Below are 107,607 nucleotides of genomic sequence, written 5' to 3' on the forward strand. Positions count from 1 at the left end.
GTTGTTTATTTTGATGCTATAGTTGCGGTCTTCGCTGATGCACGAGACAAGAAATTTTCTTGTAGAGATTTCTTGAAATGCAGGCGGACAAAGTACCTGCCCAGGTGGCGGAATTGGTAGACGCACTAGTTTCAGGTACTAGCGGGTAACTCCGTGGAGGTTCGAGTCCTCTCCTGGGCACCAAGATGAAAGCCGGCAGACCACAGTCTGTCGGCTTTTTTTCTGTTCGGATGGGCCGCACGGGCCATGGTCGGGTCACCACGACAGGGTACATCACCCAGGGGCTTGTGCTGCATGAAAAACCCGCCGCACAAGCGAGATGCCCTCCCCCATCAACCCATGGGTGCAGACGCATGTCGCCCCCACCCCACACCGGTGATGCATTTGCGCAAAAAACGCAGGCCGCCCGGCGAATGACGGAAATCATGCTACAGTAGCGGTCTTGGTTGATGCAGCGCAGCGCAAAAACCAACAAGAGTACCTGCCCAGGTGGCGGAATTGGTAGACGCACTAGTTTCAGGTACTAGCGGGTAACTCCGTGGAGGTTCGAGTCCTCTCCTGGGCACCAAATGAAAAAGCCGACAGACATCGTCTGTCGGCTTTTTTCTTGTGTGCGCGTCATCAAGCGCATCATCAAAAACGGGCCCTGAGGGCCCGTGCTTGGCATGCCATCAAAGGCCCTGATGGCGCTTCAACAAAGCGTCCGGGCGCAGCGTGTCGTACTCTTCAAACGGCTGATGGATCCACGGGCTCGTGGGCAAGGTGTCCACGTAGTAGTCCGGCGTGTAGCTCGACACCCCCTTGACCCACAGCACGGCCGAGCGCAGCTCGGTGATGGCCGGCATGGCGCGCAGGCGATCCACCACCGCGCGCAGGGTGACGCCCGAATCAGCCAGATCGTCGACCAGCAACACGCGGCCAGCCAGCTCGCCCTTGGGCATGGTGATGTACTTGGCCATGTCCAGGCGCCCCTGCAGGGTGCCGCCTTCGTCACGGTAGGAACTGGTGGACATGATGCCCAGCGGTCGATCAAAGATGCGCGACAGCACATCGCCCGGGCGCATGCCGCCGCGGGCCAGGCACAAGATCTGGTCGAACTCCCAACCCGAAGCGTGGACCTGCAATGCCAGCTTTTCAATGAGCCGGTGATACTCGTCCCAGGATACGTAGAGGTGTTTGCCGTCGTCGGTCAGCATCGGTCGATACTCCTTGTGTGCTGTGCGCTTCGTGCCCTGTCCTGCTCTCAGCCCTTGTAGGGGTGACGCAGCAGAATGGTGTGATCGCGGTCAGGGCCGGTCGAGACCATGTCGATCGGCGCACCAATCAGGCGCTCGACACACTCCAGGTAGGCGCGCGCATTGGCCGGCAACTGATCCCAGGCCGTCAGGCCGAAAGTGGTGCCTTCCCAGCCTGGGAAGGTCTCATAGATCGGCTCGCAGGCCACGATGTCATCTGCGTCCAGCGGCAGGATGTCGATCGTCTCGCCGCGCAGCTTGTAGCCGGTGCAGACCTTGATCTCCGACAGGCCGTCGAGCACGTCCAGCTTGGTCAGGCAGATGCCCGAGATGCCGTTGATCAGCACCGAGCGCTTGAGCGCAGCGGCATCGAGCCAGCCACAGCGACGGGCACGGCCAGTGACGGTGCCGCGCTCCTGGCCAACGGTGGACAGGTGATGACCCACGGTCCCAGGGGTATCCCAGTCGAGCTCGGTGGGGAACGGGCCGCTGCCCACGCGCGTGGTGTAGGCCTTGGTGATACCCAGGATGTAGTGCAGCTTGTCGGGGCCGACACCCGAACCCGCGGCGGCATTGCCAGCCACGCAGTTCGACGAGGTCACATACGGATAGGTGCCGTGATCGATGTCCAGCAGCGTGCCTTGTGCGCCTTCGAACAGGACCGAGCCACCTGCGACGTTGTGGGCGTGGATCTTCACCCCGACGTCGGCCAGCATGGGCAGGATCTGTTCGGCGGCTTTCATGGCCTGATCAAAGATGGGCTGGAACTCAAGCGCGCCGCCCTTGAGGTAGCCAGTCAGGGCAAAGTTGTGCAGGTCCAGCAACTCCTTGAGCTTCTTCGCGAAGCGGTCGGGATGCTTGAGATCCTGCACGCGCAGCGCACGGCGGGCCACCTTGTCTTCATAGGCCGGGCCGATGCCCTTGCCTGTGGTGCCGATCTTGCCGGAGCCGCTGGTCTCGCGCAGGGCTTCGCGGGCCTTGTCGACCTCAACGTGGAAAGGCAGGATCAGCGGGCACGATTCGCTGATGAACAGGCGCGAGCGCACGTCCAGACCGGCATCTTCCAGGCGCTGGATCTCGGACAGCAGGTGGGTAGGGTCCACCACCACGCCGTTGCCGATGTAGCAGGCCACGCCTTCGCGCATGATGCCCGAGGGGATCAGCTGGAGCGCCGTCTTCTTGCCGTTGATGACCAGGGTGTGGCCCGCGTTGTGGCCACCCTGAAAGCGGACCACCGCTGCGGCATGGTCGGTCAGCCAGTCGACGACCTTGCCCTTGCCTTCGTCACCCCACTGGGTGCCGACCACCACGACGTTGCGGGCGGAAAGGTTGCCGGCGCGGGCCGACGCAGTTGTGCTTTGCATGGCGAATTCCTGTTTCGAGATACAAGGCCCCGGCGCTCAGAGCGCACGCAGGGTCCAGCGCCCATTGATCAATGCGAGCTCGCGGTCGCAATCGAATTCCTGGACGTCGTGTTCGTGTCCGGGCAGCACGCACACCACCGTGTGGCCCTGCCCTCTGAGTTCCCGGACGGCCTGGCGCAGGGCCGGGTCCTGCCCCCACGGCGCGCGAATGGCCTGGCGCACGGCAAGACCGACACGCGAGGCCAGCAGCTCGGCCAACACCTTGAGGTCCAGGCTGAAGCCCACGGCGGGACGGCGGCGGCCGAAGACGGCCCCTACTTCGTCGTAGCGCCCCCCGCGCACCAGGGCGTCGGCATGGCCGGCCGCATAGATGGCGAAACGGGTGCCGCTGTAGTAAGCGTAGCCGCTGAGGTCGGAAAGATCGAAGCCCACGCTCAGACCCTCGCGTGATGCCGCCAGACCGGCGGCCAACGCAGCCAGATCGGCCAGCGCCGCATCGACCAGCGGATGGGCCGGAAGCAGCTCGCGCGCGCGGGCGAGCACATCGCTGCCACCGTAGAGCGTGGTCAGGGCCACCAGCGTGTCGGCAGCATGGGCAACGTTGCCGAAGGCCCCCGCCCGACCAAGGTCGCGCAGCGCCGCCACGTCCTTGCTTGTCAGCGCAGCCACAACGGCTGCATGGGCGGACGCCCCCAGCTCGAGACCGAGACCGCCCAACACGCCTTCGATCAGGCGCACATCGGCCAGATCAACGACGAGACCCTGCCCAAGCCCGCTGTCCTGCAACCCTTGCAGCGCAAGTTCGGCCACTTCCAGATCGGCTTCGAGGCCGGCATGACCGTAGATCTCGGCCCCCAGTTGCAGCGGCTCACGGCTGGCGTGAGGGCTGGCGGGGCGGGTGTGCAACACCGGGCCGCAGTAGCACAGGCGGGTGACGCCTGCACGGTTGAGCAGATGGGCGTCGATGCGCGCCACCTGGGGCGTGGCATCGGCACGCAGGCCGAGCGTGCGACCGCTGAGCTGGTCGACCAGCTTGAAGGTCTTGAGGTCGAGCGCGTGACCCGTGCCGGACAGCAGCGACTCGATGTGCTCGAGCATGGGCGGCATCACCAGCTCGTAGCCATAACTGCGAGCGGCGTCCAGCCACACGCGGCGCAGCTCCTCCACGCGACGAGCCTGCGCAGGCAAGACATCGGCAATGTGCTCTGGCAACAGCCAAGCAGACGACATACAAAAAGCGAGGGGGGTTAAAACCGCCATTCTACCGGGGGAATGGCGCGGGTCGGGTGCTTGCACGCACCCGACCTCCGAGACGGGCGACCGGATATCAGGTCGAACCGCCGAACACCCAGAGCAGCGTGAGCCCCAGGCACATGCTGACCAGCCCGAACGTGCGCAACTGCTGGTCGCTCAACTGCAGGATCTGCTCGAACATCCGGCGCCAACCTGATGGATTGAGGGCCGGCAACAGCCCTTCGAGCACCAGAAACAGCGCCAGGGCCAGCCAGAGCACGTCGCTCATCGGTACTGCCGCGTGTCAGGTGGATCAGCGTGGCGAGGCGCCTGCGCCGCGCATGGCGCGGAAGAAGTCGCTCGACGGGTCGACCACCATCACGTCCGATTTGCTGCGGAATGTGGTGCGGTAAGCCTCCAGACTGCGGTAGAACTGCGCAAACTGCGGGTCGCGTCCAAAGGCTTCTGCGTACATGGCCGAGGCCTTGGCGTCGCCTTCACCCTTGATCTTCTGTGCATCGCGGTAAGCCTCGGCCACGATGATCTCGCGCTGCCGGTCGGCATCCGCGCGAATCTTTTCGCCCTCGGCCGCGCCGGTCGAGCGCAGCTCGTTGGCCACGCGCTTGCGCTCGGACTCCATGCGGCGGTAGACCGACTCGGTGATGTTGGCCGAGAAGTCCACCCGTTTGATGCGCACGTCGACAATCTCAATGCCGAAGTTCTTGGCGTCGTCCGCCAGGCGAGCCAGCACGCCGCGCATCACGCGCTCACGCTCGGTCGACAGCACAGCGGTGACCGTGCGGCGGGTCACCTCTTCGTTGAGCGCTGCCTGCACGATGGGCGACAGGCGCAACTCGGCATTGCGGATGTCGACCCCGTTGTTGCGGATGAACTGGCGGGGTTCGGTGATACGCCACTTGATCAGCCAGTCCATCACGAGGCTCTTCTTCTCAGCCGTGAAGATGGGGCGGGGATCAGGGCTGTCGAGTGTCTGGATGCGGCGATCGAGGAAGACGACGTTCTGGAACGGCGCGGGCGCCTTGAACTTCAGTCCAGGCTCACTGACCACGTCCTTGATCTCGCCCAGGGCATAGACGACGGCAAACTGGCGCTGATCCACCACGTACAGCGTGGACGAGGCCACGAAGAACAGAAGCAGCGCGCCGATGAGGAAGGTTCCGATGCGATTCATGTCAGGGGTTCCTTGCGTGGGCTTCAGCGGGCATCGCGGTCACGGCTGCGCGAGCCGTCACGGGAGCGCGGATCAAGCGTACCGACGCCGCCGAGGGTGGCGCCATTGCCGGTCGGCGCAGCCACGGGCTCGGCCGCGGCCGCCGATGCGGCGGGAGCCACGCCACTGGCCTGGAGCAGCTTGTCGAGCGGCAGGTACAGCAGGTTGCTGCCCTGGCGTGAGTCGACCATCACCTTGGTCACGTTGCTGTAGACCTGCTGCATGGTGTCGATGTACATGCGGTCGCGCATCACAGCCGGGGCCTTCTGGTACTCGACCAGCACCGCCTTGAAGCGTTGGGCATCACCCTCTGCCTGGGCCACCACACGCGCAGAGTAGCCGGCGGCCTCTTCACGCAGGCGGGCGGCCGTACCCTGTGCCTTCGGGATCACCTCGTTGGCGTAGGCCTGGCCTTCGTTCTTCAGGCGTTCGCGGTCAGCGCCGGCCTTCACGGCATCGTCGAACGCCGCCTGAACCTGCTCGGGCGCCTGTACGCTCTGCACGTTCACGTTGGAGATCAGAACACCCGCCTTCACTTTGTCAAGCTGAGCCTGGATGGACTTCACCAACTGCGCGGCGATGGCGTCGCGCTGCTCGTACAGCACCGAATCCATGGGGCTGTTGCCGACGATCTCGCGCACGGCCGACTCGGCCGCCTGCACCACGGCCTCGTCGGGGCTGCGGTTCTCGAACAGGTAGTTCTTGGCGTCAGACAAGCGGTACTGCACCGTGAAGCGAATGTCGACGATGTTCTCGTCGCGCGTCAGCATGAAGCTTTCGCGCAGACCGGTGGTCTGCACCACCGCGTTGCTGCCGACCTCGACCGAGCGCAGTTGCGTCAGATTGACGGTTTCGTGCTGCTGGATCGGATAGGGCGCGCGCCATTTGAAACCCGCTTCGGAGGTGTGGCTGAAGCGGCCGAAGGTCAGCACAACGGCCTGCTGCCCTTCCTGCACGATGTAGAAGCCGCTGCCCAGCCAGATCAACCCCACCAGCCCCAGCACCACCCCGATGCCGATGCCTGCACTGCGGGGGTCAGGCGTCATGCTGCCGCCAGGCCCCTGGTCGCCACTGCCGCCGCCGTCCTTGCCGGAGAACACGCCGCTGAGCTTGCGGTTGAAGTCGCGCCACAGTTCGTCCAGATCGGGCGGGCCATCGTTGCGGTTGTTGTACATGGGTTCACCGCCCGCGGCGCCGGGCACCCGCTGCTGTGCGGACGAGACCAGCACCCAGCCAGCTCGACGCACAACGCCAGCCGCCAGTTGGGCCGCCAGGACCACCGCACGCAGTACCGCCGGGACAGATTTCACAGACGGGTCGCCCGAGGAAGGTGAAGACATGTTCATGTTCAGACGGGAGGTAAGAAGGACCCGCCGCCCGACGCGGGCGGCAAGCCGTTGGAATTGTGCCTGTCAAAACGCGGATCGGCCGGCCCTGTTGGCGTGTCCGCACGGTTCAAACGGTCAACAGCGATCTCTGCAATCAGGTCGCGCAGCGCCTGCAGGCCACTGCCGTCCAGCGCGCTGACGAACACACGCGGACAGACACGATGCGTCGGCAGTTCGAAGACATCACGCTCGTGTCGCGGGCGCTGATGGGGCGGCAACAGGTCGACCTTGTTGAAGACCAGCACCTGCGTGACGTCACCGGCACCAATGTCCTGCAGCACCTTGAGCACTTCAGCAAGCTGCTCTTCCAGCACGGGGCTGGCTGCGTCGACCACGTGCAGCAGCACGTCGGCCTCGGCGGCTTCAAGCAAAGTGGCCTCGAATGCCTCGACCAGCGTGTGCGGCAGGTCGCGGATGAAACCCACCGTGTCAGACACAGTGACGCTACGGCCCACGGCCTGCAGGTAGAGCTGGCGGGTGGTGGTATCAAGCGTCGCGAACAACTGGTCGGCCGCGTAGGTGCCGGCCTTGGTCAGGGCATTGAACAGCGTGGACTTGCCGGCGTTGGTGTAGCCGACCAACGAGACGCGGAAGGTGCCGGTGCGTTCGCGCGAGCGACGCTGGGTGTGACGCTGGCGCTTGACCTTGCCCAGTCGCTCCTTGAGCGACTTGATCTTTTGCTCGATCATGCGGCGGTCGAGCTCGATCTGAGTTTCGCCCGGGCCGCCACGATGGCCGACACCACCACGTTGGCGTTCCAAGTGGCTCCAACGGCGCACAAGCCGGGTAGACAGGTATTCAAGGCGAGCCAGTTCGACCTGCAGCTTGCCCTCATGGCTGCGGGCGCGCGCGCCGAAGATTTCGAGGATGAGGCCAGTGCGGTCGAGCACCTCGACGCCCAGATGGCGCTCGAGGTTGCGCTGCTGGGCAGGCGACAAGGCCTGATCGAAGATCACGCCATGGGCCTGGTAGAGCGTGATGAGCTCCTTGATTTCGTCGGCCTTGCCGGAGCCGACGAACAAAGCCGGGTCTGGCGCCCGGCGTTTGGCCGTGACGCGCGCCACGGGCTGGTCGCCGGCGGACTCGGCCAGCAGCGCGAGCTCGTCCAGCGTCGGGTCGAATGCGCTGCCAGGCCCAAAGTCCACGCCGACCAGCACGACGCGGGGGTCATCCGGATGCAGGGCAGCGCCGGCGGCCGGAGAAGAAGCGCCGGGCTCGGCGCGCGGGGAGGAACGGGGTGAGGTCACCCTTCGGAGGATTCGCTGGCGTGGAAGTTGACGGCACGGCCTGGCACGACCGTGGAAATGGCGTGCTTGTAGACCATCTGGGTGACCGTGTTGCGCAGCAGCACAACGTACTGGTCAAACGACTCGATGTGACCCTGCAGCTTGATGCCGTTGACCAGATAGATGGACACCGGCACGTGCTCGCGGCGCAGCAGGTTCAGGAAGGGGTCTTGTAGGAGTTGCCCTTTGTTGCTCACGATATGCTCCGTGTTGAAAAGTTTTCAGACGCGCCACCTTAACACAGTCAAGCTGGCGTTGACCTGCAGCGCCACGTAAACCCATGTATAGCTGGCTGAATGACACGGCAAGCCGGCGGAACGCGTGCTCCCCGCGCGCTTGGGCGCACGGGGAGCACCCCGTCAGGCAGACTTGTCGTCGAACGGGTTGTGGCCCGACTTCAGCTCGATGCGCAACGGCGTGCCGCTGAGCTTGAAGTGCTCGCGAAAGCGACCTTCGAGGTAGCGCTTGTAGGCGTCGGTGACGTGCTCCAAGGCGTTGCCGTGGATCACGATGATGGGCGGATTCTGGCCGCCCTGGTGGGCGTAGCGCAGTTTGGGGCGCACGGTGCCAGCCCGCTTGGGCTGCTGATAGGCCACGGCCTCGGCCAGCAGGCGCGTGAGCACCGGTGTGGTCATCTTGCGTGTGGCCGACGACCACGCATCCGAGATGGCCTTCCACAGGGGGCCGAGGCCCTGGCGCTTGATCGCCGAAATGTGCAGGATGGGCGCGAACTTCAGGAAGGACAGGCGGTGCTCGATCGAGCGCTGCAGCATCTCGCGCTGGTAGCTGTCGACCGCGTCCCATTTGTTGACGGCGATGACCACGGCGCGGCCGGTTTCAAGGATGTAGCCGGCAATGTGGGCATCCTGTTCACTGATGCCCTGCGTGGCATCGACCAGCAACAGCACCACATTGGCATCCGAGATGGCCTGCAGTGTCTTGACCACCGAGAACTTCTCGATGGCCTCGAACACCCTGCCCTTGCGGCGCAGGCCCGCCGTGTCGATCAGTTCGAAGCGCTGGCCGTTGCGCTCGAACGGCACGCTGATGGCGTCGCGCGTCGTGCCGGGCATGTCGAAGGCCACGAGGCGCTCTTCGCCCAACCAGGTGTTGATCAGCGTCGACTTGCCCACGTTGGGCCGCCCGGCCACCGCCAGGCGGATGGGACGCTCGGCCGAGCCGTCGGCCAGTTCGTCATCGTCTTCCGGCTCAGGGATGTCTTCGAGCGCCAGCTCAAGCACGCCCCGGATGCCCTGCCCGTGCGCCGCCGAGACGGCCAGCGGCTCGCCGATGCCGAGCTCGTGGAACTCGGCCAGTTGCGGCGCATCCTGCATGCCCTCAGCCTTGTTGGCCACCAGCAGCACCTTCTTGCGCGAGGCTCGCAGGTAGTTGGCGATGTCGTGATCCTGGGCGGACAGGCCGTTGCGGGCATCGACCACAAAGATCACCACGTCGGCTTCGGCCACAGCCTGACGGGTCTGCTTGGCCATCTCCTTGAAGATGCCGTCCTTGCAGTCCGGCTCGAAGCCGCCCGTGTCGACCACGATGAACGCGCGCTGGCCCAGCCGACCCTCGCCATAGTGGCGGTCACGGGTCAGGCCGGCAAAGTCGGCGACGATGGCGTCGCGCGATTTGGTCAGACGGTTGAAGAACGTCGATTTGCCGACGTTGGGGCGTCCGACCAGCGCAATAACAGGTTTCATGAATCACTCAGCCCGACCAGCGGGCAATGTCAGTTCAGGCGCAGCGCGTAGACCGAGCCTTTTTGGGTGGCCACCAGCAGCAGGTCGCGCACGACCACGGGCGTACCGGCGGCGGGGCCATCCAGTTCGAGGCGGGCCAGCGTGCGTCCATCGGCCAGGGCCAACAGGTGGACGAAGCCGCTGTTGTCGACGAACGCCGCCCGATCGCCCCAGATCACTGGCGCAGACAGGCCTCGGTGTGTGAAGCGGTCGACACGCCACAACTGCTCGCCGTTGTCCATCTTCCATGCGGTGATGCGGTCAACGCCGTCGGCGCCGACCACTACGCGCTCATCGGCGCCGACGCCCTGGGTGCCGGCCTGGGGCCGCGCCCAGCGCACCGAACCGCGGTTCAGCTCCAGACAGGCCACGGACAGCTGGAAGACCCGCACGCAGGCTTCATCATCGGCCCGGGCCAGCGGGCCGACCAGGTCAGCCAGGCGCTCGACTTCGTTGGTGCCGCGCGGCGTGCCGACGTTGACGTCGAAGCGCACAGTGCCACGGGTCGGATCCAAGCCGACAAGCCGCGAGCCTTGCCCCACCAGCAGCGTGTCGCGGAACGGCGCAAGCACGCCTCGGGTCGCCAGCGTCAGGCTGTCGCCACCCGGCCGCTGGTACTGCCACAGCCAGCGGCCGTCCAGTGCGTCATAGCCGCGAACGTTGCGGTCCAGCAGCATCACGAAGACGCGTTCGCCGGCCACGAGCGGCGGGGTCGTCACGCGGCCCGGCAACTGTTCGCGCCAGGCCGGCTTGCCCTGGTCGAAGACCATCAGTTCATTGTTCTGCGTGACCACGGCGGCATGGCGCCCGTCGCTGCCCGCGCCTGCACTGATGCGGGCGTCGATTTGGGTGCGCCAGCGCTCCTTGCCGCTGTCCAGTTCCCAGGCAGCGAGCGTGCCGCCGGTGGACACGGCCGTAACGGCGCCGCCAGCGACGACCAGACCGAGATCGGCCGAGGTGTCGCCGATCCGGTTCTGCCACGCCACCGACAAGCGCGCCGACGGCTTGAGCGCCTCCAGGGGCGCCGGGCTGGGCTTGCTGGAGCCGCAGCCGGTCAGCGCCAGCGCCGCAGAGCCGACGGCCAGGGCCCACAGCGAGCGGCGGACGGTCGAGGAGGTGAAAGACATCATGAAGCGGTTCCGTTCAGATCAAGTCGGTTCGGTTCGGGGACGACTCAGCGCCCGACCGATCAGGAGTTCACGTCTGGACGTGGCTGGGGCGCCTGGCCCAGCGCCGTCAGCTTGCCTTCGATCAGCCGACGGTACTCGACGGACGGATCCATGGCCTGCCAGGCGGCGCGGTACGCCTCGATCGCCTCTGCGGTCTTGCCCTGAGCCTGCAGGACGTCGCCGCGCCGGTCGGCTGCCAGTGCCTCGAACTCCGCCGGCATCTTGGCCGCCAGCAACTTGAGTGCGCCGTCATGCTCCTTCGCATCCAGCAGCACGCCGGCAAGCCTCAACCGGCCAATGGCCACCAAGTTGTCGTTCTTGCCGTGGTCGACCAGCCATTGCAGCGCGGCGCGGGTGTCGTCGGCCTTGCCTGCATCTGCCGCCACACGTGCGGCCAACAGGGCCCCCTGCTCGGCAAAGGTCGTCCCGCCATACTGATCTTTCAGGTCGGCGAAGGCCTGGCGCACCTGGTCGACCTGCCCGGCCGAGGCCGCGCGGTCAAGTTCTTCGTACAGGCCACCCGCCGCCCCGGCACGCTGCTGTTGCCAATAGAGGTAGCCCGTCCAACCGGCATAGGCGCCCAGCACCAACACCAGCACCCAGGTGATGAGGTTGCCGTATTGCTTCCAGAATTGCTTGATGCGGTCAAGCTGTTCCTGTTGATCCGAGTCGTACGTGGCCATGAGAGCGCGTCGGTTGATGGTTGGTGTTCGGGCGTGGAGCCGGGATTATGACGCGGACGCGCGAGCAAGCCCGCTCGCCCAGCCGGCCATGTCGGTCAGGCGCTGCTGCAGTTGCTCGCCGCCGTCGCGAAGGGGCTTGACGGTGACCTGGCCGGCCGCAAGTTCGTCGGGCCCGAAGACCAGCGCAAAACGCGCCCCACTGGCGTCGGCTTTCTTGAACTGCGACTTCGCGCTGGTCGGGCCGTCCTTGCCCTGGGGATGCAGTTGTACGCAGACGCCATGCGCCCGCAGCCCCTCGAGCGCGTGAAGCACGGTGGCCATCGGGGCACCGGCCAGCACGACGGCATAGGCATCGGGCGCTGGCGCGGTGGGAGCCGCGCCGACCTCTTCCAGCAACAACAGCAGGCGCTCCATGCCCAGGCCCCAACCAACGGCGGGGGCGGGCTTGCCGCCCAGCTGCTCGATCAGCCCGTCGTAGCGGCCGCCGCCGCAGACGGTGCCCTGCGCGCCGAGGCGGTCGGTCACCCATTCGAAGACGGTGAGGTTGTAGTAGTCCATGCCGCGCACCAAGCGCGTGTTCAGCTCGTAGGGCACGCCGACGGCATCCAGCGCGGCCCGCACGGCGTGCAGGTGAGCCAGCGAGGCTTCGCCGAGAAAATCCATGAGCTTGGGTGCCGCCTCGACGATGGGCTGCATGGCCGGATTTTTTGTGTCCAGAATGCGCAGCGGGTTGCTGTGCAGCCTGCGACGGGCGTCGTCGTCCAACTGGTCGGCGTGGGCTTCCAAGTGGCGGATCAGCGCTTCGCGGTGGGCCAGCCTTTCGGCTGGCTGCCCCAGGCTGTTGAGTTGCAGGCGCACGTCCTGGCCCACGGTCAGCCCCAGGTCACGCCACAGCGCAGCCGTCATCAGGATGACTTCGGCATCCACATCCGGCCCCGGGAAACCCAGCACCTCGGCGCCCACCTGATGGAACTGACGGTAGCGGCCCTTTTGCGGACGCTCGTGACGGAACATCGGCCCGATGTAGTAAAGCCGGCGACCGCCTTCGTACAGGAAGTTGTGCTCGTTCATGGCGCGCACCACACCGGCCGTGCCTTCGGGGCGCAGCGTGAGGCGGTCACCGTTGAGGCTGTCCTCGAACGAGTACATCTCTTTTTCGACGATGTCGGTCACCTCACCCAGGCCACGCACGAACAGGGCCGTGGGCTCGACGATGGGCGTGCGCACGTTCTGATAGCCGTAGCGCCGCATCAGGCGCCGCACCGTGTCTTCGAGCCACTCCCACCGCGCCGAATCGGGCGGCAGGATGTCGTTCATGCCCTTGATGGCCTTGAGTTGTTCCGCCATGAAAAAAGTTGAATGCGTTGACGCGTCGACCTCAGGCCACAGCCTGACCAAAGCGACGCTGGATGTATTGCTCGACGAGGGCCTGGAACTCGGCCGCGATGCCTTCGCCGCGCAGCGTCAAGGCCTTCTCGCCATCGATGAAGACGGGGGCCGCGGGGGCCTCGCCGGTGCCGGGCAGGCTGATGCCAATGTCGGCGTGCTTGCTTTCGCCCGGGCCGTTGACGATGCAGCCCATGACAGCCACCTTGAGGTTTTCGACGCCGGGGTATTGCGCCCGCCAGATCGGCATCTGCGCACGCAGGAAGTCGTCGATCTGCTTGGCGAGTTCCTGGAACGTTGTGCTGGTGGTGCGGCCACAGCCCGGGCAGGCCGTGACGCTGGGCACGAAGGCGCGCAGACCCAACGCCTGCAGGATCTCGAGCGCCACCACGACCTCTTGCGTTCTGGCTTCACCCGGCTGGGGCGTAAGCGACACGCGGATGGTGTCGCCGATGCCCTCTTGCAGCAGCACGGACAGCGCGGCCGCCGAGGCCACGGTGCCCTTGGTGCCCATCCCGGCTTCGGTCAGGCCCAGATGCAGCGGATGACGGCAACGTTGCGCCAGGGCGCGGTAGACGGAAATCAGATCCTGCACGCCGCTGACCTTGCACGACAGAATGACCTGCTCAGGTGCCATGCCGAGATCGCAAGCCTGCCGGGCCGATTCCAGCGCCGACGTCACCAGCGCCTGGTACATCACCTGCTTGGCATCCCAGGGCTGGGCGCGGCGGGCGTTCTCATCCATGAGCGCCGCAAGCAGCTCCTGATCCAGGCTGCCCCAGTTCACGCCGATGCGCACGACCTTGTCGTAACGCATGGCGGCTTCGATCATCTGGGCAAACTGGCGGTCTTTCTTGTCGCCCTTGCCCACATTGCCCGGGTTGATGCGGTACTTGGACAGGGCCTCGGCGCAGGCCGGGTGGTCGGTCAACAGGCGATGGCCGTTGTAATGGAAATCGCCCACCAGCGGCGTGTCGATGCCCATGCGGTCAAGCTGGTCGCGGATGTGTGGCACAGCCTCGGCCGCTTCAGGCGTGTTCACGGTGATGCGCACCATCTCGGAGCCCGCGAGCGACAGTTCCTTGACCTGGATGGCAGTCCCGATGACATCCACCGTGTCGGTGTTGGTCATGGACTGCACGCGCACGGGCGCGTCGCCGCCGATGGTGACCACGCGGCTGCCCCACACCACACGGGCCTGCAGGCTGCGGCGCGGCGCAGGCGAAGCCACGTCAATCAGCTCAGGGATTTGCGAACTCATTTCAACTCCAGACGCGCGACGTTGTTGCGGGTATGGGGAGCCAGGTCAATCGGCTGGCCGCCGTAGCGCAGGCTGACCGCCGGGGCGTTGCCGACACGCACGCGCAGCGGCGGCTGGCCCTCGACTTCGAGGCTCTCACCGGCCTGGACCAACCGCGAAAACACCTTGCGGCCACTGACCGCCTCACGCACATCGACCCAGGCCGGCTCTCGCACACTGAGGCCCACGCGACCGTTGCCCCCCGGCGCGTTGGCCGGATCCAGACTCAGCGGTGGTACGCCGCCAGATGCCACCGGCGCGGCCCCACCTGACTGCGTCGCTTCTGGCGCTGAGGCAGACGCCACCTGTGACGCAGGCGCAGCCACCGAAGCGCTCACCCCAGGCGGCTCGGCGAAGGGCACGGCCGTGTCGGGAGGCTGCGTGCCCACCTGGGCTTCCGCCCCCTCGCCGTCTGCGCCGGCCACGCCTTCCGCGGGCTTGCTATCCGACACAGCAGAAGGGGACGCATGCTCGGACGATGTTCCCCAGGGGCCGAACTGCCACGGCATGCTGTCCGGCCAACCATAGACCACGGCGGCCGCCAGCAGAATGAGCAGGGGAACCAACAGACGATGACGGGACAGGCTGCGCCAGCCTGAAGTGCCCAGGGACAGCTTGCTCAGCCCGCCCCGGCGCTGAGGCAGTGGCTGGTTCAAAGGTGCATGGGCCTCATGCAGGCGCGCCGGCTCCGCCGGCGGCAACGCCCGCAGCACGGGTGCTGGATCGATTTTCAGGGCACGGCAGACCGTCTGCGCCAGCGCCCGGGTGAAGTTGGCGTCGGCCACTCGCGCAAGCTGGTCGGATTCCAGCGCCTGGATGCGGCCCGGCGCCACCTTGATGATGGCCGACAGGGCTTCGACGGTCAGGCCCTGCCTTTCTCGCTCGGCACGCAGCAACTGCCCCGCACTGCGCTGCGAGGCATCCGGCTGCTGGAGCCCGGATGGGGTGCTGCCTGGCTCACTCATCGAAGCGCCCCAGTTCCAGCGCCGTGGCCTCTCGCGACGTCGGGAAGCGACTGCGTAGCTGCGAGCCCAGTTCGTTGCGCCCTGCGATGTTGCCAAGGCGGTGTTCGATGCGCGCGGCCAGCCACAGCGACTCTGCCGTGACCTGCTCAGGAACATTGTTCACGCGGCGGATGTAAAAACGGGCGCGCTCAAGCTCACCGCGGCGATGCAGCACCATTGCCAGGTTGTAGGCGGTGGCCGGATTGCCTGAGTCGACCTCGTACGAGGCCAGCAGCGTCTTCTCAGCTTCGGCAAACAGCCCCGCCCGCATCTGGCAGACACCGCGCGCGAGCAAGGTACGGCTGGTGTCGACCGTCAGCGGAAAGCCCATGGCCCGGTTGAAAAGACTGTCGGCAGCGGCATACTGGCCCCGGTTGCAGAGGTACCACGCGTAGTTGTGCATCACGCTGCCATTGCCCGGGTCCAGATCCATGGCACGGCGAAAGCTGGACTCGGCCCGCTCGGCGTCGCCCAGCGCGTCGTAGATCAGAGCGCGCAACTCATGGGTGGCAGGCAGCCGTGCGTCAATCGACTCTGCTTGCTTGAGTTCATCCAGCGCAGTGGTGAACTGCCCCTGCTGGTAATAGGTCGTGGCCAACTCCAGCCGGATGCGGGCGCGGCGGCGGGTCTCGCTGTCGTCGGAGGCAGTGGGAATGTCGCGTGGAGCGCGGACGCTCGCTCCAGCCGGTCCACCCGTTTGCGGCACCTGCACACAGGCCGTCAGCCCCAAGGCAAGCAGCATCCAGGTGACCAGCAGCAGCCCGGCGGGCCGGGATCGCGACATCGTCATGCAGTGTCTCCTATGTTGACTGACCGGTCCTGTCGACCGGAGCCGGCGCCTTACGCAGGCCGCCCACCCCGCGCCGACCGTTGAATCGCGCTGACCGGCACAACCACCGGCTCGCGCCGCATGCGCGTTTGCGCGTTGGTGCGGTCCTGAACCTCGCCAGCGAGCTGACCGCACGCTGCATCGATGTCGTCGCCACGCGTCTTGCGCACGGTGGTGACGATCCCGGCATCCGCCAGGATGCGTGCAAACGCCTGAACCCGCGCCAGAGGCGAACGATGCAAGCCGGACTCGGGGAACGGGTTGAACGGTATCAGGTTGAACTTGCAGGGAATGCGACCCTTGACCAACGCGATGAGTTCCCGCGCATGCGCGTCGCTGTCGTTCACCCCGTCGAGCATGCAGTACTCAAAGGTGATGAAGTCGCGCGGCGCGGCCTGCAGATACCGACTGCAGGCTTCGAGCAACTCGGCAATCGGATACTTGCGGTTGATCGGCACGAGCATGTCGCGCAAGGGGTCATTGGGCGCATGCAAGGACACAGCCAGCGCCACAGGACAGTCGTGTTGCAGGCGCTCGATCATGGGCACGACACCCGACGTCGACACGGTCACGCGGCGGCGCGACAGGCCGTAGCCGTGGTCGTCGAGCATGGTGCGCAAGGCCGGCACCAACGCGTTGTAGTTCTGCAGCGGCTCGCCCATGCCCATCATCACAACGTTGCTGATGACGCGCTCCGATGTCTGAAAGCGCTTGCGCAAGGTGTGTTCAGCAAACCACAGCTGGGCGATGATTTCGCCTGTGCTGAGGTTGCGACTGAAACCCTGATGGCCGGTGGAGCAAAAACGGCAGCCCACGGCACACCCGGCTTGTGACGACACGCACAAGGTGGCGCGATCGTCTTCGGGGATGTAGACCGATTCGACGGCGTTGCCGCCGCCGACGTCGAACAACCATTTGATGGTGCCGTCCGAAGAGACGTGTTCGCTGATCAGCGACAGCCCCTGGATGACGGCGGCGCCCTGCAGCTTGCTGCGCAGGGACTTGGCGAGATCCGACATCTGATCGAAATCGGACGCGCCCTTCTGATGAATCCAGCGAAACAACTGGGTCGCGCGAAAGCGCTTCTCACCCAGTTGCTCGCAGTACGCGGCCAGCCCGTCGAGGTCGAAATCGAGCAGGTTGACCGCTTGCATGATGGATACAGCCTTGGCCGCTGATCAGCGGCTGTAGACGTTCATGCCGGGAAAGAAGAAAGCCACTTCAACGGCAGCGGTTTCCGGCGCGTCCGAACCGTGCACGGCGTTGGCGTCGATCGACTCGGCGAAGTCGGCGCGGATGGTGCCGGGAGCGGCCTTCTTGGGATCGGTGGCGCCCATCAGGTCACGGTTCTTCGCAATAGCGCCTTCGCCTTCCAGCACCTGCACGAACACGGGGCCGGAGATCATGAAGTCCACCAGGTCCTTGAAGAAGGGACGCTCTTTGTGAACGGCGTAGAACTGCTCGGCTTCGCCGCGCGACAGTTGCACCAGCTTGGCGGCCACGACCTTCAGGCCAGCGCCTTCAAAGCGGGCGACGATCTGGCCGATGACGTTCTTGGCGACGGCGTCGGGCTTGATGATGGACAGGGTGCGTTCGATGGCCATTTTTGGTTCTCCAGAATCAGTGGTTTGCCACAGTGCTTGACAAAACCGGATATTGTACCTTGCGCCGGCGCCCCTTCCGGGGCACGCGCTGCGTGTTCACGTTGCCTTGGAGGCTTCAGCGGCGTCCGCGACGACCGCCGCCGCCGCCGCCACCACCGCCACCCCCGCCCCCACGGCGGTTGCCACCACCGAAATAGGCGTCGGCGCCGATATAGCCCACCGAGGTCTGCATCGGATCGGGCTGGCGCGGCCCCTTCTGCTTGCCACCCTGCGGGCGGTCATGATCCTGATCAGGGCGACCGAAGCCTGACGTGATCCGCTTGGAGCCGCTCTTGACGAAACGACGGTCGAAGGTCTGTTCCAGCGGATTCGGGATGGGCCCGATGTGATCCAGATCGTCGTCGTCGCGCGGGGTGTGACTGCGCTCGCGTTCCTGCTGGGGGCGCGGGCCCTTGCCGCCCTGGCCGCCAGGTCCACCTTGCCCGCCATGCCCTTGCGGGCCGCGGCCTTGCTGCGGGCCATTACCCCGACCTTGCGGCTTGCCGCCCTTGCCCTGCTGGGGCTGGTTGCGCCCGCCCTTACCGTGGCGGCCCTGCCCTTGCTCCTGGCGGTCCAGGCCCACCAGCGACTTGATGGCGCGCACATCCGACTCGCCGAGCTCGACCCACACGCCGCGCTTAAGGCCTCTCGGCAGCACGACGGCACCATAGCGCACCCGGATCAGGCGGCTGACGGTCAGACCAACCGCATCGAACAGCTTGCGCACCTCGCGGTTGCGGCCTTCAGCGATCACGACGCGATACCATTGGTTCACGCCCTCACCCTGGCCGTTGGAGATGGCCTTGAACGCGGCCTTCTGGCCGTCCACGTCAACGCCCTCAAGGAGACGCTGGCGCGAGGCATCGTCCAGCGACCCCAGCACGCGCACGGCGTACTCGCGCTCCACACCGAAGCGCGGGTGCATCAACTGGTTGGCCAACTCACCCGAGGTGGTGAACAGCAGCAGGCCTTCGGTGTTCAGGTCGAGACGACCCACCGACATCCACTTGCCATGCTGCAGGCGCGGCAGGTTGCGGAACACGGTCGGACGCCCCTCGGGGTCGTCATGGGTCACCACCTCGCCCACCGGCTTGTGATAGGCCAGGATACGCGCAGGCGGCGGCGTGATGCGGGCACGAATGGGCTTGCCGTCGAGCTTGATCCGATCGCCGAACGAAACGCGTTGGCCAATGTGGGCCACCTGGTCGTTCACCTCGATGCGGCCATCCTCGATCATCTTCTCGATGTCGCGGCGTGACCCGACGCCGGATTGCGCCAGCACCTTCTGCAGCTTGGGCGCATCGGGCTCGGGGCGCAGCACGCGCTTGTAGGCTTCTTGCTCACCTGCGGCTTCAGGCTCGTCGGCATCGCGGTCGAAATCGCCGGATACCAGCACCTCGAACACTTCTTGCGCCTGTTGGGCTGCGAGTGCGGCGCGACGCGGCCCCAGGCCAGCTTCGTCGCCGTCGCTTGTCGCCGCGCCCTCGGCCCCCTCCACGGCTTCCGTGCCGGCCTCGTCGATCACGGCGTCGGCATCAATACTGTCGTTGCGGGCAGGCCCGGGCTGCGGGGCGGCCTGCTGCGAAGCAGCGGCGGGCCCGGCGGCCTTCTCCGGTGCGGCAGCGAAAGCGGGCGCAACCTCTGCATCGGACGCGACCTCGGTCGCGGGCTTGCGGCGGGCCCGCTTGGCCGCAGGCGCTGCCTGGGCAACCTCATCAGCCGGGGAGGCAGCCGGGGCTGACGGATCGCCGGAAACCAAATCGGGTGCGGGGGCGGGCGCGGCATCAGCCTTGCGACGGCGGACGGTCTTGCGCGCCGGCGCAGCCTCGGGCGCCACACCCTCGGCCTCGACGGTCGGGGCCGCCGCGGCCTCACCCGCAGGCGCATCGGCCGCGGCTGCACGAGGGCGACGGGCGCGCTTGGGCTTGGCCTCGACCGGCTCGGCCGGCGTCAGGGAATCGGGGTCTTGCATGGGCTCTTGGTCCTTCGTCATGGCGCAAGGGGCGCGGGCTGCGCGCCGGAATCAGGCGCCGCGTCGTTGTCAGCGGGCAGCGCAGGGTCAACAGGGTGCTCGTTCACTTCGCCGGCCAGGGGCACCGAAAGGTTGTCGGGCAATTCGAGGCCGGGCAACTCGCCCTGCCCCACCGGCAACCCGTCCAGGGTCGGCAATTGGGCCAGCGACGCCAGCCCCAGGTCATCCAGAAACTGCCGCGTGGTGGCAAACAAGGCCGGGCGACCCGGCGCCTCGCGGTGGCCAATCACTTCGATCCAGCCGCGGTCTTCCAGTTGCTTGATGATGTGCGAACTGACGGTCACGCCGCGGATGTCTTCTATGTCGCCGCGCGTGACGGGCTGTTTGTAGGCAATGATGGCAAGCGTTTCCAGGGTGGCCCGAGAGTACTTGGGCGGTTTTTCGGGGTGGAGCCGGTCCAGGTGGGCCTGCACATCACCCCGCGTCTGAAATCGCCAGCCCGAGGCCACTTCGACCAGCTCCACGCCGCGATCCGCCCAGTCTGCCTGCAGACCGGCCAGTAGGGCCAGCACGGCGTCGGTCGACAGCGCATCGTCGAACAGCACACGCATGTCGCGCACCGACACCGGCTGGTGCGCGCACAGCAATGCCGCTTCAAGAATGCGCCTGGCTTCCTGGCTGCTCGGAACGTCCATGTCGTTGTCAACCACGTGGCGTGGCCCCGCCGAGGCGGCAGGCCTTGACCAATTCCATCAAGCTTGTTGTATCGGGATCCGGCTTGCGCCTGGCCCTGCGGTGGCAGCCTGAGGGCCGCCGGATTACGGGTGTTCGATCTTCGGGGGCCTCGCACACCGCGCATCACGCACGGGCAAGGCGAACTCACGTCGATGGCCGCAGCGTCATCCCGCTTTGGCCCGCTGTAACACGTGGGTCAAGGCGCGTTGGCAAACCTGCACACCCCATGTCAGCACCTGCATTATGCACGACTTGCGCCCGGCGTGGTGAGCGTGGGCTGGGGCCACGCCAACTGCGCCCAGACGTGGGCAAGATCCGTCGGCAGCGGCGCCACAAACGCCATGGGCGTGCCAGTATGGGGATGAGCGAAGGCCAGACGGGCCGCATGAAGGGCCTGCCGGTTCAGACCAAGGGCTGGGCGCCCGCCGTACAAGGCGTCGGCCAGCAAGGGGTGCCCGCGTTGGCTCAGGTGCACACGGATCTGGTGGGTGCGGCCCGTGTGCAACACACAGTGCACTGCACACAGCCCAGTGGGCAGCTCGGGGATCGCCGCCGACTGCAGCACGGTCACGTCGGTCTGAGCCGGTTTACCTGACGCGACCACGGCCATGCGCGTGCGCACAGCGGGATCACGGCCAATTGGCGCGTCAATGTGATGCTGCCCTTGCCATTGCCCGTGCGCAAGCGCCAGATACTGGCGGCTGACCTCGCGCTCCGCAATGGCACGCACCAGCGCCGTCATGGCCGCCCACGTCTTGGCCACGACCATCAGGCCACTGGTGTCCTTGTCCAGCCGATGCACGATACCCGCCCGGGGCAGATCGGCCGCGCCCGCATGGTGGGCCAGCAAGCCATTCATCAGCGTACCGCGCCAGTTGCCCGCCGCAGGATGGACAACCAGCCCGGCCGGCTTGTTGACCACCAACAGGTGCGCGTCTTCAAAGACGACGTCCAGGGGCATGACTTCGGGCACGAAGGCCTGGCTCTGCGCCGTGGGTCGGACCTCGATGCGCAGGCACTGGCCCGCCTGAACCTTGCGAGACGGTGTGGTGATGGCCTGACCATCCACCGTCACGGCCCCCTCCTCGATCAGCGCCTGCAGGTGGCTTCTGGAATGGTGCGGCACCAGAGCGGCGACCACCAGGTCCAGCCGCTTGCCATGCGCTTGAGCCGGCACGGCCGCCTCGACCACCTCGTCGTCCAGATCGGCCAGTTCGTCAGCAGCAGGCGGTACGGGCAGATGCGCGACGGAATCAGTAGGGGTATGGCGAGGCATGAAAAAGGTATGGTGGGCAAGGGGCCGGAGGACGGCGAGGCCCCTCTATACTGCGCACTCTGGCGCTGTATGGCGAGCCACGGCGGTTGAACCGCCTCAATGCAACGTGAAACTGCTGAAAACCATGTCTTGGAGCTTCCTGGGTGGCCGCGCCACCGGTCTGGTGGCCTTGGCCTTGTGCGCAACCCTGACGGCCTGCGGCACTTCTCCCCGCGACGAATACGCCAACGTTCAGCCTGAAAAATTGTATGCCGACGCCCGCGAAGAGATGGGCGAAGGCAACTTCGAAACCGCCATCAAGCAACTTGAGCGCGTTGAAGCACGTGCTTCGGGCACCTTGCTGTCTCAGCAGGCTCAGATCGACCTCGCCTACGCTTACTACAAGACGGGTGAACGCGCCCAGGCCCTGGCCAAGCTCGAGCGCTTCATGCGCCTGCATCCGAGCAGTCCGGCCATGGACTACGCACTCTACCTGCAGGGCCTGATCAACTTCAACGAAGACCTCGGTCTGTTTGGCCGCCTCTCGCGGCAGGACCTGTCCGAGCGCGACCAGCAGGCTTCGAAGGACGCGTACGAATCCTTTCGACAGCTCATTGAGCGCTTCCCCGATTCACGCTACGCCGAAGATGCACGCCTGCGCATGAACCACATCGTCAACTCGCTGGCGGCAGGCGAGGTGCACGTGGCCCGCTACTACTTCCGCCGCGGCGCCTATCTGGCAGCAGCCAACCGCGCTCAGCAGGCGGTGGTGGACTACCAGCGCTCGCCGGCAGTGGAGGAAGCCCTGTCCATCATGGCCCGCAGCTACGATCGCCTGGGCATGACGGACCTGCGGGATGCAGCGCTGCGGGTGTTGCGCCAGAGCTTTCCCAACAGCGTCTACCTGAACCTGAGCAACAGCGACGCCCCGGCGGCCGCCTCCACGCCCCCCGCTCAGAAGCGGCCTTGGTGGCAGCTCTGGTAAGCGGGGCGGGCGGCATCAGTCGCCCGAGGCCCCCCCGGCCGTGAAGCCCTTGAGCACGCCCTGATCGTGCACGTTCGCGCCCAGCGGACGCACATCCACAGGCTCCTCCACCGGCACCATGTCGGACGACGGCTGCTCCGGATCCAGGCCCATCTCGCGGATCTTGTGAATGAAGCGGCGTGAGCGGTCGTACGGGAACACGTCGTGCACGTACCCCGCCAGGATGCGCTCCTTGTGCTGCTGCCAGAACTCGGGCTCCAGCAGGTCAGCGTGGTGTTGCATGAAGATGCCCCGCACGCGGGGATCGCCCAGCAGGAAGGGGCCGAAGGTCTCGGGAAAGACATCGCGCGGCCCCACCGTGTACCAGATCTCGCCCGACATCTCTTCTTCTTCGTTGCGCGGCTCGGGCACCTTGCGGAAGTTGCAGTCGGTGATGTACTCGATCTCGTCGTAGTCGTAGAACACGACCTTGCCGTTGCGCGTCACGCCAAAGTTCTTCCACAGCATGTCGCCAGGGAAGATGTTGGCGGCCACCAGGTCCTTGAGCGCATTGCCGTACTCGATCACGGCGTGCTCGAGCGCCTCGCCCTCGGCTTCCTGGATGTAGATGTTGAGCGGCACCATGCGGCGCTCGATGTAGAGGTGCTTGAGCACCAGCACCTTGCCATCTTCGTCTTCTTCCATCACGCTGGGCGCGAACTTCTCGAGTTCGGCAATCAGCTCGTCGTCGAAGCGATCCCGCGGAAAGGCCACATTGGTGAACTCGAGCGAGTCAGCCATGCGCCCGACCCGGTCGTGCTGCTTGACCAACTGGTACTTGCTCATGATGAGCTCGCGGGTGGTTTCCTTCTGCGGCGGGAAGTAATCCTTGATGACCTTGAAGACGAAGGGATACGACGGCAGGTCGAACACCAGCATCACCATGCCCTTGATGCCCGGGGCGATGCGGAACTTGTCGCTGGAGTGGCGTAAGTGGAAGAGGAAGTCGCGGTAGAACAGATTCTTGCCGTGCTTCTGCAGGCCGATGGCGCTGTACAACTCGCTGCGGGGGCGGCGCGGCATCAGACTGCGCAGAAACTGCACATAGGCCGAGGGCACCAGCATGTCGACCATGAAGTAGGCGCGCGCGAAACTGAAGAGCGCCAGCAGGTCGTCTTCGCCGAACAGGGCCGCGTCGATGTACAGCCGGTTCTTGGCGTTGTGCAGGATGGGCAGCGCAAACGGCAGGCTGCGGAAGCCATTGACCAGCTTGCCGACGATGTAGGCGCCCTTGTTCCGGTAGAACAGCGATGACAGCACCTGGATCTGGAAGTTGGTGCGCAGGCGCACATTGCCCACCTCTTCCAGCAAGGCCTCGTAGACCAGCCCGATGTCGCGGTCCAGATCGACGAACGGCACCTGCAGGTCGTAGCTCTGCACCACCGTTTTGATGGTCTCGCGCAGGTTGGCGCGCGTGGGGTAATAGGCTCGGAAGGTGCAGCCGCCCTTGCCGTCTTCGTCGTCGATGTACTCGGTGGACACCGCCGGGCGCACGAAGATGAAGTCGTTGCGGTAGTACTTGCGATGCAGGATCTGGATGGTGACCGAGTTGAAGAAGGTCTCGGCCAGTTCAGGCTGACGGTGACCGGTCAGCAGCCCGATGTAGAACAGCTTGATCTGGTGCCAGACCTCCATGGGCAGCGTGCTGGCGCCATATTCCTGCTCCAGGCGCTCGATGGCCTCGTCCACCCGCAGGTCGTAGAACTCGATCCGCACGCGCTGGGCCGTCTGCTGCGCATGCCAGTCGGCCTCTTCGAAGCGCTTCTTGGCCTGCGCGCTGGTTTCGCTGAAGATGCGGTAGTGGCGGTCGAAGCCTTCGAGCAGCGCTCGGGCGATCTCGAAGACACGGGGATCGGTGATCTGCTGGGGAAACATCATGCGCGACCGGAAGGCGCCGGAATCAGCCGGCGTAACGCTGTTGCAACGCGCCGAGCGCGGCCTGGTAGGCGGGCATCACGTCATCGGATGACGCCACCGACATGCGCAGGTCGTTGATCAGCCCATTATGCAGGCCATAGACCCAACCGTGAACCTGAACCGACTGCCCCCGCGCCCAGGCTTCCTGCACCACGGTGGTCTGGCAGACATTGAGGCACTGCTCCAGCACATTGAGCTCGCACAGGGCATCCAGCCGCACCCGGCCCGCCTCGGGCAAATCGGCCAGCCAGTCACGATGATGGTTGCGTACGTCCTGCACGTGGCGCAGCCAGTTGTCGGCAAGGCCAATGCGCTGGTTGGTCATGGCGGCATGAACGCCGCTGCAGCCATAGTGGCCCACAACGATGATGTGCTTGACCTTGAGCGAGTCGATCGCGAACTCCATGACCGACAGGCAGTTGAGATCGGAGTGGACCACGACGTTGGCGACGTTGCGGTGCACGAACATCTCCCCTGGCAGCAACCCGACGATCTCATTGGCCGGCACACGGCTGTCGCTGCAGCCAATCCACAGGTATTCGGGCGACTGCTGCTGTTGCAGGCGAGAAAAGAAACCCGGCGTGCGCTGCTCGATGTCGCGCGCCCAGGCCTTGTTGTTGTCAAACAGGTGGTCCAGCTTCATGGCGACAGTGTAGACACCGCCCAGCACAAAACCGGGGCCGCAGGCACAATCGGCGGCACGATGTCGCACACAGACCGCCCCACCTCGCCAGCCGCCCCTGCCCCCAACGCGCCCGATTACCCCTGGGGCACCCAGATGCCGGCCGTGGGCCAGAGCATGCCCCTGATGGCCGGCCTGCGCTGGGTCCGCATGCCCCTGCCCTTCGCGCTGGACCACATCAACCTGTGGGTGCTCGACGACAAGGACGAGGCTGGCCCGGGCTGGACGGTGGTCGACACCGGTGTGGCCACCGCCGCCATCCGTCAGGCCTGGGAAGCGCTGTGGACGGGCGAGCTGGCGGGCCATCCGCTGCTGCGTGTGGTCGCCACGCACATGCACCCCGATCATGTCGGCAATGCGCAGTGGCTGATCGAGCGTTTCAGTGGCGCCGAGCCCGCGCGCCTGTGGATGAGCGCCACCGACCACTTGGCCGCGCTGCTGGCCTGCAAGGAAACCACGGGTTACGGCGGCGAGCGGGCGGCCACCTACTTCCGCAGCCATGGTCTGCTGGACGAAGGCGCCGCAGCCCAGATCCGCGAGCGGGGCGACTACTACGCGTCGATGGTGCCGGATGTGCCCCGGACCTACCGCCGACTGCGTGACGGCATGACGGTGCACATCGGTGAGCGAGCCTGGCAATGCATTGCCGGCTATGGTCACAGCCCGGAGCACATCAGTCTGTACGACGCGCGGGACGGCGTGCTGATTGCCGGCGACATGATGCTGCCGTCCATCTCGACCAACGTCAGCGTGGTCGACATGGAGCCCGAGGCCGACCCGCTGGGCCTGTTTCTGGATTCGGTGCGCGCGCTGCGCGCCCTGCCGGCCGACACCCTGGTGCTGCCCTCTCACGGGCGGCCTTTCAAAGGGCTGCACGACCGCATCACGGCGCTGGAGACCCACCACGCCCACCGGCTGGACGATGTGATGGCCTGCGCGCGCCGCGCGCCGGTGAGTGCGGCCGAGTTGCTGCCCGTGCTGTTCCGCCGGCAGCTGGATCTGCATCAGACCACGTTTGCCATGGGCGAGGCCGTGGCCCACCTCAACCACCTGTGGCATCGGGGTCAACTCACGCGCGCCCGCGACTCTGAGGGCGTCTGGCGCTTCAGCACCTGAGACAGGGCAACCGAGGCCCGTCGATCAGTCGGGCACCACCATGCGGCGCAAGGCGGCGCGCGGCTCGTCGAAATCGGGCATGACGGCCCGCACCACGTCCCAGAAGCGGGGACTGTGGTTCATCTCGCGCAGGTGGGCCAGTTCATGGGCCACCACGTAATCGACCACACGCGGGCCAAAGTGCACCAGCCGCCAGTGCAGGCGGATGGAGCCATCCGCGCTGGCGCTGCCCCAGCGCGTGCGCGCCGACGACAGGCTCACCCGCTTGACGTTGACACCCAGCAAACCTGCGTAATGCGCCACCCGCGCCTCGAACAGTTGCCGGGCCTGGCGCTGCAGCCAGGCCTGCACACCGTCGCGGATCTGGTTGGCGTCGGCATCGTGCGGCAAGCCGACAAGCAGTTCAGGCGATGGCGACAACGCGCGGTGCACGCCCGTGCGCGTGGGGTCCAGCACCACGCGCAGCGTTTCACCGAGGAAAGGCAACTCCGCCCCGTTGCGCCATTCAATGCGCGCCGACGGCGCCTGCTGCCGCTGGTGCCATTCGAGCAGCTTGTTGCAGATCCAGCGCTCCTTGGCGCGCAGGGCCGACTCGACGTCAACCAGGCTCACCCAACGCGGTGCGCGCACGCTCAGGCCCTCCGGGCCGACGACCATGCCAATGCTGCGGCGATGGGCACGCGTGAACTCATAGCCCACCACAGCCCGCGTCAGGCGGATCTCGCGGTCGGCCCGTGGGTGGCGAAAACACGGCACGGTGGCCACGGCAGCCGGCGCGGCGCGCTCGGCTTGGGCCGGCGCGCGCATGCCGCCCGCCTGTTCGCTGGCCTGCTCGCTGACTTGTTCGATCTCGCGCCCAGGCTCGCCACCACGCGCCGCGGGTGCTGCCGCGTCATCCCACAGGGATAACTGGGCCGCCGTCGGCTCGTTCAGGCGCCTTGAAAGGCTCAAGAGAACTCTCCCATGTGGGTGGCCACCGGACTGTCTTCGCCATGGATGCGGCGGTCGCGCAGGATCAGGAAGTCGGCAAAGGCCGAGAGATCGGGGTGGATGGTGAGGTCGGGCACCCGGCGCAACAGGTCATGGATGTCGGTATCCGTCATGGTCGCGGCCTGGCCTGTGCGCACCAGGTGTGGCTCGCAGCCCACTGACTGCGCCGCCAGCACATCGCGCGGCAGATCCCCCACCATCGGCACGCCCTCCAGCCCCACCCCAAAGCGCTGGCCGATCATCTGAAACAGGCCCGGCTGAGGCTTGCGACAGCTGCAGTGGTCCTCCGGTGTGTGCGGGCAGAAGAACACGGCCTCGATCCGGCCGCCCACGCGCGCCAGCATCTGGTTCATCTTGGCGTGCATGGCGTTGAGCGCCACCATGTCGAACAGGCCGCGGCCGATGCCCGACTGGTTGGTGGCGACCACCACCTGCCAGCCGGCGTGATTGAGCCGCGCAATCGCCTCCAGTGCGCCGGGCAAAGGCACCCACTCGTCCGCGGACTTGATGTAGTCCTCGCGCTCGTGGTTGATCGTGCCGTCGCGATCAAGGATGACGAGTTTCATGCCCTCTCCAGGGTTGGCGCTGCGCACGGTGGTGGCTCTCAGGCGGCCAGCCGCGACAGGTCTGCCACGCGGTTCATCGCCCCATGGAGCGTCGCCAGCAGGCCCAGGCGGTTGGCCTTCAAGGCTGCATCATCCGCGTTCACCATCACGCCGTCAAAGAATGCATCGACTGGCGCCTTCAGCGCGGCCAGCGCCTGCAGCGATGCGGCATAGTCGCCGCGGTCGAACGCAGACTGGGCCGCCGGCGCCACCGACTGCAATGCCTCGTACAGGCTGGCTTCGGCGGCCTCGCGCAACAGCGCCGTGTCGACCCTGGCTTCGACCGCGGTATCGGCCTTCTTGAGGATGTTGCCCACGCGCTTGTTGGCAGCGGCCAGCGAGGCCGCCTCGGGCAGGCCTGTGAAGGCCCGCACTGCCGCCAGACGACGCGGCACCTCGCTGAGACGCGCGGGTTGCAGCGCCAGCACAGCGTCGACTTCCTGGGCGCTGTAGCCCTGCTCGCGCAGCGACACGGCCAGACGGTCGGCCAGGAAGCCCAGCAAAGCCTCGCTCGGGTCAGTGATCAGGTCACCGAAGGTGGCCGCAGCGGCCTTCACCAGCTCGGGCAAGGCCAGCGGCAACTCGCGCTCGATCAGGATGCGGATGACGCCCAGCGCATGGCGGCGCAGCGCAAACGGGTCCTTGTCGCCTGTCGGCAGCTGGCCGATGCCGAACAGGCCCACCAGGGTTTCCAGCTTGTCGGCCAGCGCCACCACGGTGCCCGTGTGGTTGCGCGGCAGGCTGTCGCCCGCAAAGCGCGGCTTATAGTGGTCTTCGATGGCGATGGCCACGCCATCACGCAGGCCTTCGTGGCGGGCGTAGTAGCCGCCCATGATGCCCTGCAGCTCGGGGAACTCGCCCACCATGTCGGTCAGCAGATCGGTCTTGGCCAGGCTGGCCGCCTGCTGAACCTTGCTGTCGAGCACGTCGAAGTGGTCCTTGTCGTCCACCGAGTAAGGCACGGTGGCCAGGCGCAGCTGGCTGACGATGGCGTGCGCAATGCCGCGAACACGCTCGGCACGCTCGCCCTGGGTGCCCAGCTTGTTGTGATAAACCACCTTGGCCAGGCCGGGCAGGCGGGACGCCAGCGTCTTCTTGCGATCCTGATCGAAGAAGAACTTCGCATCGGCCAGGCGTGGGCGCACCACCCGCTCGTTGCCGCCGATCACGGCCGAGGGGTCTTCCGGGCTGATGTTGCTGACGATCAGAAACTGGTTGGTCAGCTTGCCCTCGGCGCCCGGCGCGGTGTTGAGCAGCGGGAAGTACTTCTGGTTGGCCTTCATCGTCAGGATCAGGCACTCCTGCGGCACTTCCAGAAACGCTTCTTCGAAACGCCCCGTCAGCACATTGGGCCGCTCGACCAGCGCGGTGACCTCATCCAGCAAGGCCTCGTCTTCGATGGGCTGCAGACCCTTACCCGCCTTGCTTGCGGCCTCGGCCAACTGGCGGCCGATCTCGGCTCGGCGCTCGGCAAAGCTGGCAATCACAGCCCCTTCGTGGCGAAGCTGATCGGCATAGGTGTCGGCGGTGCGGATCACCACCGGGTCAACCTTGGCTTCGAAACGGTGGCCGTGCGTGGTGCGACCGGCCTTCAGGCCCAAGGCCCGCACCGGCACCTCCTGGTCACCATGCAGCGCGACGATGCCATGCGCCGGGCGTACGAAGTGCACACTCGTCCAGCCCGGCTGGAAGGTGTCGCCCTCGCCTTGCTCAAGCTGGTAGGTCATGACCTTGGGAATCGGTAGCTTGGCCAGGGTCTCGTCCAGCGCCTTTTGCAGGCCCTCGGCCAGCGTGACGCCGGCCTTGACGCTGTCAAGGAACAGGGCCTCGGCCTTGCCATCGGGCAGGCGCTTGAGTTGCGGCACCACCTCGGCGCCCACACCCAGCGACGCCAGCTTCTTCAGCAGCGCAGGCGTGGCCTGCCCGGCCGCATCCAGCGCCACGGCCACGGGCATCAGTTTTTGCTGCACGGCCTGGTCGGCGGCCTTGGCGGCCACGCCGGTCACGTGCACGGCCAGGCGACGCGGCGAGGCATACGGTGTCACCACGGCATCGGCGGTCGCCAGGCCCTGGGCCTTGAGGCTGTCAGCCAGCACATGGGCAAAGGCCTCACCCAGCTTTTTCAGCGCCTTGGGCGGCAGCTCTTCAACAAACAGTTCGACCAGCAGGTTGGCGGTGTGTTGCGGGGTCGTCATGCTCAGGCCGCCTTCTTGTTGTTCAGTTGTTCGATCACTTCATCGGCCCAGGCCTTCGGCGCCATCGGGAAGCCCAATCGGGCGCGGCTGTCCAGGTAGCTGGCCGCCACGCTGCGCGCCAGGTTGCGGATGCGGCCGATGTAGCCGGCGCGCTCGGTCACCGAGATGGCGCCCCGGGCGTCCAGCAGGTTGAAGGTGTGGGCGGCCTTGAGCACCTGCTCGTAAGCCGGCAGGGCCAACTGCTGCTCCATCAGGTACTTGGCCTGCGTTTCATAGTTGCCGAACGCCCCCAGCAAGAACTCGACATTGCTGTGCTCGAAGTTGTAGGTGGACTGCTCGACTTCGTTCTGGTGGAACACATCGCCATACTTGATGCCCGGCGCGTAGACCAGGTCATACACGTTCTCGACACCCTGCAGGTACATGGCCAGGCGCTCCAGGCCGTAGGTGATCTCGCCGGTGATCGGCTTGCAGTCGATGCCGCCGACCTGCTGGAAGTAGGTGAACTGCGTCACTTCCATGCCGTTGAGCCAGACCTCCCAGCCCAGGCCCCAGGCGCCGAGCGTCGGGTTCTCCCAGTCGTCTTCGACGAAGCGGATGTCGTTCTTCTTCAGGTCGAAGCCCAGCGCCTCGAGCGAACCCAGATAGAGCTCGAGGATGTTCGCTGGCGCCGGCTTGAGCACGACCTGGTATTGGTAGTAGTGCTGCAGGCGGTTGGGATTCTCGCCGTAGCGGCCGTCCTTGGGGCGGCGGCTGGGCTGCACATAGGCGGCCTTCCAGGGCTCGGGGCCCAGGGCGCGCAGAAAGGTGGCCGTGTGGCTGGTGCCGGCGCCCACTTCCATGTCGTATGGTTGCAGGAGGGCGCAGCCCTGGGCATCCCAGTAGCTTTGAAGACGCAGGATCAGTTGCTGGAAGGTCAGCATGGTCAGGCCTTGGTCGTCGCCTTGGGCGACGGCAGATGGATGAAAGCTGGCGCACCGAAGACGATGCGAAACCCTTGATTCTAGTGAGGGATCGCCCCGGTGGCTGCACGCGCCCCGGCGACACGCCGCCAACACGCGACGCCAGCCACCCCCACGAGCGCCGCGAGCAGCAGGGGCAGCAGCCCCCACGCTCCCGCCCAGCGCGCGAACGGGGTCACGCCGGCTCGCCCCTGTACGTCGCCATGCAGAACGCCCCGCTCGTTGGCCGGCAGCGCCGCGCGCACCACCCCCAGGTGGTCGATGACCACAGTGGCGCCGGTGTTCGTCGCACGCACTGTAGGCAGCTGAAACTCCAACGAACGCAGCCGGGCGATCTGCAGATGCTGATGAATGGCCACCGACTCACCAAACCAGGCCAGATTGCTGAGATTGGCCAGGATGGTGGGCGTGGTCTCAGGCCGCCTGAAACGCGCGGCGATCTCTTCCCCGAACAAGTCTTCGTAGCAGATGGTGGGCGCCACACGCTGCACCCCGACCTGGAACGACGGGGCAGCCAGGGGCCCGCGGGCAAAGTCGCCCAGCGGGATGTTCATCAGGTTGACGAACCACCGGAAGCCCCAGGGTATGAACTCGCCAAATGGCACCAGATGGTGCTTGTCGTAGCGATAAAACCCCTCCGGCTGAGCAGCCGTCTGGGCCGACAGGCCTGCCACCGAGTTGGTGTAGCCCTGCTCAAAGTCGCCCAGGGGCAACCCGATCAGCGCGTGGCGACCACCATCAGCGGCAAAGGCTGACACCAGCCCTTCCCAATAGCCGTTCGGCAACTGCGACGGCAACAGCGGGATGGCCGTCTCAGGCGCCACGACCAGATCGGCATCGGCCGCCAGCAACTGCTGGGCGTGCCAGGCCAGCATGGCACCCTGATAGGTGGGCACAAACTTTTCGTCCTGCGGAACATTCCCCTGCAGCAGGCTCACCCTCAGGGGCGCGCCATGCGGCTCGGTGAACTGCGGCCCCCGAACCGGCCCGAGCAGACCCAGCGACGCTGTACCGAGCACGATCAGTGATCGCCACAGCCAACCTGTTTGCCTGGCCAGCAGGCAGATCACCGCCACGCCAGCCGCCCAAATCGCACCCATGCCGTACACGCCCACCCAGGGCGCCAGCGCAACGAAGGGGCTGTCCAGCAGGCCATAGCCGCTGGCCCCCCATGGAAAGCCCGTAAAGAGATAGGCCCGGGCCAGTTCGGCCAGCAACCACACCGCAGCCAGCAACACGGCGTCGGGCAAGGCCAGGCCCGTGCGCCACCGCGCCCAAGCCCAGCCGGCAACAGCCAGGTACAAGGACAAAGCCACGCAGAGCAGGTACACCGCCAAGGCCGCCAACCACGCCGGCAGCCCGCCAAACCGGTGCAGGCTCACGAACATCCAGCCCGTGGCGCCGATCAGCCAGACCGAACCGTACACCCAAGCCAGCAGCGCACCATCGCGCGGACGGCGGGTCGCCGACAAAAGCATCACCAGACCGGCAAACGCCAACGTCTGAAGGGCATAAGGCAGGGCTGCGTGGACACCGGCCGCCCACGGCGACAGCGATCCGGCATGGAGCGCACCGGCCAAGGCAGCCCACAGGCCGCGCTGCCACAGCGGCCGGACATCAGCCTGCTGCATCACGCCAGCCCGGCCTCGTCTGCGGGGAGGGCCCGCGTGACCTTGAACCAGCGCACCGCTCCGCCCCGCGCCAGCATCACCATGAAGCGCAGGCCGCCCAGGTTGACCTGCTCGCCCCTGCGGGGCACACGGCCCAGCTCATGGGCCACCAGGCCGCCAATGGTGTCGAAGTCATCGTCTGGCAACTGGGTGCCGAACGCCTCATTCACCGCGGCTATCTCGACATCTCCGGCCACGCGCTGGCTTCCATCGGCCAGGGTGAAGATGCCCGACTCCTCCTCCTCGTCGTCGAACTCGTCCTCGATCTCGCCGACGATCTCCTCCAGCACGTCTTCGATCGTGATCAGGCCAGCCGTCTGACCGAACTCGTCGATCACGATGGCCAGATGGCTGCGGTTGGTGCGGAACTCGCGCAGCAGCTCGTTGAGTCCCTTGGATTCGGGCACGAACATCGCCGGACGCAACAGCGTGCGCAGGTTCAGCTCCGGCGCCCGCTGCAGCTTGAGCAAATCCTTGGCCAGCAGGATGCCGATGATGTTGTCGCGGCTGCCTTCGAACACCGGAAAGCGCGAATGCGCGGTGTCGATCACGGTGCGCAGCAGCTCCTCGTACGGCGCATCGATGTCCAGCAGGTCCATGCGCTTGAAGGCGACCATGACATCGCCCGCGGTCATGCCGGCCATGCGGATCACGCCTTCGAGCATCACGCGCGATTCCGGCTCGATGAGGTCGCGGTGCTCGGCGTCTGCCAGGGTCTTGATGAGTTCGGCTGTGGAGTCCGGCCCGGGGGACAGGAACTCAATCAGGCGTACGAACAGACTACGGGGGTCACGCGGGCGCCCGATAGGCGCGCCGCCGTGGCGGTCAGACCGGTGCGGTCGACTGGGAGGGTGATCGGACACGGAATCGGTGTCGTGGTTGCAACGGCCCAAGAATAACCCAGACGCCGCCGTCGGCCTTGTCCCCCGCTCCCACGTGGAAAAACACCGGGCTACACTAATCGGATGAGCCTCATTCCTGTCACCATCCTCACCGGCTTCCTGGGCAGCGGCAAGACCACGCTGCTCAAGCGCATCCTCAGCGAGTCGCACGGTCAGCGCATCGCCGTCATCGAAAACGAGTTCGGCGAAGAAAACATCGACAACGACATCCTCGTGGCCGACACGCAGGAGCAGATCATCCAGATGAGCAACGGCTGCGTCTGTTGCACCATCCGGGAAGACTTGCGCGCCACGCTGGCCGACTTGGCCAAACAACGCAAGGCCGGCACCCTGACCTTCGACCGCGTGGTGATCGAGACCACCGGCCTGGCCGATCCGGGCCCGGTCGCCCAGACGTTCTTCATGGACGACGAGATCGCGGAGCTGTACCTGCTCGACGCGATCGTCACCCTGGTGGATGCCAAGCACGGCAACCAGCAGCTCAACGACCGCCAGGAGGCGCGCCGCCAGGTGGGCTTTGCCGACCAGATCTTCCTGAGCAAGACCGATCTGGTCACCGCCGACGAAGCCGAGGCCCTTTCCCACCGCATCAAGCACATGAACCCGCGGGCGCCGCAGCAGCGGGTCAACTTCGGCGATGTGCCCCTGCAGGTGTTCCTGGACATCCGCGGCTTCAACCTGAACGCCAAACTCGATATCGACCCGGACTTCCTCAAGGAAGATGGGCATGGGCACGGTCATCACCACCATCACCACGACCACGGGCATGACCACGACTGTGGTCACGACCACTGTGATCACCCGCACCACCACGCGCACGATGACGACGTCAAGTCGTTCGTCTACAAGGCAACCAAGCCGTTCAACGCCACCAAGCTGGAAGATTTCCTGGGCTCGATGGTGCAGATCTACGGCCCCAAGATGCTGCGCTACAAAGGCGTGCTGCACGTGGCCGGCATGGACCGCAAGGTGATCTTCCAGGGCGTACACCAGCTCATGGGCAGCGACATGGGACCGAAGTGGGCCGCGGGCGAGTCCAAGGTCAGCAAGATGGTTTTCATCGGCATTGACCTGCCGCAGGATCTGTTCAAGGCTGGCCTGGATCAGTGCCTCAACTGAGTGCTGCACACCACATCAAGGGATGTCCTGGCGCGTGCAGCCGACGATCCATGGCTACAATCCGCGCGCCTGCCGTGTCACCATGGCGCCCTGAACCGGGCGCGCCAGAAGAGCGGCGGCGTCGGGAAGCAGTACCTGGCCCGATCTGTCACCTTGCGGCACCAGCCCAACGCACAGGAGGTTCACCGTGACGAAAAGCACCCCGGCGGCAAAAACGTCCGCCCGCAGCAGCGAATCCACCCGCAGCAAGGCCTCCGGGGCGCGGGCGGGTGCCAAAGTGAATCCTCAAGCCTCGGGCGCAGCGTCCGAAACAGCCGTATCGGCGCCTCCAGCACCGAGCCGCCCCAAGGCGGCCCCGGCGCGCGCCACCAACCCACCGAACGAGAACATGCCGACTCCCGCCACCAAGGTTGACTCCAAACTCGCCAACGCCTGGAAAACCAAGGCCGGGCGCGAACTGAGCGAGCCCGAGCTGATGGCCATGCCCGAGGCCGAGTACATGAACGACAAGCAGCTCGATTTCTTCCGCGCCCGGCTGGAAGCGCAGAAGGAAGACCTGCTGTCCAACGCTGGCGAGACCACCGAGCACCTGCGCGAAGACACCTCCATCGTGCCCGATCCGGCCGACCGGGCCACCATCGAGGAAGAGCACGCACTGGAGCTGCGCACACGTGACCGCGAGCGCAAGCTGCTCAAGAAGATCGCCCAGGCACTCGCGCGCATCGATGCTGGCGAGTACGGCTTCTGCGACGAAACGGGTGAGCCCATCGGCCTGGGTCGGCTTCTGGCCCGCCCCACGGCCACCCTCTCGCTCGAGGCCCAACAGCGGCGCGAGCTCAAACAGAAGATGTTTGGCGACTGAGCGGCAGCGCGCCCCACTCCCATACACACAACCAGGTTGAGCAGGTGAGCAAGGAATCCGGCGGATTCTTCAGGAAAGTAGCCAAGTTCGTGGCCAATCCGACGACGGACTGGGCTGAGCTGGACCGGGCGCGCACCTCCCCTGGCGAAAGCGAGTTCGCCAAAAGCGAGATCAAGGCCATGATCGAGCGCAAGCGGCGCAACGACTTCGTGCGCAAACGCGAACTCGACATGCTGCGCAAGATCCGCCGTGAAGGGCTCACGCCAGATGCTGCCCTCGCCCTGGGCAGCCCCTCGAACCTCGACCCCGAATCGAGCCCCCATGCGGGCGCGCGCTCGGACATGGCCGTGAAGGCCAAGATCGACGCCATCGAGCAGCAAATGGTGGGCGTGGTCACCCGCCAGCCAGTCGAAACCCCAGCCGCTCGCCCAAGCGTTCAGCCGATCCGGCTGCACGACATGCCGTCCCCGCCCGACGCCATCACCAGCCCGGCCACGCTGCCCTACGAAGACACCGCACCGGAGATCTCGCAAGCCGTGCTCGACGCGGCACGTGGCGCCCTGCCCGGCGCCAGCGGCGCTCGCCCGGCCAGTGTGCCCACCCTCCAGGCCGCTCTTGATGTGATCGAGGTCATGCACGACCCCGAACTGGACGAGGCCGTCATCGCCTTCGCCAATGCCGACTTCGATCAGTGCGAACGCGGGCTGATGGCCCTGGTCCAGCCCGGGGCCGCGCGCCACGACCATCTGGATACCTGGATGGTGTTGTTTGATCTGTACCGCGCGTTGGATCTGCCCCAGAAGTTCGAACAGCTCGCTGTGGCCTTCCTGCAGAAGTTCGGCGTCTCACCACCCCAGTGGTATTCGCTGCCGGACAAGGTCAGCCGCTTCCTCGGGCAGGGCGAGCGCCCCCCCGCACTCTCCGGCGCAGCGCAGCCAGAGGCTGTACCTGCCGACGACGTGGTGACGCGGGAAGGCTGGCTCGCGCCTGCCGTGCTGGACACGGACGCCATGGCCGCGTTACGCATTGCCTGTCTGCAGCTGCCCCGTCCCTGGACCATGTCATGGGACCACGTCCAGGACATCCGCCCCGAGGGGGCCGCCATGCTGGCCCAGACCATGAACCAATGGGCCAACGATGGTCAGCCACTGGTCTGGCACGGCATCGAGGTCCTGCTCGACCGCCTGGCCGAGCTCAGCCCCACAGGTTCGCGTGACGCCGATCCGGCTTTCTGGATGCTGAAGCTGGCGATCTTGCGGCTGACCAACCGCCCGGAGCTGTTCGATGAGGTGGCCATCGACTACTGTGTCACCTACGAGCTCAGCCCCCCCTCCTGGGAGCCAGCCCGGGGCCAAGTGCTCACCACCGCTGACACCGTCAGCCCGCCCACCCGGCCGCTGTCGCATGTCAGCGAGGTCACGACCAGCTTCGTCGAGTCGCAGATGCACGACGATGTCGAGTTCGTGCAGGTGGCGACACTCAACCTATCCGGCCAGTTGCTCGGCGACATCGGCGACACCTTGGCCAAGCTGGACGACCAGCTGGGAGCCAGCGTCACGCTGGAAATCGACTGCCAGCATCTGCTGCGCGTTGATTTCATCGCTGCAGGCGATCTGCTCAACTGGGTGCTTGCCCGTCGCAGTGAGGGCCGCGAGGTGCATTTCATGCAACCTCACCGGCTCGTGGCGCTCTTCTTCGGCGCCATGGGCATCAACGAACACGCGCGCGTCAAGCTTCAGCACGTCTGATCGACGCCACCGATCAGGCCGGTATCAGGGTGCCTCTTGAAACCGGGCGAAGCGCCGCCATCTACCCGGCTTTGTACACCCATTTCCGGACATGGACTCCTATCACGGCACCACCATCGTCAGCGTTCGCCGGCAGACCGACCAGGGCTGGCAAGTCGCCATTGGCGGCGACGGTCAGGTCACCCTGGGCCACATCGTCGTCAAGGCCAGCGCGCGCAAGGTGCGCAAGCTCTATCGCGACCAAGTCCTCGCCGGCTTTGCCGGGGCCACGGCTGACGCCTTCACGCTGTTCGAGCGCTTCGAGGCCAAGCTTGAGAAGCACCAGGGGCACCTGGCCCGCGCTGCGGTCGAGCTGACCCGCGACTGGCGAACCGACCGTGTCCTGCGCCGGCTGGAGGCCATGCTGGCCGTGGCCGACCGCGAGACCTCGCTGATCATCACAGGCAACGGCGACGTGCTGGAGCCCGAGCACGGCATCATCGCCATCGGCTCTGGCGGGGCGTATGCCCAGGCTGCGGCACGCGCCTTGCTGCAGCACACCGCTCTGCCTGCGGCCGATGTGGTCAAGCGCTCGCTCGAGATTGCCGGCGACCTGTGCATCTACACCAACCAGAACCACACCCTGGAGACGCTGGGCTGAGGCCGCGCGCAGACACACCATGAGCATGACACCCCAGGAAATCGTCAGCGAGCTCGACCGCCACATCATCGGCCAGCGCGACGCCAAGCGGGCCGTCGCCATCGCCCTGCGCAACCGCTGGCGCCGCCAGCAGGTCGATGACAAGCTGCGTGGCGAAATCACGCCCAAGAACATCCTGATGATCGGCCCCACCGGCGTGGGCAAGACCGAGATCGCGCGCCGACTGGCCAAGCTGGCTGATGCCCCGTTCATCAAGGTCGAGGCCACGAAGTTCACCGAGGTGGGCTATGTGGGCAAGGACGTCGACACCATCGTGCGCGATCTGGTCGAGGCCGCCATCAAGCAAGAGCGCGCGCGCCAGATGCAGGCCCAGCGTGCCCGCGCCGAGGACGCCGCCGAAGACCGCATCCTCGATGTGCTCGTTCCGCCGCCGCGCAACGAGCTGGGTTTCAGCGCACCGCCAGCCGACAGCACGGCCCGCCAGGTGATGCGCAAGCGCCTGCGCGAGGGCACGCTGGACGACAAGGAGATCGAGGTCGAGCTGGCCGAGGCCAAGCCCGCCGCCGTCGAGATCATGGGCCCCTCGGGCATGGAGGAGATGGCCGAGCAGCTTCGTGGCATGTTCGCCCAGCTCGGCCAGGGCAAGCGCAAGATGCGCAAGGTGACCGTCGCCGAAGCCCGCGCACAGCTCATCGAAGAAGAAGCCGCCAAGCTGCTCAATGAAGACGACATCCGCGCGCGCGCGCTGGAGCGTGCCGAACAGAACGGCATCGTGTTCATCGATGAAATCGACAAGGTGGCCTCGCGCTCGGACGCCCAGGGCGCCGATGTGTCCCGCCAAGGCGTGCAACGCGACCTGCTGCCGCTGGTCGAGGGCACGACAGTCAACACCAAGTACGGCATGGTCAAGACCGACCACATGCTGTTCATCGCCTCAGGCGCCTTCCACCTCAGCCGGCCCAGCGACCTCATTCCCGAGCTGCAGGGGCGGTTTCCGATCCGGGTCGAGCTCGCGCCCTTGTCCGTGGACGACTTCGAGGCCATCCTGACCCAGCCCTCGGCCAGCCTGATCAAGCAGTACCAGGCGCTGCTCGCCACCGAAGGCGTGAATCTGTCCTTCCAGGGCGATGCGGTCCGCCGGATCGCCGAACTGGCTCATCAGGTCAACGAGCGCACCGAGAACATTGGCGCGCGGCGGCTGGCCACCCTGCTGGAGCGCCTGCTGGAAGACCTGTCATTCGATGCGCCCAACCTGTCTGGTCAGGCTCGGATGATCGATGCGGCAGAAGTGGATCGGCGGTTGGGCGAGCTGGCCGGCAACGAAGACCTGTCGCGCTTCATTCTGTGACCGTCGGGGCCAGCGCCAGCAGGCCCTCGAAGATCAGGTTTTCGACCACGGTGGCGGGCAAGGTGTCGATGTGCGACAGGCGCGACACGGCCCCGCCCGACATCACCAACTGCGGCGCCCGGCCGCAGTGCTGCTGAAGCCGCCGCATCAGGCGCTCGATGGCGCCGGCGATGGCATCGGTGCCGCCGCTCATCAGCGCATCGCTCGTGTTGCGCGGGAAGTCGCGCACCTCACCCGTCGGCACCTTCAGGCCAGCCGTGCCACTTTCCAGCGCCCGGTACATCAGGCCAAAGCCCGGCAAAATTAGCCCACCCAGGAAACGGCCCTGGGCATCGATGGCGTCCACGGTCACCGCCGTGCCCACCATGACGGCAATGGCCGGTGGCGGGTCTTGCGGGTGCTCGCGCAACACGTGCTGCCGTGCGCCGACAATGGCCGCCCAGCGGTCTGCGCCCAGGCGATGCGGGTGTTCATAGCCGTTTTCCACCCCGGCCGCCTGCCGTGAGGCCGCCACCCACCTGGGGGCAAGGCCCCACCCCTCGGCCAACTGTTCTTCCACGCGACGCTTGATCGCCTCCCCGGCCACCACGCAACCCAACATGGCCGTGGGCCGTGGCGTCAAGGCACGCCAGCCCATTTCCCAGAGGTAGTCGATGTCTTCCAGCACGACGGCACCATGCGCCAGCAGCGGTGCGCCGGGCACCGCCCCCCCATAGAGGCCCCACTTCAGACGGGTGTTGCCGATATCGATGAGGAGGAACGACATGGGAAAGCTCGCAGACAGGCGTAACGCCCAGAAGAAAGCCAGCATTGTCGGCGAAGAACACCCTACAAGCGCCCAGACCATGACGCTCCTTGGCACCAAGGGCAAACCATGCCCTCGGTTACCCTGAGGTTGACGCGCCGACGCGGCATCCTGCACGACATATCGGGATCAACCCTGTCGTCTCGCTCGCATAATCTTCCGTTGAGACAGCACTTCATCCCGTTGGACAACCAAGGAGATTTCATGAAAGCCATTTTGCGTACCACCCTGGCCGGTGCCATTCTGAGCCTGGCGCTGGGCGCCCATGCGGCCGTTGACGTCAGCGGCATCAAGTTCAACGACACGGTGTCGGTGGCCGGCCAGACCCTGCAGCTCAATGGCGCTGGCAAGCGCGTCCGCATCATCGTCGACGTCTATGCCATGGGGCTGTATGTGCCCAAAGTGGAAAACGACGCCGCGGCACTGATGCGCGGCCCGGGCCCTAAGAGCGTGCAGATCGTGCTGATGCGTGACCTCAGCGGCGAGGACTTCGCGGAAGCCATGATCAAGGGCTTCAATCAGAACCACAGCGACGCCGACCGCGCTCGCTTCCAGCCCCGCCTCGACGAGCTCAGCGCCGCCATGCGCGGCTTCGGCAAGATCACCAAGGGCACCGTCGTCAACATGAACCAGGTGCCTGGTGCGGGTCTGCGCGTGCTGGTCAATGGCGAACAGCGCGCCAAGGACATCCCGGGCGACGACTTCTACGCCGCCATTCTGAAGATCTGGCTGGGCGACAAGCCTGCCGACTCGGACCTGAAGAACGCGCTGCTGAAGAACCGCTGAGGGGACGGGCTGCCCCGCGTGACGCAATGCGCACGGGGGGCGGGCCATCACGCCACGGCCCTTGCCCCGGACGCCAGCCTGACCGATAACATCAACATGCCGCTGTCGCCCGCACACACCATCGACGCCCCCTTACCCAGTCTGCAGCACTGGGTGGATGCCCTGTTGGATGCGCCCGTGCCTGTGCTGCCAGGCACCGTGGCCGAACTGAGCCAGTTGCGCGACATCGAAGACAGCCATGGCAGCGTGGACGCCCACACGCTGTCTGAAGCATTCGGTCACGACCCGTTGATGACGCTCAGCGTGCTGACGCACGCGGCGCGCCACTGCCGGCGCGCCGGCGTCGAGCCCCCCGAAACGCTGGTGGGTGCCATCGTGATGCTGGGCATTGGCCCGTTCTTCAAGGCGTACGAAGCACCCGTTTCCGTGCTGGATTGGCTGCGCCCCCACCCCGAGGCCATCAGCGGTCTGCTGAAGGTCGTCACCCGTGCGCGGCGCGCCTCGCGCTTTGCGGTGAGCTTCGCGCTGAGGCGGCAGGACGAAGACGCGGTGGTCATTCAGGAAGCTGCGCTGCTGCACGACTTTGCTGAGATGATGCTGTGGTGTCATGCACCTGCCCTGGCACAGACCATGGCCAGCCGGCTGGCGGACGATCACACCCTTCGCTCGGCACAGGTGCAACGCGATGTGCTCGGCATCGAACTCGGCGATCTGGCCCAGTTGCTGATGCGCGCATGGAGCCTGCCGCCCCTGCTGATTGAGTGCACCGACGACCGCATTGCCCACCATCCCAAGATCCGCACCACCATGCTGGCCGTGCGCTTGGCTCGCCATTCTCAGCACGGCTGGGAAGACCCGCACGCCGTGGCCGCCCTGCCCGATGACGTCGCCGACGTCGCCGCGCTGCTGAACGTCTCGCGCGATGCGGCCTGGAATCTGATCCAGGGCATCGACAGCTGAAACCGCCTCAGCGCCAGACCGCGCCGACCCGCAGCGCGTCAACTGCACCCGCGCCAATGGCCGCCCCGAAACGCTTGGCCAGGCGGTCGACCAGATGGTCTTTTTGGGTGTAGTCGACGATGTCCTCGACCTTCACCACCTCCCGCGCGACCTGATCCAGGCTGCCCAGCCGATCGGCGAGACCGAGCTGAACGGCCTGCTGGCCGTTCCAGAACAGGCCCGAGAAGGTATCTTCGCTCTCCTTGAGGCGCTTGCCGCGTCCCTGGCGCACCACCGCAACAAACTGTTCGTGGATCTGCTCGATCATGGCCTGTGCCAGGCTCTCCTGCTCGGCGTCGCGGGGGGAGAACGGGTCCAGCATGCCCTTGTTGCTACCCGAGGTCAGCAGCCGGCGCTCCACGCCGATCTTGTCCATCAGACCGACAAAGCCAAACCCATTCATCAGCACACCGATCGAGCCCACCACCGACGCCTTGTCAACGAAGATCTCGTCGGCAGCCACGGCGATGTAGTAAGCAGCCGATGCGCACATCTCCTCGCAAACGGCGTAGACCTTCTTCTTGTGCAGCGCCTTGAGCCGGCGGATCTCGTCGTTCACCAGGCCAGCCTGCACCGGGCTGCCACCTGGCGAATTGATGCGCAGCACCACCGCACGGGCCGCCTTGTCGGCGAAGGCATCCCGCAGCGAGCCAATCAGCCGATCGGCATTGGCCTCATCCTCCGGCCCGATGGCACCGCGCACTTCCACCAAGGCCGTGTGGGGCGTGGTCGGCGCGGCCGGCGCCATGTCACGCAGGGCCGACACCAGCACGACGGCGGCCACCAGCAGCCACACGACGCGCCAGAACCAGCGCCAGCGCGTCTCGCGCCTTTGCTGAGCGAGGTACGCGCGCGCGAAGTGTGCCATCAGCAACTCGTTCGGGGCGCTGCCATTCGAAGACGATTCGGGGGTGGGGTTGCTCATGGGATGGATGAGGATGAAAGGGCCGCGTCAGGCTGAAACCGGCTGCAGGCGATCCGTAGGATACCAATACAGCTGGCCATCGCGCTCGTCCAGACGGACGGCATGCAGACGGGCCCCCACGCAGGGGCCACTCACGCACTGCCCGCTGGGCGGGTCGTACAACGCGCCATGGACGGAGCAGATCAGGTGGCGCCGCTCCTGATCCCAGAACTTGCCGGGCTGCCAATCCATCTCGGCCGGCACATGGGCGCAGCGGTTGAGGTAAGCCACCGCGCGCCCTTGATGGCGAACGGCAAAGGCCTGGACGGTGCGTCCGAACTCGACCACGTCGAACAGCACGGCGTCACCACCGTCGCGCAGCGCGTCCGCCGCACACAGCCACTGTGGCTCGCAGGCCTGCTCAGGCATGCTGCGCCAGCCAATCGTGCAGCTCGATCATCGAGTGAGCCACGAAACGGGGGTTGTACTGGTGAAACGACGCTGGCTCGTGCGCACCGTAGCTCACAGCCAGCGCATGGGTGCCTGCGTTGCGCGCCAACTGCAGATCGTGGGTGGTGTCGCCCACCATCAGAGTGCGCTCCGGGTCGACGCCGAACTCGCTGATCAGCTCCAGCAGCATGCGTGGATGGGGCTTGGAGGCAGTTTCGTCGGCAGTGCGCGTGCCATCGAACATGCCCTTGAGCTCGACATGGGCCAGGGCTTCGTTGAGCCCCTGGCGGGACTTGCCCGTGGCCACAGCCAGCCAGTGGTTGCGCGCCTTGAGCGCATGCAACAGGTCGATCGTGCCCTGAAACAGGCTGAGTTCATGCTGACGGCGGAAGTAATGATGGCGGTAGCGCAGGCCCAGCTCGGGCACCCGCTCGGGTGGCAGACCAGGCGCCACGTGGGCCAGCGCGTCGTGCAGGCCCAGGCCGATCACGTAGGCGGCATCGGTCCGGGAGGGCACGGCCAGCCCAAGGTCGGCACAGGCCGCCTGGATGCAGCCGACGATCAGCGCCGTCGAGTCATAGAGCGTGCCGTCCCAGTCGAAGACGATCAGATCATAGTTGCGCGGACGCAGTCCGGTGTCGGTCAACCCCGTCACATGGGCTCCTGTGTGATGCTGAAAGAGATGGTGCGGGCAAACGAGCACGCACCATGACTTTAGCCGGCTGGCGCGTCCGGTGCAGTCGGAGCCGGATGAAGGGCCGCGAGAAGATGGCGACAGTCCTCCGGCAACTCGGCCTGCAAGGTCAGCTCCGCCCCGGTCACCGGGTGCGCCAGCCGCAGGTAACGGGCATGCAGGAACATGCGCTCGAAACGCCCGCCCGGCAGCTTGTCCCGATCGAGGCCGGCCAGCGGTGCCCCAGCCCGCGCCAGCGCCTTGTTGACCGCGAAGTCGCCGTACTTGTCATCGCCGACGATGGGATGCCCTTCGTGCGCCAGATGGACGCGGATCTGGTGCGTGCGCCCGGTCTTGATGGTGACGTCCAGCAAGCTGAACGCAGCGAAGCGGCGCACCACCTGCACCAGCGAGATCGAGCGGCGGCCGTCGTCATCGTCCTGCGCCACCGCCCGAACGCGGCGCTCACCCTCAGCCGTCAGGTATTTGTGTAACGCGACATCAATGACCTTCTTGCGCGCCGGCCAGCCGCCGACGACCAGGGCTGCATAGGTCTTGTGCGCCTGTCTGTTGCGAAAGACATCCTGTAGAGCAGTCAGCGCGCTGCGCTTCTTGGCGATCAGCAGCACGCCGGAGGTTTCCTTATCCAGGCGATGGACCAACTCCAGAAAGCGGGCTTGCGGCCGGGCGCGGCGCAATTGTTCAATCACGCCAAAGCTCACACCGCTGCCGCCATGGACGGCCACGCCAGCAGGCTTGTTGATGGCCAGCATGGCCTCGTCCTCAAACAGCACCGGGAACTCACGCGCTGGTACGGCCGAGGCATCCGGATCAGGCTTTTCGGACAAGCGCAAAGGCGGCACACGCACCTCATCGCCCAGTTCCAGCCGCGTATCCGCCTGGGCCCGCCCCTTGTTCACCCGCACTTCGCCGGAGCGGATGATGCGGTAAACCAGGGTTTTGGGCGCACCTTTGAGTTCGCGAATGAGGAAATTGTCCAGTCGTTGGCCGGCGGAGCCTTCGTCGATCTGCAGGCGCTGCACGCCCTGGGTCGGGCTGGAATGGTTTTTCGCACCTATAATGGTTTGAGCCACGGAAAGGATCCGGTTGGTGAATCGGGCATGGGCTCATTCAGCAACCGCCTCGGCCCCAGCAGGATTGCATTTTAACGTTCGAGACAATCCCAGGGGACGGCCGGACCGGGCCAGGCAGGGAGCCCTGCCAAGTTTGATGGTGATGCAGCAAGCTGGTTGCGTCAGAGAAAGCCGCCCAAGGTGCGGTTTTGCTGACTCGGCCGGTTTGTCAGAGCCAACGTCAATTGAACCCAGATCCAAGGTTGATGGGCAGCAGCCCGGGGCACTGAAGACCGTTCCGCCCTGTGCTGTTGCCCGTGTCGAGCAAAGTTTCCGTGTACCGGCCCGTCTCGCGTCCTCCCCTGCTCCATCGCCCTGGCCCCGTCGCGTCCGCGACAGCGGGCCGGCCGCGCCATGGCTCAGGCTGGGCGCGGAGACCGTGCGGTGCCCTGCTTCCCTGTCCCCACTCCCGGCGCCACACCGTGGCGCCTGTGCCTGGGGGACACAACAGGCCACGGAACACAGTCGTTTGCCCGACACACGCGCCCTTGTCGCGTGAGCGCCTCTCGCGCTCCTGACAGCCCAGGCAATTCCTTTTCCGGTTCAAGTTTCGTTGCTCGCGCATGCAGGCGGCCGCCAGTGGCAACACGGGCGGTCAAACGGGACCTGACCGGACACCATCCCGGGCGGGTCTCGACTTGAATGTGGAGACCACATGAAGCGCATGCTGATCAACGCCACGCAGCCGGAAGAACGGCGCCTGGCCATCGTTGACGGACAGAAACTGCTCGACTTCGAAACCGAGATCGAAGGCCGGGAACAACGCAAAGGCAACATCTACAAGGCCGTCGTCACGCGCGTCGAGCCTTCGCTGGAGGCCTGTTTCGTCGATTACGGCGAAGACCGCCACGGCTTCCTGCCGTTCAAGGAAATCTCCCGCCAGTATTTCAAGGAAGGCGTCGAGGTTCGCTCGGCCAAGATCCAGGACGTGATCAAGGAAGGGCAGGAATTGCTCGTCCAGGTCGAAAAGGAGGAACGCGGCAACAAGGGCGCCGCCCTCACCACCTTCGTGTCGCTGGCCGGGCGTTATCTCGTGCTGATGCCCAATAACCCCCGTGGCGGTGGCGTCAGCCGCCGTATCGAGGGCGAAGACCGCGAAGAACTCAAGGAGGCGATGGACCAGCTTGAGTATCCCAAGGGCATGAGCCTGATTGCCCGCACCGCTGGCATCGGCCGCACCGCTGCCGAACTGCAGTGGGACCTGAATTACATGCTCAAGCTGTGGACGGCCATCGACGAAGCCTCCACCGCTGGCAAGGGTGCCTTCCTGATTTATCAGGAATCGTCGCTCGTGATCCGCGCCATCCGCGATTACTTCACCGCCGACATCGGCGAGATCCTGATCGACACGGACGACATCTACGAGCAGGCCAAGCAGTTCATGCTGCACGTCATGCCCGAGACGGCCAACCGTGTGAAGCGCTACCGCGACGATGCACCGCTGTTCTCGCGCTTCCAGATCGAGCACCAGATCGAAACCGCTTTCAGCCGCACGGTGAACCTGCCCTCGGGCGGCGCCATCGTGATCGACCACACCGAAGCCCTGGTGGCCGTGGACGTCAACTCGGCCCGCGCCACGCGCGGCGGCGACATCGAGGAAACCGCCTTTCGCACAAACCTGGAAGCGGCTGACGAAATTGCTCGTCAGATGAGGCTGCGCGACCTGGGCGGGCTGATCGTGATGGACTTCATCGACATGGAGGACAGCAAGAACCGCCGCGAGGTCGAGCAGCGTCTGCGTGACGCCCTGCGCACCGACCGCGCCCGCGTGCAGTTCAGCTCCATCTCGAAGTTCGGCCTGCTGGAGATGTCACGCCAACGCCTGCGCCCCGCCCTGAGCGAAGGCAGCCACATCACCTGCCCGCGCTGCAACGGCACCGGCCACATCCGTGACACCGAATCGTCGGCGCTGCAGATCCTGCGCATCATCCAAGAAGAGTCGATGAAGGACAACACCGCCGCCGTGCACGTGCAGGTGCCGGTGGAAGTGACCTCCTTCCTGCTCAACGAAAAGCGCACCGAGATCACCAAGATCGAACTCAAGCAGCGCGTGACCGTGCTGCTGGTGCCCAACAAGCACCTGGAGACCCCGAACTACAAGCTGGAGCGCCTGCGCCACGACGACCCGCGCCTGGAAAACATCCAGGCCAGCTACTCGATGGTGGAAGAGCAGGACGACGAAGTCGGCTTCACACGCCGCGAGAAGGCCAAGGCCAAGCAAGAGCCGGTGATCAAGGGCGTGCTGCCGGATCAACCCGCGCCCGTGACACTGGCCAAGGACGAGCCCGCGCTGGAAGCCGCCACACCCGCAGCCGCCCCCACGCCGGTGGCACATGCTGCGCCTGCCGCAACCGCCGCCTCCGGAGGCTTCTTCGGCTGGCTCAAGCGCCTGTTCACAGGTGAGCCGGCCCCGGCGCCCGCGCCAGTTGTGGCGCCCGCCCCTGCCCCCGCCACCCCTGAAGAAACCGCGGATGGCGGCAAGACCGGCCAGCGCGGTCGCCGTGACGGCCAACGCCGTGGCGACCGCGGTGAGCGTGGCGAACGTGGCGAGCGCGGTGGACGCGACCGCAACGACCGTCAAGGCGAGCGTGGCGAGAGCCGCGAAGGCCGTGGCAACCGCCGCCCCCGTGATGACCGCCAAGGTGAAGCCGAAGGCGCACGCACCAACGAAGGTGGCCGTCAGGACGGCGGCCGTGGCGGCCGTGGCCCGCGCCAAGGCCGCGAAGACCGGCCGGTGATCAACCGCGAGGAGATCGCGGCGCAGGCCGCTGCACTGGGTGCAGTGGCGGGCGGTGAAGCCGCAGGTCAGGCGGGCGTATCCGCCGAAGGCGAACGCGAAGGTGGCCGTCGCCGCCGTCGCGGTGGCCGTGGTCGTGGCGAGCGTGACGACGCACAGCAGACTGGCAACGAGCTCAGCGCTGACAACGGCATGGACGCGGGTGCCGCGCCGCTGGAAGGCTCGGTGATCGACGCCTCGGGCGATGGTGTGCCGACCGAAGGCGAAGCCCGCGAAGGCGGCCGTCGCCGCGGTCGAGGTGGCCGCGGCCGTCGTGATCGCGACGAGGCCGCGCAGACCGCAGACATCAGCAGCCAGGGCGATGCGCCACTGGAGGCTGTGGCCGCTGCTGCCCTGGCTCAGGGCGAGGAATCGGCCTTCGCCGACACGGTGCCCAACACCGCTGCGATTGACGCCGAGCCGGCTGCTGCGCCTGCCGTGCCTGCTGCCCCCGCAGCCGTCTCTGCGGCTGCTGTGACCGCATCGCCTGCTGTTGACGCTGCGCCCGCAGCCGAGGTGGCTCCCGTGCCCCCCGCGGCGCCCGCACCAGCGCCTTACACCTTGCCGATCGACACGCTGCAGAACCTGGCAGCCGAAGTGGGCCTGGAATGGGTGAACTCGGATGCAGACAAGATCCGCGCCGTGCAGGAAGCCATCGCCAACGAACCGCGACCGGTCCATGTGCCCCGCGAGCGCAAGCCGGCAGTGGTGCTGGACGAAGGCCCGCTGATCCTGGTCGAAACCCGCAAGGACCTCAGCCAGGTCACCCTGCCCTTCGACGTGCGCACCTGACGCCCCTGCACCGCCCGGGTCACCCTGGCCCGGCGCGCATGCCACCCGCCCACTGGCTGCCCGCAGCCAGTGGGCTTTTTTCTTGGTGAGCGTAGCTTGGCGGGGCGCTGTTGTGGCTTGCCCTGCTCACATCTCTCCCACACTGACACCGGGCAAAACCCCAGGTTGACGTTAACGTCAAGCCGACCTGTAATGCAGCAAACCACAGGAGGCAAGCATGGTTGCAAGCACGACGGCACCCGCACGACAGGCTGCACGCACCGCTCAGGCGCATTCCACGTCCACCGCGACCCAGCCCGACCCCATGGCCGGCTTCGTGGCGCCCCCCGTGGTCCTGCAGCGGACGGCACGACGCCTCGCCGACCACCCTGCTTATGCCGTGCGCGGTGAACAAGGCTGGATCCACACCAGCTGGGCCGACTACGGTCAGGCCGTCCGCGACGCCGCACGGGCCCTGATGACGCTCGGCGTGTCCCGCGGCGACGCCGTCGCCGTGCTGAGTTTCAACTGCCCCCAGTGGGCCGTCGCGGGGTTTGGCGCCATGTCCGTCGGCGCCATGCCGGCGGGCATCTACTGGACCAGTTCGCAGGCCGACGTCGCCTACATCCTCGGCCACTGCAAGGCCCCCGTGCTCTTCATCGAAGATGCCACACGGCTGCACGCCATCGAGCCGGTGCTGGCCGAGGCCACTCACCTGCGCCACCTGGTGGTGTTCAAGGGCGACGCCCCGGCGCAATGTGCAGGCAAGCCTGTGCACACCTGGGCGGCGTTCCGGGCCATGGCCGATGCCACGCCCGAACGCGCGCTCGAACAGCGCTTGGACACCCTCTCGCCGCAAGACCTCGGCACGCTGATCTACACATCCGGCACCACCGGGCCGGCCAAGGCGGTGGCGCTCAGTCAGGGCAATCTCTGGTGGACGGCCACTGCCATGCAGAAGACTTTCTCGGTCGACCACCGCGACCGCATGATCTCTTACCTGCCGCTGGCCCACATCGCCGAGCAGATGGGCAGCATGCACAACCAGGCCCACGCCGGCTTCCAGGTGTTCTACGCCCAGAGCATCGAGTCGCTGGGCGACCACCTCAAGGAAGTGCACCCGACCGTGTTCTTCGGGGTGCCGCGCGTGTGGGAGAAGATGCAGGCGGCCATCGAAGCCAAGCTGGCCGACGCCAAGGGCGTCAAGGCCCATCTGGCACGCTGGGCCATGTCGGTCGGGCAGCGGTGGCACACCCGCGACCTCGCCGGCCATCCGGCGGGGCCGTGGCTCACCTTCCAGAAGGCCTTGGCGCACCGGCTCATCTACAGCAAGGTGCAGGCTGCGTTGGGTTTCGATCAGGCGCGCATGCTGACCTCCGGCGCCGCGCCCATCGCCCCGGAGAGCCTGCGCTTCTTCCTCGGCCTGGATCTGGTCGTGCGCGAGCTATACGGCCAATCCGAGGCCTGTGGTCCCTCCACCTTGAGCCTGGTGGGCGCCACACGCATCGGGGCCGTGGGCCAACCGCTCGCCGGCACCGAGATGCGCGTGGCAGAAGACGGTGAATTGCTGGTGCGCGGGCCGCACATCTTTCAGGGCTATCTGGGTCAGCCGGCTGCCACTGCCGACACCATGGAAGACGACTGGCTCAAGACGGGCGACCTCGGGCGCATCGATGAAGACGGCTATGTCTACATCACTGGCCGAAAGAAGGACCTGATCATCACCTCGGGCGGCAAGAACATCTCGCCGGCCAACATCGAGGCGGCGCTGATGGACACCCACCTGATCGAGCACGCCGTGGTGTGCGGCGACAGCCGCCCTTACCTCACGGCGCTGGTGTCGCTGGATGCCACGGCCGTCAGCGCATTTGCGCGTCACCACGGTCTTGCAGCAAAGGATGTGGCGGGCCTGATGCAGCATCCCGATGTACTGGCCGCGGTGCAGCGCGACATCGACCGGGTCAACGAGCGCCAGGCGCGCGTGGCCCAGATCCGCAAGTTCAGCCTGCTGCCCAAGCCACTGAGCATCGAGGGCGGCGAGTTGACGCCCACACTCAAGGTCAAGCGCAAGGTCGTGATCGACCGTCACCGCGCTCAGATCGACGCGATGTACGCGTCGTAAGGGGCGTCAGTAAGGGGCGTAAAGGGGCGCGCCCCGCGCTCAGGCCGGCAGGCGAGCCAGCGCCTGCTGGTACAGCGGCTGGTGCATCAGCTCGTCCCAGGGCAGCGGGTGGCTTTGCGGCAGCAAGGCCAGGCGCCGCGCCTCGCTGTCGGGGCTGGCCTGCCAGGCGCCGCGTGCCTGGGCTTCGCTCAGCCCGTCCAGCAGCGCGTCCACCGGTGCGCCGCCGTTGAGCGACTGGTTGCACAACAGCACCATGTCGCATCCCGCATTCAGCGCGGCGATGGCGCCCTGGGTGTGGTCGCCGGCCACGCTGGCGCCCTCCATGCTCAGGTCGTCGCTGAAAATGGCGCCCGAAAAGCCCATCTGACCGCGCAGGATGTCCTGCAACCAGCGGCGCGAGAAACCGGCCGGCGCGCTGTCGACCTTGGGATAGATCACGTGGGCCGGCATCACGCTGCCCAGCGACAGATCCAGCCATTCATACGGCCGCGCGTCGTCGGCCAGAATGGCCTTCAGCGAGCGCTTGTCCACGGGCACGTCCACATGCGAATCGGCCTTGACGAAACCATGCCCGGGGAAATGCTTGCCGCAGTTGGACATGCCGGCCTGCTGCAGGCCCTGCATCACAGCACGTGCCAGCATGCTGACCACGCGCGGATCACGGTGAAAGGCACGGTCGCCGATGACGCCACTCTCGCCCCAATCCAGATCCAGCACGGGTGTGAAGGTCAGATCCACCCCACACGCACGCAACTCGCTGGCCAGCACATAACCGCAGGCGGTGGCAGCCGCCATGGCCTTCAGCGCACCGGCGCCCTCCGGGCCCTTGCCATCGCGCATCCACATCTCGCCCAGGCGACGCATGGCCGGCACGTGGGTGAAGCCGTCGGTCTTGAAGCGCTGCACGCGACCGCCTTCGTGGTCGACGCAGATCAGCAGGTCATCGCGGATGGACTTGATCTCGGCGCACAGCGCGGTGAGCTGGGCGCGGTCCTGCCAGTTGCGCGCGAACAGGATGACGCCGCCAGTCAGCGGGTGCTTGAGCCGTCGGCGGTCGGCAGCATCCAGGCTCAGGCCGGCGACATCGAGCACGACGGGCGCATGCGCGTGAGCGCCGGAAGACATCGACAGGGTGGACCGGGCGAGACGGGATGCAGACATGCGAAAAGACTCAGGGTTGATGTTCGACCACGACAAAGGCCAACGCGTGGTGGGCCTCGTCGGTGAGAGAGAGATGGGCCTGCCATTGTCGCTGAGCCAGCCACGCGGCCAGCGCGCCATGACACTGCAGCGCAGGCCGTCCCAGCGGGTCGGAGACGACTTCGCAGGCCTGCCAGCCCATGGGGTGGCGCATGCCCAGCCCAATGGCCTTGGCCAGCGCCTCCTTGGCCGCAAAGCGCGTGGCCAGATAGCGGTGCGCGCGGGCAGACGACGTGGCCAGCCGACGCTCGAACTCGGCCCACTCTTGCGGGCCAAGGATGCGCTGTGCAAACCGCAGGCCATGGCGACGCAGGGCCGCGTCGATGCGGCGCACGTCGCACAGGTCGGTGCCGATGCCAGCGATCATGGTTGACACGCCTCAGGCCGCGGCGCGCCGCGCGCGAATGGCCTCGGCCTTGAAATCGGCAATCGCCTGCTTCAGACCGACAAACACGGCATGGCCAATCAGCGCATGGCCGATGTGCAGCTCGGCCACATCGGCCATGGCCGCCACCAGCGCGGTGCTGCTGGGCCCTTCTTCCGTGGCGCCCTGCGCAGCCGGGGGGCGGCTGACCGACAGCGCCAGCCCATGGCCTGCATGGGTACGCAGGCCCAGGCTGCGGCCCAGGGTCAGACCATGCGCCAGGCGCTCGCGTTCGCGCTGCAGCGCGCTGGCATCCCGATCCCACCAGGCGTGAGCCAGCGGGCCGGTGTGCAGCTCGATGCAAGGCGCTCCGGCGCGGGCGGCCGCCTCGATCTGCGCCGGATCGGCTCCGATGAACAGCGACACGCGTGAACCGGCTTGTGCGAGCCGAGCGCAGGCATCCCGCACACGATCAAACTGACCGACCACATCGAGCCCGCCTTCGGTGGTCACCTCCTGACGCCGTTCGGGCACCAGACAGACGTGCTCGGGCGCGGTGCGCACGATGATGTCGAGCATCTCGTCGGTGACAGCGGCCTCGAAGTTCAGCGGCACCCCGATGGCCGCCTTCAGCCGGGCCACATCCTCGTCGCGGATGTGACGGCGGTCTTCACGCAGGTGGAAGGTGATGATGTCGGCGCCGCCTTCGACCGCCAGCAGTGCGGCGGCCACCGGATCGGGGAAAGCGCCGCCGCGCGCGTTGCGCAGCGTGGCCACGTGGTCGATGTTGACACCCAGCAAGGGCGCATCGTGCGCAGTCAGCTGCGCGGCAGGCGAGACGGAGAAGGTCATGGTTGTTGCAGCTCCATCATCAGCTGACGGGTGCGCAGCGGATGGGAGCCCAGATGATAGTGAATCAGTTGGCGGCAGATGGCCTTGAGCTCGCTTTGCACCGGCAGGCACGCGCCCATCAGCGTGGTCAGCAACTGGGAAGACGCCCCGCCGCGCGGGCCATGCAGCAGCGCCAGCCCGGCCTCCAGCGCCAACAGGTGCTGACCGGCCAGCGGCGTGGGTCCTGTGCCCGGCTCGGCCATGCCGCGCAGCGGCTGCACGCCCATGTCGGGCGTGAGTTCATAGGCCACATCGGCGTCCACCGGCTGGCTGTCCAGCGTCTGCATGCCCAGATCGGGCAGGTGCCCCACCTGGCGCAGCAACACGAGTTCGAAAGCGCGCAAGGCCGCCTGTAGCAGGGTTGGATCGGCCATGGCCACCAGCGTCTGGGCGTAGGCATCGAACAGCGGCGGCTGGGCTTCATGGCGCACCAGCATGCGCATCAGCAGCTCGTTGAGATAGAAGCCCGGCAAGAGGGCCGCGCCGCCCGGCCATGCTGGACCGCCCGCCCATTCGGCGTGACGCAGCAAGGCCACTTCCGCCTCTTCGCCGCGCTTGCCGCCAAAAGCCACATCGATGCGCTGAAACGGCAACAGCACCGGCCGCAGCTGCGAATATGGGCGCTTGGCCCCCTTGGCCACCGCCACCACCCTGCCCTGCTCGCGCGTGAACAGGTCCAGGATCAGGCTGGACTCGCTCCAATCGTGGCTGTGCAGCACATAGGCTGCCGTCAGCTTGGGCGCAGCACGGGCCATGGCTGGCAGGCCTTGCTCACTCGTAGCCGTAGGTGCGCAGGCGTGCCTCGTCGTCCGCCCAGCCCGAGCGCACCTTCACCCACACTTCCAGGAACACCTTGACGCCCAGCAGCCGCTCCAGCTCGGTGCGCGCCTCGGTGCCGATGCGCTTGAGGCGCTCGCCCTTGTCGCCGATGACCATGCCCTTGTGCTGCTCGCGCTCGACGATGATGGTCGCAGCGATGCGGGTCAGGCCCTTGGCACGGGGTTTGTCGGGCGGCGGCGGCTCTTCGGTGTAGGCATCGATCACCACGGTCGAGGTGTAGGGCAGCTCGTCGCCGGTCAGGCGGAACAGCTTTTCGCGGATGATCTCGCTGGCCAGGAAGCGGTCGGTGCGATCCGTCAGCGCCTCGGGGTCGTACCACCAGCCCTGCTGAGGCAGATACGGCCGCACGATGCCCAGCAGGCGGCGGGTGTCGGCTTCTTTCTGGGCGGACAGCGGCACGAACTCGGCAAACGGATGGTGCGCCTGCATGCTCTGCATCCAGGGCAGCAGGTCTTCACGGCGATGCACCATGTCGAGCTTGTTGGCCACCAGGATCACCGGCTTGTCCTTGGGCAGCAGCGCCACCACCTTGGCGTCGTCAGGCCCGTAACGCCCGGCCTCGACCAGGTACAGCACCACATCCACATCCGACAGGGTGGACTGCACCGTCTTGTTCAGGTTTCGGTTCAGCGCGGCCGTGCCCTTCACCGTGTGACGGGTCTGGAAGCCCGGCGTGTCGACGAACACGAACTGGGTGTCGCCATCGGTACAGATGCCGGTGATGCGGTGGCGTGTTGTCTGCGCCTTGCGCGAGGTGATGGACACCTTCTGGCCCACCATCGCGTTCATCAGCGTCGACTTGCCCACATTGGGTCGCCCGACAATGGCGATCAGGCCGCAGCGCTGGGACTCGGCCGGCACGGCTTCGGCGCCACCACCCTGACGGGCCAGCGCCAGATTGGCCAGCATGCTGTCCAGATCGGGATTGACCGACTCGGCGGCCGAAGGGTGCGCATCAGGCGTTGCGTCAGTTCGTTGTTTGGGCATGCAGGCTTTCTCAAAGATTCGGGACAAGGCCGCTCACGCGGCGGCTCGTTCGGCAGCTCATTCGGCGCCACCACGCGGCGCCCGCGCCTTGCGCACCACCACCACCGGACGGGCACCCCGGGTGCGCTCGGGCGGCAGGGCCATCAGGTCAGCCAGTGCCTGGGTGGCCGCTGCCTGCTCGGCAGACCGCCGCGACGTGCCCTCACCCTGGGCGGACACGCCCAGATCCGGCACCTCACAGGCCACCACGAAGACCTGCTCGTGCGCCTTGCCACGCGTGGCATCAATGCGGTAAGTCGGCACCGGCAGCTTGCGCCCTTGCAGCCATTCCTGCAAGGCCGTCTTGGCGTCCTTGGTCCACACATCCAGCGTCGACGCGTTGATCAAGGGGGCGAACAAGCGGTCGACCACCTCCCGTGCGCGCTCGAAGCCGGCATCGAGGTAGACCGCGCCAAACAGCGCTTCCAGCGTGTCGGCCAGGATGGACGGGCGTTGCGCCCCGCCCCCCCGGGACTCGCCCTCGCTGAGGCGCAGCAACTCAGGCAGGCCCAGTTGCAGCGCCAGCCGATGCAGGGTGTCCTGTCGCACCAGGTGGGCGCGCACCCGCGTGAGGTCGCCCTCGTCGCTGCGGTCGAAGCGGGCATACAACAGCGCCGACACGCACAGGCTCAACACCGCATCGCCCAGAAACTCCAGCCGCTCGTAGTGGTCGGCACCGAAGCTCTTGTGGGTCAGCGCGCGGGTCAGCAGCAGCGGCTGGGCGAACGTGTGGCCCAGCCGCGTTTGCAGGGCTTGCAGGTCAGCGGGCAGCGCCGCCGCAGGGCGAGGGGTATCAGGCATCAAAGCAAAAACGGGCCTTCACAGGCCCGCTGCAACACAAAACGCACCAAGCAGACTGGCGTCACCGCGACTGGCCCTTGAACTTCAAGAGCAGGTAGACCGGATCGATCAGTTCGATCTCGCGGTTGTACGCGAAGCGCACGACGATGCGGTCGTTTTCCTTGACGATTTCCAGATCCTGTCCGCCGATGGATTCGACGCCGTACTGGATCTGCTTCTCGCGGTCGAAGGCCGCCCGGATCTCGGGCACCGTGCTGCCACCGGACACCGCCACCTTGTTCACCATGGACACCACGGTGCGGTACTCGGTCACCGCCGGCACCACCTTCATGATGACCAGCGCCAGCGCAGCAACCACCACGGCCCAGAACAGTAGGCCCACCAGGGTCACGCCACGCTGCGCCGTCATCCGATCACGATCAACCACATTCATGCCGTCACTCCTCACGGATCAATGAAAGAAACCGATGCGCTTCAGATCGCCGAAGTTCATCCAGATCATGAAGGCCTTGCCGACGATGTGATCGTCGGGCACGAAGCCCCAGAAACGGGAATCCAGCGAGTTGTCCCGGTTGTCACCCAGCACGAAGTAATGGCCAGGCGGCACCTTGCAGACCACGCCCTCGCCGCTGTAGCGGCAGGCATCCTTGTGCGGGAAGTTCTCGACCGCATGCGGCGGCACGAAGGGCGGACGGTCCGGATCCACCAGGATGCGATGGGCCACCCCACCCACCTTCTCTTCGAACTGCGGCAGGTAGCGCAGCGATTCCTGTTCGTAGAAGGGCTGCAGCGCCTGTTGCGGCGCGGGCACCCCGTTCACGGTCAGCTGCTTGTTGATGTAGGCCACCTCGTCCCCGGGCACCGCCACCACGCGCTTGATGTAGTCCATGCTGGGGTTCACGGGGAAGCGGAACACCATCACGTCACCCCGCTGCGGCTCGTTGTTGTCGATGACCTTCTTGTTGATCACCGGCAGGCGGATACCGTAGTGGTACTTGTTGACCAGGATGAGGTCGCCCACCAGCAGCGTCGGGATCATCGAGCCCGAGGGGATCTTGAACGGCTCAAACAGGAAGGAGCGCATCAGGAACACGGCGCAGATGACCGGGAACAAGCCAGCCGTCCAGTCCAGCCACCACGGCTGGGCCAGCAGGCGCTCGCGCGCCTGACGCACATCGCCATCCACCTGCGTGATGCCCTGGGCCGCCAGCTGGGCGCGCCGCGCCTGGTCTTCTTGCTCCAGACGGGCCGCAGCGGCCTCGCGCGCGGGGCGGAACTTGTAGCGCTCAGCCAGCCAGTAGGCCAGCGTGACCACCGTCATGGCAAACAGCACGAGCGAGAAATTGCCCTGCCATTGCCCAACATACCAGCCCCCCAGGTACACGGCCAGCGCCGCGTACAACAGTCCCGTGATCAGACTCATTGTGTGTGTTCTCTGTCAGTCGTCCACCTGCAGAATGGCCAGGAAGGCTTCCTGCGGCACCTCGACGCTACCGATCTGCTTCATGCGCTTCTTGCCCGCCTTCTGCTTTTCGAGCAGCTTGCGCTTGCGGGTGATGTCGCCGCCGTAGCATTTTGCCAGCACGTTCTTGCGCAGCGCCTTGATGTTCTCCCGCGCAATGATGTTGCCGCCAATGGCCGCCTGAATGGCCACGTCGTACATCTGCCGCGGGATCTGCTCGCGCATCTTCGCCGCCACAGCACGGCCACGGTATTGGGCCTGCGTGCGGTGCACGATGATGGACAGGGCATCGACCCGGTCGCCGTTGATCAGCAGGTCCACCTTGACCACGTCCGACGGACGATATTCCTTGAACTCGTAGTCCATCGAGGCGTAGCCGCGCGACACGCTCTTGAGCTTGTCGAAAAAGTCCAGCACGATCTCGGCCAGTGGCATGTCGTAGGTCAGCATGACCTGACGCCCGTGGTAGGCCATGTTGAGCTGCACACCGCGCTTCTGGTTGGCCAGCGTCATCACGGGGCCGACGTAGTCCTGCGGCATGTAGAGATGCACGGTGACGATGGGCTCGCGGATCTCCTTGATGCGGCCCACGTCGGGCATCTTCGAGGGGTTCTCGACCTCGATGACCTCGCCGTCGCCCATTTCCACCTGGTAGACCACGCTGGGCGCGGTGGTGACCAGATCCTGGTCGAACTCGCGCTCCAGGCGCTCCTGCACGATTTCCATGTGCAGCAGGCCCAGGAAGCCGCAACGGAAGCCGAAGCCCAGCGCCTGCGACACCTCGGGCTCATAGCGCAGCGACGAGTCATTGAGCTTGAGCTTCTCCAACGCATCGCGCAGCTGGTCGTACTCGCTCGACTCGCTGGGATACAAACCGGCGAACACCTGAGGCTGGATTTCCTTGAAGCCAGGCAGCGGCTCGGTGGCTGGGCCGGCATTGTTGGGCAGCTTCTTCTCGAGCGTGACCGTGTCGCCCACCTTGGCTGCGGCCAGTTCCTTGATGCCGCAGATCACGAAGCCCACTTCGCCTGCATTGAGCTGCTCGCGGTCGACCGACTTGGGGGTGAACACGCCCAGGTGATCCACCGGATACACCGAGTTGGTGGCCATCAGGCGGATGCGCTCGCCCTTCTTCAATGTGCCGTCGACCACACGGACCAGCATCACCACGCCGACGTAGTTGTCGAACCAGGCGTCGATGATCATGGCGCGCGGCGGACCGTCCGGATCGCCCTTGGGCGGCGGCATGCGGGCCACGACGGCCTCAAGAATGTCTTCCACGCCCAGACCGGTCTTGGCCGAGCAAGGGATGGCATCGGTCGCGTCGATGCCGATCACGTCTTCGATCTCTTCCTTGGCGCGCTCGGGATCGGCCTGCGGCAGATCCATCTTGTTGAGCACGGGGATGACCTCGACGCCCAGATCCAGCGCCGTGTAGCAGTTGGCCACCGTCTGGGCTTCCACACCTTGGCTGGCGTCCACCACCAGCAGCGCGCCTTCGCAGGCCGACAGCGAACGGCTGACTTCGTATGAGAAGTCGACGTGGCCGGGCGTGTCGATCAGATTGAGGTTGTAGACCTTGCCGTCACGCGCCTTGTACTGCAAGGCGGCCGTCTGGGCCTTGATGGTGATGCCGCGCTCTTTCTCGATGTCCATCGAGTCCAGCACCTGGGCTTCCATCTCCCGGTCACTCAGGCCACCACAACGCTGGATGATGCGATCGGCCAGGGTGGACTTCCCATGGTCGATGTGCGCGATGATCGAAAAGTTACGGATGTGGTTCATAAAAAAAAGGCACGTCCAAAGTTGTGACGCGCCTTCCAACAAAAACGTATGGCAACTGCTTGTTGGACCTTCATTGTACAGAAAAGGTCCGGCGCACAAGCCGTCAGAACGCGATGAACACAGGGCGACGCAGGGATCGGCGCGTTTTTATACACAGCTTATCCACAGGCCCTTGTGAACAAATTCGGCACCGCGTAGCGGCCTTGTCGGGTCACGCGACGGCCCCGGATTGTAGCCACAATCTCCGGCCCACCCGCCAGTTATCAACAGCGCCCCGCCCCTGATGCGCCCCTTGACGCCACCGCGTTGCGGCTTGACCGCAAAAAACCCCGGCGCCCACTCGGGTAACACCGGGGTTCGGGCAAGCCCACCGAGAGCCGCGAGCGGCCTCAGCGCGCAGCGCGGATCACCACATACTGGGCCCAATCACCACGGCGTACCAGCAGGCTCACCGGACGGCTGCGGTCGGCCTTGGCCAGCACCGATTCCAGCTGTTTGACTCCGGTGACCTGCACGTTGCCCACCGCCAGGATGATGTCACCCTGACGCAGGCCCGCACGGGCCGCTGCGCCGTCCACCGTCTCCACCACCACGCCGCCAGACTGGCGCAACTCGCGGCGCTGCTCCGCAGTGAGCTCATTGACCGTCAAGCCGAAAGCGGTCAACGCGGTCGCGGGACGCGGCTCGGCGGGTGTTGCCGCGCGCGGCTTGGCTGCATCGAGCTCTGCCACCGTGATGGACAGATCGCGGTAGTTGCCACGCCGGAAGACCTGAGCCGTCACCCGGGTTCCGGGGCGAGTGGCCGCCACCATACGCGACAGGTCGGCAGGCCCGTCCACCGTCTGCCCATTGAAACGGGTGACGATGTCACCGGCCTCCAGACCGGCCTTCTCGGCCGGCGTACCGGGCTCCACACCCTGGATCAACGCGCCGGTGGCACGCCCAAGGCCCAGCGATTCGGCCACATCCCGGGGAACCGGGCCGATCGACACGCCAATGCGCCCGCGCGTGACGCGGCCATCGGCACGCAGCTGATCAGCCACGCGCATCGCGTCGTCGATGGGAATGGACAGCGAAATGCCCATGAAACCACCCGAGCGGCTCAGGATCTGCGAATTGATGCCCACGACCTCGCCGCGCATGTTGATCAGCGGTCCGCCCGAATTGCCCGGGTTGACCGCCACATCGGTCTGGATAAAGCGGATTTCCTCGCCCGTGTCCCGTGCCTTGGCGCTGACAATGCCGGCCGTCACGGTGTTCTCCAGGCCGAACGGTGTGCCAATCGCCATCACCCATTCACCGACCTTGAGCCGGCTGACGTCGCCGATCGTGACCGCGGGCAAGCGCGCGGCTTCGATCTTGACGACAGCCACATCGGTGCGCTTGTCTACGCCAACCACACGGGCCTTGAACTCCCGCTTGTCGGTCAGGCTGACATAGACCTCGTCGGCCCCATCGATCACGTGGGCGTTGGTCATGATGAAGCCATCGGGTGTCAGGATGAAGCCGGATCCGAGACCGCGCGGCCGTTCCTCACCCGGTTCGGTGCCAGGCGGTCCATTGCGACGCGGTCCGGGCGTGGGCGCCGGCGCAGGCAGCGGCATGCCGAAGAAACGACGGAAGAACTCGCGCATCTGCGCGTCCATCTCTTCGTTGCCCGAACCGCCAGCAGTGATGCGCTGCGTGGTGCGAATGCTCACGACGGACGGGCCGACGCGGTCGACCAGTTCGGTAAAGTCAGGCAGCCCCTTGACCAGCACCTGCTGTGGCGCCGAGGCGGCGGCATTTTGCTGGGCCTGCGACACATGCGGAAAGAGACTGGAGCTGAGCACCAGCCCGACCGACGCCACCACGGCCCCGACCACCAGGGTGCGACGCACGACACTGGCTGTGGAGGCCCTGCTCTTGAACAAAGCTGTCATGGATTCCAACCTCTGAACAACAAACCGCTGACCGCGGCATCACTGTGAACGTCCGAGCCGGATGTTAAGACGACACGGTTACAGGAAATACGTCGCCGTTGTAAAAACCCGTGAAGCCAAGCAAAACGGGGTGACGTTGGTCACCCCGGCGCGACGGCAAGACGACAGATCCGGTTCAGCGTGTCCGCCAGACCAGCTCGGACACGGGCGCCCCCCGCTCGGAGAACGACGCATCGGCCGGATGTGCTGCCGGCACGACCAGCCCGACTGGGGTGATGTCCGCCGCGGCGGCACGACGCGCGCCCGCAAACGTCTGCTGGGCCGGCTGGTGCGCCGCGGCGGGCGTCCACGCGCTTGGGGCCACCCCGAAGGCGAGATCGACGCCAGCGACGCTTCCCGGCGCGCGCACAGCCGCCATGGAGCCCGCCGTGGGCTCCCATTGCGCATCTTGCAACGCGAGCACACCGGACAACATGGCCACAAAACCAGCGGCCACCGCCATGGGGCCAGCCCAGCGACGCGCCCGGGCAGCCGACGACGCCATGTGGCCACTGTGCGCGGGCACGACCGGCTCGGCACGCTGCGCCGCAGGCGCCAGCACCACGGGTTCCTGAGCCAGGCGGCTGCGCACCCCTGCGAGGAAGGCCGCACTGCTCTGCCCGGCGGCTGCGTCGCCCGAGCGCAGCACCTCACCAATCAGGTGATAGGTGGCCCATGCGTCGCGGGCGTCGTCGCTGTCGCGCCAGGCGGCGCACGCCTGGCTCACATCCGCATCCTGCGCTTGGCCGTCCATCAGGGCCGACAGGGTTTCACGGCGCTTCTGGGCATGCAGTACGGGGTCGTTCATGGTGGGCAGCTCCTGTCTCCGTTACGGCGCACGCCACGCGGCGCACGCCATCTGTCGCTCTGAGCGCGGAATACCTCAAGCGTTCCGTGGCTCACGCCAGAGAGATCACATCGGGACAAAAAAGTTCACGCAACTTCACCAACGCGCCCCGTCTCGGGTGTCAAGCAAGGGACGAAGCCGCGCCGCAATGGCCTCCCGAGCCCGAAAAATTCGCGAGCGCACGGTCCCGATGGGGCAATTCATGATCTCGGCAATCTCGTCATAGCTCAAGCCCTCGATCTCTCGCAGGGTAATGGCCTGGCGGAGTTCGTCAGACAGTTCCGCCATGGCGGCATGCACAGTTTCGGCGACCTGCCGGCTGGCCAGCAGCGATTCCGGCGTCTCGCCGTCGCTCAGTTCGTTCTCGACCCGCGGCGCCTCGTCCTCGTCGTCGCCCCGGCTTGCCACGGCAGACTCGGTCATCACCGGGTCGCGCTGCAGGCCGATCATGGCCTTCTTGGCCGTGTTGACCGCAATGCGGTACAGCCACGTGTAGAACGCGCTTTCACCCCGGAATGACGGCAGCGCCCGGTAAGCGCGGATGAAGGTCTCCTGGGCGATGTCTTCAACCAGGTCCACATCACGCACCATGCGACCAATCAGCCGCTCGATGCGGCGCTGGTACTTGACCACCAGCATCTCGAAGGCCCGCTGATCGCCACGCTGCACGCGCTCGACAAGCGCCGCATCGACATCGGGCGCCAGCGGCTGGGCGACTGCCCCGGTGGGTGTGCCTTCCACGGGCGCACGCAATCCACCCTGGCCCTGCGCCTCTTGCGGCGTGGGCTGAGCATCGTCGGGCCCGATGCGCTCACCGGCCATCATGCGACCCTCCTGCGTCCGCGCCGACCAGCGCGCTCGGGCAGGCAGACGGTGTCGGGAAAATCGGTGTCGGGCGGACAGGTGGACAAGACAGATCCCTGCTGGTGTTCATGGGGGGATGATGCCATTGACTGGGCCAGGGTGCCGAACGCTGTGTCGTCGACGGTCAGCAGACAACTGAGCCGATGCAGGTCGGCCGGGTCATCACGTTCGGGCAAAGGCGGAACCCAGCACCACACCATCTTGCCCGCGGAAGGGGCGCGCAAGGCCAGCGGCGCAGACACGGGTCGCAAACGGTAAAGCCGCCAGCCAAAGAGCTGCAGGACGCGCTCGGGCGCCACGGCCTGCATGCCCTGCTCACCCAGCGTCCATAGCCCACGACCTCGGGGCAGCGGTTCCCAGCGCAAGACGACCGCGCCGCTTTCGTGCGCGCGCCGCGTCACCCCGAGCCAGGCGCCGACGCACCAGAGCAAAGCCAGCAACACAGCCGCCACGTGCCGCCCATCGGTGTCGCGCGAGCGCCAGGCGTCCATCAGCCATGCGGTCAGCCAGACCAACACCAGAACCGTCATCAGCACGGCCCACAGGCGCATCACCCGGCGCGCCCCACGCCATGGCAACCATGCCGTGGTCAGGCGCCACTGCCCTGGCGCCAACAACGGCGGCGCACTGTACAGGCTGGCATACGGGCTGACCGGATGCGTCATCGCGCGTCAGCAGGCATGGCGCGCACTCGGTTCGTCAGACCCGCTTGAACACCAGCGTGCCGTTGGTGCCGCCAAAGCCGAAGTTGTTCTTCAGGGCCGCATCGATCTTCATCTCACGCGCGGTATTGGCGCAGTAGTCCAGGTCGCATTCCGGATCCTGGTTGAAGATGTTGATCGTGGGTGGCGAGACCTGGTGGTGAATGGCCAGTGCGGTGAACACCGACTCGATGCCGCCGGCGCCCCCCAGAAGGTGACCCGTCATCGACTTGGTGGAGTTGACCACGAGCTGACGGGCGTGGTCGCCAAAGGCTGCCTTGATGGCATTGGTTTCGTTGACGTCGCCCAGCGGCGTTGACGTGCCGTGGGCGTTCAGGTACTGCACCTGGTCGGCGTTCAAGCCGGCGTTGCGCAGCGCGGCCAGCATCGAGCGCTTGGGGCCGTCCACATCAGGGGCGGTCATGTGATAAGCGTCGCCGCTCATGCCAAAGCCTGCCAACTCGGCATAGATGCGCGCACCGCGGGCCTTGGCGTGTTCGTACTCTTCGAGCACCATGACGCCAGCGCCCTCGCCCAGCACAAAGCCGTCGCGGTCCTTGTCCCAGGGGCGCGAGGCCGTCTTGGGGTCGTCGTTGCGGGTCGACAGGGCCCGGGCTGCAGCAAAGCCGCCCACACCCAGCGGGCAGACGGTCGACTCGGCACCGCCGGCCACCATCACGTCGGCATCGCCATATTCGATCAGACGCGCAGCCAGACCGATGGCGTGCAGCCCGGTGGTACAGGCCGTGACCATCGACAGGTTGGGCCCCTTGAAGCCGTACTGGATGGACACGTGTCCTGAGATCATGTTGATGATCGAGGCGGGCACGAAGAACGGCGAAATGCGCCGTGGCCCGCGCTCGGTGTATTCCTTGTGGGTCTGCTCGATCATGGGCAGACCGCCGATGCCGGAGCCGACCATCACGCCAATGCGCTCGGCCTGCTCGAGGCTCAACCCTTCACCCGTGGCCAGTCCGGAGTCGCGCACAGCCTGCATGCTGGCGGCCAGACCGAAGTGGATGAAGGTATCCATGTGGCGGGCTTCCTTGGCGGGGATGTAATCCTCGATGCTGAAGCCCTTGACCTCGCCTGCGAACTGGCAGGCAAACGCCGAAGCGTCGAATTTGGTGATGGTTTGGATGCCGGATTGCCCTGCAACCAGGTTCGACCAGGATTCCTGTACCGTGTTGCCCACAGGGGTAACCAGGCCCAGGCCAGTGACGACGACGCGACGACGGGTCATGCTGTATGGAATCGGTAGTTGATGAGGGTGGAGGGCCCGGGCCTCAGGAGGCCGGGGACCGGCTCCGCACGCTCAGGCCTTGACGTGTGCCTTGGCGTAATCGATCGCCAGCTGCACGGTCGTGATCTTTTCGGCTTCTTCGTCGGGGATTTCGATGCCGAACTCGTCTTCGAGGGCCATCACCAGTTCAACGGTGTCCAGCGAGTCGGCGCCCAGATCAGCCACGAAAGCCTTCTCGGGGGTGACTTCAGACTCGGCCACACCGAGTTGCTCTGCAATGATCTTCTTGACGCGTGCTTCGATATCGCTCATGACTCCTCCAGGAGGGTTGTGCAAACAAGCCAGGGATTTTACCGGCATGGCATGACAATCCGTCGCCACGCCGAAAAGGGCTTGAGACGCCCTGGCAACACCTCAAAAAATCAGCTCATGTACATGCCGCCGTTGACATGCAGCTCCACACCGGTGATGTAGCCGGCCTGGGGCGACGCCAGAAAGGCCACGGCCTCGGCAATGTCTTGCGGCTGGCCCAGTCGGCCCAGTGGGATCTGGGCCTGCAGGCCGCTGCGTTGCTCGTCCGTCAGGGCGCGGGTCATGTCAGTATCGATGAAACCCGGCGCGACGCAATTGACCGTGATCGAACGGCTGCCCAGTTCACGGGCCAGCGCGCGGGTCATGCCCGCCACGCCGGCCTTGGCCGCGGCGTAGTTGGCCTGACCGGCGTTGCCCGAAGCCCCCACCACCGAGGTGATGTTGACGATGCGGCCGTAGCGCTGCTTCATCATGGGGCGCATGACGGCACGGCTCAGACGGAACACCGCCTTGAGGTTGGTGTCGATGACCGCATCCCAGTCGTCGTCCTTCATGCGCATGGCCAGGGTGTCGCGCGTGATGCCCGCATTGTTGACCAGCACATGCAGGCCGCCCTGCTCCTTGATGATCTGGTCGATCAGCGCATCGGTGGCGGCCGCGTCGGTCACATCCAGCACGACGCCGCGGCAGTCGGCAAAGCCTGACAGGCTCTCGGTGATGCGCTGGGCGCCGGCTTCGGAGGTGGCCGTGCCGATCACGCGCAGGCCCCGCTGGGCCAGTGCCAGGGCGATGGCCTGGCCAATGCCGCGGGTCGCGCCGGTGACCAGGGCAACCTGGGCGGGTGCAGTGGTCGGGGTGTGCGTGTCGCTCATGCCAGCAGTCCTTTTGCTTCAGTCAGAGAGGCCGGATCAAGGACGGTGGCCGTGGCCAACTCGCCGTCGATGCGCTTGATCATGCCGGCCAGCACCTTGCCCGGACCGCATTCGATGACGGCGCCCAAGCCACGTGCCTTGAGGGCCTGAACTGTTTCCACCCAGCGCACCGGGCCGAAGGCCTGGCGATACAGGGCGTCACGGATGGCATCGGCCTCATTGACCACCGCCACATCGATGTTGTTGACCACCGGGATGACCGGCGTCGCGAACGGCGTGGCCGCCAGCTTCTCTTTCAGGCGCTCGGCAGCGGGCTTCATCAGGCTGGAGTGGAACGGCGCCGACACCGGCAGCGGCAGCGCGCGCTTGGCGCCTGCCGCCTTGAGCACCTCGCAGGCCTTCTCGACGCCAGCCTTGCTGCCCGCGATCACGGTCTGCTTGGGGTCATTGAAATTGACGGCCTCGACAGGCTCGCCCGTGATCTGGGCGGCTTCGGCGCAACCGGCGCGCACGGCGTCGGCGTCCATGCCCAGGATCGCCGCCATGCCGCCCGTGCCCACGGGCACGGCTTCCTGCATGGCCTGGGCGCGAAAGCGCACCAGCGGCAGCGCATCCTTGAGCGTCAGCGCACCGGCTGCCACCAGCGCGGTGTACTCACCCAGGGAATGTCCGGCGACGGCGGCGGGCATCAGGCCGGTCTCGGCCACCCACGCGCGCCAGCAGGCCACGCCGGCCGTCAGCATGACCGGCTGGGTGTTGGTCGTCAGGTCCAGCTGCTCCTTGGGGCCCTGGGCGATGAGCTGACCCAGGTCTTCACCCAGGGCATCCGAGGCTTCGATCAGCGTGTCGCGCACGGCCGGGTGGTCGCCCCAGGCGTCCAGCATGCCCACGGACTGGGAGCCCTGGCCTGGGAACACGAAAGCAAACGCGGTCATGTTGAGTCCTTCTTGTAGTCTGTCGCGATGAATGGCTTGTTCAGTAGTCGACCAGCACGGCGCCCCAGGTGAAGCCACCGCCCACCCCTTCGAGCATCAGGCTCTGGCCGCGCTGAATCTGGCCGCTGCGCACCCCCACATCCAGCGCCAGCGGGATCGAGGCGGCAGACGTGTTGCCATGCTGGTCCACGGTGACGATGATGCGGTCGAGCGGCAGGTGCAGCTTGCGGGCCGTGCCCTGCATGATGCGCAGGTTAGCCTGATGGGGAATGAGCCAGTCGACGGTGTCGGCCGTGCGGCCAGCCGCATCCAGCACCTCGTGCGCAGCCTTGTCGAGCACGGACACAGCCAGCTTGAACACAGCCTGCCCGTCCATCCTCAGCAAGGGCGCGCCGGTGACCTCACCGCCTGCCAGGTGGCCAGGCACATTGAGGATGTTGGCGTAGCGACCATCGGCATGCAGGCAAGAGGCCACGATGCCAGGCTGCGCAGACGCTTCGAGCACCACGGCCCCGGCACCGTCGCCAAACAGCACGCAGGTTGTGCGGTCGGAATAGTCCAGCAGCCGAGAGAACACCTCTGCCCCGATGACCAGTGCACGACGGGCAGTGCCGCCGCGGATCATGGCATCGGCCACGGTCAACGCGTAGATGAAGCCCGAGCACACCGCCTGCACGTCAAACGCCGGGCAGCCATGTACGCCCAACTCGCGCTGGATCAGACAGGCCGTCGACGGGAAGACCATGTCCGGCGTGGACGTGGCGCAGACAATGAGGTCGATGTCACTGGCCTGCAACCCCGCAGCGGCCAAGGCGCGGCGCGCGGCCTCTGCGCCCAGCGTGGCGCTGGTTTCACCGGCCTGGGCAAAGTGGCGTGCACGGATGCCGGTGCGCTCGACGATCCAGTCGTCGGACGTTTCGACACCGTCGCGGGCCAGTCGCTCGACCAGGTCCTGGTTGGTGACACGTTGTGACGGCAGGATGCTGCCGGTGCCGGAGATGCGGGCGTAGACGGGGCTGGTGGCCCCTGCGCCTGCTCCCGGCGATGGATGAGAACGAAGCTCGTCCGTCTGTCGTGGAGACATTGAAAAAGGGATCAGGCCACCTGTCCCAGCCCCGCCTCACCGCCCTGATCTGCCGTTGCCGGCATGCTCACGAGCGTGGCTGCGATCTGGTCGTGCACCCGGTCCAGCAGTCGATGACGGGCCGCATCATACGCCCGATTCAAGGCGACTTCGAATGCCAGCTTGTCCGAAGATCCGTGACTTTTGAACACCAGACCGCGCAGGCCCAACAGAGCCGCACCGCTGTAACGACGGTGGTCCACACGCTTTTTAAAGTGATTTAGCACCGGCATGGCGACCAAAGCCGCCAGTTTGGTGAAGATATTGCGTGTGAACTCTTGCTTGATGAACGAGGCAAACATGCTGGCCAGCCCCTCGGCCGTCTTCAGGGCAACGTTGCCGACGAAGCCATCACAGACCACGATGTCGGAAGTGCCTTTGAAGATGTCGTTGCCTTCCACGTTGCCGTGGAAGTTGATCAGGCCCCGCGCATGCGCGTCGCGCAGCAACTCGCCGGCTGCCTTGATGACCTCGCTGCCCTTGATGACCTCTTCGCCGATGTTGAGCAAGCCCACCGAAGGGCTGTCCTTGCCATCGACGGCCGACACCAGTGCGCTGCCCATCACAGCAAACTGCAGCAGGTGTTCGGCCGTGCAGTCGACATTGGCGCCCAGGTCGAGCACGGTGGTGAAGCCGTCCTTCTGGTTGGGCATCACGGTGGCCAGCGCGGGGCGATCGATGCCTTCGACCGTCTTGAGCAGGTAGCGGGCCAGCGCCATCAGGGCGCCTGTATTGCCCGCCGACACGCAGGCGTGGGCTGCTGCGGGCTGATCCGCCGAAGGCTTCACCTGGGAAATGGCCACGCGCATGGACGAATCCTTCTTGCGGCGCAAAGCCACCTCGACCGGGTCGTCCATGGTCACCACCTCAGAGGCAGGCACCACCTTGCAGCGCGGCCACTGTGCGGCCGCCACCAGCGCATCGGGCAGACCGACAAGCAACAGTTCGGCGTCCGGGTGCTTGTCAAGAAAGGCCTTGGCGGCCGGCAGGGTCACCGAAGGACCGTGATCGCCCCCCATGCAGTCCACGGCGATGCGGACGGGCGACAGGATGGCATGCGAAGAAGACACTGTGGCGACGGATGAAGCGCTCATGCGGGGCACCGGGATCAGGTTTGAGCCACGGCTGGACGGCACAAAAGACAAGGGCTGGCAAGCCGAGCGAATCGGTTTGTCCAGCCCTGTGGCCTGTGGCCAGCCAGTGGCCCGCCCGGCCGCAGACGGCCGGGGCAGGAAATCAGGCGTCAGCCTTGGTCTTCAGCACCTTGCGACCACGGTAGAAACCGGTGGGGCTGATGTGATGACGCAGGTGGGTTTCGCCGGTGGTCGATTCCACAGCGATGCCCGGGGTGTTCAGAGCATTGTGGGAACGATGCATGCCACGCTTGGAGGGCGACTTCTTGTTTTGCTGAACGGCCATGATGGACTCCGGATGGGCGAACTGACGACAGCTCGCAAGGTTGCCAGACCACTCGGTGCCAGCCCCTTCACTGCCGCGCGCGCCAGGCGCCACGCTGCGTTCAGGATCCTGGCCGTCTTGCAGTCCGCAAGTTGAAACAGGGGTAATTTGATTCCGGACTACCCGGAAAACTCTCGATTCTAGCACGGTATCCGGCCAATTTCCAGCTGCGGCGGCGGAATGGCCTACGCCAGCCTTCTACGCCCGCCTTACTTCGACTGGCCTCCCCCGTTGCCCTCGTCTGTCCCGCCCCCCTTTTTGAGCGCAGCCAGCACGGCAAATGGGTTGGGTTTCTCAGCAGGCACGTCATCGGCCTCAGTTTCATCCGCTTCGGCCGGTTCAGGCGACATCCACGCCTCCATGTCGACCGGGCAGGTGTCATGCCGAGGCAGGATGGGCTCGGCCATGATGAGTTCGTCTTCGATCAGTTCCAGCAGGTTGAACTGCCTGGACAGCGCCAGTACGTCGTCATCGGAGTTGGCATCGAGCTCAGCCGCCGCGGCCTCGTCCTGCACGAAGCGGATGCGCCGGCTGACGGCCACGGGCAGATCGACCGGCTGCAGGCAGCGCTGGCATTCGAAAGGCAACACCGCCTCGGCCTCCAGCACCAGCCACAGGTGCGCCGGGCCAACCCGCTGGGCCACAGACTCGCCTTCAACGCGCCAACGAACCGGTGCCACGCGGGCCAGATCCGCCCCTTCTGCGAGACCCTCGCCGACGCGAGGCAACTCGGCCACGGGTGTGGTGCCTTCCAGCACCTCGCCCGACTCGATAAAGGCCCCGACATCCATCTTCCGGGGTTGGAACACACGCTGTTTCATGACAGAAGTGTAGAACGGGCCGGTGGCCATGGCGCATCCTTGGCGACAATGGGGGCATGGACCTTCCTCGCCTGATTCTGGGCTCGACCTCGCCCTACCGGCGCGAATTGCTGTCGCGCCTGCGCATGCCTTTCGACACGCAGTCGCCTGACGTGGACGAAACACCGCGACCGGGCGAGACGCCGCCTGCCCTGGCCATGCGGCTGGCGCGGGCCAAGGCCGAGGCGGTGGCGGGCCTGCACCCCGATGATGTGGTTGTGATCGGCTCGGACCAGGTGGCTGACCTGGCGGGCGCGGCGATCGGCAAGCCGGGCGACCATGCCCGCGCCCGGGCACAACTGCGAGCCATGCAAGGGCAGACCCTGCGGTTTCACACCGCCGTGTGCGTGGTGCGCCCCCACGCGGGTTTTTGTGACACCGTCTGCGACACGGTGACGGTGCGCATGCGCGCGCTGACCGAACGCGAGATCGAGACCTACCTCCGGCTGGACACGCCGTATGACTGCGCCGGCAGCGCCAAGTGCGAAAGCCTGGGCATCACGCTGCTGGACGCCATCGAATCCACCGACCCGACCTCACTGGTCGGCCTGCCCCTGATCGCCACCACCCGCCTCATGCGCGCGGCCGGGCTGGATGTGCTGGCCGCCCTGCAACAAGACTGACGCCGTGACACCCTCTTCCGCAACGACCCGCGGCCGCCTGCTGCTCATCCCCAACACGCTCGACCTGGGCTGCCTGGACGACACCGCACCCGCACCGGCCCTGACCCAGGTGCTGCCGGTCGGCACGGTCGAAGCCGCCGCCGGCTTGCGCCACTGGATTGCCGAGAACGCCAAGACCACCCGCGCCTTCCTCAAGCGCGTGGCGGCCCTGCGCCCGCTGGCCGCACCGCTGCAGGAGCAGCACATCGCGGTGCTGCCGCGTCCGCCCAAGGGCCACGGGGTCGCCATCACCGCTGAATCTGCCGAGGTCGCGCTGCGCGAACTCCTGGCCCCCGCGCTGGCGGGCCACGATGTGGGCCTGATCTCGGAAGCGGGGTTGCCCGCGGTGGCGGATCCAGGTGCCGCCGTCGTGCTGGCGGCACACCGCCTGGGCATTCCGGTCGTGGCCTTGTCCGGTCCCAGCGCCATCGTGCTGGCATTGGCGGCCAGCGGGCTGCAAGGCCAGAGCTTTGCCTTTGTGGGCTACCTGCCGGTCGATGCTGGCGCGCGCCAGCAGCGCATCCGCGAGCTGGAACAGCTGTCCCGCAAAGCGGGGCAGACGCAACTGGTCATCGAGACGCCTTACCGCAACCCGGCGCTGTGGGACGCACTGCTTCAGGCCCTGCAGCCCGGCACGCTGTTGAGCGTCAGCTGCGGACTGACGCTGGACGACGGCTGGAGCCGCACCGACACGGTGGCGCGCTGGCGCGAGCAGCCACTGACGCTGCCCACCGACATTCCCGCGGTGTTCGGCTGGCTGGCGCGCTGATGTCTCAGCGGGGGGCGGCTGTTTTCGCGACAATCCACTTTTTGCCCTTGCGCACCCCTTGATCTTTACCACGCTCGCTGGCCCTGCCTCGCGATCATCGACCATGTCTGTCACCCCTCTCACCGACATCCACCACGCCGAACCGGGCCCGCTGGCCCAGCGTCTGGGCTATGCCGGTCTGCTGCCCTTCGTGGGCGGCGCCCTGTTCATCTGGCTGCTGATGGACCGGCTCGAACCCGAACCCTTTCATTTCGTGGTGGAAGCGCTCACCACCTATGCTGCCGTGATCGTGTCGTTTCTGGGCGGCTTGCCCTGGGGCATGGTGATGTGGCGCAGCCGCAGCGGACAGCCGCTCAGCGAGCTGGAGCGGCGTGCACTGTGGGCCGGCATTGCGTATTCGCTGGCAGCGTGGGTGGCGGTGTTGATGCCGCCACACGCGGGTCTGGCCGTGCTGGGCTTCTTGCTGATCGTCTGCTACCTGGTGGACCGCAAGCTCTACCCCGAGTTGGGCGTGACAGGCTGGTTGACCCTGCGCTTCCGGCTCACACTGGTCGCCAGCCTGAGCTGTTTCTTCGCCGCCGCCCAACTCTGAAAGCCCGCATGCCTGCTGTTGCCCGTTCGTCCAGCCCGCTGCTGTACCGCATTGAACCCGCCGATCTGCATGGCCACCGGTTTGCGGTCACGCTGCGCATCCAGCGGCCTCAGCGCCAGCAGCGCGTGAGCCTGCCGGTGTGGATACCGGGCAGCTATCTGGTGCGTGAGTTCGCCCGCCACCTCTCGCCCATCACGGCCACACAGGGTCGGCAGCCCGTGGCGGTGGTGCCGCTGGACAAGAGCACCTGGGAAGTGGCCTGCCATGACCGCGCGAGCCTGACCCTGCAGTACGAGGTCTATGCCTTCGACACCTCGGTGCGTGCCGCCTTCCTGGACGCACGGCGCGGCTTTTTCAACGGCACCAGCGTGTTCCTCAGCGTGGCTGGGCAGGAACAGCAACCGCATCGGGTGCAACTGGCCCGAGGGCCGCGCGGCTGGCGCGTGGCCACGGCGCTGCCCGCCGTGCAGACCGATGCCGACGGCTGGGGCGAGTACGAAGCGCCCGATTACGACGCGCTGGTGGATCACCCCGTCGAGATGGGTGATTTCTGGCAAGGCGAGTTCACGGTGCGCGGCGTGCGGCATGTGTTCGTCGTGGCCGGCGCCCCGGCAGACCTCGACGGCCAACGCCTGCTGGACGACACCCGCCGCATCTGCGAAGCGCAGATCGGCTTCTGGCATGGCCGGCGCAAGCCCGACTTCGGCCGCTACGTGTTCATGCTCAACGCGGTGGAAGACGGCTATGGCGGTCTGGAACACCGCCAGAGCACCGCGCTCATCTGCAGCCGCAAGGACCTGCCACGCACCGGCCGCCCGGTCAACAAGGACGCCTACACCACGCTGCTGGGCCTGATCAGCCACGAATACTTCCACACCTGGAACGTCAAGCGGCTCAAGCCCACCGAATTCGCGCCCTACGACTACACCCGCGAGAACCACACGCGGATGCTGTGGTTCTTCGAGGGCTTCACCTCGTATTACGACGACCAGTTCCTGCTGCGCACGGGCCTGGTGGATGCGCCCACCTACCTCAAGCTACTGGCCAAGACGGTCAACCTGGTGCAGGCCACGCCCGGGCGTGCGGTCTACAGCGCAGGCCAGGCCAGCTTTGACGCATGGACGCGCTACTACCGCCCTGACGAAAACACCGCCAACGCCACGGTGAACTACTACACCAAGGGCGCCCTGATCGGGTTGTGTCTCGACCTGGCGCTGCGCAGCCTGCCGCCCGTGGCCGAGCGGCAGCCCACGCTGGACGGCGTCATGGCCCGGCTGTGGCAACTGCGCCGGCCCATCACGGCCGAGGATGTGGCGCAGAGCCTGCAAGACGAGGCCGAGCAAGGGCCGCCCGCGTGGGCACAAGCCGATGCGCCGCCGCACCTGACCGGCTGGGCGGCGGTGTTGCACGCCTGGACGGAGGGCACGGCCGAGCTGCCGCTGCAGGCTGCGCTGCAGGCGATGGGCGTGAAGTGGCTCAGCCAGCCTGCCCCGGTGGCACAACGCCTGGGTGTGCGGCTGGCCGAATCGCAAGGCCAGCTCAAGGTCCAGGCGGTGATGCGGGGCAGCGCGGCCGAACGCGCCGGCCTGAGCGCGGGCGACGAATGGTTGGCCCTGGATGCGTGGCGCGTGCGCCGGACCGACGACGTGCAGCAATGGCACGACGCCACGCGCGAGCAAGCTGTGCTGGTGGCGCGCGACGGCCATGTGCTGCCTCTGACCCTGCCCGCCATCGGCACCGCAAACGGCGCCATGCTGGTGGGGCTGGAGTGCATGCCGGCGGTGCAGTTGCCAAGCCGCGTGGCCAGCTGCAGGCTGGCGTGGCTGAAGGTGTGACTGCATGACGCGCGCCGGGCGGGCCAAGACACTGCTGACCGCCGTGGTGGCGGGCGTGGTGGTCGCCCACCTGTGGCTCACGTCGGCGCTGGCTGAACGCATGCGGCTGGCGCCGCCGCCCGAGGGCATGCAGCGCATGCAGGCGCAGTACGTGTCGCAGATCACCCTCAGCGCGCCACCTGCTGCCGCCCCCTCGCCACCAGCCAAGCCCGAGCGGCGCGCCGCCTCCCCGACTGCGGCGCCCCCGCAGCCCGCCGCCAGCACGGCGTCTGCGCCCGACGAAGCGGACGCCGCGCGTGACGCTGCGGACGACACCCCGCCAGACGCCCATCTGGCCGAGGCAACGCTGCCCGAGCCCGCTGAGCCCGCGGCGTCAGCCGCTTCCGATCCAGTCCTGGCCGACAGCGTGACTGCGGCAGCGGCCGACACTGCTGCGCAGGCCCCGGCTGCAGAGCCCGGCTTTGAGTGGCCGCTGGCCACCCAGGTGCGCTTCAAACTGGAAGGTCACTATCGCGGCCCGGTTCAGGGCGAAGCGACGGTGGAATGGCTGCGCGAAGGCGACCGCTACCAGGTGCACGTGGATGCGATCGTGGGCCCGAGCTTTGCGCCCATCGGCTCGTGGCGGCTGAGCAGCGAGGGCTTCATCCAGGCCGAGGGGCTGGCCCCCCGGCGCTACGAGAATGCCAACCGGCTGTTCATCCGCAGCACCCGCACGCGCGCCACCACGATGGGCAGTGATGAGGTGCAGTTGTCCAACGGCAACCGACAGGGCCGCCCCACCGGGCTGCAGGATCCCGCCAGCCTGCTGATCCAGCTGGCCTACGGCTTCATCCAGGATCCCTCACGCCTGAAGGCCGGCACCTTGATCGAACTGCCGGTGGCCACCACCCGCAAGATGGACACCATGGTGTTCGAGGTGCAGCCGGAGGAGACGCTCGACACGCCCGTCGGCCGCATCAAGGCCGTTCGCGTCAAACCGCGCCACGCGCTGCTCGAGAAAGGCAACGCGCCCGCAGACATCTGGTTTGCGCCCGAGCTGCAGTACCTGCCGGTACGCATCCTGGTGCAGGTGGAAGGTCAGCCGACCTTCATGCAGCTCAGCCTGTCTGCGCCGCCCATGCAGGTGCGCAAGCCGTCCGCCACGCCATGACGCTGTGGCGCGCGAGCGCGCCTGCACGCAAACGCGTCAACGGCTGGCGCGTGCGGCCCGGTCGAGCCGTTGCTCGATGACGTTCATCGGCGCGGCGGCGGCCAGGCGTGTGCCGTCTTCGAAGAACATGGCCGGCGTGCCCCGCACGCGCAAGCGCTGAGACAAGGCCAGATTGCGTTGCGCTGGCGTGGCGCATTGCCCCAGCGGCCGCTGAGGCGTCACGCCCTGCAGCATCCAGTCCAGCCAGGCTTGCGTGCGGTCTTTCATGCACCAGATGCTGTCCGCCTTGGTGCGCGAATCGGGCCCGAGGATGGGAATGATGAAGGTGTAGACGGTCACGTCCTTCATCTTCTGGAACTCGCGCTCCAGTTGCTTGCAGTAACCGCAGTTGGGATCGGAGAAGACCGCGATACGGCGGCTCCCGTTGCCTGAACGCCAGACGATGGCATCGCGCAGCGGCAAGGTGGCGAAGTCAATCTTGTTGATCTCTTCCAGTCGCGCTTCGGTGAGGTTGCGCTGCGTACGGGTGTCGATCAGTTGGCCTTCGATGATGTGGTCGCCGTTGGCGTCGGTGTAGAAGACGCTGTCGCCGACGCGGATCTCGATCAGGCCGGCCATGGGTGTGGTGCGCGCCGACTGAACCGGCGGGAAATCCGGCAGGCGCTGGCTGAGCTTTTGGCTCAGCGCCTGCACCTGGGCAGCTGGAAGCTCGTTTTGCGCCTGGGCGCCCACGGCCGTAGCCACCAGGCCAGCCACCATCGCGCCACGGGCCCACCACGTCAGCGGTCGAGAAAAGACATCGGGTCGAAGCATGCCATCCTTCCAGTTGAAGCCAGCGGGGTCAGGCGTCCAGCGCCCGGCCCACCAGCCAGTGTTTCACAGGGCCCAGCCGCTGCACCAGCGACATGCCGGTGTTGCGCAACTCGCGCACCGGGCCGCGGTCATCCGCGAACAGGTGCAGCAGGCCATCGGTCAGCCCGGCCATGGCCCGCGTCGGCCACATCCGGCGCCGCACATAGCGATCGAGCGTGCGGGCATCCGCCGGGCTGCGCCAGGGAAAGGTTTTCCGGGCATGCCCTAACTCGGCCACCAGCGTGTCCACATCGGCCAGCCCCAGGTTGAGTCCCTGCCCAGCCAGAGGGTGAACCTGATGGGCGGCGTCGCCCAGCAGCACCCAGCCCGGCCCGCTCCAGCGCTCGGCCTGGGCCAGCGCCAGCGGCCAGGCCGCACGCGCCGACGCAAGCGACAGCTCGCCCACGGCCTGCGCCCCCTCAGGATCAGACTGGGCCAGCGCCGACATCAGCTCGGCTTCGAACGCCGCATCGTCAAGGGCCAGCAAGGCTTCGGCGCGGGCGGTCGGGACCGACCACACCAGGCCGTAGGATGCGCCCAGCTCGGGATCGTGGAAAGGCAGCAGTGCCAGCACATCCGGCGAGCGGAACCACTGTCGCGCCACACCCTGGTGCGGCACGCTGGCGCGCAGACGCGCCGCCACACCCATGTGGCCGTAATCCTGGCGCTCGAAGCTCACGCCGAGCGCCCCCCGGGTGGCCGAGTGCTTGCCTTCGCACACCGCCAGCAGCGGCGCAGGCGCGTCAGCCGGGCTCGACACGGGCGGCACACCCTGGACGCCGGCCGCAAAACGCAGGGCCTCGCCGAGCAGGCGCTCAAGCGCAGCCGCATCGACAATCCAGGTCAGCTCGCGCACCTGCTGTTGCCACGCTGAGAACGCCAGTTGCCCGCCGTCGTCGCCACGGATCACCATGTCCCACACCGGGGTGGCGTGGGGCTGCAAGGCGGGCCACACCCGCAGGCGCTCCAGCAACGCCACCGCACGGGCATTGAGCGCGTAGGTGCGCACATCGACCCGCGGCGCGGCCACGGCCGACTCGGGGCGGGCCCAGGCCACGCGCCAGCCCTGCGCAGACAGGGCCAGCGCCAGGCTCATGGCCACCGCACCCGATCCGCTCACGCACACATCGAAACCCTTAGCTGTCATGGCCCACTCTGGTCCTGCACTCCACATGGTGAGCCCCGAATCTAATACGGATTGCCGCCGGGCCCCGCGTAAAATCGGCTTCTTTGCGTTGCTGCTGTCGCAGCGCAAACCTCTCCAACTCCCTCTCCAGGAACGTCCATGAGCCTCAAATGCGGCATCGTGGGTCTGCCCAACGTCGGCAAGTCCACCCTCTTCAACGCGCTGACCAAGGCCGGCATCGCGGCCGAGAACTATCCTTTCTGCACCATCGAGCCCAATGTGGGCGTGGTGGAGGTGCCGGACCCCCGCCTGCAACAGCTGGCCGACATCGTCCAGCCCGAGCGCGTGGTGCCGGCCATCGTCGAGTTCGTGGACATCGCCGGCCTGGTGGCGGGCGCCTCCAAGGGCGAGGGCCTGGGCAACCAGTTCCTCAGCCACATCCGCGAGACGGATGCCATCGTCAACGTGGTGCGCTGCTTCGAAGACGACAACGTGATCCACGTGGCTGGCAAGGTCGACCCGATTGCCGACATCGAGGTCATCCAGACCGAGCTCTGCCTGGCCGACCTGGGTACCGTGGAAAAGAGCCTGGTTCGCTACAACAAGACGGCCCGCGCCGGCGACAAGGAAGCGCAGGCCGTGGTGAAGATCCTGGAGAAGTGCCTGGCTGCGCTGAACGAGGCCAAGCCCGTGCGCACCATCGACTTCAGCAAGGAAGAGCTCGCCCTGCTCAAGCCGCTGTGCCTGATCACGGCCAAGCCCGCCATGTTCGTGGGCAACGTGTCGGAGACCGGTTTCGAGAACAACCCCTACCTGGATCGCCTGCGCGAGTATGCGGCGGCGCAAAAGGGTGAGGTCGTGGCCATCTGCGCCAAGACCGAAGCCGAACTGGCCGAGATGGACGACGACGACCGTGCCATGTTCCTGGCCGAGATGGGCCAGAGCGAGCCGGGCCTGAACCGCCTGATCCGCGCCGGCTTCAAGCTGCTGGGCCTGCAGACTTACTTCACGGCGGGCGTCAAGGAAGTGCGCGCCTGGACGGTGCCCGTCGGCGCCACGGCCCCCCAGGCCGCGGGCGTGATCCACACCGACTTCGAGCGTGGCTTCATCCGCGCCCAGACCATCTCGTTCGAGGATTACATCCAGTACAAGGGTGAATCGGGTGCCAAGGACGCAGGCAAGATGCGCGCCGAAGGCAAGGACTACATCGTCAAGGACGGCGATGTGCTGAACTTCCTGTTCAACGTCTGAGTCCCGGGGCTCAAGCCCCGCTTCCCCGCGCCGATACCGCATGGTGAGACGGTCGGGCAAGGGCCCGGCCCCTGTGCGCGGCGGGGGGCCCGCGCGTTACAACGTCCGGGAGGCGTCCATGTCGCTCATGGGGCACATGCGGAGGTTCACCATCCGCACCCGCATGGTCGGCGCCATTGGCGTGGTGCTGGCTCTGCTTTTGTTGGTTGGCGGTGCCGGCATGCTCGGCATGTTGCGCACGCAGGACGCGCTGCACGACTTTCGCCATCACTCTTATCAGGAACTGGTCGATCTGGCGCGCCTCAAGCAGGACATCGGCGACATGCGCCGCCACGAAGCGGCCATGCTGCTGAGTGCAGGCCAGGCGGCCGGCGTCCAGTCGGCCCAGGAGCGTTGGCAGCAGGCGATGGCAGGCATTCGCAAGGCCAGCGACGCCATGCTGGAAGGCGAAGAGGACGCTGACAACGCGCTCGTGCGCGACCTGCTCACCCTGTTGACCGAGTACGAACGCGGCATCTCGCCGCTCGCCTCGCCCCTGGCTGACGGCACCCTCAGCCCCACCGAGGCCCTCAACCGCATGGCCGCCGCTCTGGCCGCAGGCCAGAAGATCGACGAACTGGCCCAGCAACTGGAAAGCAGCCTGCTGGCCGAGGCGGGCGAAGCCGAGATCGAGCAGGCCGCATCCGCCAGCCAGACCCTGTGGCTGTTCGCCATCAGCGTGGTGGTGGCTGTGCTGATCGTGGCTCCCAGCACCCTGCTCAACCAACACTCGATCACCCAGCCCTTGGCGGAAGCCGTGGCCGTGGCGCGCGGCATCGCCCAGGGCAACCTGTCGCAAACCATCCGCGACACCGGCCAGGACGAGCCTGCGGAGCTGCTGCGCAGTCTGGGCGAGATGCAGCAGGCGCTGCGCGACATGGTCAGCGACGTGCGGCAATCGGCCGATGCGATTTCGGTGGCCTCGACCGAGATCGCCAGCGGCAACATGGATCTGTCGTCGCGCACCGAAACCACCGCCTCCAGCCTGCAGGAAACGGCCAGCTCGGTCGAGCAGCTGGCCGCCAACGTGCGGCAGAGCGCCGACGCCGCCCAGGCTGCCAACCGCATGGCGCAGGACGCCGCACAGGAGGCAGAACGCGGCCACGCCATCGTCAGCAAGGTCGTCAGCAACATGAGCGACATCGATGCGACCAGCCGACGCATTGGCGACATCATCGGCGTGGTCGACGGCATCGCCTTCCAGACCAACATCCTGGCGTTGAACGCGGCCGTGGAAGCCGCACGGGCGGGCGAACAAGGGCGCGGCTTCGCCGTCGTGGCCGCCGAAGTGCGCGCGCTGGCGCAACGCTCGGCCCAGGCGGCCGGCGAGATCAAACAACTGGTTGGAGCCGCCACGGAAACCGTGGGCTCAGGGGCTCAGCTGGTCCATGAAGCTGGCGATGCGGTGCAGCAGATCCGCGATGCCGTGCAACGCGTGTTCGACACCATGTCGGACATCAGCCGCGCGGCCTCGGAGCAAAGCACCGGCATCGGCCAGGTCAACCAGGCCGTCAGCGGGCTGGATCAGATGACCCAGCAGAACGCTGCGCTGGTGGAAGAATCCGCCGCAGCGGCCGCCAGCCTGGAAGACCAGGCGCAGCGCCTGACCCGCGCCATGGCGCGTTTTCATCTGTGAGACCCAGCCCGTACTCGGAGGTGCCCATGGTGATCAATGACAAGATGCTGCCGGCGCGGGCGATGCAAGCGCGGAGCGTCTCACGTTCAGGCCTGGGTTCGGGCTTGGGCCTGGCCGTGGCCTTGACCCTGTGCCAGCCTGCGCTGGCCGGACGGCCGCTGACCACCGACGACGCTGGCACCGCAGAAGCCGGTAGCTGCCAGGTCGAGGCCTGGCAGGACCGACAGGACGGCGAAACCGCCCGCACGCTGGGCGCTGCCTGCGGCCTCATCGACGGACTGGAAGTGGGTATGGAGTTGGCTCGCGCCGAGGCAGGCGGCGAGCATGCCCGCGCACGCGGCCTGGCGCTGAAGTGGGTGCCCGAAGCATGGCGCTGGCACGATTGGCAGTTTGGCGTGAAGCTGGCCGTTGGACAGGACCGCGAGCCTGGCGCCGGCTGGAAACGCAGTGACCAGAGCGCCCTGCTGCTGGCCAGTTGGGTGCCCAACGACACCTGGGCCGTGCACGTCAACCTGGGTCACGCCCACCGCCCGCTGGAAAGCGAGAACGCCCGGCAGGCCGCCGTGGCCGTCACCTGGCAACCCCATCCGCGCTGGTTGGTGTTTGGCGAAATGATTGCCGATCAGCATGACGACGTCGGCCGGGCCGCCGGGGTGCGCTGGTGGCTGGTGCCCGAGGTGCTGGGCGTGGACGCCACCGTCCAGAAGACCCACCGCAGCGATGCGCGCACAGGCTGGGGCATCGGTCTGGGGTGGTACGGCATCCGGTGGTGACCGCTGGACGGCGGCCTACAGTTTTTTCAGCCGCGTCCGATAACACGGCATGCCGCAGGTGCGGCACGGTGTGCGCCCCGATCGGTGCATGACGGATCCAACGAGGAACGCATGGAAACCCTGCAAGCAGCCCCTCCCGCAGCCGCAACCAACGCGCCCGCATCCCCCGGGCTGGGCATGTCCTTGCGCGCGAACAGCAACCGCCAGGTGCGCCACGTGCCTGCCGGCCGTGAATACCTCACGTTCCGTCTGGGCAGCGAAGAGTACGGCATCGACATCCTGAAGGTGCAAGAGATCCGCTCGTACGAGCCGCCCACCAAGATCGCCAACTCGCCGGCCTACCTCAAGGGCGTGGTCAACCTGCGCGGCGTGATCGTGCCCATCGTTGACCTGCGCGTGAAGTTCAACTGCGTGGGCGATGACGGCCAGGCCGAAATCAACCACTTCACCGTGGTCATCGTGCTGAACGTCAAGGGCCGCGTTGTGGGCGCGGTGGTCGATTCGGTCAGCGACGTGATGCAGCTGTCCGAGCAGATGATCCAGCCCGCACCCGAGATGAGCAGCTCGGTGGTCGACACCACCTACATCACCGGCATCGCCAACCTGAGCGAACGCCTGCTGATCCTGATGGACATCGAATCGCTGATGAGCAGCTCGGAGATGGGTCTGATCACCGACCTGACCGACCGCAACCACTGAGCCGATCGCTGAGCCGCCCGGCTCAGTCCACCTGTCGCAGGGTGAGCGCCACCGGCCGCCGGCTGACGTGGCGCAGCGTCCACCACCCTGCCGACAGCGCCAGCCCCGCGCCGATCACGGCCCCGGGCACAGGCCACCACCACGGGGCCTGCCAGGCAAACTCGAACACCCGCTGCGCCAGCACCCAGGCAATCGCCAACGAGGCCAGCGCCGCCAGCGCGCCCGCCAGCCCGCCCAATACCGCCAGTTCCACCCGCTGCACGCGCGACATCAACGCATGCGTGGCGCCCAGCGAGCGCAGAATGGCCCACTCGCGCGCTCGCCGCTCCCGCGAGGTCATGAGCCCTGCCACCAGCACGATGACGCCTGCGGCGAGCGAGAACACGAACAGGAACTCGACCGCCGAGGTCACCTGGGCCATCACGGACTGCACTTGCGTCAGCGTGGCCGACACATCGATCACCGTGACATTGGGATAGCCCTGGACGAGCGCACGATCCAGTGGGCGCCCCTCGGGGCTGCGGAAGGCCGTGATGTAGGTCACGGGCCACTGCGGCATCTCTGCGGCAGGGGCCATCACGAAAAAGTTCACCCGCATCGAGGCCCAGTCCACCTTGCGGGTGCTGGTGATACGGCCTTCGTGGACGTGACCGGCCATCTCGAAGCGCATGGTGTCGCCCAGCTTCAACCCCAGCGTCTTCATCAGCCCTTCCTCGACGCTGAAGCCCTCTGCCCCGCCAGCGGCATAGCGCCCATCCACAACCTGGTTGTGCGCAGGCGCCTCGGCGGCGAAGCTCAGGTTGAACTCGCGCTCGACCAGACGCTGGGCTCGGTCGTCGGTGTAGCGCTCGGCCTTGACCGTCTCGCCATTGATGGCCAGCAGCCGGGCACGGGTCATGGGATACCAGTCGAATCGGTTCACCCCTGCCTCGCGCAGACCTGCCTGGAAGGGCTTCACCTGGTCAGGCTGGATGTTGATGACGAAGCGGTCAGGTGCATCAGGCGGCGTGGCCGACCGCCAGCTGTCCACCAGATCGGTGCGAATCAGCACCAGCAGCATCAGCGCCAGCAGGCCCACGCCCAGGGCGCAGACCTGCATCACCGTCTGGCCGGTCTGCGCCGTGAGCTGACGCACGGCCAGGGTCAACCATGCCGGCCAGTTGCCTGCGCGGGCACGCGCCACGCGCCCCAGCAAGGCGGCCAGCGCCCAACCCGCCAGCGCGAACACGCCCAGCGCAGCAGCAAAGCCGCCCAGCGCGATGCCGCCCAGCTTCAGATCGCCCGCCACGACCAGCAGCAGCCCCACGAGCGCAGCCACGCCCAGGCCCGCCACCGTCCACGACGCCACACGCGGTTCGCCCAGATCTCGCCGCAAGACGCGCAAGGGCGGCACCCGGGCAAGCTGCATAACGGACGGCAGACCGAAACCCAGCGTCAGCAACACACCGACCGCCAACCCCACCAGCACGGGGGTAGGCCCGGGCGCGGGCAGCGCCACCGTGACCAGGCTGCCCAGCAACCAGACAAAAACCAGGTGAAACGCCCAGCCCACCAGCGTGCCGATGGCGCTGGCCAGCAGGCCCACCCCGAAAAACTGGAGCGCATACGCGCGGGCCATGAACGACTGCGGCACGCCGAACACGCGCAGCAGCGCGCAATCATCCAGCCGCCGATGCGCAAAATCGCGCGCGACCACGGCCACCGCCACCGCTGACAACAAAGCCGCCAGCAAGGCCACCAGGCGCAGAAACAGGCCCGCGCGGTCCAGCGTGGTGCGCATCTCGGGCTGCCCCTGATCCAGCGTTTCCACGCGCACACCGCGGTGCCGCTGCGCCTCATCGCGCGCCCAAGCGGTGTAACGGGCCACCCCCGGATCGGCTGGCTGGGTGCCCTCGGCGGCCACCAGCAGGCGATGGGTCACCCGGCTGGCCGGCTGGATGAGTTCGGTACGCGCCAGATCGGCGCGGTTCATCATGACCCGGGGCGAGAAATTGACAAAGCCGGCGCCCCGGTCGGGCTCGCTGACGATGACGGCCGCGATGCGCAACTGCGCCTCACCCAGCCACAGGCCGTCGCCCAGGCGCAGGCCCAGCACGGTCAGCAGGCCAGGCTCGACCCAGACGCTACCGGGCTCGGGCCCCCCAAAGGGCGCCGGGCGCGACCGAACCGGCTGGCCGGACGCGTCCACATCGGCGATCGTCAGGCGGCCGCGCAAGGGGTAGCCCGCCTCGACCACCTTGATGGCGGCCAGCCTCGCCTCGCCGCCGCGCTCGTCTGGCGCGCGCGCCATGCTGGGGAACACCGCCGTGCGGCTGCTGCGCAAGCCCAGTGTCCGGGCCTGCTCCTGCCAGACGGCGGCGAGCGCCTGATCGCCCAGGATGACCACATCGGCGCCCAGCAGCTGAGCCGCATCGCGGTTGAGCCCCCGCTCGATGCGGTTGGCAAAGAAAGACACCGCCGTGAGTGCGGCCACGGCAAGCACCACGGCCACCATGAGCAGGCGCATGCTGCCGCCGCGGAAGTCCCGCAGGGTCTGCAGCCACGCCCAGCGCCACACCGACGGCGCAACAGAAGAAGACGCCATGGACAACTTACCTACCCGTTTGCCCCAGATCGCGGCATGATGTCATCTTTCGCGATGGTTTGCCGTCCACGCCGTCATGCCCGTTGAGTACCTGAGGTCGCTGACCGCCAGCGAACGCACCCGCCAATCCAATGTCCACTTGGGGCTGTCCCTGTGCTTCATCGCGGGCGCCATCAACGCGGGCGGCTTTCTGGCCATCGGGATGTACACCTCGCACATGACCGGGGTGGTTTCCAGCATGGCCGACGACCTGGTGCTGGGCAAGATGGCGCTGGTTCAGCTCGGGCTGATCTCGCTGGTCAGCTTTGTGAGCGGCGCGGCCTGCTCGGCTGTGATGATCAACTGGGCGCGCCGGCGCCAGTCTCGCCACGCCTACACCATGCCCTTGCTGCTCGAGGCAGCCATGCTGCTGGCCTTCGGGCTGGTGGACGCGCTGCAGCACGGCGCGGGCGGCACGGTCGTCGGGCTCACCGCTGGTTTGCTGTGCTTCATCATGGGGCTGCAGAACGCCATGATCACCAAGATCTCGAACGCCGAGATCCGCACCACACACGTCACCGGCCTGGTCACCGACATCGGGATCGAGCTGGGCAAGCTGCTGTACTGGAACCGTGCATCGCTGGGCCCGCCCGTCATGGCCAACCGCGAGCGGCTCAGCCTGCACCTGCGCCTGGTGGGCACCTTCTTTCTGGGCGGCCTGATCGGCGCGCTGGGTTTTCAGCACGCTGGCTACGTGGCCACCTTGCCGCTGGCGCTGGCACTGGCGGCGTTGTCATCGCTGCAGTTTTTGCCTGTGCGGGCGACTGAAGCCGCCCCCCGCTGAGCTCAAGCGGCAAAACGCGCGAACGTCTCGTCCAGCTGGGCCACCCAGGCGGCCTTCTGCTCGCCTGACACAAAGCTCGCTTCCAGGCTGTTGCGTGCCAGCGTGTAAGCGTGGCCAGCGTCCAGATCGAGCGCCGCAAATGTCTCCAGATAGTTCTGGTTGACGTAGCCGCCGAAGTAGGCGGGGTCGTCCGAGTTGATGGTGACCTTCAGGCCCGCATCCAGCAAGGTGCGCAGGTTGTGGTCGGCCATGGTCTGGAAGACGCACAGCTTGATGTTGGACAACGGGCACACCGTCAACGGCGTGCCCTGACGCGCCAGACGCTGCACCAGGGCCGGGTCTTCCACACAGCGCACGCCGTGGTCGATGCGCTCGACGTGCAGCACATCCAGCGCACTGATGATGTAGGCTGGTGGCCCCTCCTCACCCGCATGGGCCACCAGCCGCAGGCCGAGTTCGCGGCAGCGCGCGAACACCCGGGCGAACTTCTCGGGCGGATGCCCCCGCTCGCTCGAATCCAGCCCCACGCCGATGAAATGGTCGCGCCAGGGCAAGGCCTCTTCCAGCGTGCGCAAGGCGTCTTCTTCGCTGAGGTGGCGCAGGAAGCACAGGATCAGCGCCGAACTGATGCCCAGTTCGCTGCGCGCGCGCTCGCAGGCGCGGGTCAGCCCGCGGATCACGACCTCGAACGGCACGCCGCGTTCGGTATGGGTCTGCGGGTCGAAGAACAGCTCGGCGTGAACGACGTTGTCCGCCTTGGCCCGCTCGAAGTAGGCCCAGGCCATGTCATGAAAGTCGTCTTCCTTGAGCAACACCGACGCGCCCGCGTAGTAGATGTCGAGAAAGCTCTGCAGATCGGTAAAGGCATAGGCCGCCCGCAGCGCCTCCACGCTTGGGTAGGCCAGCGCCACGCCATTGCGCTGTGCCAGCGCGAAAATCAGCTCGGGCTCGAGCGAACCCTCGATGTGCATGTGCAGTTCGGCCTTGGGCATGGCCTGCAGCAAGGCCGGCAGGCGGTCGGGGGCGATCGAGTGGGGCAGCGTCGACATGAAACACCTTCAGGGTCAGCTCACCGGCACGCGCCGGCATGCAGCCACTCTAGCAAAACCCACACCGCCGAACGCTGCGCGGGCCGCTCAAGCCTGCGGAATCGTCACCTCGTAAGTGATGCCCTGGCGGGTGGCGCCGCCCCGCTGCGAACTGAAGTACAGGCGCCGCCCATCGGGCGAGAACGCGGGCCCGGTCAGCTCGGAATGGTCTTGCCCGACCACCTGCAGCAAGACCTCGACGCGGCGATCAGGCCGGATCACGCACAACTCCATGTTGCCGCCGTCTTCGGCCACCAGCACATCGCCCCACGCGCTCACGGTCAGGTTGTCCACCCCGGACAGCACGTTGTCCGGCGGCGTGGCCAGCGCGAAGTCGTAAATCACCTCGACCGTCTGCCGCGCTGTGTCCAGCGCCCAGATGCGGTTGTCGCCCTTGGTCGAGAAGTAAACAATGCCCGCGTGAAACCACAGGCCCTCACCGCCACGGAAGATGGTGCCGGGCGCGCGTTCACCCAAGAAGCCGCGCACCACTTTCTGTGACAGCTCGGGCTGGGCCACGTCGACCCAGTTGACAGCCTGGGGGCGTGAGAGATCCAGGCCGGGCTCGGGATAGGTGCCCGCCGGTGCCGCCGCCAGCTGCATGACCTGCAGGCGCCCCTGGCTCAGGCGCGGGCGCGCCGCACCCTCGGGCCAGTCGTCTGCCGCGCAGACAAAGCGGTAGAAGCGGCCGTCGCCTTCGTCTTCTGTCAGATAGAGGGTCTTGTGCAGCGGATCGACCGCCACCGCCTCGTGTTTGAACACCCCGAGCGCCGGGCGCACACGCGCATCCAGCATGGTGCCCTCCGGCTTGACCTCCCAGACGCGTCCCAGTTCATGCTCTTCGCCCGACAGCCATGTGCCCCAGGGCGTGGCGCCACCCGCGCAGTTCAGCGAGGTGCCGCCCAGCAGGCGGCGCGCGCCCACCACCCGGCCACTGGCGTCGAAGCGGATGGCGCCCACGCCGCCCACCAAGGGCACTTCGCTGTTGCTCACATACACCCAGCCACCATCGTGGCAGGCGAAGGTGGCGCCGCCATCGGGGTAGGTGTGCCAAAGATAGGCGCTGCTTGAGCTGGGGCGCTGGCCCGATCGGGCCACCACACGGCAGCTGAAGCCGGCCGGCAGGCGGACACCATGGGCGTCGGGCGCCTGCAGCGGGCCGAGCGGCGGAATGCGGCCCGGCCTGGGCCCGTCATGGGCCTGCGCCACGGCAGGCAAACCACCCGTGAAGGCGGCCGCGCCGGCGGCCCAGAACAGATTGCGCAGAAACGCCCGGCGGGCATCTCCGCCGGACGGGCAGGCCGTATCAGCCAGTGAGCGGATGATCATGGACGTCTCCCGATGAGAGGGGCACAAGTTGCCCACATCATGCACCGGAACCGTGACAACCGCGTCAGCCGGGCGTGGGCTAACCGGCCCACACGGCCCATCCCGCCTGCCCTGCGTCAACCGGCTTACTTGCTGCTGGGGATCGAGCCCTCAACGCCCTTGACGTAGAAGTTGATGCCGCCGAGGAACTTGTCGTCGGCGACCACGTCCTTGGCCAGCACTTCCTTGCCATCCTGACCCACGATGGGGCCCTTCCAGATGTTGTAGGTGCCCTCTTTCAAGCCCGCCTTGATGGTCTCGACCTTGGCCTTGATGTCAGCCGGCACGGCGTCAGAGATGGACACCAGGTCGATGGCGCCCTCCTTCACGCCCCACCACACGCCGCCAGTCGACCAGGTGCCCTCCAGGGCATCACGCGTGGCCTTCACGTAGTACGGACCCCAGTTGATGATGGCCGAGCCCAGGTGGGCCTTGGGGCCAAACAGGCGCATGTCCGAATCCCAGCCAAAGGCGTACTTGCCGGCCTTCTCGGCCGTCTGCAGCACGGCGGCCGAGTCGGTGTTCTGGAAGAGCACGTCGGCGCCCTGGTTCAGCAGGCTCTGCGCGCCCTCGGCCTCCTTGGGAGGATCAAACCAGCTGTTGACCCACACCACACGGGTCTTGATGTTGGGGTTGACGCTCTGAGCGCCCAGCGTGAACGAGTTGATGTTGCGGATCACCTCGGGGATGGGAATCGAGCCCACCACGCCGAGCGTGTTGGACTTGGTCATGGCCCCGGCGATGACGCCAGCCATGTAAGCGCCTTCATAGGTGCGCGAGTCATAGGTGCGCATGTTGGCGGCCGTCTTGTAGCCCGTGGCGTGCTCGAACTTGACGTTGGGGTTGTCGGCGGCCACCTTGAGCATGGGCTCCATGTAGCCGAAGGTCGTGCCGAAGATCAGCGTGTTGCCCTGCCCGACCAAGTCGCGGATGACACGCTCGGCCTCGGGGCCCTCGGGCACCTTCTCGACATAGCTGGTGACCACCTTGTTGCCAAACTCGGCTTCGATGGCTTTGCGACCCTGGTCATGCGCGAACGTCCAGCCCGCGTCGCCCACGGGGCCGACGTAGGCAAAAGCGATCTTCAGCGGCTCGGCCGTCGCTGCCGCAGGGGCCTCGGATGGCGCCGAAGCCGCAGCCGGCTCGGCTTCCTTCTTGCCACACCCGGCCAGGGCCGCCGCGGCGGCCACCGCGGCCAGCCCGCCAAACTTCAGCAATGCGCGCTTGGACAAAGAGGTCATGTCATCTCCAGGGTTGAAAACAGCAGAACAGGACAGCAAGGATGATGCCGGCTCAGGCACCAGGATGGAAGGGCTTGCCGAGCGAGGCCGGCATGTTGATGCGGATCCACGTCGGATTGCGCGAGATCAGCACCAGCACCACGATGGTGGCCAGGTAAGGCAGCATGGTCAGCCACTGGCTGGGGATCTGCACGCCCTGCCCCTGCAGGTGGAACTGCAACATGGTCACACCGCCAAACAGGTAGGCGCCCAGCAACACCCGCAAGGGGCGCCAGGTGGCAAAGGTGGTGAGCGCCAGCGCGATCCAGCCCTTGCCAGCCACCATGCCCTCGACCCACATCGGCGTGTAGACCAGCGAGATGAACGCCCCGCCCAGGCCACACAGCGCCCCGCCAGCGACCACTGCCATCAAGCGGATGCTGCGCACGCGGTAGCCCAGCGCGTGGGCCGATTCAGGCGACTCGCCCACCGCGCGCAGCACCAGCCCGGCGCGCGCCCGCATCAGCCACCACGTCAGCGCGATGGCCAGCACGATGGCCACATAGACCAGCGGGTGGTGTTTGAACAGGGCCGTGCCGACAAAAGGCAGATCGGCCAGCCCCGGTATGGCGAAATGCGGCCGCTCGGGCAAGCGCTGCTGCGTGTAGCCGATCCCCACGAACGCACTCAGGCCCACGCCGAACAGGCTGAGCGCCAGGCCGGTCGCGTACTGGTTGGTGTTCAGCCAGATCACCAGCACGCCGAACAGCGCCGCCATGGCCGCGCCCGCCGTGGCGCCGGCTGCAAAACCGGCCCAGTCGCTGCCAGTGTGCACACCAGCGGCGTAGCCGGCGATGGCCGCCACCAGCATCATGCCCTCGGCGCCCAGATTGAGCACCCCCGCCCGCTCATTGAGCAACAGCCCGAGCGAGGCCAGCGCCACCACCGTGCCGGCGTTCAAGGTGGCCGCCACCAGCAAGGCGAGCGACTCGCCAGAGAGGTTGAAGATGAGGTCGGTCATTTCGCAGCCACCCAGCGCAGACGTTGGTGGATGAAGGTGTCACAGGCCAGCAGGGCAAACAACAGCAGCCCCTGGAACACACCCGTCAAAGCCTTGGGCAAGCCCAGGCGCGACTGCGCCAGCTCGCCACCGATGTAGAACATGCTCATCAGCACGGCCGAGAACACAATGCCCACCGGGTGCAGCCGCCCGACAAAGGCCACGATGATGGCCGCAAAGCCGTAGCCCACCGGCACATACGGCGTGAGCTGCCCCTGCGGGCCGGCCACATCCAGCGCACCGGCCAGCCCCGCCATGCCGCCCGACAGCAGCAAGGCCGTCCACAGCGCGCGGCGCGACGAAAAGCCTGCATAGCGCGCCGCCATGGGCGCCATGCCACCCACCTGCATCTGAAAGCCCTGGTAGGTGCGAAACAGGAACACGGTGAACGCCGCAACAGCCGCCAGCGCCACGAAGATGCCCACGTTGGCGCGCAGGCCCTGCATCAGCCGGGGCACGCGCGCAGCGTCCAGAAAGGTGATGGTCTGCGGGAAGTTGTAGCCCTGCGGGTCTTTCCAGGGCCCGTAGACCAGGTAGCTCAGCACCATCTCGGCCACATAAACGAGCATCAGGCTGACCAGAATCTCGCTGGCATGGAAGCGATCGCGCAGCGCCGCCACAATGCCCGCCCAGAACATGCCGCCCACCACCCCGGCCAGCAACACGGCCACCACATACACAGCAGGGCTGTCGGGGCTGGCGCGCAGGGCCACGCCTCCCGCAAAGATGGCGCCCATGATGAACTGCCCCTCGGCGCCAATGTTCCAGAGATTGGCCCGAAAGCACACCGCCAGGCCCAACGCAATCAGGATCAGCGGCGTGGCCTTGAGCGTGAGCTCGGACCACGCATAGCTGTTGCGCAACGGCTCGACGAAGAACATGCGCAAGCCCGCCACCGGGTCCTTGCCCAGCACGGTGAACAGCACCACGCCCACCAGCACCGTGACCGCCAGCGCGATCAGCGGTGAGGCCAGCGTGAGCAGGCGCGACGGCGCGGGGCGGGGTTCAAGCCTGAACATGCGCGCCCCCCTGCCCGGTCCACAGGCCGCTCATCCAGGCGCCGATCTGGTCCACCGTGGCATCGGCCACCGCCACGCTGGGCGACAGGCGCCCCTGCGACATCACCATCAGGCGATCACACACTTCGAACAACTCGTCCAACTCCTCACTGACCACCAGCACGGCGCAGCCCGCATCACGCAGCTTGAGCAACTCGCCGCGGATCTGGGCGGCCGCCCCCACGTCCACACCCCAGGTGGGCTGCGACACCAGCAGCACGCGCGGCTCGGCATCGATCTCTCGGCCCATGATGAACTTCTGCAGATTGCCGCCCGACAGGCTGCGGGCCAGCGCATCCGGCCCGCTGGCCTTGACCTTGAAGCGAGCGATCAGCTCGGCAGCCATGCCATGCATCCCGACGGTGCGCAGCCAGCCCCCGGGCCCCACGGCATCGGTGCGGGTGAGCAGCGTGTTCTGGGCCAGTGACATGGTCGGCACGGCCCCGCGCCCCAGGCGCTCCTCGGGTACGCTGTGCAGGCCCAGTGCCCGACGGGCGGCCGGGCCCGCCCGGCTGACATCGCGGCCGAACAGGTGGACGGAGCCAGCCGGCGCGCGCGGGTCTTCGCCGCTGAGCACGGCCATCAGGGCCTGCTGGCCGTTGCCCGACACACCGGCAATGCCCACAATCTCGCCACCATGCAGGGCAAACGACAGCTCGCGCAGGTCCACCCCAAAGGGGTCGTTGCGCGGCACATTCAGCGCCTTGACCGACAGCGCCAGCTCGCCCAGCACGGGCGCGGCGCGATGCAGCTCGGGCGGCTCACTGCCGATCATCAGGCGCGACAGGCTGGCATTGGATTCCGCCGCGGGTGTGACCTCGCCCGTCACCCGCCCGCCGCGCAGCACCGTGCAGTGGTGGCACAGCGCGCGGATTTCGTCGAGCTTGTGGCTGATGTAGAGGATGGCGCAGCCCTGCTCGGCCAGTTGCCGCAGCGTGACGAAAAGCTTGTCGACCGCCTGCGGTGTGAGCACCGACGTGGGTTCGTCCAGGATGAGCAGCTGAGGCCGGGTCATCAGCGCGCGCACGATCTCCACCCGCTGGCGCTCGCCCACGGTCAGCGTGTGCACCGGCCGATCCGGGTCGACCTCCAGCCCGTACTCGCCCGACACCTCGCGGATGCGCCGGGTCACCTCACCGAGCGGCATGCCCTTGTCCAGCCCCAGCCACACGTTCTCGGCCGCCGTCAGCGTGTCGAACAGCGAGAAATGCTGAAACACCATGCTGATGCCCAGTGCGCGCGCCTCCTGCGGGGAGCGAATGCGCACAGCCTGGCCGTTGAACAGCATCTCGCCCGCGTCGGGCTTGACCGCGCCGTAGATGATTTTCATCAGCGTGGATTTGCCGGCGCCGTTCTCACCGAGCACGGCATGGATCTCGCCCGGCCGCACCCGCAGGCTGACCGCATCATTGGCGCGCACGCCGGGGTACTGCTTGGTGATGCCGCGCAGTTCGAGTCGGTACGTCATGTCTTGGAAGGCTCGGCAGGAAGGCGGTGCGGGGATTGGAACACGGGCTGGCCGGCCACCAGGGTCTCGACCAGGTTGCGCTCATCGCCCAGCGTCATCCAGACGAACAGGCGTTCATGCAGGTCGCCGCCCCTGGCCCGCGCCACGGCGTCCCGGTGGCTGGCCACAGGCCCGGCCGACCAGTCCCAGACGGCGAGGTCGGCCCAGCGCCCCGGCTCGATCTGGCCCATCTCGTCGCTCAGGCCCAGCGCGCGAGCGGCACCCAGCGTGGCGGTGTAAAGCGCCTTCCACGCCGTCAGGCGCGTGCCGCGCAGGGCCTGGATCTTGTAGGCATCGGCCATGTTGCGCAGCATCGACAGGCTGGTGCCCCCGCCCACGTCGCTGGCCAGGCTCACGGCCACGCCTTGCTGCTCGGCCTGGGCCCAGTCGAACAGGCCGCTGCCCAAAAACAGGTTGGACGACGGGCTGTGGGCGATCTGGGCGCCGCGCTCGCGCAGCACGGCCCGGTCGTTGTCGTCCAGCCAGATGCCGTGGGCCAGCACGCCGCGCGAGCCGATCAGCCCGTCGCGGTCGTAGACATCGAGGTAGCTGCGCGCATCGGGGAACAGCTCGTTCACCCAGCGGATCTCGTCGCGGTTTTCCGCCACATGGGTCTGCATGAACACCCCATCATGGCGCTGGCAGAGCTGGCCCGCCATGCGCAACTGCGCGGGCGTGCTGGTGGGCGCAAACCGCACGGTGACGGCAAAGGCCTGGCGCTGGCGCCCATGGAAGCGCGCGATCAACTCTTCGCAATCGCGCTCGGCCTCGTCGACTGTGTCGCGCAAGCCATCAGGTGCATGCCGATCCATCAGCACCTTGCCGGTGATCAGCCGCATCTGCCGCGCGCCGGCCTGGTCGAACAAGGCCTCGGCGCTGACCTTGTGCACCGTGGGAAACACCACGGCCGACGTCGTGCCATGGGCCCACAAGGCATTCAGAAAGCGCGTGGCGCCCTCGGCTGACACCGCCGGGTCAGCATAGCGGCGCTCAGCCGGGAAGGTGTAGGTGTTGAGCCAGTCAAGCAACTCGGTGCCGTAACTGGCGATCACGTCCAGCTGCGGGCAATGCACATGCGTGTCGATGAAGCCCGGCAGGATCAGGCGGCCTGCGTGGTCATCCAGCGGCGCATCAGCCCAGGCTGCGGGCAGTTCGGCCGTGGGCGACAACACTGCCACGATGCGCCCGGCCTCGATCAGCATGCGGTGATCGGGCCGCCAGCGCACCCCAGGAGACTCATCGGGCGTGTGAAAGCCCGGGTCGGCCGTGAAATCGAGGAGATCGCCTCTCACGATGCGCCGCTGGGGCGAGCCGTGTGCGTGGACAGTGGAATGGGTGGCGACTGGTTGCACAAACGGTTCCTCGGTGCGCCCTTTACGGCCGATTTCCAGCCGGGCGGTGCGCGGGGGTTGTCGACGAAATGGTATACCGTTTGCTTGCCATCCGGCTACGCTCGTGGCGACAATGGACCACAAGCCGGCACCTCAGACAGCATGACCCACCCCATCCGCCCCATCCGTTTCGTTCACCGCGGCGCCGTCCAGCAGGTGACACAGTTGCCGCCCACCACCACGGTGCTGCAGTGGCTGCGTGAACACGCCCACTGCACCGGCACCAAAGAGGGGTGCGCCGAGGGCGACTGCGGTGCATGCACCGTGGTCGTGGGCGAGATGGACGCCGCCTCGGGCGCCTGGCAACACAAAACGGTCAACGCCTGCATCGCCTTTCTGCCCACGCTGGATGGCAAGGCGCTGCTGACGGTGGAGGACGTGGCCGACGCCCATGCCCACGCCAATGCGCCCGGCGCGCTCCACCCCTGCCAGCAGGCCATGGTCGACTGCCACGGCTCGCAGTGCGGCTTCTGCACGCCCGGCTTCGTGATGTCGCTGTGGCAGCTCTACCAGCAACGCGACACGGCCCCGCCACGAGAAGAACTGGCCGATGCCCTGTCAGGCAACCTCTGCCGGTGCACTGGCTACCGCCCGATTCTGGACGCCGGGCAACGCATGTTCGAGGCACCCCGGGTCGCTTTCGACCCCGCGCCGCTGCTGGCCGCCCTGCGTTCGCTGCAGGCCGACACCCCGCTGGTGTACGAAGCCGATGAAGCCGGCCGCCCGGGCCAGCGCGTGCGCTTCTACGCCCCGCGCTCGCTGGACGAGCTGGCTGCGCTGCGGCACGCGCTGCCTGAGGCGCGCCTGCTGGCTGGCAGCACCGATGTGGGCCTGTGGGTCACGAAGCAGTTCCGTCCGCTGGGCGACATCATCTATCTGGGCCGGGTCCAGGCGCTGCAGGCCATCACCCTGAATGCCGCTGCGCACGCCTTGACCATCGGGGCGGGCGCCTCACTGGAGGCTGCCTGGGCGGCGCTGGCGGCCCATGTGCCGGCGCTCAAAGAGATCTGGCTGCGCTTTGCCTCGCCCCCGGTGCGCCATGCCGGCACGATGGGCGGCAACATTGCCAATGGCTCGCCCATCGGCGACAGCGCACCGGTGTTGCTGGCTCTGGGCGCGCGCCTGGTGCTGCGCCGCGGCGATGCGGTGCGCGAGCTGCCGCTGGATGCCTTCTATCTGGATTACATGAAGAACGCCCTTCAGCCGGGCGAGTTCGTCGAGGCCCTGGTGGTGCCCCTGCCGGAGGCGGATGACCACGTGCGGGCCTACAAGATCTCCAAACGGCGCGACAGCGACATCTCGGCCGTGTGCGCCGGGCTGGCGCTCAAGCTGCAAGGCGACACCATTGTGGAAGCCCGGCTGGGCTGGGGCGGCATGGCGGCCACGGCCCGCCGCGCTTCCGCCGCCGAAGCTGCCCTGGTGGGCCAGCCCTGGAACGAGGCCACGCTGCGCGCCGCGCAGGCCGCGCTGGCGCACGACTTCACCCCGCTGACCGACCTGCGCGCCAGCGCCGGCTACCGCTTGAAGGTGGCGGCCAACCTGCTCGAGCGCTTCTGGCTCGAAACCCGTCCCCACCAGCCCCTGCGGGCCGACGAAGTGCAGGTCTGGCCTGCCAGCGTGTGAGGAGGATCCCCCCATGAACCAGACGGCAGACGCCTTCCTCACCACCCACACCACAGCGGGCGCGGCCACCGCAGCCGGCGGCGCCGCGGGCCACTCGCGTCCGCACGAATCCGCCCACATGCACGTGGCCGGGCGCGCGCCCTACATCGACGACCTGCCCGAACTGGCCGGCACGCTGCATGCGGCCCTGGGCCTGTCACCCGTGGCTCATGGCCGGCTGCTCAGCATCGACGTGGCCGGCCTGCGGGCGCTGCCCGGCGTGGTGGCGGTGCTCACCGCGGCCGACATCCCGGGCGTGAACGACTGCGGCGCCATCGTGCACGACGACCCCATCCTCGCCGATGGCGAGGTGATGTACCTGGGCCAGCCCATGTTCGCGGTGTTGTCCGCAGACCGAGAGGCCGCCCGGCGCGCCGCCGCCCGCGCAAAGGATTTCGTGCGCATCGAGCCACTGCCTGCGCTGTTGACCCCCGACGAGGCCCATGCCGCGGGCGAGTACGTGGTGCCGCCCATGCGGCTGAACCGGGGCGACGTGCCCGCGGCGATGCAGACGGCGCCCCATCGCCTGCAGGGCCGGTTCGACCTGGGTGGCCAGGAGCAGTTCTATCTGGAAGGCCAGATCTCGTACGCCATCCCGCGCGAGAACCAGGGCATCTTCCTGCACTGCTCCACCCAGCACCCCAGCGAGATGCAGCACGCCGTGGCCCACGCACTGGGCCTGCACGCCCACCATGTCCAGGTCGAATGCCGGCGCATGGGCGGCGGCTTTGGCGGCAAGGAGTCGCAATCGGCCATCTTTGCGTGCATTGCGGCCATTGCCGCCCAGCGGCTGCAGCGCCCCGTGAAGCTGCGCCCCGATCGTGACGACGACTTCATGATCACAGGGCGGCGCCACTGCTTTGTGCACACCTTCGATGTGGGCCACGACGATGACGGGCGCATCCTCGCCGCCGATGTCGAGATGGTCTCGCGCGCCGGTTTCTCGGCCGATCTGTCGGCCCCGGTGATGGCGCGCGCACTTTGCCACTTCGACAACGCCTACTGGCTGCCAGCGGTCGACATCCATGGCTACTGCGCCCGCACGCACACCCAGAGCAACACGGCCTTTCGGGGCTTTGGCGGCCCTCAGGGCGCCATGGCGGTGGAGGTGATTCTGGACAGCATTGCCCGCCGGGTGGGCAAGGACGCGCTCGATGTGCGGCTGGCCAACCTGTATGGCCGCGGCGAGCGCGACGTGACGCCCTACGGGCAGACGGTTGAAGACAACGTGGTGCCTGAGTTGATCGGCGAGTTGGTCGACACCAGCGCCTACCGCCAGCGCCGCGCCGAGATCCAGGCGTTCAACGCCAGCAGCCCGGTGTTGAAGAAGGGGCTGGCGCTCACGCCGCTCAAGTTCGGCATCTCGTTCAACGTGGTCCACCTGAACCAGGCCGGCGCGCTGGTGCACATCTACACAGACGGCAGCATCCTGGTCAACCACGGCGGCACCGAAATGGGTCAGGGGCTCAACACCAAGGTGGCGCAGATGGTGGCGCACACGCTGGGCGTGGACGTGGCGCGCGTGCGCGTCACCGCCACCGACACCACCAAGGTGGTCAACACCTCGGCCACCGCCGCCTCGACCGGCACAGACCTCAACGGCAAGGCCGCTGCCGATGCGGCCCGGCAGATCCGCGAGCGGCTGGTGGCCCATCTGGCCGCCCGGCATGCGGTGGCGCCCGAGGCCGTGCGCTTCATGAACGACCAGGTGTGGGTGGGCGACACCGCGTTGCGCTTCGATGAGGTCGTCATGGGCGCCTACATGGCCCGCGTGCAACTGTGGTCGGATGGCTTTTACGCCACGCCCAAGCTCAGCTGGGACCGCGAGCGCATGCAAGGCCGCCCCTTCTACTACTACGCCTATGGCGCCGCCGTCAGCGAGGTGTTGGTGGACACGCTCACCGGCGAATGGAAGCTGCTGCGTGCCGACGTGCTGCATGACGTGGGCCAGTCCATCAACCCCGCGCTCGACATCGGGCAGGTGGAAGGCGCATTCATCCAGGGCATGGGCTGGCTGACCAGCGAAGAGCTGGTGTGGCACCCGCAAACGGGCAAGCTGCTCACGCACGCGCCCTCCACCTACAAGATCCCCACGGCCAGCGACTGCCCGGCCGATTTCCGCGTCAAGCTGTTTGCCAACCGCAATGTGGAGGACACCGTCTACCGCTCGAAGGCCGTGGGTGAGCCGCCGCTGCTGCTGCCCTTCTCGGTGTTCTTCGCCATCCGCGACGCGATCTCTGCCGTGGGCCAGCACCGTGTCGACCCGCCCCTGCGCGCCCCCGCCACGCCCGAGGCCATCCTGGATGCGGTAGAAGCGGTGAAAGCCGCCGAGAACGTCGAGGCCGCCGCCTGATGAGCTGGATGAGCCCGAGCGGGCGAGCCCTGCGCGACACGGCGCAACACTGGCTTTCCGCCGGGCGGCCGGCCATCGTCGTGCATGTGGACGAGATCAAGGGCTCGACCCCCCGCGAGGTGGGCACCCGCATGCTGGTGGCAGCCGATGCCGTACACGGCACCATTGGCGGCGGCCACCTTGAATGGCAGGCCATTGATCTGGCCCGGCACCTGCTGGCCGAAGCGCCCTCGCCCGCCACGGGCCAGCGCCTGCAGAAAACCTATCCGCTGGGGCCGACTCTGGGCCAATGCTGTGGCGGCGTGGTCGTGTTGGGTTTCGAGCCCCTCAGCCCGGCCTGCCTGGCCCACTGGCCCGACAGCCCCGCCCGCTTCCATCTCGAGCTGCATGGCGCCGGCCATGTGGGGCAGGCCATCGTGCGCCTGTTGTGCGATCTGGACTGCACCGTGCGCTGGATAGATGAGCGAGGCGATGACACGACCGGCGACGCTCCCGGGCTGCCCGACCCCGACTGGCTGGCCACCCTGCCGCCCCACATCGCCTGGACGCCGACCGATGCCGCAGACCACGAGGTGGCCCACGCCCCTGCGCATGCCTGCCACCTGGTGCTGACGCACCGACACGACCTCGACCTGCGCATCATCAGCGCCGTGCTGCATCGCAGCCAGCAGCAGCACGATGTGCGCTTTGCCGGCCTGATCGGCTCGATGACCAAGCGCGCGAAGTTCTTGTACCGGCTGGAGGCGATGGGGCTGTCCAGCCGCACCCTGGCGGGCTTGACCTGCCCCATCGGCCTGCCCGCGCTGACGGGCAAAGAGCCGGCCGTGATCGCGGTGTCGGTGGTGGCGCAGCTGTTGCAGCACTGCCCTGCGCTGAACGCAACTGACACAGCCACCGCACCCTCTCATGACTGAACCCATGCTGCTGATCAAAAACGCCGACTGCGTCGCCACCATGGACAACGCCGGCACCGAATGGCGCCAGGCCAGCGTGCTGATCCAGGGCCCGCGCATCGTGGCCTGCGGCCCCACCGCCGAGCTCGACCCCGCCCTGCTGGCCCAGGCCACCGACGTGATCGACGCGCGCGGCCACGTCGTCATCCCCGGCCTGGTCAACACCCACCACCACATGTTCCAGAGCCTGACGCGGGCCATCCCCGCCGCGCAGGACGCCGAGCTCTTCACCTGGCTGCGCACGCTCTACCCCATCTGGGCAGGGCTGACGCCCGAGATGGTGCGCGTGTCGACCCAGGTGGCCATGGCCGAGCTGCTGCTCAGCGGCTGCACCACCAGCAGCGACCACCTCTACCTCTATCCCAACGGCTGCCGGCTGGACGACAGCATCGAAGCGGCGCTGCAAATCGGCATGCGCTTTCATGCCAGCCGCGGCAGCATGAGCGTGGGCGAATCGAACGGCGGCCTGCCACCCGACAGCCTCGTCGAGCGCGAGGCCGACATCCTCAAAGACTCGCAGCGCCTGATCGAGGCCTGGCACGATGAGCGCGACTTCAGCATGACGCGCATCGCGCTGGCGCCGTGCTCACCGTTTTCGGTCAGCCCGGATTTGATGCGCGAATCGGCCAGCCTGGCGCGCAGCTACCGGCGCGGCGTGCGCCTGCACACCCACCTGGCCGAGAACGACCACGACATCGCCTACAGCCGCGAGAAGTTCAAGCAGACGCCCACCGAGTACGCCGAAAGCCTGGGCTGGCTGGGCGACGACGTGTGGCACGCCCACTGCGTGAAGCTGGACGAACACGGCATCGGCCGCTTTGCCGCCACCCGCACGGGCGTGGCGCACTGCCCCTGCAGCAACATGCGCCTCGCCTCGGGCATCGCGCCCGTGCGCCGCATGCTGAACGCCGGCGTACCCGTGGGCCTGGGCGTGGACGGCTCAGCGAGCAACGACGCCGGCCACATGCTGGCCGAAGCACGGCAAGCCATGCTGCTGGCGCGCGTGGGGCGGAGCTTGGAGCCACCGGCCATCGGCCACGATGGCCGCCCCAGTTTTGGGTGTGACCATGGGCCGGCCGACATGAGCGCCCGCGCGGCCTTGCGTGTGGCGACGCGCGGTGGGGCCGAGGTGCTGGGGCGCACGGACATCGGGCAGATCGCGCCCGGGTTTGCGGCTGACTTGGCGATCTTTGACACGCGCACGCTGGGCATGGCCGGGGCGGCGGTGCATGACCCGGTGGCGGCCTTGCTGATGTGCCATGGGGAGCCCACGGCATGGACGATTGTGAATGGGCGGGTGGTAGCCGATCATGGGCGCATCACCACGGTGGCGATGGAGCCGGTGGTGGAGCGGCATAACAAGCTGGCCAGCGCGTTGGCGACGTCTCACCATGGATAAAACCTTGCTGCAGCAGCAGGTGCTGGACCGGCTCGCCGGCGATCTGGCGCAAACCGAGCAGGCCGCGCGTGTAGCCCATGAAACGGCAACCCACGAAGAGAACATCGCCGAAAACAAGTACGACACACTCGGCCTTGAAGCAGCCTATCTGGCCACCGGGCAAGCTCGTCGGGCTGAGGCCATCCGCGAGGCGATGGCCACTTGGCGCCAGTTCCGCCCTCGCCCCTACGACGCCAGCAAAGGCATCCAGCTCGGCGCGCTGGTGTGCCTGGTCGATTCAGAGGGCAAGCATCAACAGCTCTTTCTTGGCCCGTCGGGGGGCAGCATGCAACTGGCCTGCGGCGACGAGATTGTTCAGGTCATCAGCTGCGAATCGCCTTTGGGAAGGGCCATGCTGGGCCGATGCGAGGGGGATGAGGTGTCGATACAGGTCGGGGCGAATCGACAGGTGTTTGAGGTGGTAGAGGTTTACTGAGCTGAGCGTGTACACGCAGCCTTGACCAGAGATCACCCAGGCCGCCTGCCGTGCACTCGCCGGATGCGCTCAGTTCGGACTTGCCTTGACCCTGCTTTCGCGGAACCGCCATCAACTGAGCTTGCCCTGCGCTGGCCGCTTAGCAGCGGGTGCGGCCGGTCGCCGCCTCATGCCGAACTCACGCTGATCGCGATTAATCGGTCATTGGCCCGTACGACGAAAGTACACGCGGCGGTCAGCTGTGCGAGGTGCAGCGGTCGTTTGTCCGTTTGAAACGGACAAGGCCACCACAGTGACAACTCTTCTCGGTCACGGACAGGTGCTCAAGACCCTTCGGTGACATCCGCTGTTCTGATCCGGGCGTCTGAAAGAGAGTTCACGAAGCGCTTCTCGGGATGGAGTAAGGCGTTTGGGAATTTCGTCGGTGGCATGGTGGTGTCAACTCGCTATCCGTTCCTCTCTTCGGCGGCTTCCAGTCGCCGTTTCGTCTCGTCGCGGACCTTGCCGAGCTCACCACACTGACGGATGAGGAGGTGCTCCAGCACTTTATCCGGGTCGGTGAGGCGCGTCGCCAATTTGCTAACGATCGGCTCATAGTTCAGGAGAGCAGACCACTATGGTCAAAGATGTGGACTTGTCACGGGGATCACTGTGGAACCGCTGGGATCCGCACATCCACGCGCCTGGCACGGCAGTTAACGACCAGTAGACGCCCTTTGCGTCAAGTTCGGCGTTGATGTGCTCGCGCCTCCGCCGTAGTCCCAGTAGTCGGCTGTCCTACCCAGCTTGAAGCAAAGCCGACGGCCGATAGCCCCCGTCAACCCAGTCATAGAGCTGGATATGACCAAGCGAGTTAAGCCGATGGCCCAGTGCCATGGCGAAGAGCGACGGCGCCTTGATCACGAGATGAATCTTGCGCAGACGGTGAGCTGACTTAAATCGGCTTAGCGCAGCCTTCGCCTCTGCGACCGCCGTGTTCAACGCAACGATCCCGTCAATGGCCGCACTGCCTTCAAGCGTCAGCTGTGGGGCACCCTCCAGGGAGCCATCGTTGATCGCAGCCGAGTCGGAGCCGACTGGAGTCGGAAATCCTATGAGGGCCACCCCTTCTTGCGCTCCAGGTTCGCCCGTCATTTCACTCGTCGAAAAGAACCGGCTGCTCGCTTTGTCGTACTGATCCGTCCGATAGACGGATCCGTTGTGCTCGATTTGAAGGACGAAACCCGGGGCGGCGCCGAAAGCGAAGCCCAGCAAGCAGGCCAACGATATCCGCTGCTTGCCGTCCAGGGAAATGCATCTGCGAGCGCAACTGCTCTTGATGAACGAAGCCACTCCCGACAAGGAACCCTGAAGGCCTTCCCAATCTGCTGCGGAAAGTCCGCCCCGGCCTGGCCCGTTGAAGCACCCCACGTCCACCCCCAGTATGCCCAGGGGCACAGGACCGTCCATCAACTGCACAGTCGTCGGCTGGCGCAGCCAGTCTGCGGCGTCTTCCTCCATTACTTCTACCAGCGCCGCCTCTATGTCTGCTCGTTGAATTGGGCCGAACGAAGACCTGCCGACCAATGCCTTGCATTTCTCACGGAAGGTGTTGATCTGCTTTTGACGCAGGTCCAAGGTAGGAAAGTGCTGCCCCAGCATGCCGCCAAACGCAGCGTCGGCTGATTCTGCAGAGAACTCCTCGAACTCGACGAAATCAAGAACGAATTCCGCCTCAGCGGCCGAGCGTCCCTTGCTCGTCACCCAATTGATCACCGCTTGCCGATCCTGCGCGACCAACGGCGAACTGGGCTCAAACGACGAGCCGACACCGCGTAGACGCTTGATCTGTGCAAGCAGCGGCTCAGTCTCAGAGTTGTAGCCGTTGCACACAAGAACGAAACGGCGGTATTCGTCCGAAGCCTGCCGCACCTCTTGGAACCGATTGATTTCGGCCCAGAATTTCGTCGATGGGAGCGAGCTGTCCTTGGCCTCGTACATCACCCGCTGCTGCCCTTCTGCACCGAAGTAGCAGACCTCGACGTCTCCGACTGCTTCGCTGACCACCAAGCTAAAAGCCCCTTGCGCTAACCATTTCGGCAGGTTGAGCAGCACATATGCGTCTTGGTACTCAAAGCCTACCCGGGCAATTGCGCCGCCGGTCGACTGTCTCTCAAGTAGGCTCGCACTCATCTTGCTGGCTCCAATTCAAGTTCAGACGGATGCACCGCTCCGTCGGGCAAATATGTGTGGGCGCTCCCTCGAAGCTCTTGACCGTCCAAGCGAAAGATCAGCAGGACAGCGAAGTTTGCCCCAACACTTTTGTCCATGACGATGCTTCTCATCGTGTCGTGATCACGGCCACTGGGCTGCAGAGAGAACAGGGGGTGGGAGTGCCACTCCCCGAGATAGTTGAACTTCTCGAACCGGCCCCCGTGTGCCATGCAAAAGTCCTTAACCGCTGCGACCACCCCAGTCAAGTTGCGAACAAACGAAGCGATCGCGCCTGTGCCGTGGATGGTCAAGCGACGAACCACAAAGTGGTTTACTCCCACGTGCTCGCCCAGTAACACGCCGCCACATTCGAGCGGACCCGCCTTGGCTAGCGCCGACTCCAGACGCTTGCGGACGTCAGGCGGTACCGTTATTCGAAGCACTGCCTCGCACCTCCGCCTGACGCTTCATGTCTTGCAAGTCTGCTTGCTCTTGGGCCGTCAGCTCCACGGCTGGATGCTCTGGCTTCACGGCTGCAGAACAGTCGACGGGTCGAACATCGAAGGGCTGGTCGAATAGCCAAAATTTCCGGAACCCAATCAAGTAGGCTGCCACGGGATATGCAGATTCCGCCTCTTTGCAAAGCGCATCTAGAGAGAACTGCGTCATGTGTGCGGCAAGCGCCCCGACGTCAGCGTCCGATGCGATGTAGACCCTGCCATCGATGTCGGCGCCGTAATCCCGCTGTTCAGTGCCGGGCGCTGGGGGAGCATCACGCAGAACACCAAAAATATGGTTGCGAACGCTCAGAGGATCCGGGTCCAGTCCTGGTCGGCTTCGCGCCATCAGGCCGCCACATCCTCCCGCAAAAACTTCGCCCCAAACCATCGCAACCTGCGCCCTGTGACACAAGGCCGCCAAAACCAGGAACGCAGCCGGCACCGCAGTGGCATCAATCACAAGGTTGCAGGAAGCCAAAGCTTCAGCCACTGCCGCAGACACGAGTGGGTTCTCCTGTCCGCAGACACGGGAGCACATTGCCTCAACGCTAACGCTGCCGGCGGCCACCAGCTTGATCTCCCTCGCCACCGCATTGGCCTTCTCGTATCCGACGTCATGCCAGTTGAGCTCGTTGCGCACCAGGTTCTGCGGCGTAAGGATGTCATCGTCGACCAAGACGAACTTGCCGACCCCAGCCCTGGCGAGGGCGATGGCAATCTTGCTTCCAAGCGAGCCGAGCCCAACTACCGCAACCTTCACATCTTTCAATGCCTCAAAGTTAGGAGGCAGCCTCGTCGCCTTGTCCTCTGAAAACTCAAGCAAGTGATATCGCTGAAAAAGCGGAGGCGTTGTGTCATCTGCGACACCAAAAGCGCGTATCCCACCGAGCCTGTCATGGAGGACCAGCAGCCGCATGAGTACGGAGGAGGCACCCCAGGGCCAGCGCTCGCCAAGCTGCGCCTTGAGTGACGACACGTCCTTGACGCTGTCAAATGCTGCGGTGTCCTCGACCCGAAGCGCCCAGCCCTCACGGTCAGGCCCTTGCTCATGGAGAGAAGCGGGAACATCACGAATGTCCCGCTTCGGCTCACCAGCCAAGGTCTTGATGACAACAACAGAGCACGCCTCAAGGTAGCTCACCTTGCAAGTCAGCTCGATTGAATCCTTAGCAGCCTCGCTCAGGGCGAGGCGTAAGTCCTTCGTCACCACGAGGCGGAAACGCTGAAAGCGGACTTCTTGCCCTGCAGTCAACACATGCCGAGATTGAATTGGCGGTGCGTGAGGTGTGAGCACCTGCATAACCTCAGTCCAGATGAGCTTGGTGGCGCTCTTAATGAGGTCAAGACCCGTAATTCCGGCATGCCAGTTGTCTGGCCCGTACTCCAGGCAAAGAATTCCCGATCCACCGTATTGGTGGGTTCCGGACCAAACTTCCCCGGGCCGTGCAGGCCTGATATACGCCGCCACGTCGGGGAACAAGGGTGGATAGACCAGCACCCCGTCCCGTGTCATAGGTGGGACCAAGTCAAGCCGGAAATGGGCGCACACCTGCCCGGCTTCGTCGACTTCCCACCGCTGAACGGAAAAACCGGCCCCTGATTTTGCGTGGTCTTGTATCAGCCGCCATTCACGAGCCATGCGCTGAGGCTGCTCGTCAAGTAGGCCCATCAGGCGAACCCCGCCGGCTTGTTCGGCACTACAGCATGCGCAGGAAAAGTCAGACCAACGCCAACCGCCGGTTTGATGAGCGAAGCACCCAGGCCAGACGCTGATTTGCTCGCCGAAGCGGCTGCAGGAAACCTGCTGCCGAACACCTGGCGCCAAAGCTCCAGCGCCTCTGCGTCGTCTGTCTCGGCTGTAGCCCTCCGCGCCAAGGCCGCGTGCTCTTTCACCTTGTCGTAGAAGGTTTTGAACTCATCGGCTGTGACGTTTGAAAAGACGTTATTGCCTGGTACGCCGGGGTCTTCCAGATTGGGTACGGCATAGAGCAGTGCATACGCGCCATAGGTATCCCGGATCGCCTCGAGCAACTCGACAAACAGCTTCTCATACGAGGTCTCCCCATACTTCATGTGTTTGGCGACCAAGCATTCCAGGATGAAGCCCTTGGGGCGGCGCAAATCGGCCAGGTGGACGCGGCGCCACCACTTGAAGAGCTTTACCAGCGGTTTGAAATTGCCACCGGATTGCTTGTTAACGCTCACCGTCCACTCGGTGTGGGCCGGAGGATTGGTAGTCAGCCACTCCTTGAGTTCAATGTCCGGAATCAGGTAGGCGTCGCCGTCCTCAATGATAGGCACCACGTCCATGTCGACGCCTGCGAGCGTCACGGCAATGGAGCGCCGGTTGACCTTCAGATTCTTGTAGCCCGAATCGACCAACGCCTTGTTTAGCGCATCGAGGACAGTCTGGGGCTCGTCTTCTTCGGTGTGATTCGTGACCGCAATGATGTCAACGTCTGGGCGTTGAAGCACCCCGTCAATTGATTGCGGGCGAATCGCGGTATCCCGCTTATACGACCCAGACAGAAACGTCTCGACATGGACCTCTGAAAACTCCTCGTGCTCGGCAAGGGCCGTCCGCAGAGTGTTATGTGCGCTTGAGCAGGTGCTCTTGGTAGTCGGGGAGGGTTCGATGTCCGCGAGAAAATCGAGAAATTGCTGTTTGGTTGCCATGGAGTACCGCGTGAGGTGGTGATCTGCCTGCGCCCATAGGCACTAGGCCCCGCTGCTCGGCCCACATACAACCTGGCCGGGTTACATCCGGATTGGCACTCTTCAACCCAGAGCGATAACACTATATGTGGGAACAAAGAAGCCGTCAAGCACTACAGGTAGTGTCATGACAGGAGAACTCACCAATCATTAGATTTCAGAAACTGTATGGGCATACAGTTCTGAGTGGGTGCACATCACGACACGACGGAGTAGGCGCCGCGAGGATCAGGCCTTCTTGCCGTCTCTTTCTGCCCGCACTCATTCGTCGTCCCGAGACGGTGACTCATACTCCCCCACGCCCAGTGTGCGAGCTGCGCCACGAGTCCGCTACCAAACTGTCGCTTGCGGCAGCCATTGTCAGCAGTATGAGTAGGCACTCGGGATATCGATATTGCTTGCCTCATCCAATGTCAGCTTGCGGGGGGGACATCCGCCCGACATCAGCGAAAACCGCCAAGTCTGCTTGGAGGCGCCGCCGACATTCGACGGCCCATCCTATGCAGCAGCAACCAACCTAAAGCGGCCCACGCAAGAGACTGCTTTGCCGCACGGGCCTGAAGGGCCACTCCCGGTGGTATTCAAGCTCCCTGCCTCAAAGCGTCAATCCGTTTCGCCACCTGAGCAAGCAGCCACCCTGCAACCGGGAACGCTGGAGCTCACACGAAGGAACGACGCAGCCAGCGGGCTACTGCAACCAGTGCAGTTCAGGCTCGAAGAGGGGTGCGATACCAGGGTGGCCGCCAACCTGGCTGAAGAGCTGTTGAAGCAACCGCGGGTCGACAATGGCCTCGGGGGCGTGCACGCCGGGCTGGCGTATCTTGCCGTCCAGCATCAGGTGCGCGAAGCAGGCCAGCGGCGTGCCTGTTACCTCGTCCATGCCGCCTTGGTCTGCCGTCTGCAACGAGGCCGCTCTGGACACCCATGCGGCTCGACGTCCGCTCAGGCGGCCCTCCACGCGGACGTACAAGCCACCTGCGTGATGCTGCTCGGCGTCATCACGCATCAACCTCATCAGGGCCGTCAAGTCACGGGCTCTTAGCTCTCCACGCAGCCATTGCCGAAGAATGCCACCCAGCGCAGCCAGTGCTGGCTTGAAGCGCGGTGTAACGCCACGCTCCAGATCCATGAGGCAATCGAGGGCGGCATTGAAGGTGATTCGCTCGCGCTCGACCGCTCGGGCCAGCCCCTGAAACAAGCCGTTCAGCGCAGCTGGTTGAATGGCGCCCTGGCAACGGACACGGGTCATGCCGGGAAAAGAGCGAGGCACAGTCACCAGCTCAGAGTGTCCGATGTCGTACACACGGCAATCGCCCAGCGGTTCAGGGAAGCGAAGCACCTCCGAGTGGCGGAATGCTGCGATGGGTTGTCGTTGACCATTTCGCACGGTGAACGTCTTCCCGATACACGAGTGCAGCATGTGCTCAATGACCGCACGCCCGTCGCCCAGTTGCCCGGGTTGCCTGGGGCTCGCGCCGGTCACCCAGGCCACCTGCGCGCCATCAGCCTGATCTAGCAGCCCATTCAAGTACCTCACCAGCACATTGATGTCACCGCCGCAGTAATACTGACCCACTTCGTCGGCGTAAAAGTGACCCACCTGGGGTAAGGATGGCGGCTTTGGCCGCCGATGTTGACCCAGGAGCAAGTAGTGGAGATCAAGGTGATGTCTCGG

The 107,607-nt window shown here is 66.3% G+C and carries 96 protein-coding genes and 2 tRNA genes; 28 read left to right on the forward strand and 70 right to left on the reverse strand.

Annotated features, from left to right (window positions below; all coding sequences use genetic code 11):
• Positions 1-98 precede the first annotated feature (98 nt).
• Positions 99-183, forward strand: a tRNA-Leu gene (locus tag GTZ97_RS12595).
• Positions 184-483: 300 nt separating this feature from the next.
• Positions 484-568, forward strand: a tRNA-Leu gene (locus tag GTZ97_RS12600).
• A 103-nt stretch (positions 569-671) separates the two neighbouring features.
• Here the strand turns inward: GTZ97_RS12600 and GTZ97_RS12605 are convergent.
• From GTZ97_RS12605 to GTZ97_RS12700, 20 genes are all read right to left on the reverse strand, one after another.
• On the reverse strand, positions 672-1,196 hold the full coding sequence (locus tag GTZ97_RS12605; RefSeq protein ID WP_161650995.1) for a phosphoribosyltransferase: 525 nt from the start codon (positions 1,194-1,196) through the stop codon (positions 672-674).
• A gap of 47 nt (positions 1,197-1,243) precedes the next feature.
• Complete coding sequence (locus GTZ97_RS12610) at positions 1,244-2,599, reverse strand: adenylosuccinate synthase (protein ID WP_161650996.1); 1,356 nt, start codon at positions 2,597-2,599, stop codon at positions 1,244-1,246.
• 36 nt (positions 2,600-2,635) lie between these two features.
• The gene (locus GTZ97_RS12615; RefSeq protein WP_161650997.1) at positions 2,636-3,829 is read right to left on the reverse strand and encodes an ATP phosphoribosyltransferase regulatory subunit; all 1,194 of its coding nucleotides are present in this window, start codon (positions 3,827-3,829) and stop codon (positions 2,636-2,638) included.
• Positions 3,830-3,926: 97 nt separating this feature from the next.
• Positions 3,927-4,121 (reverse strand): DUF2065 domain-containing protein, encoded by a 195-nt coding sequence (locus tag GTZ97_RS12620; RefSeq protein WP_161650998.1) that lies wholly within the window; start codon positions 4,119-4,121, stop codon positions 3,927-3,929.
• A 24-nt stretch (positions 4,122-4,145) separates the two neighbouring features.
• Positions 4,146-5,024 carry a protease modulator HflC gene (gene hflC, locus GTZ97_RS12625; RefSeq protein WP_161650999.1) on the reverse strand — a complete coding sequence of 293 codons (879 nt, stop codon included), beginning with the start codon at positions 5,022-5,024 and terminating at the stop codon, positions 4,146-4,148.
• A gap of 23 nt (positions 5,025-5,047) precedes the next feature.
• A complete protein-coding gene (hflK, locus tag GTZ97_RS12630; RefSeq protein WP_236651209.1) occupies positions 5,048-6,238 on the reverse strand; it encodes an FtsH protease activity modulator HflK in 1,191 nt (396 codons plus the stop codon).
• A gap of 173 nt (positions 6,239-6,411) precedes the next feature.
• Complete coding sequence (hflX, locus tag GTZ97_RS12635; RefSeq protein WP_201748284.1) at positions 6,412-7,632, reverse strand: GTPase HflX; 1,221 nt, start codon at positions 7,630-7,632, stop codon at positions 6,412-6,414.
• 62 nt (positions 7,633-7,694) lie between these two features.
• On the reverse strand, positions 7,695-7,934 hold the full coding sequence (gene hfq, locus GTZ97_RS12640) for an RNA chaperone Hfq (RefSeq protein WP_161651001.1): 240 nt from the start codon (positions 7,932-7,934) through the stop codon (positions 7,695-7,697).
• Between the two features lie 162 nt (positions 7,935-8,096).
• A complete protein-coding gene (der, locus tag GTZ97_RS12645; protein WP_161651002.1) occupies positions 8,097-9,440 on the reverse strand; it encodes a ribosome biogenesis GTPase Der in 1,344 nt (447 codons plus the stop codon).
• A gap of 29 nt (positions 9,441-9,469) precedes the next feature.
• Positions 9,470-10,609: an outer membrane protein assembly factor BamB gene (locus GTZ97_RS12650; RefSeq protein ID WP_236651196.1), complete on the reverse strand. Its 1,140-nt coding sequence runs from the start codon at positions 10,607-10,609 to the stop codon at positions 9,470-9,472.
• 59 nt (positions 10,610-10,668) lie between these two features.
• A complete protein-coding gene (locus tag GTZ97_RS12655; protein WP_161651003.1) occupies positions 10,669-11,331 on the reverse strand; it encodes a YfgM family protein in 663 nt (220 codons plus the stop codon).
• 45 nt (positions 11,332-11,376) lie between these two features.
• Positions 11,377-12,678, reverse strand: a complete 1,302-nt coding sequence (gene hisS, locus GTZ97_RS12660; protein ID WP_161651004.1) for a histidine--tRNA ligase — start codon at positions 12,676-12,678, stop codon at positions 11,377-11,379.
• A 31-nt stretch (positions 12,679-12,709) separates the two neighbouring features.
• Positions 12,710-13,978: a flavodoxin-dependent (E)-4-hydroxy-3-methylbut-2-enyl-diphosphate synthase gene (gene ispG / locus GTZ97_RS12665; protein ID WP_161651005.1), complete on the reverse strand. Its 1,269-nt coding sequence runs from the start codon at positions 13,976-13,978 to the stop codon at positions 12,710-12,712.
• On the reverse strand, positions 13,975-14,982 hold the full coding sequence (locus tag GTZ97_RS12670) for a helix-turn-helix domain-containing protein (RefSeq protein ID WP_161651006.1): 1,008 nt from the start codon (positions 14,980-14,982) through the stop codon (positions 13,975-13,977). Before GTZ97_RS12670 ends, ispG begins: the two co-directional genes overlap by 4 nt.
• Positions 14,975-15,811: a type IV pilus biogenesis/stability protein PilW gene (gene pilW, locus GTZ97_RS12675; RefSeq protein ID WP_236651197.1), complete on the reverse strand. Its 837-nt coding sequence runs from the start codon at positions 15,809-15,811 to the stop codon at positions 14,975-14,977. The genes GTZ97_RS12670 and pilW overlap by 8 nt, the downstream gene beginning before the upstream one ends.
• A gap of 50 nt (positions 15,812-15,861) precedes the next feature.
• Complete coding sequence (rlmN, locus tag GTZ97_RS12680) at positions 15,862-17,004, reverse strand: dual-specificity RNA methyltransferase RlmN (RefSeq protein WP_161651007.1); 1,143 nt, start codon at positions 17,002-17,004, stop codon at positions 15,862-15,864.
• A 24-nt stretch (positions 17,005-17,028) separates the two neighbouring features.
• Positions 17,029-17,454 carry a nucleoside-diphosphate kinase gene (ndk, locus tag GTZ97_RS12685; RefSeq protein WP_161651008.1) on the reverse strand — a complete coding sequence of 142 codons (426 nt, stop codon included), beginning with the start codon at positions 17,452-17,454 and terminating at the stop codon, positions 17,029-17,031.
• A 115-nt stretch (positions 17,455-17,569) separates the two neighbouring features.
• The gene (rluB, locus tag GTZ97_RS12690; protein ID WP_161651009.1) at positions 17,570-19,465 is read right to left on the reverse strand and encodes a 23S rRNA pseudouridine(2605) synthase RluB; all 1,896 of its coding nucleotides are present in this window, start codon (positions 19,463-19,465) and stop codon (positions 17,570-17,572) included.
• A 17-nt stretch (positions 19,466-19,482) separates the two neighbouring features.
• Positions 19,483-20,160: an SMC-Scp complex subunit ScpB gene (gene scpB / locus GTZ97_RS12695; protein WP_161651010.1), complete on the reverse strand. Its 678-nt coding sequence runs from the start codon at positions 20,158-20,160 to the stop codon at positions 19,483-19,485.
• Between the two features lie 281 nt (positions 20,161-20,441).
• Positions 20,442-21,476 carry an RluA family pseudouridine synthase gene (locus GTZ97_RS12700; protein WP_161651011.1) on the reverse strand — a complete coding sequence of 345 codons (1,035 nt, stop codon included), beginning with the start codon at positions 21,474-21,476 and terminating at the stop codon, positions 20,442-20,444.
• 124 nt (positions 21,477-21,600) lie between these two features.
• Here GTZ97_RS12700 and GTZ97_RS12705 point away from each other — a divergent pair, with 124 nt between their 5' ends.
• Positions 21,601-22,440: an outer membrane protein assembly factor BamD gene (locus GTZ97_RS12705; protein ID WP_161651012.1), complete on the forward strand. Its 840-nt coding sequence runs from the start codon at positions 21,601-21,603 to the stop codon at positions 22,438-22,440.
• A gap of 15 nt (positions 22,441-22,455) precedes the next feature.
• On the opposite strand, the gene aceK is transcribed toward GTZ97_RS12705, so the two are convergent.
• Both aceK and can read right to left on the reverse strand, forming a co-directional pair.
• Positions 22,456-24,354, reverse strand: a complete 1,899-nt coding sequence (aceK, locus tag GTZ97_RS12710) for a bifunctional isocitrate dehydrogenase kinase/phosphatase (protein ID WP_161651088.1) — start codon at positions 24,352-24,354, stop codon at positions 22,456-22,458.
• 25 nt (positions 24,355-24,379) lie between these two features.
• Positions 24,380-25,039, reverse strand: a complete 660-nt coding sequence (can, locus tag GTZ97_RS12715; RefSeq protein ID WP_161651013.1) for a carbonate dehydratase — start codon at positions 25,037-25,039, stop codon at positions 24,380-24,382.
• A 60-nt stretch (positions 25,040-25,099) separates the two neighbouring features.
• On the opposite strand from can, the gene GTZ97_RS12720 reads away from it, so the two are divergent.
• Entirely contained in the window at positions 25,100-26,194 is a 1,095-nt protein-coding gene (locus GTZ97_RS12720; RefSeq protein ID WP_161651014.1) for an MBL fold metallo-hydrolase, read from the forward strand.
• A 24-nt stretch (positions 26,195-26,218) separates the two neighbouring features.
• On the opposite strand, the gene GTZ97_RS12725 is transcribed toward GTZ97_RS12720, so the two are convergent.
• From GTZ97_RS12725 to GTZ97_RS12750, 6 genes are all read right to left on the reverse strand, one after another.
• Positions 26,219-27,145 (reverse strand): M48 family metallopeptidase, encoded by a 927-nt coding sequence (locus GTZ97_RS12725; protein ID WP_236651198.1) that lies wholly within the window; start codon positions 27,143-27,145, stop codon positions 26,219-26,221.
• Entirely contained in the window at positions 27,142-27,750 is a 609-nt protein-coding gene (gene gmhB, locus GTZ97_RS12730) for a D-glycero-beta-D-manno-heptose 1,7-bisphosphate 7-phosphatase (RefSeq protein ID WP_161651015.1), read from the reverse strand. The genes GTZ97_RS12725 and gmhB overlap by 4 nt, the downstream gene beginning before the upstream one ends.
• Positions 27,751-27,788: 38 nt before the next feature.
• Positions 27,789-29,984, reverse strand: coding sequence for a glycine--tRNA ligase subunit beta (gene glyS, locus GTZ97_RS12735; RefSeq protein WP_161651016.1), 2,196 nt, complete (start codon positions 29,982-29,984; stop codon positions 27,789-27,791).
• Between the two features lie 2 nt (positions 29,985-29,986).
• Complete coding sequence (glyQ, locus tag GTZ97_RS12740; protein ID WP_161651017.1) at positions 29,987-30,907, reverse strand: glycine--tRNA ligase subunit alpha; 921 nt, start codon at positions 30,905-30,907, stop codon at positions 29,987-29,989.
• 80 nt (positions 30,908-30,987) lie between these two features.
• Positions 30,988-32,577, reverse strand: coding sequence for an apolipoprotein N-acyltransferase (gene lnt / locus GTZ97_RS12745; protein ID WP_161651018.1), 1,590 nt, complete (start codon positions 32,575-32,577; stop codon positions 30,988-30,990).
• On the reverse strand, positions 32,577-33,479 hold the full coding sequence (locus GTZ97_RS12750) for a CorC family transporter (RefSeq protein WP_161651019.1): 903 nt from the start codon (positions 33,477-33,479) through the stop codon (positions 32,577-32,579). Before GTZ97_RS12750 ends, lnt begins: the two co-directional genes overlap by 1 nt.
• Positions 33,480-33,581: 102 nt before the next feature.
• Between GTZ97_RS12750 and GTZ97_RS12755 the strand changes: the two genes are divergently transcribed.
• Complete coding sequence (locus tag GTZ97_RS12755) at positions 33,582-34,637, forward strand: CobW family GTP-binding protein (protein WP_161651020.1); 1,056 nt, start codon at positions 33,582-33,584, stop codon at positions 34,635-34,637.
• A 54-nt stretch (positions 34,638-34,691) separates the two neighbouring features.
• Here GTZ97_RS12755 and GTZ97_RS17010 read toward each other — a convergent pair whose 3' ends face one another.
• On the reverse strand, positions 34,692-34,877 hold the full coding sequence (locus GTZ97_RS17010; RefSeq protein WP_161651021.1) for a hypothetical protein: 186 nt from the start codon (positions 34,875-34,877) through the stop codon (positions 34,692-34,694).
• 148 nt (positions 34,878-35,025) lie between these two features.
• Here GTZ97_RS17010 and dksA point away from each other — a divergent pair, with 148 nt between their 5' ends.
• The 4 genes from dksA (at position 35,026) to hslU (ending at position 39,235) form a co-directional block, all read left to right on the forward strand.
• Positions 35,026-35,499, forward strand: coding sequence for an RNA polymerase-binding protein DksA (dksA, locus tag GTZ97_RS12765; RefSeq protein ID WP_161651022.1), 474 nt, complete (start codon positions 35,026-35,028; stop codon positions 35,497-35,499).
• Positions 35,500-35,543: 44 nt separating this feature from the next.
• Complete coding sequence (locus GTZ97_RS12770; protein ID WP_161651023.1) at positions 35,544-37,247, forward strand: STAS domain-containing protein; 1,704 nt, start codon at positions 35,544-35,546, stop codon at positions 37,245-37,247.
• A gap of 91 nt (positions 37,248-37,338) precedes the next feature.
• The gene (hslV, locus tag GTZ97_RS12775; protein ID WP_161651024.1) at positions 37,339-37,887 is read left to right on the forward strand and encodes an ATP-dependent protease subunit HslV; all 549 of its coding nucleotides are present in this window, start codon (positions 37,339-37,341) and stop codon (positions 37,885-37,887) included.
• Positions 37,888-37,906: 19 nt separating this feature from the next.
• Positions 37,907-39,235, forward strand: a complete 1,329-nt coding sequence (hslU, locus tag GTZ97_RS12780; protein ID WP_161651025.1) for an ATP-dependent protease ATPase subunit HslU — start codon at positions 37,907-37,909, stop codon at positions 39,233-39,235.
• Here hslU and GTZ97_RS12785 read toward each other — a convergent pair.
• On the reverse strand, positions 39,225-40,001 hold the full coding sequence (locus GTZ97_RS12785; protein WP_161651026.1) for a type III pantothenate kinase: 777 nt from the start codon (positions 39,999-40,001) through the stop codon (positions 39,225-39,227). The genes hslU and GTZ97_RS12785 overlap by 11 nt on opposite strands.
• 243 nt (positions 40,002-40,244) lie before the next feature.
• On the opposite strand from GTZ97_RS12785, the gene GTZ97_RS12790 reads away from it, so the two are divergent.
• Together GTZ97_RS12790 and GTZ97_RS12795 are read left to right on the forward strand one after the other, a co-directional pair.
• Positions 40,245-40,826 carry a chalcone isomerase family protein gene (locus GTZ97_RS12790; protein ID WP_161651027.1) on the forward strand — a complete coding sequence of 194 codons (582 nt, stop codon included), beginning with the start codon at positions 40,245-40,247 and terminating at the stop codon, positions 40,824-40,826.
• 96 nt (positions 40,827-40,922) lie between these two features.
• Complete coding sequence (locus GTZ97_RS12795) at positions 40,923-41,786, forward strand: HDOD domain-containing protein (protein WP_161651028.1); 864 nt, start codon at positions 40,923-40,925, stop codon at positions 41,784-41,786.
• A gap of 7 nt (positions 41,787-41,793) precedes the next feature.
• On the opposite strand, the gene GTZ97_RS12800 is transcribed toward GTZ97_RS12795, so the two are convergent.
• The 4 genes from GTZ97_RS12800 to GTZ97_RS12815 all read right to left on the reverse strand — a co-directional run bounded on the left by GTZ97_RS12800 (position 41,794) and on the right by GTZ97_RS12815 (position 44,895).
• Positions 41,794-42,750, reverse strand: coding sequence for a S49 family peptidase (locus GTZ97_RS12800; RefSeq protein WP_161651029.1), 957 nt, complete (start codon positions 42,748-42,750; stop codon positions 41,794-41,796).
• Positions 42,751-42,777: 27 nt separating this feature from the next.
• Complete coding sequence (locus GTZ97_RS12805; protein ID WP_161651030.1) at positions 42,778-43,158, reverse strand: Rieske (2Fe-2S) protein; 381 nt, start codon at positions 43,156-43,158, stop codon at positions 42,778-42,780.
• On the reverse strand, positions 43,151-43,825 hold the full coding sequence (locus GTZ97_RS12810) for an HAD-IA family hydrolase (RefSeq protein ID WP_236651199.1): 675 nt from the start codon (positions 43,823-43,825) through the stop codon (positions 43,151-43,153). Before GTZ97_RS12810 ends, GTZ97_RS12805 begins: the two co-directional genes overlap by 8 nt.
• A 68-nt stretch (positions 43,826-43,893) precedes the next feature.
• Complete coding sequence (locus GTZ97_RS12815; protein WP_161651031.1) at positions 43,894-44,895, reverse strand: RluA family pseudouridine synthase; 1,002 nt, start codon at positions 44,893-44,895, stop codon at positions 43,894-43,896.
• A gap of 745 nt (positions 44,896-45,640) precedes the next feature.
• Between GTZ97_RS12815 and GTZ97_RS12820 the strand changes: the two genes are divergently transcribed.
• Together GTZ97_RS12820 and GTZ97_RS12825 are read left to right on the forward strand one after the other, a co-directional pair.
• The gene (locus GTZ97_RS12820) at positions 45,641-48,553 is read left to right on the forward strand and encodes an Rne/Rng family ribonuclease (protein WP_161651032.1); all 2,913 of its coding nucleotides are present in this window, start codon (positions 45,641-45,643) and stop codon (positions 48,551-48,553) included.
• A 217-nt stretch (positions 48,554-48,770) separates the two neighbouring features.
• Positions 48,771-50,654, forward strand: a complete 1,884-nt coding sequence (locus GTZ97_RS12825) for an AMP-dependent synthetase/ligase (RefSeq protein ID WP_161651033.1) — start codon at positions 48,771-48,773, stop codon at positions 50,652-50,654.
• Between the two features lie 39 nt (positions 50,655-50,693).
• Here GTZ97_RS12825 and nagZ read toward each other — a convergent pair whose 3' ends face one another.
• From nagZ to GTZ97_RS12930, 21 genes are all read right to left on the reverse strand, one after another.
• Entirely contained in the window at positions 50,694-51,815 is a 1,122-nt protein-coding gene (gene nagZ, locus GTZ97_RS12830) for a beta-N-acetylhexosaminidase (RefSeq protein ID WP_236651201.1), read from the reverse strand.
• A gap of 10 nt (positions 51,816-51,825) precedes the next feature.
• On the reverse strand, positions 51,826-52,221 hold the full coding sequence (acpS, locus tag GTZ97_RS12835) for a holo-ACP synthase (RefSeq protein ID WP_161651034.1): 396 nt from the start codon (positions 52,219-52,221) through the stop codon (positions 51,826-51,828).
• 12 nt (positions 52,222-52,233) lie between these two features.
• Complete coding sequence (locus GTZ97_RS12840) at positions 52,234-53,070, reverse strand: pyridoxine 5'-phosphate synthase (protein WP_161651035.1); 837 nt, start codon at positions 53,068-53,070, stop codon at positions 52,234-52,236.
• Positions 53,067-53,864, reverse strand: coding sequence for a DNA repair protein RecO (gene recO, locus GTZ97_RS12845; RefSeq protein WP_161651036.1), 798 nt, complete (start codon positions 53,862-53,864; stop codon positions 53,067-53,069). The genes GTZ97_RS12840 and recO overlap by 4 nt, the downstream gene beginning before the upstream one ends.
• Before the next feature lie 16 nt (positions 53,865-53,880).
• On the reverse strand, positions 53,881-54,936 hold the full coding sequence (gene era, locus GTZ97_RS12850) for a GTPase Era (protein WP_161651037.1): 1,056 nt from the start codon (positions 54,934-54,936) through the stop codon (positions 53,881-53,883).
• Between the two features lie 57 nt (positions 54,937-54,993).
• Positions 54,994-55,776 (reverse strand): ribonuclease III, encoded by a 783-nt coding sequence (gene rnc / locus GTZ97_RS12855; protein ID WP_201748281.1) that lies wholly within the window; start codon positions 55,774-55,776, stop codon positions 54,994-54,996.
• 61 nt (positions 55,777-55,837) lie between these two features.
• On the reverse strand, positions 55,838-56,209 hold the full coding sequence (locus GTZ97_RS12860; RefSeq protein WP_161651038.1) for a DUF4845 domain-containing protein: 372 nt from the start codon (positions 56,207-56,209) through the stop codon (positions 55,838-55,840).
• An 18-nt stretch (positions 56,210-56,227) separates the two neighbouring features.
• Positions 56,228-57,199: a signal peptidase I gene (lepB, locus tag GTZ97_RS12865; protein WP_161651039.1), complete on the reverse strand. Its 972-nt coding sequence runs from the start codon at positions 57,197-57,199 to the stop codon at positions 56,228-56,230.
• A gap of 15 nt (positions 57,200-57,214) precedes the next feature.
• On the reverse strand, positions 57,215-59,023 hold the full coding sequence (gene lepA / locus GTZ97_RS12870; protein WP_161651040.1) for a translation elongation factor 4: 1,809 nt from the start codon (positions 59,021-59,023) through the stop codon (positions 57,215-57,217).
• 389 nt (positions 59,024-59,412) lie between these two features.
• Entirely contained in the window at positions 59,413-60,945 is a 1,533-nt protein-coding gene (locus GTZ97_RS12875; protein ID WP_161651041.1) for a DegQ family serine endoprotease, read from the reverse strand.
• Positions 60,946-61,120: 175 nt separating this feature from the next.
• Complete coding sequence (locus GTZ97_RS12880) at positions 61,121-61,792, reverse strand: sigma-E factor negative regulatory protein (protein WP_161651042.1); 672 nt, start codon at positions 61,790-61,792, stop codon at positions 61,121-61,123.
• Positions 61,793-61,927: 135 nt separating this feature from the next.
• Positions 61,928-62,536, reverse strand: a complete 609-nt coding sequence (gene rpoE / locus GTZ97_RS12885; protein WP_269089937.1) for an RNA polymerase sigma factor RpoE — start codon at positions 62,534-62,536, stop codon at positions 61,928-61,930.
• Between the two features lie 116 nt (positions 62,537-62,652).
• On the reverse strand, positions 62,653-63,360 hold the full coding sequence (locus tag GTZ97_RS12890; protein WP_161651043.1) for a hypothetical protein: 708 nt from the start codon (positions 63,358-63,360) through the stop codon (positions 62,653-62,655).
• 34 nt (positions 63,361-63,394) lie between these two features.
• Positions 63,395-64,639, reverse strand: coding sequence for a beta-ketoacyl-ACP synthase II (gene fabF, locus GTZ97_RS12895; protein WP_161651044.1), 1,245 nt, complete (start codon positions 64,637-64,639; stop codon positions 63,395-63,397).
• A 72-nt stretch (positions 64,640-64,711) separates the two neighbouring features.
• Positions 64,712-64,951, reverse strand: coding sequence for an acyl carrier protein (gene acpP / locus GTZ97_RS12900; RefSeq protein WP_161651045.1), 240 nt, complete (start codon positions 64,949-64,951; stop codon positions 64,712-64,714).
• 110 nt (positions 64,952-65,061) lie between these two features.
• Entirely contained in the window at positions 65,062-65,823 is a 762-nt protein-coding gene (gene fabG, locus GTZ97_RS12905; RefSeq protein ID WP_161651046.1) for a 3-oxoacyl-ACP reductase FabG, read from the reverse strand.
• The gene (gene fabD, locus GTZ97_RS12910; RefSeq protein WP_161651047.1) at positions 65,820-66,758 is read right to left on the reverse strand and encodes an ACP S-malonyltransferase; all 939 of its coding nucleotides are present in this window, start codon (positions 66,756-66,758) and stop codon (positions 65,820-65,822) included. The genes fabG and fabD overlap by 4 nt, the downstream gene beginning before the upstream one ends.
• A gap of 40 nt (positions 66,759-66,798) precedes the next feature.
• Entirely contained in the window at positions 66,799-67,842 is a 1,044-nt protein-coding gene (locus GTZ97_RS12915) for a beta-ketoacyl-ACP synthase III (protein WP_161651048.1), read from the reverse strand.
• Positions 67,843-67,853: 11 nt separating this feature from the next.
• Positions 67,854-68,975, reverse strand: a complete 1,122-nt coding sequence (gene plsX, locus GTZ97_RS12920) for a phosphate acyltransferase PlsX (protein WP_161651049.1) — start codon at positions 68,973-68,975, stop codon at positions 67,854-67,856.
• 142 nt (positions 68,976-69,117) lie between these two features.
• Positions 69,118-69,300, reverse strand: a complete 183-nt coding sequence (rpmF, locus tag GTZ97_RS12925) for a 50S ribosomal protein L32 (protein ID WP_161651050.1) — start codon at positions 69,298-69,300, stop codon at positions 69,118-69,120.
• A gap of 248 nt (positions 69,301-69,548) precedes the next feature.
• Positions 69,549-70,160 (reverse strand): YceD family protein, encoded by a 612-nt coding sequence (locus GTZ97_RS12930; protein WP_161651051.1) that lies wholly within the window; start codon positions 70,158-70,160, stop codon positions 69,549-69,551.
• Between the two features lie 56 nt (positions 70,161-70,216).
• On the opposite strand from GTZ97_RS12930, the gene GTZ97_RS12935 reads away from it, so the two are divergent.
• The 5 genes from GTZ97_RS12935 to GTZ97_RS12955 all read left to right on the forward strand — a co-directional run bounded on the left by GTZ97_RS12935 (position 70,217) and on the right by GTZ97_RS12955 (position 75,207).
• Complete coding sequence (locus GTZ97_RS12935; protein ID WP_161651052.1) at positions 70,217-70,822, forward strand: Maf family nucleotide pyrophosphatase; 606 nt, start codon at positions 70,217-70,219, stop codon at positions 70,820-70,822.
• A complete protein-coding gene (locus GTZ97_RS12940) occupies positions 70,794-71,630 on the forward strand; it encodes an SAM-dependent methyltransferase (RefSeq protein ID WP_161651053.1) in 837 nt (278 codons plus the stop codon). Before GTZ97_RS12935 ends, GTZ97_RS12940 begins: the two co-directional genes overlap by 29 nt.
• A gap of 103 nt (positions 71,631-71,733) precedes the next feature.
• Entirely contained in the window at positions 71,734-72,222 is a 489-nt protein-coding gene (locus GTZ97_RS12945; protein ID WP_161651054.1) for a DUF3429 domain-containing protein, read from the forward strand.
• Between the two features lie 8 nt (positions 72,223-72,230).
• Entirely contained in the window at positions 72,231-74,057 is a 1,827-nt protein-coding gene (locus GTZ97_RS12950; RefSeq protein ID WP_161651055.1) for a M61 family metallopeptidase, read from the forward strand.
• A gap of 4 nt (positions 74,058-74,061) precedes the next feature.
• A complete protein-coding gene (locus GTZ97_RS12955; protein WP_161651056.1) occupies positions 74,062-75,207 on the forward strand; it encodes a DUF3108 domain-containing protein in 1,146 nt (381 codons plus the stop codon).
• 36 nt (positions 75,208-75,243) lie between these two features.
• Here GTZ97_RS12955 and GTZ97_RS12960 read toward each other — a convergent pair whose 3' ends face one another.
• Together GTZ97_RS12960 and GTZ97_RS12965 are read right to left on the reverse strand one after the other, a co-directional pair.
• Entirely contained in the window at positions 75,244-76,020 is a 777-nt protein-coding gene (locus GTZ97_RS12960; protein WP_161651057.1) for a DsbC family protein, read from the reverse strand.
• A gap of 28 nt (positions 76,021-76,048) precedes the next feature.
• Positions 76,049-77,206: an FAD-dependent monooxygenase gene (locus GTZ97_RS12965; protein ID WP_161651058.1), complete on the reverse strand. Its 1,158-nt coding sequence runs from the start codon at positions 77,204-77,206 to the stop codon at positions 76,049-76,051.
• 138 nt (positions 77,207-77,344) lie between these two features.
• On the opposite strand from GTZ97_RS12965, the gene ychF reads away from it, so the two are divergent.
• The 4 genes from ychF to GTZ97_RS12985 all read left to right on the forward strand — a co-directional run bounded on the left by ychF (position 77,345) and on the right by GTZ97_RS12985 (position 81,583).
• Complete coding sequence (gene ychF, locus GTZ97_RS12970) at positions 77,345-78,436, forward strand: redox-regulated ATPase YchF (protein WP_161651059.1); 1,092 nt, start codon at positions 77,345-77,347, stop codon at positions 78,434-78,436.
• 136 nt (positions 78,437-78,572) lie between these two features.
• Positions 78,573-80,111 (forward strand): methyl-accepting chemotaxis protein, encoded by a 1,539-nt coding sequence (locus GTZ97_RS12975; RefSeq protein ID WP_236651202.1) that lies wholly within the window; start codon positions 78,573-78,575, stop codon positions 80,109-80,111.
• Positions 80,112-80,137: 26 nt separating this feature from the next.
• Positions 80,138-80,884, forward strand: a complete 747-nt coding sequence (locus GTZ97_RS12980; RefSeq protein ID WP_161651061.1) for a PA4824 family protein — start codon at positions 80,138-80,140, stop codon at positions 80,882-80,884.
• A gap of 177 nt (positions 80,885-81,061) precedes the next feature.
• Positions 81,062-81,583 carry a chemotaxis protein CheW gene (locus GTZ97_RS12985; RefSeq protein ID WP_161651094.1) on the forward strand — a complete coding sequence of 174 codons (522 nt, stop codon included), beginning with the start codon at positions 81,062-81,064 and terminating at the stop codon, positions 81,581-81,583.
• 22 nt (positions 81,584-81,605) lie between these two features.
• Here the strand turns inward: GTZ97_RS12985 and GTZ97_RS12990 are convergent, their stop codons facing one another.
• Positions 81,606-84,167: an ABC transporter permease gene (locus tag GTZ97_RS12990; protein WP_161651062.1), complete on the reverse strand. Its 2,562-nt coding sequence runs from the start codon at positions 84,165-84,167 to the stop codon at positions 81,606-81,608.
• 76 nt (positions 84,168-84,243) lie between these two features.
• Between GTZ97_RS12990 and GTZ97_RS12995 the strand changes: the two genes are divergently transcribed.
• Entirely contained in the window at positions 84,244-84,990 is a 747-nt protein-coding gene (locus GTZ97_RS12995) for a YoaK family protein (RefSeq protein ID WP_161651063.1), read from the forward strand.
• Between the two features lie 2 nt (positions 84,991-84,992).
• Here the strand turns inward: GTZ97_RS12995 and GTZ97_RS13000 are convergent, their stop codons facing one another.
• The 7 genes from GTZ97_RS13000 to guaD all read right to left on the reverse strand — a co-directional run bounded on the left by GTZ97_RS13000 (position 84,993) and on the right by guaD (position 93,583).
• Positions 84,993-86,039: an adenosine deaminase gene (locus GTZ97_RS13000; protein ID WP_161651064.1), complete on the reverse strand. Its 1,047-nt coding sequence runs from the start codon at positions 86,037-86,039 to the stop codon at positions 84,993-84,995.
• Positions 86,040-86,126: 87 nt separating this feature from the next.
• A complete protein-coding gene (locus GTZ97_RS13005) occupies positions 86,127-87,407 on the reverse strand; it encodes an alkaline phosphatase PhoX (RefSeq protein ID WP_161651065.1) in 1,281 nt (426 codons plus the stop codon).
• A 125-nt stretch (positions 87,408-87,532) separates the two neighbouring features.
• On the reverse strand, positions 87,533-88,687 hold the full coding sequence (locus GTZ97_RS13010) for a BMP family ABC transporter substrate-binding protein (protein WP_161651066.1): 1,155 nt from the start codon (positions 88,685-88,687) through the stop codon (positions 87,533-87,535).
• Positions 88,688-88,739: 52 nt separating this feature from the next.
• Positions 88,740-89,687 carry an ABC transporter permease gene (locus GTZ97_RS13015; RefSeq protein WP_161651067.1) on the reverse strand — a complete coding sequence of 316 codons (948 nt, stop codon included), beginning with the start codon at positions 89,685-89,687 and terminating at the stop codon, positions 88,740-88,742.
• Complete coding sequence (locus GTZ97_RS13020) at positions 89,684-90,745, reverse strand: ABC transporter permease (RefSeq protein WP_161651068.1); 1,062 nt, start codon at positions 90,743-90,745, stop codon at positions 89,684-89,686. Before GTZ97_RS13020 ends, GTZ97_RS13015 begins: the two co-directional genes overlap by 4 nt.
• Positions 90,732-92,252, reverse strand: coding sequence for an ABC transporter ATP-binding protein (locus GTZ97_RS13025; RefSeq protein ID WP_161651069.1), 1,521 nt, complete (start codon positions 92,250-92,252; stop codon positions 90,732-90,734). The genes GTZ97_RS13020 and GTZ97_RS13025 overlap by 14 nt, the downstream gene beginning before the upstream one ends.
• Complete coding sequence (guaD, locus tag GTZ97_RS13030; protein ID WP_161651070.1) at positions 92,249-93,583, reverse strand: guanine deaminase; 1,335 nt, start codon at positions 93,581-93,583, stop codon at positions 92,249-92,251. The genes GTZ97_RS13025 and guaD overlap by 4 nt, the downstream gene beginning before the upstream one ends.
• Before the next feature lie 201 nt (positions 93,584-93,784).
• Here guaD and xdhA point away from each other — a divergent pair, with 201 nt between their 5' ends.
• Genes xdhA through GTZ97_RS13055 form a run of 5 tightly spaced genes read left to right on the forward strand, consistent with a single transcriptional unit; the run spans position 93,785 to position 100,524 of the window.
• Positions 93,785-95,305, forward strand: coding sequence for a xanthine dehydrogenase small subunit (gene xdhA, locus GTZ97_RS13035; RefSeq protein WP_161651071.1), 1,521 nt, complete (start codon positions 93,785-93,787; stop codon positions 95,303-95,305).
• Positions 95,306-95,318: 13 nt separating this feature from the next.
• Entirely contained in the window at positions 95,319-97,697 is a 2,379-nt protein-coding gene (gene xdhB / locus GTZ97_RS13040) for a xanthine dehydrogenase molybdopterin binding subunit (RefSeq protein WP_161651072.1), read from the forward strand.
• A complete protein-coding gene (xdhC, locus tag GTZ97_RS13045; RefSeq protein ID WP_330863612.1) occupies positions 97,697-98,611 on the forward strand; it encodes a xanthine dehydrogenase accessory protein XdhC in 915 nt (304 codons plus the stop codon). The genes xdhB and xdhC overlap by 1 nt, the downstream gene beginning before the upstream one ends.
• A 4-nt stretch (positions 98,612-98,615) precedes the next feature.
• Complete coding sequence (locus GTZ97_RS13050; protein ID WP_236651204.1) at positions 98,616-100,049, forward strand: 8-oxoguanine deaminase; 1,434 nt, start codon at positions 98,616-98,618, stop codon at positions 100,047-100,049.
• Complete coding sequence (locus tag GTZ97_RS13055; RefSeq protein ID WP_161651074.1) at positions 100,042-100,524, forward strand: GreA/GreB family elongation factor; 483 nt, start codon at positions 100,042-100,044, stop codon at positions 100,522-100,524. Before GTZ97_RS13050 ends, GTZ97_RS13055 begins: the two co-directional genes overlap by 8 nt.
• Before the next feature lie 777 nt (positions 100,525-101,301).
• Here GTZ97_RS13055 and cap4 read toward each other — a convergent pair.
• From cap4 to GTZ97_RS13080, 5 genes are all read right to left on the reverse strand, one after another.
• The gene (gene cap4 / locus GTZ97_RS13060; protein WP_161651075.1) at positions 101,302-102,696 is read right to left on the reverse strand and encodes a CD-NTase-associated endodeoxyribonuclease Cap4; all 1,395 of its coding nucleotides are present in this window, start codon (positions 102,694-102,696) and stop codon (positions 101,302-101,304) included.
• A complete protein-coding gene (locus GTZ97_RS17015) occupies positions 102,693-103,160 on the reverse strand; it encodes a M67 family metallopeptidase (protein ID WP_161651076.1) in 468 nt (155 codons plus the stop codon). Before GTZ97_RS17015 ends, cap4 begins: the two co-directional genes overlap by 4 nt.
• On the reverse strand, positions 103,135-104,856 hold the full coding sequence (locus tag GTZ97_RS13070; RefSeq protein WP_161651077.1) for a ThiF family adenylyltransferase: 1,722 nt from the start codon (positions 104,854-104,856) through the stop codon (positions 103,135-103,137). The genes GTZ97_RS17015 and GTZ97_RS13070 overlap by 26 nt, the downstream gene beginning before the upstream one ends.
• Positions 104,857-104,885: 29 nt before the next feature.
• On the reverse strand, positions 104,886-105,893 hold the full coding sequence (locus GTZ97_RS13075) for an SMODS domain-containing nucleotidyltransferase (protein WP_161651078.1): 1,008 nt from the start codon (positions 105,891-105,893) through the stop codon (positions 104,886-104,888).
• Positions 105,894-106,620: 727 nt separating this feature from the next.
• A complete protein-coding gene (locus GTZ97_RS13080) occupies positions 106,621-107,181 on the reverse strand; it encodes a saccharopine dehydrogenase C-terminal domain-containing protein (RefSeq protein ID WP_161651079.1) in 561 nt (186 codons plus the stop codon).
• Between the last annotated feature and the right edge of the window lie 426 nt (positions 107,182-107,607).

The sequence above is a fragment of the Aquabacterium fontiphilum genome, assembly GCF_009909205.1.
In the GTDB taxonomy this organism is placed as follows: domain Bacteria; phylum Pseudomonadota; class Gammaproteobacteria; order Burkholderiales; family Burkholderiaceae_C; genus Aquabacterium; species Aquabacterium fontiphilum.

Excerpts from the sequence above, each read along its gene's own strand:
- hflK (WP_236651209.1), bottom strand. The coding sequence starts at position 6,238 with ATGTACAACAACCGCAACGATGGCCCGCCCGATCTGGACGAACTGTGG.
- der (WP_161651002.1), bottom strand. The coding sequence starts at position 9,440 with ATGAAACCTGTTATTGCGCTGGTCGGACGCCCCAACGTCGGCAAATCG.
- cap4 (WP_161651075.1), bottom strand. The coding sequence starts at position 102,696 with ATGAGTGCGAGCCTACTTGAGAGACAGTCGACCGGCGGCGCAATTGCC.
- GTZ97_RS12840 (WP_161651035.1), bottom strand. The coding sequence starts at position 53,070 with ATGACCTTCTCCGTCTCGCCTGCCGCGCAGCTGACTGCGCACGATGCG.
- rnc (WP_201748281.1), bottom strand. The coding sequence starts at position 55,776 with ATGCCTGATACCCCTCGCCCTGCGGCGGCGCTGCCCGCTGACCTGCAA.
- GTZ97_RS13025 (WP_161651069.1), bottom strand. The coding sequence starts at position 92,252 with ATGACGTACCGACTCGAACTGCGCGGCATCACCAAGCAGTACCCCGGC.
- GTZ97_RS13070 (WP_161651077.1), bottom strand. The coding sequence starts at position 104,856 with ATGGCTCGTGAATGGCGGCTGATACAAGACCACGCAAAATCAGGGGCC.
- plsX (WP_161651049.1), bottom strand. The coding sequence starts at position 68,975 with ATGAGCGCTTCATCCGTCGCCACAGTGTCTTCTTCGCATGCCATCCTG.
- rpmF (WP_161651050.1), bottom strand. The coding sequence starts at position 69,300 with ATGGCCGTTCAGCAAAACAAGAAGTCGCCCTCCAAGCGTGGCATGCAT.
- GTZ97_RS12795 (WP_161651028.1), top strand. The coding sequence starts at position 40,923 with ATGCCGCTGTCGCCCGCACACACCATCGACGCCCCCTTACCCAGTCTG.
- GTZ97_RS12615 (WP_161650997.1), bottom strand. The coding sequence starts at position 3,829 with ATGTCGTCTGCTTGGCTGTTGCCAGAGCACATTGCCGATGTCTTGCCT.
- rlmN (WP_161651007.1), bottom strand. The coding sequence starts at position 17,004 with ATGCAAGCGGTCAACCTGCTCGATTTCGACCTCGACGGGCTGGCCGCG.
- GTZ97_RS12915 (WP_161651048.1), bottom strand. The coding sequence starts at position 67,842 with ATGTCTCCACGACAGACGGACGAGCTTCGTTCTCATCCATCGCCGGGA.
- fabG (WP_161651046.1), bottom strand. The coding sequence starts at position 65,823 with ATGAGCGACACGCACACCCCGACCACTGCACCCGCCCAGGTTGCCCTG.
- aceK (WP_161651088.1), bottom strand. The coding sequence starts at position 24,354 with ATGTTTCCCCAGCAGATCACCGATCCCCGTGTCTTCGAGATCGCCCGA.
- GTZ97_RS12990 (WP_161651062.1), bottom strand. The coding sequence starts at position 84,167 with ATGGCGTCTTCTTCTGTTGCGCCGTCGGTGTGGCGCTGGGCGTGGCTG.
- hslU (WP_161651025.1), top strand. The coding sequence starts at position 37,907 with ATGAGCATGACACCCCAGGAAATCGTCAGCGAGCTCGACCGCCACATC.
- GTZ97_RS13010 (WP_161651066.1), bottom strand. The coding sequence starts at position 88,687 with ATGACCTCTTTGTCCAAGCGCGCATTGCTGAAGTTTGGCGGGCTGGCC.
- era (WP_161651037.1), bottom strand. The coding sequence starts at position 54,936 with ATGCCCAAACAACGAACTGACGCAACGCCTGATGCGCACCCTTCGGCC.
- GTZ97_RS13055 (WP_161651074.1), top strand. The coding sequence starts at position 100,042 with ATGGATAAAACCTTGCTGCAGCAGCAGGTGCTGGACCGGCTCGCCGGC.
- glyQ (WP_161651017.1), bottom strand. The coding sequence starts at position 30,907 with ATGCTGACCTTCCAGCAACTGATCCTGCGTCTTCAAAGCTACTGGGAT.
- GTZ97_RS13050 (WP_236651204.1), top strand. The coding sequence starts at position 98,616 with ATGCTGCTGATCAAAAACGCCGACTGCGTCGCCACCATGGACAACGCC.
- glyS (WP_161651016.1), bottom strand. The coding sequence starts at position 29,984 with ATGACGACCCCGCAACACACCGCCAACCTGCTGGTCGAACTGTTTGTT.
- GTZ97_RS12610 (WP_161650996.1), bottom strand. The coding sequence starts at position 2,599 with ATGCAAAGCACAACTGCGTCGGCCCGCGCCGGCAACCTTTCCGCCCGC.
- dksA (WP_161651022.1), top strand. The coding sequence starts at position 35,026 with ATGCCGACTCCCGCCACCAAGGTTGACTCCAAACTCGCCAACGCCTGG.
- ndk (WP_161651008.1), bottom strand. The coding sequence starts at position 17,454 with ATGGCCATCGAACGCACCCTGTCCATCATCAAGCCCGACGCCGTCGCC.
- rluB (WP_161651009.1), bottom strand. The coding sequence starts at position 19,465 with ATGCAAGACCCCGATTCCCTGACGCCGGCCGAGCCGGTCGAGGCCAAG.
- GTZ97_RS12755 (WP_161651020.1), top strand. The coding sequence starts at position 33,582 with ATGAGCCTCATTCCTGTCACCATCCTCACCGGCTTCCTGGGCAGCGGC.
- GTZ97_RS12605 (WP_161650995.1), bottom strand. The coding sequence starts at position 1,196 with ATGCTGACCGACGACGGCAAACACCTCTACGTATCCTGGGACGAGTAT.
- acpP (WP_161651045.1), bottom strand. The coding sequence starts at position 64,951 with ATGAGCGATATCGAAGCACGCGTCAAGAAGATCATTGCAGAGCAACTC.
- GTZ97_RS12930 (WP_161651051.1), bottom strand. The coding sequence starts at position 70,160 with ATGAAACAGCGTGTGTTCCAACCCCGGAAGATGGATGTCGGGGCCTTT.
- GTZ97_RS12955 (WP_161651056.1), top strand. The coding sequence starts at position 74,062 with ATGACGCGCGCCGGGCGGGCCAAGACACTGCTGACCGCCGTGGTGGCG.
- GTZ97_RS12940 (WP_161651053.1), top strand. The coding sequence starts at position 70,794 with ATGTGCTGGCCGCCCTGCAACAAGACTGACGCCGTGACACCCTCTTCC.
- xdhC (WP_330863612.1), top strand. The coding sequence starts at position 97,697 with ATGAGCTGGATGAGCCCGAGCGGGCGAGCCCTGCGCGACACGGCGCAA.
- hisS (WP_161651004.1), bottom strand. The coding sequence starts at position 12,678 with ATGGCGGAACAACTCAAGGCCATCAAGGGCATGAACGACATCCTGCCG.
- GTZ97_RS12705 (WP_161651012.1), top strand. The coding sequence starts at position 21,601 with ATGTCTTGGAGCTTCCTGGGTGGCCGCGCCACCGGTCTGGTGGCCTTG.
- xdhA (WP_161651071.1), top strand. The coding sequence starts at position 93,785 with ATGACCCACCCCATCCGCCCCATCCGTTTCGTTCACCGCGGCGCCGTC.
- GTZ97_RS12720 (WP_161651014.1), top strand. The coding sequence starts at position 25,100 with ATGTCGCACACAGACCGCCCCACCTCGCCAGCCGCCCCTGCCCCCAAC.
- GTZ97_RS12985 (WP_161651094.1), top strand. The coding sequence starts at position 81,062 with ATGTCCTTGCGCGCGAACAGCAACCGCCAGGTGCGCCACGTGCCTGCC.
- GTZ97_RS12935 (WP_161651052.1), top strand. The coding sequence starts at position 70,217 with ATGGACCTTCCTCGCCTGATTCTGGGCTCGACCTCGCCCTACCGGCGC.
- GTZ97_RS12875 (WP_161651041.1), bottom strand. The coding sequence starts at position 60,945 with ATGACAGCTTTGTTCAAGAGCAGGGCCTCCACAGCCAGTGTCGTGCGT.
- GTZ97_RS13075 (WP_161651078.1), bottom strand. The coding sequence starts at position 105,893 with ATGGCAACCAAACAGCAATTTCTCGATTTTCTCGCGGACATCGAACCC.
- gmhB (WP_161651015.1), bottom strand. The coding sequence starts at position 27,750 with ATGAAACTCGTCATCCTTGATCGCGACGGCACGATCAACCACGAGCGC.
- GTZ97_RS12790 (WP_161651027.1), top strand. The coding sequence starts at position 40,245 with ATGAAAGCCATTTTGCGTACCACCCTGGCCGGTGCCATTCTGAGCCTG.
- ychF (WP_161651059.1), top strand. The coding sequence starts at position 77,345 with ATGAGCCTCAAATGCGGCATCGTGGGTCTGCCCAACGTCGGCAAGTCC.
- GTZ97_RS12890 (WP_161651043.1), bottom strand. The coding sequence starts at position 63,360 with ATGACGCATCCGGTCAGCCCGTATGCCAGCCTGTACAGTGCGCCGCCG.
- hslV (WP_161651024.1), top strand. The coding sequence starts at position 37,339 with ATGGACTCCTATCACGGCACCACCATCGTCAGCGTTCGCCGGCAGACC.
- GTZ97_RS13020 (WP_161651068.1), bottom strand. The coding sequence starts at position 90,745 with ATGTTCAGGCTTGAACCCCGCCCCGCGCCGTCGCGCCTGCTCACGCTG.
- fabD (WP_161651047.1), bottom strand. The coding sequence starts at position 66,758 with ATGACCGCGTTTGCTTTCGTGTTCCCAGGCCAGGGCTCCCAGTCCGTG.
- GTZ97_RS13005 (WP_161651065.1), bottom strand. The coding sequence starts at position 87,407 with ATGATCATCCGCTCACTGGCTGATACGGCCTGCCCGTCCGGCGGAGAT.
- acpS (WP_161651034.1), bottom strand. The coding sequence starts at position 52,221 with ATGATCGCTGGCATCGGCACCGACCTGTGCGACGTGCGCCGCATCGAC.
- scpB (WP_161651010.1), bottom strand. The coding sequence starts at position 20,160 with ATGGACGTTCCGAGCAGCCAGGAAGCCAGGCGCATTCTTGAAGCGGCA.
- GTZ97_RS12880 (WP_161651042.1), bottom strand. The coding sequence starts at position 61,792 with ATGAACGACCCCGTACTGCATGCCCAGAAGCGCCGTGAAACCCTGTCG.
- GTZ97_RS12950 (WP_161651055.1), top strand. The coding sequence starts at position 72,231 with ATGCCTGCTGTTGCCCGTTCGTCCAGCCCGCTGCTGTACCGCATTGAA.
- GTZ97_RS12620 (WP_161650998.1), bottom strand. The coding sequence starts at position 4,121 with ATGAGCGACGTGCTCTGGCTGGCCCTGGCGCTGTTTCTGGTGCTCGAA.
- GTZ97_RS12800 (WP_161651029.1), bottom strand. The coding sequence starts at position 42,750 with ATGAGCAACCCCACCCCCGAATCGTCTTCGAATGGCAGCGCCCCGAAC.
- nagZ (WP_236651201.1), bottom strand. The coding sequence starts at position 51,815 with ATGTCTGCATCCCGTCTCGCCCGGTCCACCCTGTCGATGTCTTCCGGC.
- GTZ97_RS12805 (WP_161651030.1), bottom strand. The coding sequence starts at position 43,158 with ATGCCTGAGCAGGCCTGCGAGCCACAGTGGCTGTGTGCGGCGGACGCG.
- GTZ97_RS13080 (WP_161651079.1), bottom strand. The coding sequence starts at position 107,181 with ATGACCCGTGTCCGTTGCCAGGGCGCCATTCAACCAGCTGCGCTGAAC.
- GTZ97_RS12960 (WP_161651057.1), bottom strand. The coding sequence starts at position 76,020 with ATGCTTCGACCCGATGTCTTTTCTCGACCGCTGACGTGGTGGGCCCGT.
- GTZ97_RS12785 (WP_161651026.1), bottom strand. The coding sequence starts at position 40,001 with ATGTCGTTCCTCCTCATCGATATCGGCAACACCCGTCTGAAGTGGGGC.
- GTZ97_RS12670 (WP_161651006.1), bottom strand. The coding sequence starts at position 14,982 with ATGAGTGAGCCAGGCAGCACCCCATCCGGGCTCCAGCAGCCGGATGCC.
- ispG (WP_161651005.1), bottom strand. The coding sequence starts at position 13,978 with ATGAGTTCGCAAATCCCTGAGCTGATTGACGTGGCTTCGCCTGCGCCG.
- fabF (WP_161651044.1), bottom strand. The coding sequence starts at position 64,639 with ATGACCCGTCGTCGCGTCGTCGTCACTGGCCTGGGCCTGGTTACCCCT.
- lepB (WP_161651039.1), bottom strand. The coding sequence starts at position 57,199 with ATGAGTCTGATCACGGGACTGTTGTACGCGGCGCTGGCCGTGTACCTG.
- GTZ97_RS12650 (WP_236651196.1), bottom strand. The coding sequence starts at position 10,609 with ATGATGTCTTTCACCTCCTCGACCGTCCGCCGCTCGCTGTGGGCCCTG.
- GTZ97_RS12655 (WP_161651003.1), bottom strand. The coding sequence starts at position 11,331 with ATGGCCACGTACGACTCGGATCAACAGGAACAGCTTGACCGCATCAAG.
- GTZ97_RS12700 (WP_161651011.1), bottom strand. The coding sequence starts at position 21,476 with ATGCCTCGCCATACCCCTACTGATTCCGTCGCGCATCTGCCCGTACCG.
- recO (WP_161651036.1), bottom strand. The coding sequence starts at position 53,864 with ATGGCCCGTGCTGCGCCCAAGCTGACGGCAGCCTATGTGCTGCACAGC.
- GTZ97_RS13015 (WP_161651067.1), bottom strand. The coding sequence starts at position 89,687 with ATGACCGACCTCATCTTCAACCTCTCTGGCGAGTCGCTCGCCTTGCTG.
- GTZ97_RS12965 (WP_161651058.1), bottom strand. The coding sequence starts at position 77,206 with ATGACAGCTAAGGGTTTCGATGTGTGCGTGAGCGGATCGGGTGCGGTG.
- GTZ97_RS12820 (WP_161651032.1), top strand. The coding sequence starts at position 45,641 with ATGAAGCGCATGCTGATCAACGCCACGCAGCCGGAAGAACGGCGCCTG.
- GTZ97_RS13000 (WP_161651064.1), bottom strand. The coding sequence starts at position 86,039 with ATGTCGACGCTGCCCCACTCGATCGCCCCCGACCGCCTGCCGGCCTTG.
- xdhB (WP_161651072.1), top strand. The coding sequence starts at position 95,319 with ATGAACCAGACGGCAGACGCCTTCCTCACCACCCACACCACAGCGGGC.
- GTZ97_RS12945 (WP_161651054.1), top strand. The coding sequence starts at position 71,734 with ATGTCTGTCACCCCTCTCACCGACATCCACCACGCCGAACCGGGCCCG.
- GTZ97_RS12825 (WP_161651033.1), top strand. The coding sequence starts at position 48,771 with ATGGTTGCAAGCACGACGGCACCCGCACGACAGGCTGCACGCACCGCT.
- GTZ97_RS12975 (WP_236651202.1), top strand. The coding sequence starts at position 78,573 with ATGCGGAGGTTCACCATCCGCACCCGCATGGTCGGCGCCATTGGCGTG.
- lepA (WP_161651040.1), bottom strand. The coding sequence starts at position 59,023 with ATGAACCACATCCGTAACTTTTCGATCATCGCGCACATCGACCATGGG.
- GTZ97_RS12860 (WP_161651038.1), bottom strand. The coding sequence starts at position 56,209 with ATGAATGTGGTTGATCGTGATCGGATGACGGCGCAGCGTGGCGTGACC.
- can (WP_161651013.1), bottom strand. The coding sequence starts at position 25,039 with ATGAAGCTGGACCACCTGTTTGACAACAACAAGGCCTGGGCGCGCGAC.
- GTZ97_RS12980 (WP_161651061.1), top strand. The coding sequence starts at position 80,138 with ATGGTGATCAATGACAAGATGCTGCCGGCGCGGGCGATGCAAGCGCGG.
- pilW (WP_236651197.1), bottom strand. The coding sequence starts at position 15,811 with ATGACGATGTCGCGATCCCGGCCCGCCGGGCTGCTGCTGGTCACCTGG.
- hflC (WP_161650999.1), bottom strand. The coding sequence starts at position 5,024 with ATGAATCGCATCGGAACCTTCCTCATCGGCGCGCTGCTTCTGTTCTTC.
- lnt (WP_161651018.1), bottom strand. The coding sequence starts at position 32,577 with ATGCAGCAGGCTGATGTCCGGCCGCTGTGGCAGCGCGGCCTGTGGGCT.
- GTZ97_RS12995 (WP_161651063.1), top strand. The coding sequence starts at position 84,244 with ATGCCCGTTGAGTACCTGAGGTCGCTGACCGCCAGCGAACGCACCCGC.